92 protein-coding genes, 2 pseudogenes and 1 other annotated feature are annotated in these 92,509 nt (G+C 51.8%); of the genes and pseudogenes, 47 read left to right on the forward strand and 47 right to left on the reverse strand.

Annotated features, from left to right (window positions below; all coding sequences use genetic code 11):
• The 4 genes from ydiB to FHD02_RS17960 form a co-directional block, all read left to right on the forward strand.
• The coding region (gene ydiB / locus FHD02_RS17945) for a quinate/shikimate dehydrogenase (protein WP_255597362.1) at nucleotides 1-706 on the forward strand (706 nt) is incomplete at its 5' end.
• Between the two features lie 36 nt (nucleotides 707-742).
• Complete coding sequence (aroD, locus tag FHD02_RS17950) at nucleotides 743-1,501, forward strand: type I 3-dehydroquinate dehydratase (protein WP_137365581.1); 759 nt, start codon at nucleotides 743-745, stop codon at nucleotides 1,499-1,501.
• Nucleotides 1,502-1,658: 157 nt separating this feature from the next.
• Complete coding sequence (locus FHD02_RS17955; RefSeq protein WP_137360043.1) at nucleotides 1,659-3,254, forward strand: acyl CoA:acetate/3-ketoacid CoA transferase; 1,596 nt, start codon at nucleotides 1,659-1,661, stop codon at nucleotides 3,252-3,254.
• A gap of 13 nt (nucleotides 3,255-3,267) precedes the next feature.
• Complete coding sequence (locus tag FHD02_RS17960) at nucleotides 3,268-4,419, forward strand: acyl-CoA dehydrogenase (protein ID WP_038640230.1); 1,152 nt, start codon at nucleotides 3,268-3,270, stop codon at nucleotides 4,417-4,419.
• 54 nt (nucleotides 4,420-4,473) lie between these two features.
• Here FHD02_RS17960 and FHD02_RS17965 read toward each other — a convergent pair whose 3' ends face one another.
• Nucleotides 4,474-5,364 (reverse strand): AraC family transcriptional regulator, encoded by an 891-nt coding sequence (locus tag FHD02_RS17965; RefSeq protein ID WP_061381443.1) that lies wholly within the window; start codon nucleotides 5,362-5,364, stop codon nucleotides 4,474-4,476.
• A gap of 474 nt (nucleotides 5,365-5,838) precedes the next feature.
• Between FHD02_RS17965 and FHD02_RS17970 the strand changes: the two genes are divergently transcribed.
• The 5 genes from FHD02_RS17970 to fadK all read left to right on the forward strand — a co-directional run bounded on the left by FHD02_RS17970 (nucleotide 5,839) and on the right by fadK (nucleotide 10,914).
• Entirely contained in the window at nucleotides 5,839-6,603 is a 765-nt protein-coding gene (locus tag FHD02_RS17970; RefSeq protein ID WP_137360041.1) for an electron transfer flavoprotein, read from the forward strand.
• Nucleotides 6,604-6,624: 21 nt separating this feature from the next.
• Nucleotides 6,625-7,560: an electron transfer flavoprotein subunit alpha gene (locus FHD02_RS17975; protein ID WP_137360040.1), complete on the forward strand. Its 936-nt coding sequence runs from the start codon at nucleotides 6,625-6,627 to the stop codon at nucleotides 7,558-7,560.
• A gap of 55 nt (nucleotides 7,561-7,615) precedes the next feature.
• Nucleotides 7,616-8,905: an FAD-dependent oxidoreductase gene (locus tag FHD02_RS17980; RefSeq protein ID WP_137360039.1), complete on the forward strand. Its 1,290-nt coding sequence runs from the start codon at nucleotides 7,616-7,618 to the stop codon at nucleotides 8,903-8,905.
• On the forward strand, nucleotides 8,902-9,195 hold the full coding sequence (locus FHD02_RS17985) for a ferredoxin family protein (RefSeq protein ID WP_137360038.1): 294 nt from the start codon (nucleotides 8,902-8,904) through the stop codon (nucleotides 9,193-9,195). The genes FHD02_RS17980 and FHD02_RS17985 overlap by 4 nt, the downstream gene beginning before the upstream one ends.
• An 81-nt stretch (nucleotides 9,196-9,276) precedes the next feature.
• A complete protein-coding gene (gene fadK / locus FHD02_RS17990) occupies nucleotides 9,277-10,914 on the forward strand; it encodes a medium-chain fatty-acid--CoA ligase (protein ID WP_220394149.1) in 1,638 nt (545 codons plus the stop codon).
• A 67-nt stretch (nucleotides 10,915-10,981) separates the two neighbouring features.
• Here the strand turns inward: fadK and ppsA are convergent, their stop codons facing one another.
• Nucleotides 10,982-13,360: a phosphoenolpyruvate synthase gene (ppsA, locus tag FHD02_RS17995; protein ID WP_042308787.1), complete on the reverse strand. Its 2,379-nt coding sequence runs from the start codon at nucleotides 13,358-13,360 to the stop codon at nucleotides 10,982-10,984.
• A gap of 328 nt (nucleotides 13,361-13,688) precedes the next feature.
• Here ppsA and ppsR point away from each other — a divergent pair, with 328 nt between their 5' ends.
• The 8 genes from ppsR to FHD02_RS18035 all read left to right on the forward strand — a co-directional run bounded on the left by ppsR (nucleotide 13,689) and on the right by FHD02_RS18035 (nucleotide 21,774).
• Complete coding sequence (ppsR, locus tag FHD02_RS18000) at nucleotides 13,689-14,522, forward strand: posphoenolpyruvate synthetase regulatory kinase/phosphorylase PpsR (protein ID WP_038640212.1); 834 nt, start codon at nucleotides 13,689-13,691, stop codon at nucleotides 14,520-14,522.
• A gap of 126 nt (nucleotides 14,523-14,648) precedes the next feature.
• A complete protein-coding gene (aroH, locus tag FHD02_RS18005; protein WP_038640209.1) occupies nucleotides 14,649-15,695 on the forward strand; it encodes a 3-deoxy-7-phosphoheptulonate synthase AroH in 1,047 nt (348 codons plus the stop codon).
• A 130-nt stretch (nucleotides 15,696-15,825) separates the two neighbouring features.
• On the forward strand, nucleotides 15,826-16,053 hold the full coding sequence (gene hemP, locus FHD02_RS18010; protein ID WP_220394150.1) for a hemin uptake protein HemP: 228 nt from the start codon (nucleotides 15,826-15,828) through the stop codon (nucleotides 16,051-16,053).
• 74 nt (nucleotides 16,054-16,127) lie between these two features.
• The gene (locus tag FHD02_RS18015; protein ID WP_220394151.1) at nucleotides 16,128-18,113 is read left to right on the forward strand and encodes a TonB-dependent hemoglobin/transferrin/lactoferrin family receptor; all 1,986 of its coding nucleotides are present in this window, start codon (nucleotides 16,128-16,130) and stop codon (nucleotides 18,111-18,113) included.
• A gap of 47 nt (nucleotides 18,114-18,160) precedes the next feature.
• Entirely contained in the window at nucleotides 18,161-19,192 is a 1,032-nt protein-coding gene (locus FHD02_RS18020) for a hemin-degrading factor (protein ID WP_220394152.1), read from the forward strand.
• Nucleotides 19,189-20,010, forward strand: coding sequence for a hemin ABC transporter substrate-binding protein (locus FHD02_RS18025; protein ID WP_220394153.1), 822 nt, complete (start codon nucleotides 19,189-19,191; stop codon nucleotides 20,008-20,010). Before FHD02_RS18020 ends, FHD02_RS18025 begins: the two co-directional genes overlap by 4 nt.
• Entirely contained in the window at nucleotides 20,010-21,002 is a 993-nt protein-coding gene (locus FHD02_RS18030; RefSeq protein ID WP_220394154.1) for an iron ABC transporter permease, read from the forward strand. The genes FHD02_RS18025 and FHD02_RS18030 overlap by 1 nt, the downstream gene beginning before the upstream one ends.
• The gene (locus tag FHD02_RS18035) at nucleotides 20,995-21,774 is read left to right on the forward strand and encodes a heme ABC transporter ATP-binding protein (RefSeq protein ID WP_137360032.1); all 780 of its coding nucleotides are present in this window, start codon (nucleotides 20,995-20,997) and stop codon (nucleotides 21,772-21,774) included. Before FHD02_RS18030 ends, FHD02_RS18035 begins: the two co-directional genes overlap by 8 nt.
• Here FHD02_RS18035 and selO read toward each other — a convergent pair.
• The 14 genes and pseudogenes from selO to thrS form a co-directional block, all read right to left on the reverse strand.
• Nucleotides 21,771-23,213, reverse strand: a complete 1,443-nt coding sequence (gene selO, locus FHD02_RS18040; protein ID WP_042308802.1) for a protein adenylyltransferase SelO — start codon at nucleotides 23,211-23,213, stop codon at nucleotides 21,771-21,773. The genes FHD02_RS18035 and selO overlap by 4 nt on opposite strands.
• Nucleotides 23,214-23,274: 61 nt before the next feature.
• Nucleotides 23,275-23,988, reverse strand: a pseudogene (locus FHD02_RS18045) (EAL domain-containing protein).
• 318 nt (nucleotides 23,989-24,306) lie between these two features.
• On the reverse strand, nucleotides 24,307-24,771 hold the full coding sequence (locus FHD02_RS18050; RefSeq protein ID WP_137360029.1) for an NlpC/P60 family protein: 465 nt from the start codon (nucleotides 24,769-24,771) through the stop codon (nucleotides 24,307-24,309).
• Nucleotides 24,772-24,848: 77 nt separating this feature from the next.
• Nucleotides 24,849-25,598, reverse strand: coding sequence for a vitamin B12 ABC transporter ATP-binding protein BtuD (btuD, locus tag FHD02_RS18055; RefSeq protein WP_061381453.1), 750 nt, complete (start codon nucleotides 25,596-25,598; stop codon nucleotides 24,849-24,851).
• Entirely contained in the window at nucleotides 25,598-26,149 is a 552-nt protein-coding gene (locus tag FHD02_RS18060) for a glutathione peroxidase (RefSeq protein ID WP_042308809.1), read from the reverse strand. The genes btuD and FHD02_RS18060 overlap by 1 nt, the downstream gene beginning before the upstream one ends.
• A gap of 60 nt (nucleotides 26,150-26,209) precedes the next feature.
• The gene (btuC, locus tag FHD02_RS18065) at nucleotides 26,210-27,190 is read right to left on the reverse strand and encodes a vitamin B12 ABC transporter permease BtuC (protein ID WP_042308812.1); all 981 of its coding nucleotides are present in this window, start codon (nucleotides 27,188-27,190) and stop codon (nucleotides 26,210-26,212) included.
• Nucleotides 27,191-27,335: 145 nt separating this feature from the next.
• On the reverse strand, nucleotides 27,336-27,635 hold the full coding sequence (gene ihfA / locus FHD02_RS18070) for an integration host factor subunit alpha (RefSeq protein ID WP_003030571.1): 300 nt from the start codon (nucleotides 27,633-27,635) through the stop codon (nucleotides 27,336-27,338).
• Between the two features lie 4 nt (nucleotides 27,636-27,639).
• Nucleotides 27,640-30,027: a phenylalanine--tRNA ligase subunit beta gene (pheT, locus tag FHD02_RS18075; protein WP_079224474.1), complete on the reverse strand. Its 2,388-nt coding sequence runs from the start codon at nucleotides 30,025-30,027 to the stop codon at nucleotides 27,640-27,642.
• 15 nt (nucleotides 30,028-30,042) lie between these two features.
• Nucleotides 30,043-31,026 (reverse strand): phenylalanine--tRNA ligase subunit alpha, encoded by a 984-nt coding sequence (gene pheS / locus FHD02_RS18080; RefSeq protein WP_003832580.1) that lies wholly within the window; start codon nucleotides 31,024-31,026, stop codon nucleotides 30,043-30,045.
• A gap of 165 nt (nucleotides 31,027-31,191) precedes the next feature.
• Nucleotides 31,192-31,316 (reverse strand) — a sequence feature (Phe leader region).
• On the reverse strand, nucleotides 31,267-31,311 hold the full coding sequence (gene pheM, locus FHD02_RS18085) for a pheST operon leader peptide PheM (protein WP_001386830.1): 45 nt from the start codon (nucleotides 31,309-31,311) through the stop codon (nucleotides 31,267-31,269). It overlaps the preceding feature by 45 nt.
• Before the next feature lie 119 nt (nucleotides 31,317-31,435).
• Nucleotides 31,436-31,792 (reverse strand): 50S ribosomal protein L20, encoded by a 357-nt coding sequence (rplT, locus tag FHD02_RS18090; protein WP_003030578.1) that lies wholly within the window; start codon nucleotides 31,790-31,792, stop codon nucleotides 31,436-31,438.
• A 54-nt stretch (nucleotides 31,793-31,846) separates the two neighbouring features.
• Nucleotides 31,847-32,044 carry a 50S ribosomal protein L35 gene (rpmI, locus tag FHD02_RS18095; protein WP_003030583.1) on the reverse strand — a complete coding sequence of 66 codons (198 nt, stop codon included), beginning with the start codon at nucleotides 32,042-32,044 and terminating at the stop codon, nucleotides 31,847-31,849.
• 96 nt (nucleotides 32,045-32,140) lie between these two features.
• Nucleotides 32,141-32,683 (reverse strand): translation initiation factor IF-3, encoded by a 543-nt coding sequence (infC, locus tag FHD02_RS18100; RefSeq protein ID WP_048997935.1) that lies wholly within the window; start codon nucleotides 32,681-32,683, stop codon nucleotides 32,141-32,143.
• Between the two features lie 3 nt (nucleotides 32,684-32,686).
• The gene (gene thrS, locus FHD02_RS18105; RefSeq protein WP_032939806.1) at nucleotides 32,687-34,615 is read right to left on the reverse strand and encodes a threonine--tRNA ligase; all 1,929 of its coding nucleotides are present in this window, start codon (nucleotides 34,613-34,615) and stop codon (nucleotides 32,687-32,689) included.
• A 302-nt stretch (nucleotides 34,616-34,917) separates the two neighbouring features.
• Between thrS and yniD the strand changes: the two genes are divergently transcribed.
• The gene (gene yniD, locus FHD02_RS18110; protein ID WP_137360010.1) at nucleotides 34,918-35,025 is read left to right on the forward strand and encodes a small membrane protein YniD; all 108 of its coding nucleotides are present in this window, start codon (nucleotides 34,918-34,920) and stop codon (nucleotides 35,023-35,025) included.
• A 165-nt stretch (nucleotides 35,026-35,190) separates the two neighbouring features.
• Here yniD and FHD02_RS18115 read toward each other — a convergent pair whose 3' ends face one another.
• Nucleotides 35,191-35,949 (reverse strand): YdiY family protein, encoded by a 759-nt coding sequence (locus FHD02_RS18115; protein ID WP_042308816.1) that lies wholly within the window; start codon nucleotides 35,947-35,949, stop codon nucleotides 35,191-35,193.
• A gap of 287 nt (nucleotides 35,950-36,236) precedes the next feature.
• Here FHD02_RS18115 and pfkB point away from each other — a divergent pair, with 287 nt between their 5' ends.
• Entirely contained in the window at nucleotides 36,237-37,166 is a 930-nt protein-coding gene (gene pfkB / locus FHD02_RS18120; protein ID WP_042308819.1) for a 6-phosphofructokinase II, read from the forward strand.
• A gap of 268 nt (nucleotides 37,167-37,434) precedes the next feature.
• Complete coding sequence (locus tag FHD02_RS18125) at nucleotides 37,435-38,295, forward strand: fructosamine kinase family protein (protein WP_042308821.1); 861 nt, start codon at nucleotides 37,435-37,437, stop codon at nucleotides 38,293-38,295.
• A 56-nt stretch (nucleotides 38,296-38,351) separates the two neighbouring features.
• On the opposite strand, the gene FHD02_RS18130 is transcribed toward FHD02_RS18125, so the two are convergent.
• Nucleotides 38,352-38,888, reverse strand: a complete 537-nt coding sequence (locus FHD02_RS18130; protein WP_042308823.1) for a YniB family protein — start codon at nucleotides 38,886-38,888, stop codon at nucleotides 38,352-38,354.
• Nucleotides 38,889-39,055: 167 nt separating this feature from the next.
• On the opposite strand from FHD02_RS18130, the gene hxpB reads away from it, so the two are divergent.
• From hxpB to tcyP, 4 genes are all read left to right on the forward strand, one after another.
• Nucleotides 39,056-39,724 carry a hexitol phosphatase HxpB gene (gene hxpB, locus FHD02_RS18135; protein WP_220394155.1) on the forward strand — a complete coding sequence of 223 codons (669 nt, stop codon included), beginning with the start codon at nucleotides 39,056-39,058 and terminating at the stop codon, nucleotides 39,722-39,724.
• 139 nt (nucleotides 39,725-39,863) lie between these two features.
• Nucleotides 39,864-40,625 carry a 2-dehydro-3-deoxy-D-gluconate 5-dehydrogenase KduD gene (kduD, locus tag FHD02_RS18140; protein ID WP_220394156.1) on the forward strand — a complete coding sequence of 254 codons (762 nt, stop codon included), beginning with the start codon at nucleotides 39,864-39,866 and terminating at the stop codon, nucleotides 40,623-40,625.
• Nucleotides 40,626-40,708: 83 nt separating this feature from the next.
• A complete protein-coding gene (locus FHD02_RS18145) occupies nucleotides 40,709-41,308 on the forward strand; it encodes a metal-dependent hydrolase (RefSeq protein ID WP_087050648.1) in 600 nt (199 codons plus the stop codon).
• A gap of 135 nt (nucleotides 41,309-41,443) precedes the next feature.
• Nucleotides 41,444-42,835 carry a cystine/sulfocysteine:cation symporter gene (tcyP, locus tag FHD02_RS18150; protein WP_006684833.1) on the forward strand — a complete coding sequence of 464 codons (1,392 nt, stop codon included), beginning with the start codon at nucleotides 41,444-41,446 and terminating at the stop codon, nucleotides 42,833-42,835.
• A gap of 63 nt (nucleotides 42,836-42,898) precedes the next feature.
• On the opposite strand, the gene cedA is transcribed toward tcyP, so the two are convergent.
• Complete coding sequence (gene cedA / locus FHD02_RS18155; RefSeq protein WP_071600734.1) at nucleotides 42,899-43,162, reverse strand: cell division activator CedA; 264 nt, start codon at nucleotides 43,160-43,162, stop codon at nucleotides 42,899-42,901.
• 191 nt (nucleotides 43,163-43,353) lie between these two features.
• Between cedA and katE the strand changes: the two genes are divergently transcribed.
• Complete coding sequence (katE, locus tag FHD02_RS18160; protein WP_220394157.1) at nucleotides 43,354-45,612, forward strand: catalase HPII; 2,259 nt, start codon at nucleotides 43,354-43,356, stop codon at nucleotides 45,610-45,612.
• A 37-nt stretch (nucleotides 45,613-45,649) separates the two neighbouring features.
• Here the strand turns inward: katE and chbG are convergent, their stop codons facing one another.
• The 7 genes from chbG to osmE form a co-directional block, all read right to left on the reverse strand.
• On the reverse strand, nucleotides 45,650-46,408 hold the full coding sequence (chbG, locus tag FHD02_RS18165; protein WP_042308835.1) for a chitin disaccharide deacetylase: 759 nt from the start codon (nucleotides 46,406-46,408) through the stop codon (nucleotides 45,650-45,652).
• Between the two features lie 12 nt (nucleotides 46,409-46,420).
• A complete protein-coding gene (locus FHD02_RS18170; RefSeq protein WP_038640160.1) occupies nucleotides 46,421-47,776 on the reverse strand; it encodes a 6-phospho-beta-glucosidase in 1,356 nt (451 codons plus the stop codon).
• A gap of 124 nt (nucleotides 47,777-47,900) precedes the next feature.
• Nucleotides 47,901-48,740 carry a transcriptional regulator ChbR gene (gene chbR / locus FHD02_RS18175; RefSeq protein ID WP_003030617.1) on the reverse strand — a complete coding sequence of 280 codons (840 nt, stop codon included), beginning with the start codon at nucleotides 48,738-48,740 and terminating at the stop codon, nucleotides 47,901-47,903.
• A 13-nt stretch (nucleotides 48,741-48,753) separates the two neighbouring features.
• The gene (gene chbA, locus FHD02_RS18180) at nucleotides 48,754-49,101 is read right to left on the reverse strand and encodes a PTS N,N'-diacetylchitobiose transporter subunit IIA (protein WP_038640158.1); all 348 of its coding nucleotides are present in this window, start codon (nucleotides 49,099-49,101) and stop codon (nucleotides 48,754-48,756) included.
• A 54-nt stretch (nucleotides 49,102-49,155) separates the two neighbouring features.
• Nucleotides 49,156-50,514, reverse strand: coding sequence for a PTS N,N'-diacetylchitobiose transporter subunit IIC (gene chbC, locus FHD02_RS18185; RefSeq protein WP_006684840.1), 1,359 nt, complete (start codon nucleotides 50,512-50,514; stop codon nucleotides 49,156-49,158).
• 87 nt (nucleotides 50,515-50,601) lie between these two features.
• Nucleotides 50,602-50,922: a PTS N,N'-diacetylchitobiose transporter subunit IIB gene (chbB, locus tag FHD02_RS18190; protein ID WP_003030620.1), complete on the reverse strand. Its 321-nt coding sequence runs from the start codon at nucleotides 50,920-50,922 to the stop codon at nucleotides 50,602-50,604.
• Nucleotides 50,923-51,223: 301 nt separating this feature from the next.
• On the reverse strand, nucleotides 51,224-51,562 hold the full coding sequence (osmE, locus tag FHD02_RS18195; RefSeq protein WP_006684842.1) for an osmotically-inducible lipoprotein OsmE: 339 nt from the start codon (nucleotides 51,560-51,562) through the stop codon (nucleotides 51,224-51,226).
• A 209-nt stretch (nucleotides 51,563-51,771) separates the two neighbouring features.
• Here osmE and nadE point away from each other — a divergent pair, with 209 nt between their 5' ends.
• On the forward strand, nucleotides 51,772-52,602 hold the full coding sequence (gene nadE, locus FHD02_RS18200; protein ID WP_042308840.1) for an ammonia-dependent NAD(+) synthetase: 831 nt from the start codon (nucleotides 51,772-51,774) through the stop codon (nucleotides 52,600-52,602).
• A gap of 126 nt (nucleotides 52,603-52,728) precedes the next feature.
• On the forward strand, nucleotides 52,729-53,616 hold the full coding sequence (cho, locus tag FHD02_RS18205; RefSeq protein WP_220394158.1) for an excinuclease Cho: 888 nt from the start codon (nucleotides 52,729-52,731) through the stop codon (nucleotides 53,614-53,616).
• Here the strand turns inward: cho and ves are convergent.
• From ves to FHD02_RS18240, 7 genes are all read right to left on the reverse strand, one after another.
• Nucleotides 53,576-54,151 (reverse strand): environmental stress-induced protein Ves, encoded by a 576-nt coding sequence (gene ves / locus FHD02_RS18210; protein ID WP_220394166.1) that lies wholly within the window; start codon nucleotides 54,149-54,151, stop codon nucleotides 53,576-53,578. The genes cho and ves overlap by 41 nt on opposite strands.
• Nucleotides 54,152-54,449: 298 nt before the next feature.
• Nucleotides 54,450-54,935: an ATP-independent periplasmic protein-refolding chaperone Spy gene (spy, locus tag FHD02_RS18215; protein ID WP_003832537.1), complete on the reverse strand. Its 486-nt coding sequence runs from the start codon at nucleotides 54,933-54,935 to the stop codon at nucleotides 54,450-54,452.
• 348 nt (nucleotides 54,936-55,283) lie between these two features.
• Entirely contained in the window at nucleotides 55,284-56,249 is a 966-nt protein-coding gene (astE, locus tag FHD02_RS18220) for a succinylglutamate desuccinylase (RefSeq protein WP_137360001.1), read from the reverse strand.
• Nucleotides 56,242-57,585 (reverse strand): N-succinylarginine dihydrolase, encoded by a 1,344-nt coding sequence (gene astB, locus FHD02_RS18225; protein ID WP_137360000.1) that lies wholly within the window; start codon nucleotides 57,583-57,585, stop codon nucleotides 56,242-56,244. Before astB ends, astE begins: the two co-directional genes overlap by 8 nt.
• Complete coding sequence (gene astD, locus FHD02_RS18230; protein WP_220394159.1) at nucleotides 57,582-59,060, reverse strand: succinylglutamate-semialdehyde dehydrogenase; 1,479 nt, start codon at nucleotides 59,058-59,060, stop codon at nucleotides 57,582-57,584. Before astD ends, astB begins: the two co-directional genes overlap by 4 nt.
• Nucleotides 59,057-60,091 carry an arginine N-succinyltransferase gene (astA, locus tag FHD02_RS18235; protein WP_079224490.1) on the reverse strand — a complete coding sequence of 345 codons (1,035 nt, stop codon included), beginning with the start codon at nucleotides 60,089-60,091 and terminating at the stop codon, nucleotides 59,057-59,059. The genes astD and astA overlap by 4 nt, the downstream gene beginning before the upstream one ends.
• Entirely contained in the window at nucleotides 60,088-61,308 is a 1,221-nt protein-coding gene (locus FHD02_RS18240) for an aspartate aminotransferase family protein (protein WP_079224492.1), read from the reverse strand. The genes astA and FHD02_RS18240 overlap by 4 nt, the downstream gene beginning before the upstream one ends.
• A 444-nt stretch (nucleotides 61,309-61,752) precedes the next feature.
• Here FHD02_RS18240 and xthA point away from each other — a divergent pair, with 444 nt between their 5' ends.
• The 7 genes from xthA to FHD02_RS18275 all read left to right on the forward strand — a co-directional run bounded on the left by xthA (nucleotide 61,753) and on the right by FHD02_RS18275 (nucleotide 68,882).
• On the forward strand, nucleotides 61,753-62,559 hold the full coding sequence (xthA, locus tag FHD02_RS18245) for an exodeoxyribonuclease III (protein ID WP_038640136.1): 807 nt from the start codon (nucleotides 61,753-61,755) through the stop codon (nucleotides 62,557-62,559).
• Nucleotides 62,560-62,782: 223 nt separating this feature from the next.
• A complete protein-coding gene (locus FHD02_RS18250) occupies nucleotides 62,783-63,439 on the forward strand; it encodes a TVP38/TMEM64 family protein (protein ID WP_170975153.1) in 657 nt (218 codons plus the stop codon).
• Nucleotides 63,436-64,146, forward strand: coding sequence for a TVP38/TMEM64 family protein (locus tag FHD02_RS18255; RefSeq protein WP_137370817.1), 711 nt, complete (start codon nucleotides 63,436-63,438; stop codon nucleotides 64,144-64,146). Before FHD02_RS18250 ends, FHD02_RS18255 begins: the two co-directional genes overlap by 4 nt.
• Nucleotides 64,147-64,177: 31 nt before the next feature.
• On the forward strand, nucleotides 64,178-65,347 hold the full coding sequence (locus FHD02_RS18260) for an ABC transporter substrate-binding protein (protein WP_137370816.1): 1,170 nt from the start codon (nucleotides 64,178-64,180) through the stop codon (nucleotides 65,345-65,347).
• Nucleotides 65,320-66,855 carry a thiamine ABC transporter permease gene (locus FHD02_RS18265; protein WP_137359993.1) on the forward strand — a complete coding sequence of 512 codons (1,536 nt, stop codon included), beginning with the start codon at nucleotides 65,320-65,322 and terminating at the stop codon, nucleotides 66,853-66,855. Before FHD02_RS18260 ends, FHD02_RS18265 begins: the two co-directional genes overlap by 28 nt.
• Nucleotides 66,855-67,487, forward strand: a complete 633-nt coding sequence (locus tag FHD02_RS18270) for an ATP-binding cassette domain-containing protein (protein ID WP_137359992.1) — start codon at nucleotides 66,855-66,857, stop codon at nucleotides 67,485-67,487. Before FHD02_RS18265 ends, FHD02_RS18270 begins: the two co-directional genes overlap by 1 nt.
• 87 nt (nucleotides 67,488-67,574) lie before the next feature.
• A complete protein-coding gene (locus FHD02_RS18275) occupies nucleotides 67,575-68,882 on the forward strand; it encodes a sulfurtransferase (RefSeq protein WP_137359991.1) in 1,308 nt (435 codons plus the stop codon).
• A 44-nt stretch (nucleotides 68,883-68,926) separates the two neighbouring features.
• Here FHD02_RS18275 and FHD02_RS18280 read toward each other — a convergent pair whose 3' ends face one another.
• Together FHD02_RS18280 and FHD02_RS18285 are read right to left on the reverse strand one after the other, a co-directional pair.
• Nucleotides 68,927-69,550, reverse strand: a complete 624-nt coding sequence (locus FHD02_RS18280; RefSeq protein WP_137350549.1) for a CDP-alcohol phosphatidyltransferase family protein — start codon at nucleotides 69,548-69,550, stop codon at nucleotides 68,927-68,929.
• Nucleotides 69,543-70,112 (reverse strand): carboxymuconolactone decarboxylase family protein, encoded by a 570-nt coding sequence (locus tag FHD02_RS18285; RefSeq protein WP_220394160.1) that lies wholly within the window; start codon nucleotides 70,110-70,112, stop codon nucleotides 69,543-69,545. The genes FHD02_RS18280 and FHD02_RS18285 overlap by 8 nt, the downstream gene beginning before the upstream one ends.
• A gap of 79 nt (nucleotides 70,113-70,191) precedes the next feature.
• Between FHD02_RS18285 and FHD02_RS18290 the strand changes: the two genes are divergently transcribed.
• Entirely contained in the window at nucleotides 70,192-70,605 is a 414-nt protein-coding gene (locus tag FHD02_RS18290) for a pyrimidine (deoxy)nucleoside triphosphate diphosphatase (protein ID WP_174331227.1), read from the forward strand.
• On the opposite strand, the gene FHD02_RS18295 is transcribed toward FHD02_RS18290, so the two are convergent.
• Nucleotides 70,565-70,840 (reverse strand): YnjH family protein, encoded by a 276-nt coding sequence (locus FHD02_RS18295; protein ID WP_042308875.1) that lies wholly within the window; start codon nucleotides 70,838-70,840, stop codon nucleotides 70,565-70,567. The two genes, FHD02_RS18290 and FHD02_RS18295, sit on opposite strands and share 41 nt — an antisense overlap.
• A gap of 237 nt (nucleotides 70,841-71,077) precedes the next feature.
• On the opposite strand from FHD02_RS18295, the gene gdhA reads away from it, so the two are divergent.
• On the forward strand, nucleotides 71,078-72,421 hold the full coding sequence (gdhA, locus tag FHD02_RS18300) for an NADP-specific glutamate dehydrogenase (protein WP_137359988.1): 1,344 nt from the start codon (nucleotides 71,078-71,080) through the stop codon (nucleotides 72,419-72,421).
• Nucleotides 72,422-72,510: 89 nt separating this feature from the next.
• Here gdhA and topB read toward each other — a convergent pair whose 3' ends face one another.
• The 3 genes from topB to FHD02_RS18315 all read right to left on the reverse strand — a co-directional run bounded on the left by topB (nucleotide 72,511) and on the right by FHD02_RS18315 (nucleotide 76,173).
• A complete protein-coding gene (topB, locus tag FHD02_RS18305) occupies nucleotides 72,511-74,457 on the reverse strand; it encodes a DNA topoisomerase III (RefSeq protein ID WP_137360101.1) in 1,947 nt (648 codons plus the stop codon).
• Between the two features lie 4 nt (nucleotides 74,458-74,461).
• Entirely contained in the window at nucleotides 74,462-75,505 is a 1,044-nt protein-coding gene (gene selD / locus FHD02_RS18310; RefSeq protein WP_061381471.1) for a selenide, water dikinase SelD, read from the reverse strand.
• Nucleotides 75,506-75,621: 116 nt separating this feature from the next.
• A complete protein-coding gene (locus FHD02_RS18315) occupies nucleotides 75,622-76,173 on the reverse strand; it encodes an NAD(P)H nitroreductase (RefSeq protein ID WP_042308883.1) in 552 nt (183 codons plus the stop codon).
• A 174-nt stretch (nucleotides 76,174-76,347) separates the two neighbouring features.
• Here FHD02_RS18315 and sppA point away from each other — a divergent pair, with 174 nt between their 5' ends.
• Nucleotides 76,348-78,204, forward strand: coding sequence for a signal peptide peptidase SppA (sppA, locus tag FHD02_RS18320; RefSeq protein ID WP_042308885.1), 1,857 nt, complete (start codon nucleotides 76,348-76,350; stop codon nucleotides 78,202-78,204).
• On the opposite strand, the gene FHD02_RS18325 is transcribed toward sppA, so the two are convergent.
• The 3 genes from FHD02_RS18325 to FHD02_RS24450 are packed head-to-tail and all read right to left on the reverse strand — an operon-like array spanning nucleotide 78,201 to nucleotide 80,238.
• Nucleotides 78,201-79,292, reverse strand: a complete 1,092-nt coding sequence (locus FHD02_RS18325; RefSeq protein WP_042308886.1) for a GlxA family transcriptional regulator — start codon at nucleotides 79,290-79,292, stop codon at nucleotides 78,201-78,203. The genes sppA and FHD02_RS18325 overlap by 4 nt on opposite strands.
• Nucleotides 79,289-79,579 (reverse strand): EamA family transporter, encoded by a 291-nt coding sequence (locus FHD02_RS24445; RefSeq protein WP_255597368.1) that lies wholly within the window; start codon nucleotides 79,577-79,579, stop codon nucleotides 79,289-79,291. The genes FHD02_RS18325 and FHD02_RS24445 overlap by 4 nt, the downstream gene beginning before the upstream one ends.
• Before the next feature lie 23 nt (nucleotides 79,580-79,602).
• Nucleotides 79,603-80,238 (reverse strand): DMT family transporter, encoded by a 636-nt coding sequence (locus FHD02_RS24450; protein WP_255597369.1) that lies wholly within the window; start codon nucleotides 80,236-80,238, stop codon nucleotides 79,603-79,605.
• 200 nt (nucleotides 80,239-80,438) lie between these two features.
• Here FHD02_RS24450 and ansA point away from each other — a divergent pair, with 200 nt between their 5' ends.
• The 6 genes from ansA to FHD02_RS18360 all read left to right on the forward strand — a co-directional run bounded on the left by ansA (nucleotide 80,439) and on the right by FHD02_RS18360 (nucleotide 85,747).
• Nucleotides 80,439-81,455 (forward strand): asparaginase, encoded by a 1,017-nt coding sequence (gene ansA, locus FHD02_RS18335; protein ID WP_220394161.1) that lies wholly within the window; start codon nucleotides 80,439-80,441, stop codon nucleotides 81,453-81,455.
• Between the two features lie 13 nt (nucleotides 81,456-81,468).
• Nucleotides 81,469-82,107 (forward strand): bifunctional nicotinamidase/pyrazinamidase, encoded by a 639-nt coding sequence (gene pncA, locus FHD02_RS18340; protein WP_137359986.1) that lies wholly within the window; start codon nucleotides 81,469-81,471, stop codon nucleotides 82,105-82,107.
• A gap of 266 nt (nucleotides 82,108-82,373) precedes the next feature.
• On the forward strand, nucleotides 82,374-82,709 hold the full coding sequence (locus tag FHD02_RS18345) for an Arm DNA-binding domain-containing protein (protein ID WP_170972895.1): 336 nt from the start codon (nucleotides 82,374-82,376) through the stop codon (nucleotides 82,707-82,709).
• Nucleotides 82,710-82,885: 176 nt separating this feature from the next.
• Nucleotides 82,886-83,332 carry a hypothetical protein gene (locus FHD02_RS18350; RefSeq protein ID WP_137370813.1) on the forward strand — a complete coding sequence of 149 codons (447 nt, stop codon included), beginning with the start codon at nucleotides 82,886-82,888 and terminating at the stop codon, nucleotides 83,330-83,332.
• Between the two features lie 155 nt (nucleotides 83,333-83,487).
• On the forward strand, nucleotides 83,488-85,359 hold the full coding sequence (locus tag FHD02_RS18355) for a hypothetical protein (RefSeq protein WP_220394162.1): 1,872 nt from the start codon (nucleotides 83,488-83,490) through the stop codon (nucleotides 85,357-85,359).
• Complete coding sequence (locus FHD02_RS18360; RefSeq protein WP_220394163.1) at nucleotides 85,331-85,747, forward strand: hypothetical protein; 417 nt, start codon at nucleotides 85,331-85,333, stop codon at nucleotides 85,745-85,747. Before FHD02_RS18355 ends, FHD02_RS18360 begins: the two co-directional genes overlap by 29 nt.
• A 39-nt stretch (nucleotides 85,748-85,786) precedes the next feature.
• Here FHD02_RS18360 and FHD02_RS18365 read toward each other — a convergent pair.
• Nucleotides 85,787-86,364, reverse strand: a pseudogene (locus FHD02_RS18365) (serine hydrolase); the annotation flags it as partial.
• A 141-nt stretch (nucleotides 86,365-86,505) separates the two neighbouring features.
• Between FHD02_RS18365 and FHD02_RS18370 the strand changes: the two are divergent.
• A complete protein-coding gene (locus FHD02_RS18370; RefSeq protein ID WP_042308894.1) occupies nucleotides 86,506-87,759 on the forward strand; it encodes a glycoside hydrolase family 18 protein in 1,254 nt (417 codons plus the stop codon).
• Nucleotides 87,760-87,853: 94 nt separating this feature from the next.
• Nucleotides 87,854-88,198 (forward strand): HNH nuclease YajD, encoded by a 345-nt coding sequence (gene yajD, locus FHD02_RS18375; protein WP_003832478.1) that lies wholly within the window; start codon nucleotides 87,854-87,856, stop codon nucleotides 88,196-88,198.
• Between the two features lie 43 nt (nucleotides 88,199-88,241).
• Here the strand turns inward: yajD and FHD02_RS18380 are convergent, their stop codons facing one another.
• The gene (locus FHD02_RS18380) at nucleotides 88,242-88,517 is read right to left on the reverse strand and encodes a YeaC family protein (protein ID WP_079224512.1); all 276 of its coding nucleotides are present in this window, start codon (nucleotides 88,515-88,517) and stop codon (nucleotides 88,242-88,244) included.
• Nucleotides 88,518-88,559: 42 nt separating this feature from the next.
• Entirely contained in the window at nucleotides 88,560-88,973 is a 414-nt protein-coding gene (msrB, locus tag FHD02_RS18385; protein WP_006684886.1) for a peptide-methionine (R)-S-oxide reductase MsrB, read from the reverse strand.
• Nucleotides 88,974-89,314: 341 nt separating this feature from the next.
• Between msrB and gapA the strand changes: the two genes are divergently transcribed.
• A complete protein-coding gene (gene gapA, locus FHD02_RS18390; RefSeq protein ID WP_003030697.1) occupies nucleotides 89,315-90,310 on the forward strand; it encodes a glyceraldehyde-3-phosphate dehydrogenase in 996 nt (331 codons plus the stop codon).
• A 268-nt stretch (nucleotides 90,311-90,578) separates the two neighbouring features.
• A complete protein-coding gene (locus tag FHD02_RS18395; protein ID WP_220394164.1) occupies nucleotides 90,579-91,463 on the forward strand; it encodes a D-hexose-6-phosphate mutarotase in 885 nt (294 codons plus the stop codon).
• A 62-nt stretch (nucleotides 91,464-91,525) separates the two neighbouring features.
• Here FHD02_RS18395 and FHD02_RS18400 read toward each other — a convergent pair whose 3' ends face one another.
• Together FHD02_RS18400 and FHD02_RS24455 are read right to left on the reverse strand one after the other, a co-directional pair.
• The gene (locus FHD02_RS18400) at nucleotides 91,526-92,380 is read right to left on the reverse strand and encodes an aldo/keto reductase (protein WP_220394165.1); all 855 of its coding nucleotides are present in this window, start codon (nucleotides 92,378-92,380) and stop codon (nucleotides 91,526-91,528) included.
• A 37-nt stretch (nucleotides 92,381-92,417) separates the two neighbouring features.
• Nucleotides 92,418-92,509, reverse strand: a 92-nt coding sequence (locus FHD02_RS24455; protein WP_039391442.1) for a hypothetical protein, incomplete at its 5' end; no start/stop codon positions are given.

The following is a 92,509-nucleotide window of genomic DNA, read 5'->3' on the forward strand; positions in this document are numbered from 1 at the left end:
TGATCGGCATCGCTCAGTCCGGTTGGTGATTTTGGTTGGTTTGGCGATTGATCAGATCGCACAATCCGGGCTGAGTTCCCTTTCAGTGATCTACTATTCCGCGCAGCTATTTAATACCATCGTTAATGATGATGGTTACCTGCGCGGTTACAATACTGATGGTACCGGTCATATTCGCGCCATTAAAGAAAGCGGCTTCGATATTAAAGGTAAAACCATGGTACTGTTGGGCGCAGGTGGCGCGTCTACGGCTATTGGCGCGCAGGCGGCGATTGAAGGCATCAAAGAAATTAAGCTGTTTAACCGTAAAGATGAGTTCTTTGCTAAAGCGCAGGCGTTCGCCAAACGCGTTAATGAAAACACCGATTGCGTTGTGACCGTTATCGATCTCGCCGATCAACAGGCTTTTGCTGACGCGTTGGCCAGCGCGGATATTTTGACCAACGGCACAAAAGTCGGCATGAAACCGCTGGAAAACGAATCTCTCGTGACCGACGTTTCCCTGCTGCGCCCGGACCTGCTGGTAACCGAATGCGTTTATAACCCGCATATGACCAAATTATTGCAACAGGCGCAACTTGCGGGTTGCAAAACAATTGATGGTTACGGCATGTTGTTATGGCAAGGGGCTGAACAATTCAAACTCTGGACCGGGAAAGATTTCCCACTGGAGTATGTGAAACAGGTTATGGGTTTTGCAGCCTGACGGGCACGCATTTGTAATATATTTAAAGGGTAATCAATGAAAACCGTAACCGTAAGAAACCTCGTCATTGGCGAGGGTGCACCGAAGATCATTGTCTCGCTGATGGGTAAAGACATCCCCACGGTAAAAAGCGAAGCGCTGGCCTATCGCGAAGCAGATTTCGACATTCTGGAATGGCGCGTTGACCATTTCAGCGATGTCTCCTCCACAGATGCCGTGCTGGAAGCGGCTCGCACCATCCGCGATGTGATAGCGGACAAACCGCTACTTTTCACTTTCCGCAGCGCCAAAGAAGGCGGTGAACAGGCACTGTCTGTCGAAAACTATATTGCACTTAACCGTGCAGCAGTAGACAGTGGTCTGGTGGATATGATCGACCTGGAACTTTTCACCGGTGATGAGCAGGTTAGAGCGACCGTCGAACATGCCCACGCGAAAAATGTCAGCGTGATTATGTCGAATCATGATTTCCATAAGACGCCAGCCGCAGAGGAGATCATCCAGCGTCTGCGTAAAATGCAGGAACTTGGCGCGGATATTCCTAAAATCGCCCTGATGCCGCAAAACAAAACGGATGTGCTGACATTGTTGGGCGCTACGCTGGAAATGCACGAGCGCTATGCGGACCGGCCGATAATTACCATGTCGATGGCTAAAACTGGGGTGATTTCACGTCTCTCCGGCGAGGTTTTCGGTTCAGCAGCCACCTTTGGAGCAGTGAAAAAAGCGTCTGCCCCGGGACAAATTTCGGTCGCCGATCTACGTACTGTATTAACGATATTGCATCAGGCTTAATAACAGAATATATCCACATTACGATTAGCAATGCCCTGCCCCAGATATTCGCGTAACCACGAATATCTGGCTGGCAGCTAAGTCTGATTAAATTAACTCACAATATTATTGTCGGCAATAACGACAGGTAGTCGCACGCATATAATCTGGAGTTTATATGAAATTTCCGAGACCAAACCGTATCGATGGTCGGGTACCCGTATTATCCGCAGCAGAAGCCATTAATTATATTCCTGATGAAGCAACACTTTGTGTATTAGGCGCAGGTGGCGGTATTCTTGAAGCAACTACATTAATTAATGCATTGGCAGAAAAATACAAAAACACGCAATCACCACGTAATTTATCATTAATTAGCCCAACGGGATTGGGTGACCGTGCCGACCGCGGAATCAGCCCGCTGGCGCAGGAAGGTTTAGTCAAATGGGCGCTCTGCGGCCACTGGGGGCAATCGCCACGAATCTCCGACCTGGCGGAGCAGAATAAAATCGCTGCCTATAACTATCCTCAGGGCGTATTGACCCAAGCTCTACGAGCATCAGCAGCCCACCAGCCAGGCATTCTGAGTGATATCGGCATCGGTACGTTTGTCGATCCTCGCCAACAGGGCGGCAAACTGAATGAGGTGACCACCGAAGATCTGATCAAAGTGGTGGAAATCGATAACAAAGAGTACCTCTATTACAAAGCCATTGCGCCAAACATCGCGTTTATTCGCGCGACGACCTGCGATAGCGAAGGCTACGCCACCTTTGAAGATGAAGTGATGTATCTCGATGCGCTGGTGATTGCTCAGGCCGTACACAACAACGGCGGGATCGTCATGATGCAGGTGCAAAAAATGGTGAAGAAAGCCACTTTGCATCCGAAAGCGGTGCGTATTCCGGGCTATCTGGTCGATATTGTGGTCATCGACCCCGACCAAACGCAACTGTACGGTGGCGCGCCGGTTAACCGTTTTATTTCCGGCGATTTTGTCCTTGATGACAGCCAGCAAATTGCCCTGCCGCTTAACCAGCGTAAACTGGTGGCCAGACGCGCGCTGTTCGAAATGCGTAAAGGCGCAGTCGGCAACGTTGGCGTGGGCATCGCCGACGGGATTGGCCTTGTCGCACGCGAAGAAGGTTGTGCCGACGATTTTATTCTGACGGTCGAAACCGGCCCGATTGGCGGCATTACGTCTCAGGGCATCGCGTTTGGCGCCAACGTTAACACCCGCGCCATTCTGGATATGACCTCCCAGTTTGACTTCTACCACGGCGGCGGCCTGGATGTGTGTTATTTAAGTTTTGCTGAAGTGGATCGGCACGGCAACGTCGGTGTACATAAATTCAATGGCAAAATTATGGGCACCGGCGGTTTTATCGATATTAGCGCCACCTCCAAGAAAATTATTTTCTGCGGCACGTTAACTGCCGGAAGTTTGAAAACGGAAGTTGCCGATGGCAAGTTAAATATCGTGCAGGAAGGTCGGGTGAAAAAATTCGTTAACGAATTACCTGAAGTGACGTTCAGCGGGAAAATTGCCCTTGAGCGTGGTCTCGATGTGCGCTACATCACCGAACGCGCTGTATTTACGCTAAAAGAAGATGGTCTCCATTTAGTTGAAATTGCGCCAGGGGTCTCTTTGCAGGAAGACATTCTCGACAAAATGGACTTCACGCCGATTATTTCCCCAGACCTGAAATTGATGGACGAAAGATTATTTATCGATGCCTCGATGGGCTTTGTATTACCCGACGCAGCCAATTAAAAGGAGTACCCTGATGGACTTTTCATTAACTGAAGAACAAGAACTGTTGCTTGCCAGCATTCGCGAGCTGATTACCAGCAATTTCCCGGAGGAGTATTTCCGCACCTGCGATCAGACGGCGACTTATCCGAAGGAATTTATGCGAGCCCTTGCGGACAACGGTATTTCGATGCTGGGCGTTCCGGAAGAGTTTGGCGGCATCCCGGCTGATTACGTCACCCAGATGCTGGCGCTGATGGAAGTGTCAAAATGCGGCGCGCCCGCATTTTTGATCACCAACGGTCAGTGCATCCACAGTATGCGACGTTTTGGCTCCGCCGAGCAGCTGCGTAAAACAGCAGAAAGCACCATGGAAACGGGCGATCCGGCGTATGCGCTGGCATTAACCGAGCCGGGAGCAGGCTCCGATAATAATAGTGCCACCACCAGCTACACCCGCAAAAATGGCAAGGTGTATCTCAACGGGCAAAAAACATTTATCACCGGCGCTAAAGAGTATCCGTACATGCTGGTGCTGGCTCGCGACCCGGAGCCGAAAGATCCGAAGAAAGCCTTTACGCTGTGGTGGGTGGATTCTAAGAAACCGGGCATTAAGGTTAACCCGCTGCATAAAATCGGCTGGCACATGTTAAGCACCTGCGAAGTCTATCTTGATAACGTTGAAGTGGACGAAAGCGATATGGTCGGCGAAGAAGGCATGGGCTTCCTCAACGTAATGTACAACTTTGAAATGGAACGCCTGATCAACGCCGCGCGCAGCACGGGGTTTGCCGAATGCGCCTTCGAAGATGCCGCTCGTTACGCTAACCAGCGCATCGCATTTGGTAAGCCGATTGGTCATAACCAAATGATCCAGGAAAAACTGGCGCTGATGGCAATAAAAATCGAAAACATGCGCAATATGGTGCTGAAGGTCGCCTGGCAGGCCGATCAGGAACAGTCGCTGCGAACCAGTGCGGCACTGGCAAAACTGTATTGCGCCCGTACGGCAATGGAAGTGATTGACGACGCGATTCAGATCATGGGCGGACTGGGTTACACCGATGAAGCACGCGTATCCCGATTCTGGCGCGATGTCCGCTGTGAGCGGATTGGCGGTGGTACCGATGAAATCATGATTTACGTCGCGGGTCGCCAAATCCTGAAAGATTATCAAAATAAGTAAGCGGTATAACTGCCCGGATAGCGCAGATGCGCTATCCGGGACCGTGCGGGGGAATCAGACTTCAGGCATCAGGCATTCTTGCTCAGCAAGGTTATTTTTAAACTGCTTACGATAATCGCTGGGAGTACATCCCACATGCCGCTGAAAAAGTTTGGCAAAATGATCGACGTTTTCATACCCTACCCGCCACGAAATTTCCGCCAACGAGGCCTCGGTATTGGTCAGGGAAAATTTCGCTTCTGTCATTCGTCGCTGAATAACATAATTGATGGGTGAAATACGATACTCCCGGGTAAATTCATGACAGATATAGCTCACGCTGGCGCGGAATTTTTTAGATAACTGTTCGAGAGTGATCTTTTCGCGGAAATTGTTATTCAAATAGACTAATACATCTTTAATTAAGACATCTTTTTTAATATATCCCTGTTCAGAGCGGTAAGCATTTTTAAAGTTTTCGTAATATAAAACGGTTAATGCATACGCGAATGCGTCATAAGCAGAAGATGTCAGGTTGTTCTTACTCTGCGGGAGCATCACCCCCAGTTCATTAAAAATACTCTTAATAACCTCTTTACCCTGACTGACGCTAATGACCGGACACGAGTGCGTCTGCAATAGCTGATTATCCTGCCAGCCGTTAAACCGAAAACCATAGAGCGCACAGGTGTAAGTGGTAGCCGGTGCGCTGCTATCAGATGCAACCGCATGCAATCGCCCTTGCTCAATCACCACAATGTCCCCGGCATGCGCGACATATAGCGAAGAGTCGATGATTAATCTTGCAACACCCTTTTTGACATAGATAAGCTCCGTTTCATTATCATGAACATGATGGCCGGACTCCCAGTTAGGATCATCGCTAATGACGAATCGGGAAAGTCTCGGCGTTTTCCCCTGCTCAAAAAGGGTCTCCATGGCATTATCAAAGCAGCGTTGATACATGACAACCTCCACCTAAAGGCAGTAATTTTGCGAATAATTAATATCGGAAAGCGAAAACGATAATGATGTTATACAACGTTATTCCTTGCTGGCGAAACAAAATTATTTGCGTCGACTGCAAGATGATACCTCCTGCCCCGTCGCGCTGTTCTCCACGATTATTACCGTTTTATAAAAAACGAAAAGAATAAATGTTATTAATTCAACATTAACAATTTACATATCAGAAACAAATTAAGCGTATAAACGCTAAAAAACAGGATGCATTTCGCAATTATCCTTCCCTGGTTTGTGTGTTCTTTTTTTTCTTCAGTACACACTCCCGAGTTCCCGTTTATAAAATAAGCATTCCCGCCTCACTTTTTTTTGCAAGATTGTTGGGAATGAAAACAGATTGCTCCGTCGAAAACAGTCCCCTCTCTGCCGCACACTATTTTCAGTTAATTTTCCCAACTGTGGATGACTGGAGATGCCATGAAAATAATAACCTGCTTTAAGTTGGTGCCTGAAGAACAGGACATTGTTGTTACCCCACAGCGTTCGCTTAACTTTGACCGGGCCGACGCCAAAATCAGCCAGTTTGATCTGAATGCGATTGAGGCCGCGGTGCAACTGAGTACGGAGGGTGATGAAATCGTCGCTTTAACCGTGGGCGGCTCGCTACTGCAAAATTCCAAAGTGCGTAAAGACGTGCTGTCACGTGGACCGGACAGTTTGTTCATGGTGCAGGATCCACAGCTGGAGCATTCATTGCCCCGCGACACCGCTCAGGCGCTGGCCTGCGCGGCCAAAAATATGAATTTCGACCTGATGCTGTTCGGCGAAGGATCGGGGGATATCTACGCCCAACAGGTTGGCTTACTGGTTGGCGAACTGTTGCAACTCCCGGTGATTAACGCCGTCAGCAACATCCAACGTAACGGCGACCGCATTGTGGTTGAGCGCACGCTGGAAGATGAGGTCGAAGTGATTGACCTGCCGCTCCCCGCTGTACTCTGCGTAACTTCGGATATCAACACGCCGCGTATTCCCTCAATGAAAGCCATTCTCGGCGCGGGTAAAAAGCCCGTCACGCCGTGGCAAGCCAGCGATATTGGCTGGACGCCTGCGTCACCGTTAGCGGAACTGGTAAGCCTCACCGTACCGCCACAAACAGAACGTAAGCACATCATTCTGGAAAATGACTCAGCTGAAGCCATAGCCGAACTGGCGGAACACCTGAAAAAAGCCCTGAACTAAGCTCAACGGAGAGAAATTATCATGAGTAAATTAGCTAACGTATGGGTGTTCAGCGATAACGTAGAACGCTACGCAGAATTAATGACCGGCGCGCGACAGTGGGGTGAACACGTCCATCTTATTGTCCAGGGCAGCGAACAGGCTAATCAGGTCAAACCCCTGGGCGCCGATGAGATAATCGTGCTCGAAGCTCCCTCCGGTTTACAGCGTGTAGAAAATTACGCCGAAACCATCACAACGCTGATACAAGAACACGCCGGAATGCTGTTGATGCCCGCCACAAAACGCGCGAAATCACTTGGGGCACGGTTAAGCATCCAACTCAATGCCGCGATGGTGAACGACGCAATATCGGTGACGCTTGAGGATGACACCGTGTTCGCAGAGCACCGCATGTATGGTGGCCTGGCATTCGGCAAAGAAAAAATCAAAAGCGCGCTGGCAATTATCACGCTAGCCCCAGGCCTGCTTGAACCCGTAGCGGAAAACGCATCGCACAATTGCCCTGTTGTCTCGGCAGCTTACATCGCACCGCTTCATGAAATTATGTGTCAGGAACGTCGCGCCAAATCTGTGAGCAGCGTGGACCTCAGTAAAGCAAAACGTGTGGTTGGCGTGGGGCGCGGCCTGGTTGCGCAACACGATCTGGAGATGGTGCACCAGCTGGCATCCGTACTGGGGGCAGAAGTGGGCTGTTCACGCCCGATTGCCGAAGGCGAAAACTGGATGGAGCGCGAACGCTACATTGGCGTTTCTGGTGTGTTACTGAAGTCAGATCTTTACCTCACGTTGGGCATCTCAGGACAAATTCAACACATGGTCGGCGGTAACGGCGCGAAAGTCATTGTCGCTATCAACAAAGACAAGAAAGCCCCTATTTTCAATTACGCCGATTACGGCCTGGTAGGCGACATCTACAAAGTTGTTCCGGCCCTTATCGAACATCTCAGCCACTAATCCCCCATTTAACGCACATCTCCCGCTGCCTTGCGGCGGGAAAGGAGCATAAAGCATGTCAGATGAAAAATTTGATGCCATTGTGGTCGGTGCTGGCGTGGCGGGTACAGTTGCAGGCTACGTTATGGCGAAGGCCGGGCTGGACGTGCTGGTCATCGAACGCGGAAACAGTGCGGGCAGTAAAAATATGACCGGTGGGCGACTCTATGCGCATACTCTGGAACGCATCATGCCGGGATTCGCGCAAGAAGCGCCACTCGAACGTAAAGTGACCCGCGAAAAAATATCCTTCCTGACCGAAGAGAGCGCCGTAACGCTCGACTTTCATCGGGAAAAAGACAACGCGCCAGCACAGGATTCTTACACCGTGTTGCGCAACCGGCTTGATCCCTGGCTGATGGAAAAAGCAGAACAGGCAGGCGCGCAGTTCATCCCCGGCGTCCGCGTTGATGCGCTGATCCGCGAAGGTACCAGAGTCACCGGTGTGCAAGCCGGTGACGATATTCTCGAAGCCAATATTGTCATCCTGGCCGATGGCGTCAACTCAATATTAGGACGGTCGCTGGGGATGGTACCGCCCTCTTCCGCTCACCACTATGCCGTTGGCGTAAAGGAGTTGATCGGCTTACCGCCGGCTGTAATTGCGGACCGATTCAACCTCTCAGGCGATGAAGGCGCAGCCTGGCTGTTTGCCGGTTCACCGTCCGATGGACTGATGGGGGGAGGCTTTCTGTATACCAACCAGGACTCGGTCTCTCTGGGGCTGGTATGCGGGCTGGGGGATATTGCTCACGCGACGAAAAGTATTCCACAAATGCTGGAAGACTTTAAGCAACACCCGACTATTCGTCCGCTGATTGCGGGAGGAGAACTGCTGGAGTATTCCGCACATATGGTGCCGGAAGGCGGGCTGGCAATGGTACCCAAACTGGTTGATGACGGCGTAATGATCGTCGGCGATGCCGCGGGTTTCTGTCTGAATCTGGGTTACACGGTGCGTGGTATGGATTTAGCAATAGCCTCCGCAGAAGCCGCCGCCCAAACCGCCATTGCAGCCAAAGAACGCAAGGACTTCTCCGCCAGCAGCCTGATGGACTACAAACGCGCCCTTGAACAGGGCTGTGTGATGCGTGATTTACAGCATTTTCGCAAGATCCCGGCGCTGATGGAAAACCCGCGCTTGTTCACCCAATACCCTCGCATGGTCGCGGATATCATGAACGATATGTTCACCGTTGATGGGCGTCCGAACCAGCCGATTCGTAAGATGATGATGTCCCATGCGAAGCAAATTGGGTTGATGAACTTACTGAAAGACGGCATCAAGGGGGCAACTGCGCTATGAGTCAGGACAATACCGTTAACGTCGACGTCAAGCTGGGCGTCAATAAATTCAATGTCGATGAAGGTCACCCGCACATTATTCTGGGCGAACATCCCGACCTTAACGAATTTCGCAAACTGCTGAAGGCCTGTCCCGCCGGACTGTATAAGCAGGACGAGAGTGGAAATATTCATTTTGATTCTGCTGGCTGCCTGGAATGTGGCACCTGTCGAGTGCTGTGCGGCGATACTATCCTCGAACAATGGGAGTATCCGGCAGGAACATTTGGCATTGATTTCCGCTACGGCTAACGGATTGAGCCGTTGCACCCCGGATCGGCCTCCACGGCCAATCCGGTCAGACGTATGCCGATATTATCCTGGGAATAACGAATGAGTATCACACTAACGTTTAACGCCGAACGTCGCGAAGCCTGGCGACAACAAGGTTTATGGGGAGATGCTTCGCTTGGCGATTACTGGAACCAAACAGCCAGAGCCATGCCGGATAAAATCGCCGTGGTTGATAATCATGGCGCTTCATATACCTATGCCGCACTCGACGGTGCCGCCAGCAGTCTGGCGAGCTGGTTTTTAGCCTGCGGTATTCAACCCGGCGATCGCGTCGCTTTCCAGTTGCCGGGCTGGTGCGAATTTACCATTATTTATCTGGCCTGCCTGAAAACCGGAGCCGTTTCCGTCCCGTTACTACCCGCCTGGCGCGAAGCGGAGTTGGTATGGGTATTGAATAAATGCAAAGCGAAGATTTTTTTCGCACCTACCCTGTTTAAACAAAGCCGACCGGTCGATTTGATCCTCCCCTTACAAAACCAGTTACCGCATCTGCAACAGATTGTCGCCGTGGATAAACTGGCCCCGGCAACCACCGCGCAGGCGCTCAGCCAACTGCTTTTAGCACCGCCGTTAAGCCAAACGATTAACGTCCACGCTGATGAACTGGCAGCGGTACTGTTTACCTCCGGAACCGAGGGGATGCCGAAAGGCGTAATGTTAACTCACAATAACATTCTTGCCAGCGAACGCGCCTACTGCGCCCGTCTCAATCTCACCTGGCAAGATGTGTTTTTAATGCCCGCGCCGCTTGGCCACGCTACCGGTTTTCTGCATGGCGTTACCGCACCGTTTTTAATCGGCGCACGCAGCGTGTTGTTGGATATTTTTACTCCAGACGCCTGTCTCGATCTGCTGGAGCAACAGCACGGCACCTGCGTACTCGGCGCAACGCCATTTGTCTATGACATGTTGTGTCGCATGGAAAAACGATCCTGTGATCTCTCATCGCTGCGCTTTTTTCTATGCGGAGGTACCACCATTCCGCAAAAGATTGCCCGTGACTGCCAACGGCTCGGCATTAAATTGTTAAGCATATATGGCTCAACGGAGAGCTCGCCGCATGCGCTGGTCAATCTCGATGATTCACCTTCCCGCATGATGACCACCGACGGCTATGCTGCCGCAGGGGTCGAAATAAAAGTCGTCGATGAAGCGCGCAATACCCTGCCCGCAGGAGTAGAAGGTGAAGAAGCCTCGCGTGGTCCCAATGTTTTTATGGGCTACCTCGATGAACCCGAACTGACCGCCCGTGCGCTGGATAAAGAAGGTTGGTATTACAGTGGCGACTTGTGCCGGATGGACGACGCGGGATACATCAAAATCACCGGGCGTAAAAAAGATATTATTGTGCGCGGTGGGGAAAATATCAGCAGCCGCGAGGTGGAGGATATTTTATTGCAGCATCCACGCATTCATGATGCCTGCGTTGTCGCGATGCCGGACGAACGGTTAGGTGAAAGGTCGTGCGCTTATGTGGTACTAAAAGCCCCACATCATTCGCTGTCGCTGGAATCTGTCGTCGCCTTTTTTAGCCGCAAACGGGTGGCAAAGTATAAATACCCGGAGCATATCGTGGTTGTCGAGAAGTTACCGCGCACAGCGTCCGGTAAGGTACAAAAATACCAGTTGCGTCAGGATATTATTAAACGTTTGAGCATGGAGAGTGTTGCAGGATAGAGCGCCGGATGGCGATGCTAACGCATCTTATCCGGCCTACGTTGAATAGGCCGGATAAGGCATGATATTACTTGTTCAGTTCAGCCAGGCTCAGCCAGGTCTGTACGACTGTGTCCGGGTTCAGCGACAGACTGTCGATCCCCTCTTCCATCAGCCAGGCCGCGAAGTCTTCGTGGTCAGAAGGTCCCTGACCGCAAATACCCACGTATTTGCCCTGTTTCTTAGCAGCGCGAATCGCCATCGACAGCAGCGCTTTCACCGCGTCGTTACGCTCATCAAACAGTTCAGAAACCACACCCGAGTCACGGTCCAGGCCCAGCGCCAGCTGCGTCATGTCGTTTGAGCCGATGGAGAAGCCATCGAAGTACTCAAGGAACTGTTCTGCCAACAGGGCGTTAGACGGGATCTCGCACATCATGATGATCTTCAGGCCATTCTCGCCGCGTTTCAGCCCCTGACGCGCCAGCTCTTCAACCACCGCTTTCGCCTGGGCAACGGTACGTACAAACGGTACCATCACTTCAACGTTAGTCAGACCCATGTCGTTACGGACACGTTTCACCGCGTCACATTCCAGTGCGAAACAGTCGCGGAAGCTGTCTGAAACGTAACGGCCCGCCCCGCGGAAGCCCAGCATTGGGTTCTCTTCGTGCGGTTCATAACGCTCACCGCCAACCAGGTTAGCATATTCGTTGGACTTAAAGTCCGACATACGCACGATGACGCGTTTCGGATAAAACGCCGCGCCCAGCGTCGCGATCCCTTCCGTCAGACGACCAACGTAGAATTCACGCGGAGAGTCGAAACCTTTCATCATGCCGCGGATTTCATTTTGCAGCTCAGGCGTCTGGTCATCAAACTCCAACAGCGCACGAGGGTGCACGCCGATCATGCGGTTAATGATAAATTCCAGGCGCGCCAGACCAACGCCTTCGTTCGGCAGGCAGGCAAAGTCGAAAGCCCGGTCCGGGTTGCCGACGTTCATCATCACCTTCAATGGCAGATCCGGCATAGTCTCCACGCTGGAGCTCTTCACGCTGAAATCAAGCATCTCAGCGTAAACATAACCGGTGTCGCCTTCGGCGCAGGAGACAGTGACCTTCTCACCATCCTTCATGCGCTCGGTGGCATCGCCACAGCCAACCACGGCAGGGATCCCCAGTTCACGGGCAATGATCGCCGCGTGACAGGTACGGCCACCACGGTTGGTCACAATCGCCGCCGCTTTCTTCATGATCGGTTCCCAGTCCGGGTCGGTCATATCAGTCACCAGTACGTCGCCGGGCTCAATACGGTTCATTTCGCTGATGTCGTGAATAACTTTGACCGGGCCGGCGCCAATGCGGTGACCGATGGCGCGACCTTCCGCAATAATTTTACCCTGGGCGTGCAGCGTATACCGCTCCATCACCTGCCCGCGAGAACGCACGGTTTCCGGACGAGCCTGAACAATGAACAGCTTGCCTGTATGACCGTCTTTCGCCCATTCGATGTCCATCGGACGACCGTAATGCTTCTCGATCTGTACCGCCTGCTTCGCCAGTTCCTGCACTTCGTCATTGGTCAGAGAGAAAATATCGCGCTGTTCCTGCGGCACATCCTCAATGGTCACCTGCTTACCGTGTTCCTGGGTTGGCGCGTAGACCATACGGATTTTTTTCGATCCCATGGTGCGACGAACGATAGCCGGACGGTTAGCCGCCAGCGTCGGTTTGTGGACGTAGAACTCATCCGGGTTAACGGCCCCCTGCACCACCATCTCGCCCAGGCCCCATGCGGAAGTGATAAACACCACCTGGTCGAAACCGGATTCGGTATCGATGGAGAACATAACGCCTGAGGACGCAAGGTCGGAGCGCACCATCCGCTGGACGCCAGCAGAAAGCGCCACGCCACGGTGATCATAGCCCTGGTGAACACGATAAGAGATCGCGCGGTCGTTAAACAGCGAAGCAAATACGTGTTTGATAGCGACCAGGACAGCATCGAAGCCCTGGACGTTGAGGAAGGTTTCCTGCTGACCTGCAAATGACGCATCTGGCATATCTTCTGCGGTGGCGGAAGAACGCACGGCAAAAGAGGCATGGGCATCGTCTGCTGACAGCTGCGCGTAGGCATCGCGGACGGCATTTTCCAGCTCCGGCTGGAAAGGAGTGTCGATAATCCACTGGCGGATCTGTGCCCCGGCTTTCGCAAGCTCGGTAACATCATCAATATCCGTTTTATCCAGCAGCTCATAAATGCGCTGGTTTACACCGCTTTGGTCCAGAAACTGGTTAAACGCATCGGCGGTTGTTGCAAAACCATTCGGTACGGAAACACCCATACCGGAAAGGTTAGTAATCATTTCACCCAGGGAGGCATTTTTGCCCCCAACTCTGTCTACATCATTCATGCCGAGTTGGTTATACCAAAGCACCAGCGGTGACGAGCCATTGTTGGACATCGAACAATCCTTATATATGAACGAGGTTAGGAAACTCAATTTTGCGTATTTATCTTTGCATATTTACCGCGGCGAAAAAAACGGTGAATCGTTCAAGCAACTTTATTTTTTATTTTTTAAGATTGTTTCCGCATTTGCGCAAACCCGCGAGCGACAGGGGATCACCACAAAAACTATCGGTATAAACATTTGTTCCGAAAAATGAAATGTACTTTTCATTAAATATAAAAATAGCGTTTCAGTTTATAAAAGTGATAGCGCAATATTCGCTTCTGGCGAATTTTAATTTATGCTTTCAGAGAATTATGTCTGCCCCAGGATGCACAAAATGGATAATGCTGTTGATCGTCACGTTTTTTATATTTCTGATGGTACGGCCATCACCGCCGAGGTATTGGGCCACGCGGTAATGTCGCAATTTCCGGTCACTATCAACAGCATTACGCTGCCGTTTGTTGAAAACGAGAGCCGCGCGCGCGCGGTTAAAGACCAGATTGACGCCATTTACCAACAAACCGGCGTGCGTCCTCTGGTGTTTTACTCCATCGTCTTGCCGGAAATCCGCTCAATCATTCTGCAAAGCGAGGGGTTTTGTCAGGATATCGTACAGGCGCTGGTCGCTCCATTGCAGCAAGAGATGAAGCTCGACCCAACGCCGATTGCCCATCGTACCCACGGCCTGAATCCCGGCAACCTCAACAAGTACGATGCGCGTATTGCCGCTATTGATTACACCCTTGCCCATGACGATGGTATTTCGTTGCGCAACCTCGATCAGGCGCAGGTGATCCTGCTCGGTGTTTCCCGTTGCGGCAAAACCCCGACCAGTTTGTATCTGGCCATGCAGTTTGGTATCCGCGCGGCCAACTACCCCTTTATTGCCGATGATATGGATAATCTGGTGCTGCCCACATCCCTGAAGCCGCTGCAGCATAAACTGTTCGGCCTGACCATCGACCCCGAACGCCTGGCGGCGATCCGCGAAGAGCGACGAGAGAACAGCCGTTACGCCTCGCTACGCCAGTGTCGGATGGAAGTTGCCGAAGTGGAAGCGCTGTACCGGAAAAATCAGATCCCATGGTTAAACAGTACCAATTATTCGGTAGAAGAGATTGCTACCAAGATCCTCGACATTATGGGGCTGAATCGCCGCATGTACTAGAATGCTAGTGCATTGGTTCGATTTTTTGTTATTATGCTCGCCACCAGGCCGGATGAGTGTGATATTGTGATGCACATCACTTCCCGGTAGTCCTGCCGTTGAAGCAACAAATTTCTGAGACAAGTAATGAACAGAACCGATGAACTCCGTACTGCGCGTATTGACAACCTGGTCACTCCAGCAGAGCTTGCGCAGCGGCATCCTGTTTCGTCCGCCGTCGCCCGTCATGTTACGGACTCCCGACGCCGGATAGAAAAAATATTGAATGGCGAAGATCCCCGTTTGCTGGTGATCGTAGGCCCTTGCTCAATTCACGATCTCGATGCCGCCGTGGAATACGCGACGCGCCTGCAGGCCCTGCGCGAAAAGCACCAGACGCGTCTGGAAATCGTGATGCGTACCTATTTTGAAAAGCCACGCACCGTCGTGGGCTGGAAAGGCTTAATTTCCGACCCGGACCTGAACGGCAGCTACCGTGTGAACCACGGCATTGAGCTGGCGCGTAAACTGCTGCTGCAGGTCAACGAACTGGGCGTCCCCACGGCCACTGAATTTCTCGATATGGTGACCGGCCAGTTTATTGCTGATTTAATCAGTTGGGGCGCCATTGGCGCGCGCACCACCGAAAGCCAGATCCACCGCGAAATGGCGTCTGCTCTTTCCTGCCCGGTTGGGTTTAAGAACGGGACGGATGGTAATACCCGTATCGCCGTCGATGCGATTCGCGCCTCCCGCGCCAGCCATATGTTCCTCTCCCCGGATAAAACCGGCCAGATGACCATTTATCAGACCAGCGGTAATCCATACGGGCATATCATTATGCGCGGCGGTAAAAAGCCGAATTATTTTGCTGAAGATATTGCCGCCGCCTGCGATACCTTGCACGAATTTTCCCTGCCTGAGCATCTGGTCGTCGATTTCAGCCATGGTAATTGCCAGAAGCAGCATCGCCGTCAGTTGGAAGTGTGTGATGACGTATGCCAGCAAATTCGCAACGGTTCGACGGCGATTGCCGGGATCATGGCGGAAAGTTTTCTGCGTGAAGGCACGCAAAAAATCGTCAGCGGTCAGCCGCTGGTTTACGGTCAGTCGATTACCGACCCGTGCCTGAACTGGGAAGATACTGAACTACTGGTGGACAAACTCGCCTCGGCGGTTGATAGCCGTTTTTAACGCTGTACACCGGGTAACACCACGTTGCCCGGTGGTAATTCTTTGTTTTTCCCTTCATTGTTGTGCAAAAACCGTTCCCGTCACAATTATTTCACAAAAACGCTTGCCGCAAATTTGCAGTTTGATGATAATGATTATCATTGTTACATTGATTGCTATTTTAAACTCTATGTCACGTATGGATAACACAACAGCAACGCCTGCAAAAGAAAAAACACCGCCTGTCGTCGCAGCAACCGAGCGTCGCATTGACAGTAAAAGTCTGCTGGGTAAAGAGGGACGCGTGATTATAGAGCACGATGGTCAGCACTACCTGCTGCGCCAGACCCATGCTGGAAAACTCATTCTGACTAAATAAACAACACTTTTCGCCAGCCACCCAGGTGATACCCAGGCAGCCAGCGCTTTTCGATTTTCTAATGGAGAGTTGCTATGCCACACCTGCACACCGCATCCTTGCGCCCATCGCTCCTGGCGTTGGCGATTGTCAGTAATCTTCCCGTCGTTGCCTGGGCGGCGGTAGAGGATATGACCGTCACCGCCACCGGCAACGCCCGTAGCGCCTTTGAAGCGCCGATGATGGTCAGCGTTATCGACGCTACTGCACCTGAAAACCAGACTGCCAGCTCGGCAGCCGACCTGTTACGGAAGGTTCCGGGCCTGTCCCTGGACGGTACGGGCCGGACAAATGGTCAGGACGTCAATCTGCGCGGCTATGACCGTCGCGGCGTTCTGGTACTGGTAGATGGCGTTCGCCAGGGAACCGATACCGGGCACCTGAACAGTACCTTCCTCGATCCGGCGCTAATCAAGCGGATTGAAGTGGTACGCGGCCCTTCCGCACTGCTGTATGGCAGCGGCGCGCTGGGTGGCGTAATCGCCTATGACACTGCGGATGCTAAAGATCTGCTGGCAGCCGGACAAAACAGCGGTTATCGCGTGTTCGGTACCGCAGCTACCGGCGATCATAGCCTCGGTATGGGCGCCAGCACATTTGGCCGCACCGATACCCTCGATGGGCTGCTGGCCTGGTCCAGCCGCGATCGCGGTAATTTGCGCCAGAGCGACGGTACTACCGCTCCGAACGACGAAGCGATTAACAATATGCTGGCGAAAGGCAGCTGGAAAATTGACAGCGCCCAGACGCTGGCCGGCTCGCTGCGTTATTACAACAATGATGCCCGGGAACCTAAAAACCCACAAACCAGCGCGGCGGATGCCACCAGCAATCCAATGACCGAACGCTCAACCATCCAACGCGATGCGCAACTGACTTACTCCCTCTCCCCGGCGGATAATGACTGGCTGAACGCGGATGCGCGCATCTACTGGTCCGAAGCGCGTATTAATGCACAAAACACGGATAGCACCGGCGAATTTCGCAAGCAGACCACCAAAGGCGGGAAAATCGACAACCGTAGCCGCCTGTTTACCGACTCATTTGCTTCTCACCTGATGACCTACGGTGGCGAATACTATCGTCAGGAACAGCAACCGGGTGGCGCAACCACCGGTTTCCCGGAGGCAAAAATCGATTTCAGCTCCGGCTGGCTACAGGATGAAATTACCCTGCGCGACCTGCCGGTTACGCTGTTGGGTGGTACCCGGTACGACTCTTATCGCGGTAGCAGCGACGGCTATGAAGACGTCGATGCCGACAAATGGTCGTCCCGCGCTGGACTCACCGTTGCGCCTGCCGACTGGCTGATGCTTTTCGGTTCATACGCTCAGGCCTTCCGTGCCCCAACCATGGGCGAGATGTATAACGATGCGAAGCACTTCTCGATTGGCCGTTTTTACACCAACTACTGGGTGCCAAACCCGAACCTGCGTCCGGAAACCAACGAAACACAGGAATACGGATTGGGCCTGCGCTTTGACGATCTGTTGATGGCAAGCGATGCGCTCGAATTTAAAGCCAGCTATTTCGACACCAAAGCTAAAGATTACATCTCCACCAGCGTCGATTTTGCCGCCGCGACAACGACATCCTATAACGTACCCAACGCCAAAATCTGGGGCTGGGACGTAATGACGAAATACACCGCCGACCTGTTCAGTCTCGATATGGCCTATAACCGCACGCGGGGTAAAGATACTGACACAGGTGAGTACATTTCCAGCATTAACCCGGACACCGTCACCAGCAAACTGAACGTGCCGGTTGCGCACAGCGGTTTCTCCGTTGGCTGGATAGGTACATTTGCTGACCGCTCGACGCATATCAGCAGCAGCTACACCAAACAACCCGGCTATGCGGTAAACGACTTCTACGTGAGCTATCAGGGGCAACAGGCGCTAAAAGGCATGACCACCACACTGGTACTGGGCAACGCCTTCGACAAAGAGTACTGGTCGCCGCAGGGCATTCCGCAGGATGGTCGCAATGGCAAAATTTTCGTGAGTTATCAGTGGTAATCACTTTTCCCCGGTTCGCCGGGGCAGCAATCTGGAAGGAAGAGACAATGAATCACCACACACGCTGGCTGGAACTGAAAAAAGAAAATCCTGGCAAATATGCACGTGACATCGCGGCTATGATGCACATAAGCGAGGCAGAACTGACCTTCGCGCGCGTCGGTCATGACGCCTGGCGCTTACGTGGCGAAGTCCGCGAAATCCTCGGCGCGCTGGAAGCCGTAGGCGAAACAAAATGTATTTGCCGCAACGAATATGCGGTGCATGAGCAGGTCGGCACCTTTACCAACCAGCACCTGGGTGGGTATGCCGGGCTGGTACTCAATCCACGCGCCCTCGATCTGCGTCTGTTCCTGAATCAGTGGGCAAGCGCCTTTCATATCAGAGAAACAACCGCTCACGGCGAGCGTCAGAGCATTCAGTTTTTCGACTATCAGGGTGATGCATTGCTGAAGGTCTGTGCCACACAAAATACCCTCGTTGAGGAATGGGCTGCGTTACTGACCCGTTTCATCTTTGCAGAAAACCCGCCACTGGTGCTGCAACCTGTCAACAATTCTGCGCCTGCCGCCGTCACCGTTGATGCACAGACCGTGGATCAAGAGTGGCGAGCCATGACTGATGTCCACCAGTTTTTCGGTCTGCTGAAACGCCACGATCTCACTCGCCAACAGGCATTTAATCTGGTGGGCGACGATCTGGCCTGCAAAGTTCCTAATAGCGCACTGGCGCAGTTACTCGATACCGCGCGTCAGGATGGCAATGAAATTATGGTTTTTGTGGGTAATCGCGGCTGCGTACAAATTTTTACCGGCGTGATAGAAAAACTGGTGCCGATGAAAGACTGGCTGAATATATTCAACCCCGCATTTACATTACATCTGCTGGAAGAAAGCGTGGCTGAAACGTGGGTAACACGCAAACCAACCGCCGATGGACACGTCACCAGTCTGGAACTGTTTGCGGCCGATGGCACACAGATTGCCCAACTGTACGGTCAACGTACGGAAGGTGAACCGGAGCAAACGCAATGGCGCGCACAAATTGACGCACTGACGCCGAAAGGGCTGGCCGCATGAACAAACTCCTGCTCCTGATTGCGTTGCTACCCGTTACTGCGCTGGGGGCCCCCGAGGAAAGAGTCGTCACTCTGGGTGGCGACGTCACCGAAATTGTGTACGCGCTGGGGGCGCAGTCAACGCTGGTGGCGCGAGACAGCACCAGCCAGTGGCCTGAAGCCGCAAACGCCCTGGCTGACGTTGGCTATTTACGCCAGCTTAACGCCGAAGGGATCCTTGCCACCCGCCCTTCGCTGGTCCTTGCCAGCGCGCAGGCGCAGCCTTCTCTGACGCTAAAACAGGTCGAGCAGAGCAACGTCAGGGTTGTTACGATCCCGGCAAACAACGACCTTAACGCGATTGATGAAAAAATTCGCGTCATTGCCGAGGCGACTCACCGGGAGGCAGAGGGCGAAACGTTGCGTGCAACCTTACGTCAGGAGTTGGCGGCGCTCCCGTCATCTGAACTTAACAAACGCGTCCTGTTTATTCTTAATCATGGAGGGATGACCGCCATGGCCGCAGGCCAGCAAACCGGAGCCGATGCGGCTATTCGTGCCGCCGGTTTGCGCAACGCGATGCAAGGGGTTAACCGTTATCAGCCTCTTTCACAAGAAGGTGTGATTGCCAGCCAGCCGGACCTGGTGGTGATTTCACAGGAAGGTGTTAAGGCAATGGGTGGCGAGGCGAACCTGTGGGCGCTGCCGGGGCTGGCGCAAACACCTGCGGGACGGAATAAACAGGTATTACAGGTTGATGATATGGCACTGCTTGGCTTCAGTATCCGTACGCCGCACGCCATACTGCAGCTACGCGCGAAAGCAGAGCAATTACCCTGATGTCCCGACGAATCACCTGTTCTTTGTGGGCCATGGCGCTAATGCTTGTCGGAATGACAATTTTGGCTACCGGTTTTGGCGCGTTGCGCCTGCCGGTAAGTCTGCTCTGGCGTGATGACAATGAAACGCTGCGTCAAATCTGGCTCACTATTCGTCTCCCCCGAGTCCTGCTGGCCCTGGTAATCGGCGGCTCTCTGGCACTTTCCGGTTGTGTGATGCAGGGACTGTTTCGCAATCCGCTTGCCGACCCGGGATTACTCGGAATTAGTAGCGGTGCAGCCTGCGCCGTCGCCCTGTGGGTGGTACTGCCTGTCTCTTTGCCCGCGTTACTGATGCTGTATGCGCCAATGTTGGCTGCATTTGTCGGCGCGCTGGCGGCTACCGTGGTGATTTTTATCCTCAGCCAACAGCGCGACGGCTCACTCTCGCGGCTGCTGCTGGTCGGTATAGCGATCAACGCGCTCTGCGGGGCGGCTGTTGGCGTTCTGTCGTGGGTCAGTAATGATGCGCAACTGCGCCAGCTGTCGCTGTGGGGGATGGGAAGTCTGGGCGCTGCGCAATGGTCCACGCTGCTGGCGGTTACCTCGCTGGCTATCCCGACGGTGCTGATCATCTGGCATCTGGCTCCGGCCCTGAACCTGCTGCAACTGGGTGAGGAAGAGGCACATTATCTTGGCGTGAATGTGCGTACAATCCAGCGTATTTTGCTGCTTTGCAGCGCCTTGCTGGTAGCCGCAGCGGTAGCAGTAAGCGGCGTAATTGGCTTCATCGGGCTGGTTATCCCGCATTTAATGCGGATGTGGCTCGGCGCAGACCATCGGGCCGTTATCCCCGGTTCCGTGCTGGCGGGCGCGTTTTTATTACTGATTGCCGACACGCTGGCCCGCACTTCAGTTGCGCCGGCGGAAATGCCGGTCGGTCTGTTAACCAGTCTGCTCGGCGCCCCGTGGTTTTTATGGCTTATTTTTCGTCAGCGAGGATCGCATGGCTGAATATTTCGTTGCTGAAGGGCTTCACTATCGCGTGGCGGGCAAGTCGGTGATTGCTGATGTATCGCTTGCCCTCGCAAAAGGTGAACTGGTGGCTCTCATCGGCCCAAACGGTGCGGGGAAATCTACCCTGCTGCGCCTGTTGACCGGTTTCCTCAAACCTATTGCCGGGCGCTGCGTGCTGGCGGGCAAAGCGCTGAATGAGTGGCATACGCAGACCCTGTCGCGCCATCGGGCGGTGATGCGTCAGCAAACGCAACTGGGATTTGACTGGCCGGTAGAGGCCGTTATCGCGATGGGACGCGCGCCCTGGACCCAGCGTTCGGAATCTCGCCTTATCGCGCAGGTGATGGACATGACCGGATGCACACCATTGGCAGGTCGGCAATACGCCGCGCTTTCCGGCGGCGAGCAACAGCGCGTGCAGTTAGCCCGAGCCCTGGCGCAACTCTGGTGCGACGGAGCGCCTCGCGGCTGGTTATTTCTTGATGAACCCACCTCTGCTCTGGATCTTTACCACCAGCAGCATCTGCTGCGGTTACTGAAAACGCTTGTCGCTTCAGGAGAGCTGCATGTGTGTATTGTGCTTCACGATTTGAATCTCGCCGCCTTGTGGGCTGACAGAATAGTGTTATTGCATAATGGCAGGCTGGCGTCGCAAGGGACGCCGGAGACCGTGTTACGGGCCGATGATCTGATGCGCTGGTACGGTGCTCAGGTTCACGTTGGCCATCATCCGGCCAACGCGTCCCCACAGGTATTTCTGGCACCTTAGCTTGAACAGCTCACTTCCAGCCGTTTGCCCCAGTCAGGCGGCCGACTGACATAGTCATCATCGCGATCCACAAACGGGGTACGCAACGCCTGGTGCAGCCGATGTAGCTCGGCGTAATCACCCTGCTCCGCCTGACTAATCGCCCGTTGCGCCAGCCAGTTGCGTAAAACCATCGCCGGGTTTGCCGCCTTCATCTGTGTTTGTCTGACATCGTCAGCAACGCTGTCCTGTTCCAGACGCGAGCGATACCGCGTGAACCAGCCGTCAAAAGCCGCACGGTCCACAAACTCATCGCGTAGCGGAGATAGCGCACTGTGTTGTTCCGTCAGACTGAGCATGCGAAACGTTCGCGTATAGTCGCTTCTTTCTCGCGCCATCAGGCTAAACAGTTCACTCAGCAGCTCGTTATCGTTTTTCTGCTCGCTAAAGAAGCCGAGCTTTTGCCGCATCCGTTGACCGTAACGCGTTAACAGCGCCAGTTGGTAATTGTCCAGCGCATCATTGAGCGCCTCGACAGGGATAAATGGCGACAGGGTTTGCGCCAGACGTTGCAGGTTCCACAACGCGGCGGCGGGTTGATTATCGAAACTGTATCGTCCCTGATGATCGGAGTGGTTACAGATAAAATCTGGCACGTAGTCATCAAGAAAACCATACGGACCGTAATCCATCGTCAGCCCCAGAATCGACATGTTGTCCGTATTCATAACGCCATGCGCAAACCCTACCGCCTGCCAGTCGGCGATTAAGCTTGCGGTACGCGTGACAATATCGCTAAACCACAGCTGATATTTATCGGCTTCTTCCTGCCAATGCGGCCAGTAATGACGAATCGCGAAGTCTGCCAGTTGACGGACTTTTTCCGGCTCGCGACGATAGTAAAAGTGTTCAAAATGGCCAAAGCGCATATGGCTTTGCGCCACGCGGATGAGCATCGCCCCATGCTCTACCGTTTCGCGATATACCGGCGTGTCGCTGGTGACAATCGACAATGCCCGCGTGGTGGGTATTCCCAGATAGTGCATCGCCTCGCTGGCCAGACTTTCGCGAATGGTTGAACGCAGCACGGCGCGCCCATCGCCCATGCGGGAATAAGGCGTGAGTCCGGCGCCTTTCAGGTGCCAGTCAAGCGTCGAGCCATCAGCAAGCTGTTGTTCGCCCAGCAGGATCCCGCGTCCGTCGCCAAGCTGCCCGGCCCAGACGCCGAACTGATGTCCACTATAAACTTGCGCTAAAGGCGACATCCCGGGAAGCAAGGATTCGCCTCCCCAAACGCCTGAACCATCTGGAAGAGTAAACAGCGCCGCAGGAATAGCCAATTGCTCAGCCAGAGCATCGTTATGCCAGATAAGATGCGCGTTTTTCAGGGGCGTGGGCGAGAGTGCTGTATAGGTTGCTGGTAATTCATCACGCCAGCGGGTGGTAAAAGACAGGGTCATAAGGCCTCCTGTCTCTAGTGTAGACTGTTAATAGCCTGTTAAACACCAGCAAATAAAAGGGTTATATCCTGGACAATGAAATTATCTGCGCGGGCGGCACCGCAGGCCACAGTCCTCCCTGCATCGCGCTGAAACCGAGAGGAAGCACTCGCGCCAGCATCTCTTGCGTGTCAATACCGCTAATGATGATTGACTCACAGCAGGGTGAGATTTGCGCCTGGATAGCGCGCATAAATGGTTCAAATGAAATATGTGCAATCCTTTGTTGAACAAAGTTTTTATCCAACACCACACGTTTGAACAGGCCATCAAAAACTGCCCGCGTTGATATGCCGCCGGCGCCATAGTTTTGTAAAACTAATGGAAATCTTGCCGCAAGCGCAGCCAGCGTTGGATTGTCTTTACCTTTGTTTAACTCTGGATAGCTTTCATTAATAGTCAGTTCCAGAAATGAAAATCGTTAAATTTGTGAAGCATATTTAGCGTCTGATAATAAAGTATTAGCAATTGCCGGAGTTAAATTAATCCAGGCTGAGACTCTGCGCTGAATAAAAAAATGTTGGCACGTTTCGATTAATTCTAGTTTTTCTGCAAATAAACGGTATTGCTCATCGTCCGACATCCGGGGTAAGACCAGCTCGGTTGGTATACGCACATCCCCATGCAGGCTGGCAAAACTGGTGACGATATCTACGAACTCAAGATCGCCTTTTTCACTTCTCGCCGGAAGAAAAGAGAATTCCGATTGATAAAGATTATCCAGTGAAACAATCATCGTACCAGCCCCTCTGCATAGGTGTTATCCGGCATCCTGTAGCAAAGGATGGAGAAATACGTTACTGCTGATGCAAGTAGAGGCTCTTTCATTTTTCCCTTTATAGCCAGTAAATCGAATCCTTTTTTTTAGCTTATCCTGATTATAAGCGAATATCCAGCTTTGCACTTTTTAATATCTCGGTATAAATCATATTTTTAGTAAGATACTCTCTTAACGCGCAGGGTTATTGTTCTGCTTAAGACAGATATAAAAGTTAAGGTGAAAACGCTGAGGGCGAGGCTGCGCAGTCGTTGGCAGCCTCGTCAGTTGTGAGGATTAAATACGTCGAGCCTGCCAAAAGTTTTTACGCCAGTAGACATTATCCAGTGACGAGCGCATCACTCCGCGGCTGGTTGAGGCATGAATAAATTGATTATTGGTGTCGTAAATGCCGACATGCAGACCACTTTCTCCGGATCCGGTTTTAAAGAAAACCAGATCGCCAGGCAGCAAATCATCTTTATCGATTTCGGTACCAATCTTTGATTGCGTGCGCGTGTCGCGCGGGAGCTGTAGATCGAATTGATCCCGCATTGTCATCAAAACAAACCCTGAGCAATCCACTCCGCTACGGCTCATACCACCATAACGATAAGGTGTACCATGCCAGGTTTGTAGCTGGTCATTAAGACCGGCGATCACGGCGATAGAATCCGACAAGTGGGCATTTGGCGCAGGAGCACGATGGCTGCTGCAGCCCGCCAAAAACAATGCTGTGATGAAAAGGAGCCAAAAACGCATTCAGGACGAATCCTCTGGATTTAATTTTTATGCCAATTTAGCGTGGAAATTATATGATTTTCAAGAACCCATTTAACTTAAGTGGTTGATATGAGCATTCTGTGGCCTTCGATATCCAAACGACGGAAGTTCACGCCGTAAGCCGCAGACAGATTAGCTGGCGTCAGGACCGTATCACGTGAGCCACTTGCAACCAGCTTCCCACGTTTGAGCAACCAGGCCTTATGCGCATGCCGCAAGGTATGATTGAGGTCATGGCTGCTCATTACAATCGCTATTCCCTGCAAACAAAGCTGCCCCAATAACTTGTCCAGGGCGTTTTGTTGCGCGACGTCCAGGCTGTTCATCGGCTCATCCAACAGTAAAAGCTGACCGAATGGATTTGCTTGCGGGCAAATTTGCAAAATAACGGCAGCGAGGCGTACACGCTGCCATTCACCGCCGGAGAGTTGATTCACGCCACGCCCCAGCTTATCCCCCAAACCCAGCGCATCGGCGACCTCCTGTAACAGATCGACTCGCGCTTTGTCGGGTTGATGCAGCGTCAGAAAATGCCAGACTGGCATGGCAAAAGGCGGGTTTTGCTGTTGCGCAAGATAAGCACGATATTGCGCCAGCTTTGCTGCCGGCCATTCTTCAAGCGCCATGTCGCCAAAGGTGATGCTGCCCTCCCCGGTCGTCAAACCCGCCATACGCGCCAACAGCGTACTTTTCCCCGCACCATTAGGTCCCACCAAATGCAGGATTTCCCCTGCTTTTATTTCACCAGAAAGCGGGCCGAGCCGGGTCGATTCCGCTACATCCTGTAGCTGCATCAATCGAGACATTAGTTTGCCAGCGCCTTCTTGATGCTTTGCACCAGCATAGGATCCTCAGGCGTCATATCCGGAGAGAATCGTTGCAGTACTTGCCCATCCCGCCCCACTAAAAACTTCTCAAAGTTCCACAGGATATCGTCCGGGTAGAGCGGCGCCCGGCCTTTACTGACCATACGTTCATAGAATCCACTGTCTGCTGGCGCAACAGCCGTTGGCGCGGCATCAATCAGCTTCTGATAGAGCGGATGACGCCCCTCGCCGTTGACGTCAATCTTGCTGAACATCGGGAAAGTAACGCCCCAGGTCATACTGCAATACGTTTTTATTTCGTCTTCGCTGCCCGGTTCCTGGCCCAGAAACTGATTGCAGGGAAAACCAAGCACATTGAAGCCCTGCTGATGCCAGGCTTTCTGCAGGTTCTCCAGTTGTTCGTATTGCGGCGTCAGTCCACATTTTGAAGCAACGTTGACGATTAACAGTACATTGCCGGAATACGGTTGCAGCGTAGTCGCCTCGCCGTCAATGGTCGTCACTTCTGTATTGAGGATAGTGTCTTGCATAGCATCTCCAGAACAACAGGTTGATTTTCAGTTTTTAATCATAGACCGAACCAACGCTTTCTAGCGCGCGGCTTTCAACAATAGCCAGATAAATACCGGGGCTCCCATGGTAGCCGTCACCACGCCGATGGGCAGTTCAGCCGAAGCCAGCACCAAACGCGCGACAACATCGGCAAACAATAACGCGATTGCGCCAGCCAACGCGCAGCCAGGCAGGAGAACACGGTGATCGGTTAAACCACACAACCGCAAAATATGTGGGATAACCAATCCAATGAAACCAATCGCTCCCGCCAGCGCCACGCTTACGCCGACCATCCATCCCGTGGCGACCACCAGCAGATTGCGCCAGAACCATAATGGTAACCCCAGTTGGCGCGCAGAAGTTTCCCCCAGCGCCAGCATATTCATCGGCTGAGACTGACAGCAGATCCATATCAGTACGGGGATCAACGCCACCATCAGCCAGGCCTGATGCCAGTCTACGCCGCCAAAGCCACCCATCATCCAGTACATCAGTTGTCGTAAGTCAAAAGAGGTGGAAAAGTAGATGGCCCACGTCATCAGCGCGCTACAGATAATGCCCAGCGCCACTCCCGCCAGCAGCAAGCGACTGGTAGACAAATGCCGACGGGCAAAGCGTAACAGAATGAGAGTAATAATCAGCGCCCCGGCGATGGCGCATAAACCCAACGCCCAGCCGGGAAGCTGTCCCTGGCCGAGCAGCACCGCAGCGATGAGCCCAACTCCTGCGCCGTTAGACACGCCCAGTAGACCCGGTTCCGCGAGGGGATTTTCAAAGAGGGCCTGCATTACCGCACCGGATAAGGCCAACGCAGCGCCTACCAGCAAAACGGCGAGGGTACGAGGAAAGCGGATTTGCCAGACGAACAGATCGCCGCGGGCGCTGAACCAGTCGCCGGGAGCGATCCATTGTTCTCCTGCGCACAAGCTTAAAATCGTTGCCAGTAACATCAGCACTGACAGAGACAGTATCCAGCGCACGTTTCGTCGCTGCTGTTGATGGGCGAAAGTCAGCATGTTTTCCATTCTGCTGAAAAGAGATGGGGGTGATTCTACGGTGCTGTTTCGGTAGTGAAAAGGAAAAAGGCCGCAGAGCGGCCTTTTTAGTTATATACGTCATGCTTTGCGCTTGGCAGCGCAAGTAACTTAACGAATCGTTAAATCACTCTTCTTTGGGCGTTGCGTTTTCAACCCGGCTTTTTAACTTCTGTCCGGGTCTGAAGGTCACCACGCGCCGTGCTGTAATGGGAATATCTTCGCCCGTTTTCGGGTTACGGCCCGGACGTTGATTCTTATCACGCAGATCGAAGTTACCAAAACCAGAGAGTTTTACCTGCTCACCATTTTCCAGAGCACGACGGATCTCTTCGAAAAACAGCTCGACCAGTTCTTTGGCATCCCGCTTGCTAAGCCCAAGCTTATCAAACAGATATTCTGACATTTCAGCTTTTGTAAGCGCCATAGGTTCAATCCCTCAATGATGCCTGGAATCGCTCTTTTAATGCCTCTACACATTTGGCGACGGTAGCGGCAATCTCCTCTTCTTCAAGTGTACGGCTGGTATCCTGAAGGATCAGGCTGATAGCGAGGCTCTTATAACCCTCCGCAACACCCTTACCGCGGTACACGTCAAATAAGTTTACGCCAACTACCTGATTTACGCCAACTTTCTTACACTCGGATAAAATATCCGCAGCGGGAACGTTTTCTGCCACAACGACTGCGATGTCGCGACGGTTCGCTGGGAAGCGAGAAACTTCACGCGCCTGAGGCACCACGCGGTCTGCGAGCTTGTTCCACTCAAGTTCAAATACCAGAGTGCGACCGTTCAGATCCAGTTTACGTTCCAGTTCAGGATGAACAACCCCAATGAAACCAATACGTTCACCTTTCAGATAAATCGCCGCAGACTGACCCGGATGCAGTGCTGGATTCGCTTCAGCTTTGAACTGAATGTCCGCCAGTTTGCCGGTCAGGTCGAGAACCGCTTCCAGATCGCCTTTCAAATCATAGAAATCAACGGTCTCTTTTGCCAGATTCCAGTGTTCATCATGACGGTTACCGCAGATCACGCCTGCCAGCATCAGATCCTGACGGATCCCAAGGTTGGCCTGCGTATCCGGTACGAAACGTAAACCCGTTTCAAAAATACGCACACGGTTCTGCTGACGATTCTGGTTATACACCACCGTTGACAGCAAACCGGTCCACAGTGACAAGCGCATTGCTGACATATCAATAGAAATTGGGCTTGGCAGCAGCAGCGATTCTTCACCCGGATGCAGCAACGCCTGAATTTTCGGGTCGACAAAGCTGTAGGTAATAACTTCCTGGTAGCCTTTGTCATTCAGCATGGTTTTTACACGTTTCAGCGATAAATCCGCTTCACGATGCGTACCCATGATCAGACCAGCCTGAATTGGCGTATTCGGGATATTGTCATACCCGTATACACGGGCAACTTCTTCGACCAGATCTTCTTCGATTTCCATATCGAAACGCCAGCTCGGCGCTACCGCTTTCCACTCATCCTGACCTTCCGTGACGTCACAACCCAGACGACGCAGAATATCGCTCACCTGGTCATCAGCAATATGGTGTCCGATCAGACGATCCAGTTTGCTGCGGCGAAGCGTAATAGTCGCGCGTTTTGGCAGCGTCGCTTCGTTGGTCACATCAATAATAGGACCGGCTTCACCGCCGCAGATATCAATCAGCAAACGGGTAGCGCGCTCCATCGCTTTATACTGCAGCGCCGGATCGACACCACGCTCATAGCGGTGAGAGGCATCGGTGTGCAGGCCATGACGACGTGCGCGACCGGTAATAGACAGCGGGCTGAAGAATGCGCATTCCAGCAGGACGTTTTGCGTTTCATCATTCACGCCGGAATGTTCGCCACCAAAGATGCCGCCCATGGCCAGCGCTTTGTTATGGTCCGCAATCACCAGCGTATCCGCATTCAGTTTCGCTTCGCTGCCGTCCAGCAGAACCAGGGTTTCCCCCTCTTTTGCCATACGAACAACAATCCCACCGTCGATGCGATCTTTGTCGAACGCATGCATTGGCTGACCCAGTTCGAGCAGCACATAGTTGGTGACGTCAACGACTGCATCAATGGAGCGGATGCCGCAGCGACGCAGTTTTTCTTTCATCCACAACGGAGTTGGCGCTTTAACGTTGATGCCTTTCACAACGCGGCCCAGATAGCGCGGGCAAGCTTCCACTGCTTCGACCTGAATCGGCAGGACGTCGCTAATGGTTGCGGCTACAGGCGCGATTTGCGGCTCAACCAATGGAGCCTGGTTCAGTACAGCCACATCACGTGCCACACCGATGATACCCAGGCAGTCGGCGCGGTTCGGCGTAACGCTGATTTCGATGGTGTTATCGTCAAGCTTCAGGTATTCGCGGATATCGGTGCCAATTGGCGCATCGGCGGGCAGTTCGATAATGCCGCTATGATCGTCGGAAATGCCCAGCTCGGAGAACGAGCACAGCATGCCTTCAGACGGTTCACCACGCAGTTTCGCCGCTTTAATTTTAAAGTCGCCCGGCAGTACGGCGCCCACGGTTGCCACAGCCACTTTCAGGCCCTGACGGCAGTTCGGCGCGCCACAGACGATATCCAACAGGCGGTCGCCGCCTACATTCACTTTGGTGACGCGCAGTTTGTCAGCGTTCGGGTGCTGAGCGCACTCAACCACTTCACCCACCACCACGCCGTTGAACGCGCCCGAAACAGGTTCCACACCGTCAACTTCCAGACCCGCCATCGTGATTTGGTTTGACAGCGCATCGCTATCAATCGCCGGGTTTACCCATTCGCGTAACCACAGTTCACTGAATTTCATTGTTTTATCCTGCCTTTATTTAAACTGTTTGAGGAAACGCAGATCGTTTTCGAAGAAAGAACGCAGATCGGTTACGCCATAACGCAACATGGTCAGACGCTCCATACCCATACCGAATGCAAAGCCAGAGTAGATCTCCGGATCGATACCCACGTTGCGCAGCACGTTCGGGTGAACCATCCCGCAGCCCAGCACTTCCAGCCATTTGCCGTTTTTGCCCATCACATCAACTTCCGCAGAAGGTTCGGTGAACGGGAAGTAAGAAGGACGGAAGCGAACCTGCAGGTCTTCTTCAAAGAAGTTGCGCAGGAAATCGTGCAGCGTACCTTTCAGGTTGGTGAAGTTGATGTTGGTATCAACAATCAGCCCTTCCATCTGATGGAACATTGGAGTGTGCGTCTGATCGTAGTCGTTACGATATACGCGCCCAGGGGCGATGATACGGATCGGCGGCTGTTTTTCTTTCATGGTGCGGATCTGCACACCGGAAGTCTGCGTACGCAGCAGACGGGTCGCGTCAAACCAGAAGGTGTCGTGGTCAGCACGTGCCGGATGATGGCCAGGAATATTCAGTGCGTCGAAGTTATGATAGTCATCTTCGATTTCCGGACCGGTCGCCACGGTAAAGCCCAACTCACCAAAGAAGCTTTCAATACGGTCGATAGTACGTGTTACCGGATGCAGACCGCCGTTTTCGATACGACGTCCCGGCAGTGAGATATCGATCGTTTCTTCAGCCAGACGGGCATTCAGCGCAGCACTTTCTAATTCGGCTTTACGTGCATTCAGCGCTTGCTGTACCTGTTCTTTGGCTTCGTTTATCACCGCACCTGCTGCCGGACGCTCTTCTGGCGGCAGCTCGCGCAGGGTTGTCATCTGAAGGGTCAAGTGCCCTTTCTTGCCCAAATATTCGACGCGGACATTGTCTAACGCGGCAACATCTGAAGCCTGGTTAATGGCGGCCGTTGCACTGGCAACCAGCTCTGCGAGATGTGACATGGTTTTCCTCGTTATGTGGCGATATTCACTAGTCGCTCGTATATACGCAAAATCATTCAAGTTGTATCAAGGCGGCAAAAGAGCAAATCCTCAGGAGCGTACATCAGTACGTGACTGGGGTGAGCGAATGCAGCCAACACAGAGACAACTTGAAGGATGACGCGTATAAAAAAAGCCTCCACCAGGGAGGCTTTTAGGCGCTGTTTTCCGTTTCTTCTTTCACGCGCAAGCCTCCTGAGTTCAGGTGCTAAAGTAAAAGAAGAAGCGGAAAATAGCAGCATTCATGCTTGCGTTACCTTGTGTGGTAAAAACCGGACAACCTTTATTGAAAAGGCTTACGGGTAAATTGTCAACCAATTGATTGCCCTACAATAAAAGAGAGGGAGCCAGGCTCCCTCTTTTCACCGGCTTATGCCAGAGCTGCTTTCGCTTTTTCAACCAGAGCGGTGAACGCTACTTTGTCGAATACTGCGATGTCAGCCAGGATCTTACGGTCGATTTCAACAGAGGCTTTTTTCAGGCCGTTGATGAATTTGCTGTAAGAAATACCGTTCTGACGTGCTGCTGCGTTGATACGCGCAATCCACAGTTGACGGAACTGACGCTTTTTCTGACGACGGTCACGATAAGCGTACTGACCAGCTTTGATAACAGCCTGGAAGGCAACGCGGTATACGCGAGAACGCGCACCGTAGTAGCCTTTAGCTTGTTTCAAAATTTTCTTGTGACGTGCACGGGCAACTACACCACGTTTTACGCGAGCCATATGTGCTCTCCTGTATCTATATTCTTAGTAAAAAATTAATTAAACGTTAACGGCTTATGCGTACGGCAGGCACGCGATAACCAGACCCAGATCGCCTTTAGAAACCAGGCCTTTTGGACGCAGGTGACGTTTACGCTTAGTAGATTTTTTGGTCAGAATATGACGCAGGTTTGCGTGCTTACGCTTAAATCCACCACCACCGGTTTTTTTGAAGCGCTTAGCAGCACCGCGTACGGTCTTAATTTTTGGCATTTTAATAACTTCCACTTCGCATTGTTAATAAACGAAACGTAGGCGAACAACGGCTGTGGAACCCGCAGGCTCCACAGACATTGCTACTTGAAGGCCTTACTGTTTCTTCTTAGGAGCGAGCACCATGATCATCTGACGGCCTTCGATCTTCGTAGGGAAGGATTCGACTACTGCCAGTTCACTCAGATCGTCACGGACGCGGTTGAGCACTTCCATACCGATCTGTTGGTGGGCCATCTCACGGCCGCGAAAACGCAGCGTGATCTTAGCCTTATCGCCATCTTCCAGAAAGCGTACCAGGCTGCGGAGTTTTACCTGGTAATCGCCATCGTCGGTGCCAGGACGGAATTTAATTTCCTTAACCTGGATAACTTTTTGCTTTTTCTTCTGTTCCTTAGAAGACTTACTCTTTTCATAAAGGAACTTGCCGTAGTCCATAATACGACAAACTGGCGGTTCGGCGTTAGGGCTGATTTCAACTAAATCTACTCCAGCTTCTTCAGCTTTTTCGATTGCTTCTCTCAGACTCACAATACCCAAAGCTTCGCCTTCCAGACCTGTTAAGCGAACTTCCAGGGCGCGAATCTCGCCATTGATACGATTCGGACGTGCCGTTTGAACTCGTTTTCCGCCTTTAATACCTTATTCCTCCAGTTGTTGAAGACTGCGGCTGCGAATCTCTTGTTGCAGCTTCTCAATCACTTCATTTACGTCCAGGCTGCCCAAGTCTTTGCCACGACGGGTGCGCACGGCAACTTTGCCTGCTTCAACCTCTTTGTCGCCACAGACCAACATGTAAGGGACACGACGTAAAGTGTGCTCGCGGATTTTAAAGCCTATCTTCTCATTTCTCAAGTCTGCTTTTACACGAATGCCCGCATTTTGTAGTTTCTGCGTTAATTCGTTAACGTATTCAGACTGAGAATCAGTAATGTTCATGACCACAACCTGAACCGGCGCAAGCCAGGTCGGGAAGAAGCCAGCGAACTCTTCGGTCAGGATACCGATGAAACGTTCCATCGACCCAAGAATTGCACGGTGAATCATAACCGGCACCTGACGCTCGTTGTTCTCGCCAACATAAGAGGCGCTTAAACGGGACGGCAGAGAGAAGTCCAGCTGTACAGTACCGCACTGCCATGCACGATCGAGGCAGTCATACAGGGTAAATTCAATTTTCGGACCGTAGAACGCGCCCTCACCCAGTTGGAACTCAAACGGGATGTTGTTTTCTTCCAACGCAACGGCCAGGTCAGCTTCAGCACGGTCCCACATTTCATCGCTACCGATACGTTTTTCGGGGCGAGTGGACAGTTTGACAACGATCTTCTCGAAGCCAAAGGTGCTGTACATATCGTAGACCATACGAATACAAGCGTTAACTTCATCACGGATCTGTTCTTCAGTACAGAAGATATGCGCATCATCCTGAGTGAAGCCACGAACACGCATCAGACCGTGCAGCGCGCCTGACGGCTCGTTACGGTGGCAGCTACCAAACTCAGCCATACGCAGCGGCAGATCGCGATAAGATTTCAGACCCTGATTAAAGATCTGTACGTGACCCGGGCAGTTCATCGGCTTAATGCAGTATTCACGGTTCTCTGAAGACGTCGTGAACATCGCATCTTTGTAGTTATCCCAGTGACCTGTTTTTTCCCACAGCACGCGGTCCATCATGAACGGACCTTTAACTTCCTGATACTGGTATTCTTTCAGTTTCGAACGAACAAAGACTTCCAGTTCACGGAAGATAGTCCAGCCATCATTGTGCCAGAACACCATACCCGGCGCTTCTTCCTGCATATGATACAGGTCAAGCTGTTTACCGATTTTACGGTGATCGCGTTTGGCGGCTTCTTCCAGACGTTGCAGGTAGGCGTTGAGGGCTTTTTTATCTGCCCATGCAGTACCATAAATACGCTGCAGCATCTTATTATTGCTGTCGCCACGCCAGTATGCCCCAGCGGTCTTCATCAGTTTGAAGTGATGGCAGAAACGCATGTTCGGCACGTGCGGGCCACGGCACATATCGACATATTCTTCATGATGGTACAAGCCAGGCTTGTCATCATGGGCAATGTTTTCATCAAGAATAGAGACTTTATAGGTCTCACCACGCTTCACGAAGGTTTCACGCGCTTCGTACCAGCTGACTTTCTTCTTAATGACATCGTAGTTTTTCTCAGCGAGCTCGTGCATCCGCTTCTCGAGCGCGTCGACGTCTTCCTGGGTTAACGTACGGTCAAGATCGATATCGTAGTAAAAACCGTTGTCAACAACCGGTCCGATCGCCATTTTGGTGTGCGGCCAGAGTTGTTTGATCGCGTGCCCTAACAGGTGCGCACAGGAGTGACGAATGATCTCCAGACCTTCTTCATCCTTCGCGGTGATGATGGAGAGCTTCGCATCATGTTCAATCAGATCGGAAGCATCTACCAGCTCACCGTTAACACGGCCAGCAATAGTGGCTTTCGCCAGACCTGGACCGATGTCCAGCGCAACATCCATGGGGCTTACAGCGTGGTCGTAATGGCGTTGGCTGCCATCAGGAAGAGTAATAACAGGCATGTTATATCCTTATTTGCAGTGGTGACCCACACGTAAGATCACATACAAAGATTCAATATTTAAAATTATCAAAAAGGTGTGGGCTGATTCCCGCTTCACTCTGCGAAATATGTCACTGGTTGCCTTGGTAGCTACGCTGGACCTACACCCGCTTTTTGATAACACCGTTGACAGTGTACACGGTGTTACGAGCCGATCAAAGCAGCAATCAACGCGCACTGTATGATGTAAATCAATTCACTGACACCCTGACGTCTTTGTTACACTTGCCGAAAGTCATCGAATATGAGCAGGAAAGAACTATGCCAACAAATCGCTTTGCGAAGAAACACTGGAAGATGGTGGTGATTCTGCTTGTTATTTGTGCGGCAATACTGCTCCTACGCTGGGCCGCCATGATCTGGGGTTAAATTATTGGCAACTGCCGTGCGGTTCCGCTTATTTATCTATTAAATCGAATTCATCTGATAAATAGTGCGTTATTGATATGTGTTAAAAATAAAGCGTAGATTAAATATTAAATAAACTTATCTTTAATTGGGAAAACCGGGTCAATTATTTGACCCGGCTTGTCATTACATACGATAACCGAGCGAAACGGTCGTTCGACGATCGGTATGCTCCGGCGCAGTTGCCGGCGGCTCAGAGTTCCAGGTCACGTTGTAAGCCACCTTTAACCCGAAGTGTTCGTTGATGGCAACGTTCAAAGCCGTTTCAGAATTGAGTGTCGTATCGTCAGCACCGAATACCGATACACCCTGAGTAAACTTGGTGTTGTCCGTCATCTGCCACGCATAGGCCCCGGACGCATAGCCCAACGGCTGCGTTTCGGTGGTGCCATCAGTGTGCTCGTCATAACGAACACCAGGACCGAATTCAAAACGGAAGCTGTGCACCGGTCCATTGAGGAACTGACGACCGTAACCTGCGGTCAGTACGTCACGCTCGCGATAACCGTTGTAACGGTCGGTCAACCAGCTTGCCTGCCCAAAGAGATAGTCATAGTCGGTCATGTTGTAACGACTACGGCCCCCTACGGCATACTTCTCTGATGAACGCTCATCATTTGAGGAGGTATTGCTGGCATTTCCCCACAGAGACCACGCCGTGGTTTGACCATACCAGGTCATGTTGGTGTCTGCAGTTAAAGAAGAACTTTTTGTGTTGCCTGACTGGGCGAGATATCCCGCGTTCAGGTTACCTTCAAAGGGTTTTTTCGCGCTGGAAGGGTCATCCATGACAGTAAAAACGGAATCATCGGCGGCAGCATGCATTGACGCAAGCAGGCCTCCCATCAGCATGAATGCTGCGGGCACTGTCTTCAAAAGCTTCATTTATTAAGAGTCCGTACAACAAAAAAAGAGACCATAACGGTCTCGGAAACTTTCATATGGATCAATGACAAAAGACCCTTGAAAGGTAACAAATTATAAAAAGACTCGAATAACATAGCAATAAATTCTTATTTCATTTTTTGAATAAGAGCGTTCTTAAATCGATATTTTATTTATATAACTTTGACCCGATAATTTTAAATAAAGATATGAAAAATCATGTTGTTAATTACTTCACTTTCGGGATGTTAAGTGCCAAACTGAAGGCAGCCTAACAGGAGGTAAAGATGGTACGTATCTATACGTTAACACTTGCGCCCTCTCTCGATAGCGCAACAATTACTCCGCAAATCTACCCAGAAGGTAAACTTCGCTGTACTTCGCCGGTTTTTGAACCCGGTGGCGGCGGCATCAACGTCGCTCGTGCAATAGCGCATCTTGGCGGTACTGCGACGGCTATCTTCCCCGCGGGCGGGGCCACGGGAGAGCATCTTGTTGCATTGCTCGCCGACGAAAATGTTCCCGTCTCTACGGTCGAAGCCAAAGACTGGACCCGCCAAAATCTGCACGTCCACGTTGAGTCCAGCGGGGAGCAGTATCGCTTCGTTATGCCCGGGGCTGCGCTGACCGATGATGAGTTCTATCAACTTCAGGATCAGGTGCTGGAAATTGAGTCCGGCGCGCTGCTGGTGATTAGCGGCAGTTTGCCGCCTGGGGTACAGCTTGAGAAGCTGACCCAACTCGTTACCTCAGCACAAAAACAGGGTATTCGCTGCATCGTCGATAGCTCAGGCGAGGCGCTAACGGCGGCGTTAGCCATCGGCAATATCGAACTGGTCAAACCCAACCTCAAAGAACTGAGCGCGCTGGTGAACCGCGAACTCACCCAGCCCGATGACGTGCGTAAAGCCGCACAGGAGATTGTGCAATCGGGTAAAGCACACCGCGTCGTGGTGTCTCTTGGGCCACAAGGGGCGCTGGGCGTTGATCGCGACACCTGCGTCCAGGTGGTTCCCCCCCCGGTGAAGAGTCAAAGCACCGTAGGCGCGGGCGACAGCATGGTCGGCGCTATGACGCTTAAACTGGCTGAAAACGCACCTTTTGACGATATTGTTCGTTTCGGTGTCGCCGCCGGTAGCGCAGCAACCCTGAATCAAGGTACGCGTCTGTGCGCTTTGGACGATACGCAAAAAATATATGCATACCTTGCTCAGTAATGGCACCGTCCCCCTTTTAACAGAAGGGGGATGTTCCGGTAAAACTGTCGGCATGGGTGTTATACGTCTATGCTAAAAAATCACGTGATTACAAAGAAGTGAATCATGTACAACCGGACGTCTCCATAACGGTGCGAGATGAAGAAGAACGACAAACATTAAGTGCCTTTCGAGCGATGACGCGTCCGTGGTGTGCGTCAGTTCGTGTTTTTTAACCGCATTCTTGCGCTAACCTTATGATCTGGCAGACAACATGGGGAGAGACATCATGTGGCAGGCTATCAGTCGTCTTTTAAGCGAGCAATTAGGTGAAGGCGAAATCGAACTGCGTAATGAACTGCCCGGCGGAGAGATCCACGCCGCATGGCATTTACGCTATGCGGGGCGCGATTTTTTCGTCAAATGCGATGAAAGAGAGTTGTTAACCGGCTTTACGGCGGAAGCCGATCAGCTGGAGCTACTTTCCCGCAGCCAAACCGTATCAGTACCGAAAGTTTGGGCGGTAGGCGCAGACAGAGATTACAGTTTCCTGGTGATGGACTTCCTCCCTCCCCGTCCGCTTGACGCGCACAACGCGTTTATCCTCGGCCAACAACTTGCGCATTTGCATGAATGGAGCGATCAGCCGCAGTTCGGACTCGACTTCGACAATGCGCTCTCAACCACGCCGCAACCCAATACCTGGCAACGTCGCTGGTCAACTTTTTTTGCCGAGCAGCGTATTGGCTGGCAACTGGAACTCGCCGCTGAGAAAGGTATTGCGTTTGGCAATATTGACGCCATTGTCGAGCATGTTCAGCAACGCCTCGCTTCCCATCAGCCGCAGCCGTCGCTCCTGCATGGGGATTTGTGGTCGGGGAACTGCGCGCTCGGCCCGAACGGTCCCTACATCTTCGACCCTGCCTGCTACTGGGGAGACAGGGAGTGCGATCTGGCAATGCTGCCGTTACATACCGAACAGCCGCCACAAATTTATGACGGTTATCAGTCCGTCTCGCCGCTCCCCCTGGATTTTCTCGACAGACAGCCTGTCTACCAGCTCTATACGCTGCTGAACCGGGCTATTCTGTTCGGAGGGCAGCATCTGGTTGTGGCGCAGAAAGCAATGGATAGGTTACTGGCGGCTTAGCAACGCGCTTATCAGGCCTGGCGTTACACAATGAGTCAGGCCTGATATGTCAACGCTTACAAAAAGCCCAGCAATGAGAAGAAAAAGTAGCCGATGACGATAACAATCACCGGCAATATATACAGCGGGAAAATTTGTAAAAAGATCGTATGGTGCGGCACCACGATACGTGACTCGATTTGTCCACGTGATAACCCTTCACTGCCTTTTGCCTGTTCCAGAATCAGCTGGTCCTCAACGCCTTCGCGTAAAAAGCGCGCCTGACGGCTCATTCTTGCACCTGAATCCTGCAACGCTAAGCCGATAAAAATCAAGATGAAAATCAGCCAAAAAACGAGATTGAGTCCACTTTGAAAATCGGGAGTCGGCGAGTTATACCAAAATACGTTAAGAAATGGGGTGTTCACCCGCATCATGTCGATCATTACGTGGGCAAAATCGAGCATTACCGCATTAATCCCCTCCTGCTTTTCGCTGTGCGCATACATAAACTTCAGTACAGAAACCAGTGTTGAAATCAGCGCGGGAATGAAAATCACCCATCCCACCAGCCTTTTCAAGACGGCAATGCGTCCAGCTTGTTGATACGTCATGAGTTCCCCTTGATAAAGACGTGTCATTTTGGCCTAAGTTTACCCGTTGATAACCGTTTTCGCCTGATCTTTAAAGGCGGTATAATAGAGAATTAGCCATAATGAACGCTCAGAGCCTGTTATGACTGGCTCGAAATCCCTTTTATCACCCTAAAGGAGAGGTTGTGATGTCAACCCCGCGTCAAATTCTTGCTACAATTTTCGATATGGATGGATTACTGGTCGATTCAGAACCGCTCTGGGATCAGGCCGAACTGGATGTGATGGCAAGTTTAGGCGCTGATATCACTCGCCGCCATGAACTTCCCGATACCCTTGGCTTACGCATCGACATGGTGGTTGATTTGTGGTTTGCGCAGCAACCGTGGAATGGTCCCACACGTCAGGAAGTGACTGCACGTATCATCACGCGGGCAATTGCGTTAGTTGAAGAGACAAGACCGCTGTTGCCTGGCGTACGTGAAGCCGTGGCGTTGTGCAAATCGCAGGGAATTCTGGTCGGGCTGGCATCCGCATCACCGTTGCATATGCTGGAAAAAGTGCTGACCATGTTTGATCTGCGCGACAGCTTCGATGCGCTGGCCTCCGCGGAGAAACTGCCCTACAGTAAACCGCACCCACAGGTGTATCTTGATTGCGCAGCGAAACTGGGCATTGATCCTTTGAGTTGCGTTGCCCTGGAAGATTCAGTCAACGGCATGATCGCCTCGAAAGCGGCTCGCATGCGCTCTATCGTGGTGCCTGCACATGAAAATCAGGACGATCCTCGCTTTGTACTGGCCGACGTAAAACTGTCCTCGCTCACCGAACTTACAGCCGTTCATCTGCGCGGCTAATCCTCTCACGGGCAATGCGAATCATTGCCCGTGAGATTGTTTTTTTAAAACAGCGTTTCATTTTTATTGTATTTCTGCTCAGCCTCTCCTATTCTTTCCGCATGGTGAAGTGTGAATGGAATGAATAATTGAGGTGAATATGATTCAGGATGCTTTTCGTCTCGCAGGTAAAGTTGCCATCGTCACCGGATGTGATACCGGCCTTGGACAAGGTATGGCACTGGCGATGGCTGAAGCTGGCTGTGATGTGGTCGGCGTGAATCGTAAAACTCCGCATGAAACCGCAGAGAAAATTAACGCGCTTGGTCGACGTTTTATGGCGATTCAGGCCGATCTCAGCCAACAGGACGTACTCTCCGGCATCGTGACACAAACGGTGGCGGCATTTGGTCGGATCGATATTCTGGTCAATAATGCGGGCACCATACGTCGCCAGGATGCGCTGGACTTCAGCGAAAAAGACTGGGATGACGTAATGAACCTGAATCTCAAATCCGTGTTCTTTCTGTCGCAGACCGTGGCGCGACAGTTTGTGGCGCAGGGTAACGGTGGGAAAATAATTAATATTGCCTCAATGCTCTCATTTCAGGGCGGGATCCGCGTTCCTTCCTATACCGCATCTAAAAGCGGTGTACTGGGTATCACCCGCCTGCTGGCCAATGAATGGGCTGCGCAAGGTATTAATGTCAACGCTATTGCGCCCGGCTATATGGCGACCAATAACACGCAGCAACTACGTGAAGACAGCGAGCGCAACCAGGAGATTATCGATCGTATTCCAGCCGGACGCTGGGGAAAGCCAGACGATCTGAAAGGCCCGGTCGTTTTCCTCGCCAGTCCTGCCTCTGACTATATACATGGCTATACGCTGGCCGTGGATGGCGGTTGGCTGGCGCGGTAAAGGCGCACTTGTGACAAAGGGTTACAACGTCACCTCTTCCGCCTACTGTATAAAACCCCTATACTGTATGAATCGACAGTTTATTGGGTTTTATCATGACGGCGGAAGGCCACCTTCTTTTTTCTATTGCCTGTGCGGTATTTGCCAAGAATGCCGAGCTAACGCCCGTTCTTGCGCAGGGTGACTGGTGGCATATTGTCCCTTCAGCCATTTTGACATGTCTGCTACCGGATATCGATCATCCAAAATCTCTGCTCGGACAGCGTCTGAAGTGGATATCGAAACCCATTGCCCGCGCATTTGGCCATCGCGGGTTTACGCATAGCCTGCTGGCAGTCTTTGCCCTGCTGGCCACGTTTTACCTGAAAGTCCCTGATACCTGGATAATTCCGGCCGATGCCTTACAAGGCATGGTTCTCGGTTATCTCAGCCACATTCTGGCCGACATGCTGACCCCGGCAGGCGTGCCCCTGCTTTGGCCCTGCCGCTGGCGTTTTCGCCTGCCGATCCTTGTGCCGCAAAAAGGGAATCAACTGGAGCGATTCCTGTGTATGGCGCTGTTTGCCTGGGCCATCTGGATGCCGCAGACCGTACAAGAAAACAGTGCAGTACGCTGGTCATCGCAAATGATAAATACGCTACAAATGCAGTTTAATCGTTTCATAACGCACCAGGTTGACTAATAAATCAGCCGAAATGTCATTTTTGGCATAAACAATTCCATTTGAATATAAGAGGCATGTCACAGTTCTGCTAATCTTGCGCCAACAGAATCACCATCGTACGGTGATCCGCATAATAAGATCAGGAGAACGGGGATGAACTTTCCATTAATCGCGAACATTATCGTGTTCGTAGTGCTGCTGTTCGTGCTGGCGCAAGCCCGTCACAAACAGTGGAGTCTGGCAAAAAAAGTACTGGTCGGTCTGGTCATGGGTGTGGTGTTCGGCCTCGCGCTGCACACCATTTATGGCTCCGACAGCCAGGTTCTTAAAGATTCCGTACAGTGGTTCAACATTGTCGGCAACGGTTATGTCCAGTTGCTGCAAATGATTGTTATGCCGCTGGTCTTTGCCTCTATACTCAGTGCCGTTGCGCGTCTGCACAACGCCTCTCAGTTAGGTAAAATTAGCTTCCTGACGATCGGCACGCTGCTGTTTACCACGCTGATTGCCGCACTGGTAGGTGTTCTGGTGACCAACCTGTTCGGCCTGACCGCCGAAGGTCTGGTACAAGGTGGGGCTGAAACCGCTCGCCTGAACGCCATCGAAACCAATTATGTTGGTAAAGTTGCCGACCTCAGCGTTCCGCAACTGGTGCTGTCGTTCATCCCGAAAAACCCGTTTGCCGATCTGACCGGAGCGAACCCGACGTCGATTATCAGCGTAGTTATCTTCGCAGCATTCCTCGGTGTAGCCGCACTGAAACTGCTGAAAGATGACGCACCAAAAGGCGAGCGCGTTCTGGTCGCTATCGATACCCTGCAAAGCTGGGTGATGAAGTTGGTTCGTCTGGTCATGCAATTAACGCCGTACGGTGTTCTGGCGCTGATGACTAAAGTGGTTGCAGGCTCCAACCTGCAGGACATCATCAAGCTGGGTAGCTTCGTCGTCGCTTCGTATCTCGGTCTGGGTATTATGTTTGTGGTACACGGGATCCTGCTGGGTGTGAACGGCGTTAGCCCGCTGAAATACTTCCGTAAAGTCTGGCCGGTGCTGACTTTCGCCTTCACCAGCCGTTCCAGCGCCGCGTCTATCCCGCTGAACGTGGAAGCACAAACCCGTCGTCTGGGCGTACCTGAATCCATTGCCAGTTTTGCCGCCTCATTTGGCGCCACGATTGGTCAGAACGGTTGTGCTGGCCTGTACCCGGCCATGCTGGCGGTGATGGTCGCCCCGACCGTCGGTATTAACCCGCTGGATCCAATGTGGATTGCCACGCTGGTAGGTATCGTGACAGTGAGTTCCGCAGGCGTTGCGGGTGTGGGTGGCGGCGCGACCTTTGCTGCGCTGATCGTTCTGCCTGCCATGGGTCTGCCGGTGACGCTGGTTGCTCTGCTGATCTCCGTTGAACCACTGATTGATATGGGTCGTACTGCGCTGAACGTCAGCGGCTCCATGACTGCCGGTACGCTGACCAGCCAATGGCTGAAGCAGACCGATAAAACGATTCTGGACAGTGACGATAACGCGGAACTGGCGCATCGCTAAGCCTGTTTGCTGAAAAACAAAAAACCGCCGGCGTGTAATGCCCCGGCGGTTTTTTATATCCAGTCAATCGCTCAGTTCATTTTCCTGACGAATCTGATTAGCCCAGCGTTGCGCTGATTCCGGAACAGTAAATGCAGGCGAACGCTGAAACGACTCCCCCATTAAGACAAAAGCGACATATTTCCCGCGCAGTATCCATACGTCACGAAACGCATCCATTTTAACCGCATGCTCTGGCGGAGCAGGCTCCACGCGTGGCACGTAGCTAATAACCGGACGATTTTGCTGGCGAAGAGGTTTCATAATCAGTTGTTTCACTAAAGACAAATTCTAAAAATCAGAAAACTGCTATCTTAGCCGATTTTCCCCTCCTGCGTCCTGCCTTGCGTGCGCGGTTTGTCTGCCTCATCGCGCTTTACCTCCTCGTATATTCCTGCAGGGCTGAATGAGTGGTCTATAGTTAAAGCTTTTGACAGCAACAACGACCCTTTCAGCGATGAATACAGGAGACGAGTTTAATGTCACAGAAAGATAAGCATCCGCTCCATCACACTGCGCCGGTTCATGACGCCAGCGAGTCCAAACCTGGTCTTGATTCTCTGGCGCCAGCAGACGGTTCACATCGTCCAACGCCTGAACCGACGCCTCCGGGCATGCAACCTACAACGTCCGGCAGCTTAAAAGCACCTGACATCAGAAGTGACAAACTCAACGCGCTGGACAGTTTTCGCAAAGGAAGCGAAGATTTTGCCCTGACCACCAATCAGGGCGTACGCATTGCGGACGATCAAAACTCGCTGCGCGCCGGAAATCGCGGGCCAACATTACTGGAAGATTTTATCCTGCGAGAAAAAATCACCCATTTCGATCACGAACGTATACCAGAACGTATCGTTCACGCCCGAGGGTCAGCCGCGCACGGTTACTTTCAGTCTTATACCGATTTAAGCGCAACGACAAAAGCCGATTTCTTATCCGAAGAAAACAAGATAACACCCGTTTTTGTCCGTTTCTCAACTGTCCAGGGCGGCGCGGGCTCAGCAGATACGGTCAGAGATATTCGGGGATTTGCGACAAAATTTTATACCGAAGAGGGCATCTTTGATCTGGTAGGAAATAACACGCCGATCTTTTTTATTCAGGATGCACATAAATTCCCGGATTTCGTCCATGCCGTAAAACCGGAGCCACATTGGGCTATCCCGCAGGGCCAAAGCGCACATGATACCTTCTGGGATTATGTCTCGTTGCAACCTGAAACCCTGCACAACGTGATGTGGGCGATGTCTGACCGGGGGATCCCACGCAGTTATCGCACGATGGAAGGTTTCGGTATCCATACTTTTCGGCTGATTAATGCGCAGGGGAAAGCCACTTTCGTCCGCTTCCACTGGAAACCGCTGGCTGGCAAAGCTTCTCTGGTATGGGATGAAGCACAGAAACTGACGGGACGCGATCCTGATTTCCATCGCCGCGATCTGTGGGAGGCAATTGAAGCTGGTGATTACCCGGAATACGAACTTGGCCTGCAGTTAATCCCGGAGGAAGATGAGTTTAAATTCGATTTTGACCTGCTCGATCCGACCAAACTCATCCCGGAAGAGCTGGTTCCGGTTCAGCGCGTCGGTAAAATGGTACTAAACCGCAACCCGGACAATTTCTTCGCGGAAAACGAACAGGCGGCATTTCATCCCGGTCACATCGTTCCGGGCATCGATTTTACCAATGATCCTCTGTTACAGGGCAGACTGTTCTCGTATACGGACACACAGATCAGTCGCCTGGGTGGGCCCAACTTCCATGAAATCCCGATCAATCGTCCTACCTGCCCTTATCATAACTTCCAGCGCGACGGTATGCATCGCATGGATATTGATACCAATCCCGCCAACTATGAACCTAACTCCATCAATGACAACTGGCCACGAGAAACGCCGCCGGGGCCAAAACGTGGTGGATTTGAGTCGTATCAGGAGCGCATTGACGGGAATAAAATTCGTGAGCGTAGCCCCTCTTTCGGCGAATACTATGCCCACCCTCGCCTGTTCTGGTTAAGCCAGACGCCAATAGAGCAACAGCATATTATTGGCGGATTCAGTTTCGAACTCAGTAAGGTGACCCGGCCTTATATTCGCGAAAGAGTGGTCGATCATCTGGCGCATATTGATACTACGCTGGCGCAGTCCGTGGCCAGCAACCTCGGTTTTGAGCTGACCGAAGAGCAAACCCAGATCTCCCCTCCGCCGGATGTCAACGGATTAGCCAATGCGCCTTCGCTTAGTCTATATGCGGGTTCAAAAGGTGATATCAAAGGCCGCGTGGTCGCCATTCTGCTCAATGATCAGATAAAGGCGGACGATCTGCTCACCATTATGCAGGCGCTGCAGGCGAAAGGCGTCCATGCCAGGCTGCTCTATTCCAGAATGGGCAACGTGGTTGCCGACGATGGCTCCGTCCTGACGATCGCAGGCACCTTTGCCGGCTCGCCGTCGCTGACGGTTGATGCGGTTATCGTTCCGGGTGGGAATATCGCGGATATCGCCATGAATGGAGATGCTAAATATTACTTACTCGAAGCGTATAAACACCTGAAACCTATCGCCCTGGCTGGAGATGCTCGCCAGCTTAAAGCTGCATTGAATATCACACATCAGAGTGAGGAAGGCGTGGTAGAAGCGGACAGTGCAGACGCACAGTTTATGGATACCCTGCTGACACTGATGACTGCGCATCGTGTCTGGTCGCGAGCCGGAAAAATCGACGCGATCCCTGCCTAAAAAAATGCGGCGCATAATTGCGCCGCAAACTCAGGAATTACACGTTCAGAAAACTGCCAAGACGATAACCGCGCTCCGCAATAGCATATTTCAGTGACGAAGACGTCAGTACGTCAAGCTCAGTTAAGCGGGGGTAACAGTAGGCACTTTGACGAATAGTGTCATCAATAAAGGCTGGATGACACATGACTTCCAATGAGGACTCTCCCCGGTCTGCTGAGGCGTCCAGCGTTTGTAAAAACAGCGCCTCAGAAATCGCTTCGCCATAAAACTCGCTGCTGAATCCCTGGGAAGTACGCAACCGGTCGGGTAAATCAGACGCCTGGAACACCGCCTGACGATCGATACGCAACGCAATCCCTCGTTCGGCTGCAAAGCTTGCGACAATGGGGAAAATCTGCGGGAACATATGCACATGGTGATGACTATCCAGATGCGTCGGTTCCCGCCCAAACAGGTCTATAAAACGCTGATACTGTGCGGCCAGCTCTTGCGAAATTTCATCCAGCGGCAAAGCATCTTCCTCTGCCATCTGCCAGATCCATTTCCCCAGCAATCCGTCACGTGTAAGGCCCGGCATAGGCGTCAACGGTCTGCCCAGCGTCAGAACAAAGTGCATCCCGACGGCAAGTGCAGGTATGTCACGACTCAGCTGTACCGCATGGTCAATCGCCGCGCCATTCACCAACGCCGTCGTCGAGGTGACCACGCCATTGCGGCAGGCTTCAACAATGCCGTAGTTTTGTCCTTTACTCAGGCCAAAATCATCCGCATTTACAATCAGTACGCGTTCCATAGCCGACCTCAGTTAGTGTTGTTCGCTTTTCAGTTTCTCAATGCACCCGGCGAAATTTGGCAGCCATTGTTCATGCGCCAGAATCAATTCACGCGCGAGGACTTCAGCATCGCGGTCAGAATGCACCAGCGGGCTCAGGTTCAGTGCCAGCAGCACGTCATTTAGCTCGCCGCTCAGTGCCGCGTTGCTCGCTGCCACTTCAAAACCTTTAATGGTATAGATAAGACCAAGGACTTTCTCATCAAAATGAGTAATACGTGGGTGTGGCGTGGCGCCGTTGCGTCCCAACGTGCAGGTCATTTCTACCGCCCAGTCCGCAGGAATGTTATCGACATGCCCATGGTGTGGAATGTTGACATAGTGTTCGGTCTGCTTGTCGTTGTAGATAGCGTTGATCACTTCACAGGCTGCGTCAGAGTAATAAGCGCCACCGCGCTGCTCCAGCTCCTTCGGCTTAACGTTCAGCTCAGGATTTTTATAGAGATCAAAGAGTTGTTTCTCAACTTTCTGTACCACCTGAGCGCGTGCCCCGCCTTTATAGTATTCACCCATTTCAATCGCCAGCATCTCTTTTGGCTTGAAGTAGTAGAGCAAATAAGAGCACGGCAGCAGCTTCAGCGAACGAATCAGTCCTTCACTAAACGGCAGGTCAAAGATGTTCTTCACGGTAGACGCTTTCAATTCGCCCGATGCGACGCCATCCAGCAGCTCATCAAAACGTGACACGCCGTTAACCAGTACGTCTTTGATAAAGACCATATGGTTCAGACCGAACAGATCGATAGATAAATCATCGCTCTCTTTGAGCGCCAGCACATCGCTAATGAACATTTTCATGCCGACGGGAATATTACACACGCCGATGAATTTCTTGAAATTCGTATGACGATAGACCGCTTCAGTCACCATCCCGGCCGGGTTAGTAAAGTTAATCACCCACGCATTAGGGCACAGTTCTTCCACATCTTTCACAATGTCAAAAATAACCGGAATGGTACGCAAACCTTTGAACAGACCGCCCGCACCGTTCGTTTCCTGTCCCAGATAACCGTGGCTCAGCGGGATACGCTCATCCTTCTCACGGGCTTTAAGTTGCCCTACTCGCAGCTGAGTGGTAACGAAATCCGCATCTTTCAGCGCTTCGCGGCGATCCAGCGTTTTATACAACTTCATCGGGACGCCCGCTTTGTCGATCATCCGCTGGCAAAGGTCAAAAATAATATCCAGCTTCTCTTTACCACCCTCTACATCAACCAGCCACAATTCAGAAACCGGTAATTCGTGATAGCGCTTAATAAAGCCTTCAAGTAATTCAGGGGTGTAGCTGCTCCCGCCACCGATAGTGACGACTTTTAATTTCTGGCTCATACGTTCTCCCTTCAGTGTCAAAACACTGACATGTATTATGCTCAACCCGTTTGTCAGGTATAGCGTGACTGTCCCGACGCTATTTAGGGCAAGCTATAAAAAATGAGTTTTTGGAAAATAATATCTACTGATTAAATTCAGTTAATTTCTTACGATAGCTATTTGGCGTAAACGACGTCAGTTTTTTAAACGTTTTAATAAACAAACTTGGACTACTGTAACCAGACTCATAAGCAATATCCGTTACAGAATAGTTAGTCATTTCCAGCTGTTTTTTAGCAAAATTAATGCGAATTTCATTAATGATCTGCATCGGCGTTTTACTGTAATAACGCTGGGTTGCGCGGGTCAGATACTCCTGGGATTTCGCGGACAGGTGTACCATATTTTCCAGCGCATTCTCGCTAAACTGCCGTTTGTCGTGCATGGTCTCGACGGTGGTTTTAAGCCACTGAGGAATATCATCCAGCACCTGCTCTTCGCGATGATGGCGCAGTCGATTAATAATATAGAAGGTGACCACTTCTACAAATTCATCGAGTCCGCTCTCACGAAAGTTCAGTGATGCAATAACCGTTTCAATGTAGGTAAGAAACGAGTTATTCGCCCGATAGACCTGCGATGCAACGAAACAAAATGGCAGCAGCGGGTGGTAGTGCTGTTCAAAAAAACGTTTACTGATACCGACGTTGAGGATCCTTGTCGCACCGAAATCATAGAAACTCTGGTGATGCGATCCCAACGGGATAAAAACAAAATCCCCGCGCTCAAGCAATACGCGTTTACCGTTGATTTCCTGATAATAGCGTCCGGTTAAAACCAGCGTAAATTCATAGTAGTCATGCTGATGCAGCCCACTGATGCTCTCAGTTTTGTTATAGATGAACACATGGAAATTTTTGCCATTAAACAGTTGCTGTTCATAGACGGTTTTGATTTCCGGTGCGTTAATCTGTAGCTGCATTGTGCACTCCTCGCTATTTCAGCTTCTCGTGAAGTTCAATCAGTTCAGTGACCAGCTCGCGCGCCAGCATCGACGTCATCAGGTGATCCTGTGCGTGGACCAGCACCAGGCTGACTTTCATTTTACCTTCGCCCTGATCGCCTTCAATCAATTTCGTTTGCACAAGGTGAGCTTCGTTCAACGCCAGGCGAGACTGATCCATCATGGTCTTCGCTGCTTCAAAATCACCCTGCTTGGCCATTTTGAGCGCGCCGTATGCCAGGCTACGCGCCTGACCCGAATTGATGATGAGCCCCATCACCACTTCTTCAAGTTCTTCTGCTTCTGACTGCGTGTCGACGATATTCTCGATATCCAACATACTTTTTTCCTCTGGTTCAGTCCGGCATGACGGTGAAGCCATGCCGGATTAAATTTAGAATTTCAATGCGTTAGCGATATCTTCTTCGCTTTCTTCTTGATCAATAACGTTCTGAGCTTTGTTGGCTACCACCACGAACGGCAGGTAAACCAGCGTTGCGATACCGAGGTTGAACAGCGCGACCAGCAGAGCGGCGACGCTACCGTTGGTGTTAAAGAACGCGCCCAAACCGGTTGGCATAGTCCACGGTGCGATGTTGGTAATCGGTGGAATAATGCCTGAGTAGTAAGCTGCCAGCGTAATCGCCGCCAGAATCGGCTGCACCAGAATGAACGGAATAAACATAACCGGGTTCATGATGATCGGCAGACCGAACAGGATAGGTTCGTTAATCTGGAAGAGACCTGACGGCAGTGCCAGCTTAGCAACCTGACGATAGTCTGGACGACGCGATGCCAGGAAGATAGCGATAATCAGACCCAACGTTGCCCCGCTACCCCCAAGGAAAATATAGGAGTCGAGCATCGGTTTCGCCCAGACGTGGAACGTCTTACCGGCTTCCAGCGCGGCGTCTACGGAACCAAACTGTTGGTAGATAGAGATGTTTTCCAGCGCCCATGGCGTCATGATTCCGCTGTCCAACGCAGTCAGCGCCAAAGAACCGTGAATACCAAAGAACCACAGCAGCGGAACAAAAATCACATAGGCCCAACCCACTACGCTACCCAGCGATGCCAGCGGCGTTGAAATGGAATCCATAATGATCTGATGGAAGTTGGTACCCCAGGTGTTCAACGCCCAGGCGATGATCCCCATAATCGAGAGAATAAGGAAGCCAGGAATCAGCGCAGAGAAGGAACGCGATACGGACGTTGGTACGCTATCAGGTAATTTAATCACCCAATTACGATGGACCACAAAAGTGAACATTTCCGCGACCACCAGGCCGATAATAATACCGGAAATAATATTGGCACCACCCAACCAGTTAGCACCAACAGCATAGGCTTCACCCACGCTATATGGCGTTACGGTCATAAACGCGGCGACAGATAACAACCCGGCAGCCAGTGAGTCGACCTTGCGTTCTTCCGCCAGCGCCATACCGATAAAGAACGGCGCCATCAAGGACATGATACCCAACGTACCGTTATAGACGTTTCCACCGATGCCCTTCAAACTATTCAGCGTTTCAATAGTTGAAGCATCAAGTCGAATGCCCATCGAATAAAAAAACGACCCCTCCCCAAAGCTCAGGAAAACGTTATTAATTAATACAAACATTGCCCCTGCGAGGGTTAACGGCATCAAACGAATAAAACCGTTTTTGATTGCATTAACGTGTGGCTGCTTTCCAATTTTTACAGCAAAAGGAAGGAGTACCTTTTCAAGTGAAGCAATAGCGTTACTCATAGAAAAATACCCTTAAATACCGCAATTAGTAATTGCGGTGAATGTTAATGAAATAACTCTTTGACGGGAAAAATTAAAATAAAATAATTAATTTGCTGCGGCTTTTTTAATTGCTGCAACAGCAGCCTTAAGCACGCCTAAACCATCGACTTTGCCATACAGCAGCGAGTCAATCACTTCCACAGGCTTGTTGGGTAACAAACGCTGAATTTCGGGCAACATATAAGCAATTTGTGGACCTAATAACACAACATCGGCCGCAGGGCCTTTTTCTCCAGCCAGCGTTTCAGGAAACGCTTCAATAATAACCGGCACTTCGTATTTTTCGGCCTGAGCACGCATCTTCGAAACCAACAATGAAGTCGACATGCCCGCAGAACAAAACAGATAAATGTGTTTCTTTTCCATTAAAACGATCCTCATGTGCGATTATCTGTCAACCAGACACTCCGCAAGCCATAACCTGCATCCATGCTCTGGGTAACTTGCGTCAGCTAAATTACTTTTTTAGGTGGCTGAAACGAGTATACGGGATTGTACCGGTGGATGGTATTTCCTTGACCAACTAAATTGTCTCTCCTTGACCTGTCGTTATGACCCCCCTCACATTTCGGGCAAATAATTCGCGGCAATAAATAAGATCGTGCGGCACAAAAAAACCGGCGCGATGGCCGGTTGTTCAGAGTGTTCAGGCAATAAACAGTTGTTACTACTTCGCTGCCTGTGGGTCGGTGTCGTACTCTGCGCAGGTCTGGTAGCCAGAGTTAATCACATGGCCGGTATCGTCTAAAGCAACAAAATAGGTTTCAGCTTTACCATCTCGTTGACCCAGGATGTAGGTCTGACAGGTCCCGCGCGCATGGATCATGCTTACTTCTGAAGAAGGCTTACCGGCAATCTGCGCGACTTGCGCCCGACTCATCCCTTTCTTCACATCCTTCACTACGGGCTGAACAAATTGGTCTTTGGTACGATCATAGGCCGTACACCCCGCCAGCATAGTCAAAACAGCCGCTGCACCCAGAATTCCTGTTAGATTCTTGTTCATTTTTTCGTCCTCTTGTTTTTCAGCGTGTTATGTAAGCCTGGAGCACAACAACACATTTTTCAAGCAATCAGATGATACTTAGGCCGTTTCGGAAAATTCTATTAAAACAAAATGATGTTATATCAGGCTTGCATCCCTTGTCGTTTGGGCCTCAACGCGTTAGCTTTAACATATCATTTTTTATCATTTTATTTTTCACAGGGGGTTGCATGACTCTGCAGCAAGAGATAATCAAAGCGCTTGGCGCAAAACCGCACATTAATGCAGAAGAGGAAATTCGTCGCAGCGTAGATTTCCTCAAATCATACCTGCAAACTTACCCCTTTCTGAAATCACTGGTGTTAGGAATTAGCGGCGGACAAGACTCAACACTCGCCGGGAAGCTCTGCCAAATGGCCATTTCCGAGCTCCGCCAGGAAACAGGGAATGACGCGCTACAGTTTATTGCGGTGCGTTTACCATATGGCGTTCAGGCTGACGAACAGGATTGCCAGGACGCCATTGCCTTTATACAACCGGACCGCGTACTCACCGTCAATATTAAAGGTGCGGTGCTGGCCAGTGAGCAGGCGCTGCGCGAGGCGGGTATTGAGCTGAGTGATTTTGTGCGTGGCAATGAAAAAGCCCGTGAACGTATGAAGGCGCAATACAGCATCGCCGGTATGACCAGCGGCGTTGTCGTGGGTACCGATCATGCAGCAGAAGCCATCACCGGATTCTTCACCAAATATGGCGATGGCGGTACTGACATCAACCCAATATTCCGCCTGAACAAGCGCCAGGGTAAACAACTGCTTGCCGCGCTGGGTTGCCCGGAACATTTATATAAGAAAGCACCAACCGCCGATCTTGAAGACGATCGCCCTTCTCTGCCGGATGAAGCCGCATTGGGCGTGAGCTATGACAACATCGACGATTATCTGGAAGGAAAAACCCTGGCTGCCGACGTCGCGAAAATAATTGAAGGTTGGTACGTGAAGACTGAGCACAAACGTCGCCCACCCATCACGGTGTTTGATGATTTCTGGAAAAAAGCGTAATTTTTTCTGCCTCAGGCCGGATAGCGCCCTTCTTGCTGCTCTCCGGCCTAAGGGGCATGGCCATGCCGCTTTTTTAATCGCCCCTCAGCTGTTATACTGGATGGATAACCAGCAGCGGAGTGAAAAGTGGTACGCCGTCAATCAGCCCCTCGCCTGACATTAGAGGCAGCAGCAATTTATGAATATCCTGAGCACCTGCGCCCATTTTTGAGTGCGCTTCCCGCGGTGCCCGGCGTCTATCTGTTTCATAGCGAAAGCGACACCATCCCGCTTTATATAGGCAAAAGTGTTAATATTCGCAGCCGCGTGTTGTCGCACCTGCGTACCACGGACGAAGCGGCAATGCTGCGCCAGTCCAAACGCATTAGCTGGATTTGTACGGCTGGAGAAATTGGCGCCCTACTGTTAGAGGCGCGGCTGATCAAAGAACAACAGCCTCTGTTTAACAAACGTCTGCGGCGCAATCGTCAGCTTTGCGCCCTGCAGCTCACCGACCAGACTGTGCAGGTTGTTTACGCACGAGATATTGATTTCTCCCATGCCCCCAATCTGTTTGGTTTGTTTGCCAATCGTCGTGCCGCGCTACAAACATTGCAAAGCATCGCCGATGAACAGCAACTGTGCTACGGCCTGTTGGGGCTGGAGCCCCTGAGTCGAGGGCGCGCCTGCTTTCGCTCAGCGCTAAAGCGCTGCGCCGGAGCGTGCTGTGGGAAAGAGAGCCCGCAGGCGCATCATTCGCGCCTGCTGGAAGCGCTGGAAAGAGTGCGCGTCATCTGCTGGCCGTGGAGCAATGCCATTGCGCTGCAAGAAACCCGCGCTGAAATGACTCAGTACCATATCATCAATAACTGGTTTTGGCTGGGCGCCGTTTCAACGCTGGATGAGGCGACAACCCTGGCGAGAATGCCGGCTGGCTTTGACCATGATGGCTACAAAATTCTCTGTCGGCCTGTTTTGTCTGGTAAATACGACATTATTGAACTGAATCCGGAGAGTGTCCCGGCATCCAGTTAATCTCGCTGAACAGCAGCTTTCCCTCGCGCTCCAACAGGCGCAGGGTGTGTTTACCGTCGTGCCAGCTCGCGCCCTGATCGGCCGTCAGCAGCTTCTCACCCAATTGCCAGGCGCCACTGATAACAAACACGACGCCGCCACGAGAACCAAAGGTCGTAAAAGTGCGATCGGCAACTCTGACTTTCGCCTGGCAAACATCTCGTCGGGTCATGATATTAAAATCCATCGACATCCGTCCTTCCGTCAGCTTTGCTTTTACTACCTTGTCACCAGCAAAAGTAAAAGGTTGATGCTGCTTCAGGGTGTGAGTGAAGATGTTCGCCTCTTCCAGGGTCACTTCACCTCCTTCCAGCAAGGTAATAACGCGTTCTACGCCCGGGAAAAGAGAAAACTCTCCGTTCGCTGCAAGGGAGGCGATACTCGCCCGCCAGTGAAAATCGCGTGTTGCTGGCGGAAAACAGCAAATCTCACGCGTTTCTCCCGCCCCATTGCGCCACAGACTGACCGGCATTTTGCGGATATCAAAATATTCCATCATCCCTCCAGAAAGGCGTAGCACGGCGACCTGCCGTAAACAACCAGCCATAAATCATCATTGTGATATTCACCCTGCAGAGTATCGTTATCGGCAACAGGGTTGGTTAGCCTTAGCGCTGAATACGGTATTTTGCAAAAAAGATTAACGCATCATCCTGGAGAGAAAGAAAAAACCGCCGATCCTGCCCACATCGTTAAACGTGTTGTGGACAAGAGCGGCGGTCTTGAGTTTGTTACACACTGTGCGGCACTGAACGCCGACACAGCATGACTAATTTAGTGTAGACGCCTGGCGTTTACTCAGCAGCTTCCGGCATTTTACCTTTCTGCGCTGCGCGTTCTGTCAGACGCTTCTCAAAATTGGCATTAAACTGCTTTTTCTGTTCCGGCGTCAGAATGTTGTAAATTTTGTTCTGGGTTTCCATATGCGCCAGCATGTTGGCTTTGCGCTGCTCTTCCATCTTCGCAATCTGCGCTTCGGCTTTCGCTTTATCGAAGCTATCGCTGGCGATGATGTCGTGCATTGCGCGGCGTTCTTCCAGCGGCGGACGTTTCATCTGATCGCGCTGACCTTTCATAATTTCGCGAATCTGCTGTTTCTGCGCGTCGGTCAGGTTCAGGTCTTTGAACATCATGTCGTGATGCGGGGCGAACTTCCCGTTGTGATGCATCATTGGTTTGGCATCCGCTGGCGCAGCTGTTGTGGTGTCAGCAGCATGGGCCAGGTTTGCAGCGCCCAGCGCCAGGGTAGAGGCAACAAACAGAGCAGTCAGTTTACGCATAATTTCTATCCTTTCTTTCAGTTATTTTTACGACATTCATGCGATTCTTATGCAATGTGATGTCGTGTTGACGAGATTAACTTTACCGGCTTAAGCGTCAATTAATCAGAGCAACGGTAAAACAATGAAAGTGTAAAAAACAAACTTTCATCAATTATGGAGAAAAAAAGAATAAATTGCGCAGAGTTGAAATGAAAAATTACAACCAGATGATTTTGAAAGGATTATGAAGAACTATACCTGAACTATGATTATTAAGAAAGCAACTTACCAGGAATAATCCGTAATAAAGCTAAAGCGCACGTAAAAATAAGCCCTCAGAAATAAACCTGAGGGCGGTTATATTTATCAAAACCTTTCGAGCATCAATCCGGCACGTAAACCACAGGCCACGTTTGGGTTCGGAAAAAGAACGTATTCAACGTCATGGGTGACGATAAAACGTTCATCTCCGTCCTGCGCCAGTAACGTTCCCTCGGTAAAGGGGGTAAAGTTGAGCGTCTGGTTATCCATGTGGAGAATAAAATCATCGCTCCGCCGCGTAATCTGAGAGACCACGCGGTAGCGCAGCGGGGATGTTTCTCCGGTAGACACTCGCTCGCCCCGTAGCAGCTTCGCCATCGCATCTGCCGTGCACGCAAACTGGGCCAGATCGTTTTGCCCGAACGGCAGCGCTTTACCCAGCTCCAGCGTACAGGCCAGCGCGCCAAAATGTTCAACGCTAAAATGGGTGAACGTGCCGCCTGGGGACTGATGGAAAACCAACGCCTCCAGCCCCGCATCCCCCAGCCAGCCCAGAAAATTTTCGTCCCAGGCAACGTTGCGTTGTGGCAACACGCCAAAGCGCAGATGCTGAGAGCCGCGAATCGCGGTGTGGAGATCCAGATGCCAGCGCACAGGCTCTTTCGCGCGCGAGTAAAAATCTTCCAGACACAGCTCAAGCTCATGAGCTCTATGCGTTTCTTCACTCTCGGCAAAACTCTGCCACCGGCCACCAAACATACGGTTCAGGTCGCTATGACAATAACGTTTCCCCGCAGCCAGCGCCTGCGGATTACCGAGAATCACCAGCAGGCGCCATGTTAGCGCCAGCTCACCGTTAAACAGTCTGGTCAGCAATGAATCAAGTATTTCTACCGGCGCGGTTTCATTGCCGTGAATCCCCGCAGAAAGCACCAGCGACTGTTCAACCGACGCAGTTGGTGTCAGTTCCAGCACCCCGCGACCAAGCCATTGCCAGACAAAACCGTGAATTGTGCCCTGCGTTTTCTCCGGTATGCTACCCGCGAGCGTCAGGGCCAGAAAATTATCCATGGCTCGTTCTCTCCTGCTGGAAGGGATAAACAGAGCCGAGATTGAGCAATTGCGTCAGTGAATCCAACGCTTCACGCCCTTCGCGCAACAGCTGCGGATCCGCGAGGTCCGTTGCGATAAGACGATCGCGATAGTAGCGGTCGACCCAGTTATTCAGCGTATTGAACAGCGTGTCGTTCATGATAACCGCCGGATTCACGGCCTGCAGCTCCTGTGGGGTAAGCACCACTCGCAGGCGTAAACAAGCCGGGCCGCCGCCGTTGGACATGCTTTCGCGCAAATCAAAGACCCGCAGGTCATCGATCGGATTGTCATCTGCAAGCAAGCGGCTCAGATATCGCCACACGCCAGCATGCTCCCGACATTCCTGCGGTAAAACCAGCATCATCGAACCGTCGTCACGACTCAGTAATTGGCTGTTAAACAGATAGGTCGTTACCGCATCCTGCACCGACACCTCCGCGGTCGGAACTTCCAGCGCAGTAAAACCAGCCACCTGACGGCGTAGTTGCTCTAACAACGCTTGCTGTCTGACAAACGCCTGCTGATGACAAAACAGCACCTGACGATTCGACACCGCAATCACATCGTTATGAAACACGCCAAGATCGATGACGTCCGGGTTTTGCTGAGCAAAAACAAGCTGATGTGGATTGACCTGATTGAGTCGGGCTACGGCTTCACTGGCTTCACGGGATTGCCTCGCCGGGTAGCGCCTCGGCTGTGACGCGTTCCCCTCTTCACGACCGTAAATAAACAGTTGTACGCCAGGATCGCCATAGTCCCCGCCGAGTCGGTTATGGTTTGCCGCCCCTTCATCACCGAACAAAGCAACCTGAGGCAACGCGCCGTGAATCGCAAAGGTACTTTCATCGCGGAAAATCGAGCGTAACAACGCTTCGGTCGTCGGTGCTTCCAGCGAACGGTGGAACTTATTATTCAGGTTCGCCACCGTCAGATGCACTTTTCCGTCCAGTGAATCTGCCGAAGGACAGACCGTTGCCGCATTCGCCACCCACATAGGTGATGCGGAGCTGGCGCTGGAGAGCCAGTGCGGCGCCTGACGCGCCACTTTGTCCAGAATCTGCTCATCACTGCCACAAAAGCCCAGCTGACGCAGCGCCGGGATATAGGGACGTTCATGAGGCGGGATCACCGCCTGAGGGAATCCCGCATCCGCCAGCGCTTTCATTTTTAACAAACCCTGCTTCGCCGCCAGACGAGGGTTCGACACCTGAAAACGGTGGCTGGTCGAAGCCTCATTACCAAATGACAGTCCCGCATAGTGATGGGTCAGCCCCACCAGACCATCGAAATTTACCTCACGCGCTTTCATCGTTTATCCTCGCGAGAGAAATCCAGACCGGGGCTGAGCGCCGACGGCAGAGTTAAGGCCGGCGATTCCAGGCTCGCCATCGGCCAGGCGCAATAATCGGCGGCATACCACGCGCTGGCGCGATGGTTGCCGGAAGCGCCCACGCCACCAAACGGCGCGGTGCTTGCCGCGCCGGTTAACGGTTTATTCCAGTTAACAATCCCGGCCCGCGCCTCCAGCAGGAGCTGATCAAACTGGCTGCGATCGGGTGAAACCAGCCCGCAAGACAACCCAAAGCGGGTGTTGTTCGCCATACGAATCGCGTCATCAAAGCTGTCGTAGCGCCAGACGCCGAGCAGAGGACCAAAAACCTCTTCATCGGGTACGTTTGCCACGTCGGTCAGTTCAATAATACCAGGGGTCAGCAGCGACGTTCCGGCTTTCACCATGCGTGGCACCAGCATCGTGCGCCCCCCAAACGACACCAGACGCTGCCAGGCATCGCAAACCTGCTGCGCGGCCTGTTCAGAAATCAGCCCACCTAAAAACGGCTGCGGTTCTGCATCCCAGTTACCCGGCATTAAACGTTGGCTGACTTCCACCAGACGCGCGAGGAACGCATCACCCTGCGCACCTTTTTTAACCAACAGGCGACGGGCGCAGGTACAACGCTGCCCGGCGGTAACAAATGCGGATTGAATGGTCAGGTGCACTGCCGCATCAATATCTTCCGGGTTCTCAATGATCAGCGGGTTGTTGCCGCCCATCTCCAGCGCAAGGATTTTTTCCGGCTGGCCGGATAACTGTCGATGCAGCTGATAACCGGTATTGGCACTGCCGGTAAACAGCAGACCATCCAGATCATCCAACGCGCTCAGCGCCTGCCCCGTTTCGCGTCCGCCCTGCACCAGATTCAGCACGCCCGGCGGCAAGCCCGCCTGCTGCCACAGTTTTGCCACGGCTTCACCGGTCCACGGCGTCAGCTCGCTGGGCTTGAAAATCAACGTGTTGCCAGCCAGCAGAGCCGGAACAATATGGCCATTGGGCAAATGGCCCGGGAAGTTATACGGGCCAAATACCGCCAGCACGCCGTGCGGTCGATGGCGCAACGTCGCCGCGCCATCCGGTAGTTCACTGTGCTGCTCCCCGGTACGCGCATGGTAAGCTTGCACGGAGATAGCAATTTTATTGATCATCGCCGTCAGTTCCGTGGCAGCTTCCCAGCGCGGTTTGCCGGTTTCCCGGGCGATAATCTGCGTTAACTCGGCTTTATTGCTTTCCAGCAATGAGGCAAATTTTTCAACAATAGCCTGACGCGCGCTAAAGGGGTGTTTAGTCCAACCGGCAAAGGCTGCGCGCGCAGCCCGGCACGCCTGCGCCACCTGGGTTGCATCGGCGTCATTGCCCTGCCACAGCACATCACCGCTTACCGGATTCGTTTTCACCCGACGCTCGCCAAACCCCGTCACCCAGTCGCCGTTTATCCATAATGTCATGCTGTTTTCTCCTCTGCACAAAGACGCACAAAACGTACATGGTCGCCCGCGTGACATTTCAGGGCGTCCAGTTGCGCCGCCGTCAGTACCAGACGTTGGGTATCCGGGTCAGCGCGAACCAACATGACGCGGAAGTTTTGATAGTTTTCATTGGCGACCAGACAGGCCGGGTAATCGCCGGTTGCTGGCTGACCTTCCGCCACCTCCACCAGTCTGCTTTTACGAATCGCCCGTACCCGGTCGATATCACATTCCAGCGTCGGCCCGCCGTCGAAAATGTCGACATAATTGCGGTAGCGAAATCCTTCTTTCTCCAGCACCGCTCGCGCTGGTGCGGTTTGCGGATGTACCTGACCAATTACGCTTTGCGCTTCATCAGACAAGAAATGGGTATAAATAGGATGCTTGGGCATCAGTTCAGCAATAAAGGCTTTTTGTCCGGTGCCGCAGAGAAAATCCGCCCGGCTGAATTCCATGGAGAAAAAGCGTTTGCCGAGGCTTTCCCAGAAGGGGGAGTAACCGTGCTCATCGATTACGCCGCGCATCTCGGCCACGACCTTTTCATTAAACCGGTCACGAAATGCCGCCATAAACATAAAGCGCGACTTAGACAACAAATAGCCGTTGCCCTCTTTACGCCAGTCGGGATCAAGAAACAGAGAGCAAAGCTCGCTGCTACCCGTGTGATCGTTACTCAGAAACAGCGTCGGCAGCGCGTTATATACGTTCAGTTCTTTCGAGGCGTGCACCAGCGTGCCAACCCGGTAGTTGTACCAGGGATCGTTAAGCCCTACCGCCACCTCGATGGCGCAAATCCCTGCCACGGTTCCGCTGGCGCTGTCTTCAAGGACAAAAACATAGCCTTGCTCACTTTTCGGCAACTCACCGCGCCAGGTTTGTAGCGAGCGCTCGATACGCGCCATCAGCGTGGCTTCATTGGCCGGTAACGAGGTCAGCCCACCGCCGGTCTTACCGGCCAGTTGCATCAGCGCGGTGATATCAGCGCGTTCAATAGGACGAATCACCATCATGATGAACCTCCTGCTTTAATGCGTTCGCAGGCCAGCGCAAAGCGATCCAGTCCGCTAGCAACCTCTTCTTCGCTGACGTTTAACGCTGGCGCAAAGCGCACCACGTTAGCGCCAGCGATCAGCACCATCACTCCGGCATTGGCCGCCTCTTGCGAGATGAGTTTCGCTTTTCCGGCAAATTCCGCGTTCAGTACGCAGCCGATCAGCAGGCCGAGCCCACGAATTTCACTAAACAGTCCAAAACGTTCGTTAATGGCGTTAATACGCTCCACAAACCAGTCGTGGCGCTGCTTAACACCGTTGAGCATATCCGGGGTGTTAACAATCTCCAGCAGTTTGCCCGCCACCGCCGTGGCCAGCGGGTTTCCGCCGTATGTTGTACCGTGCGTACCAACCGTCATCACGCTGGCACAGTCTGCCGTCGCCAATAACGCGCCGATGGGGAAACCGCCGCCCAATGCTTTGGCTGTCGTCAGCAGATCTGGCGTAACGCCATAGTGCATATAGGCATACAGTTCGCCGGTACGGCCTACTCCGGTCTGGACTTCGTCAAAAATCAGCAGCGCATTGTGGCGATCGCATAATTCACGCAGCCCCTGTAAGAATTCATTTGTTGCCGGTACTACGCCACCTTCACCCTGCACCGGTTCAACGATGACCGCACAGGTGGTGTCATCAATCAGTTGGCGGGCTGAGTCGAGATCGTTGTAGACGGCATGGCGGATATCCGGCGGCAGCGGCGCGAAATCTTGTGAATAAGCAGGCTGTCCTCCGGCGCTGACGGTGAACAGCGTGCGGCCATGGAAAGCATTTTTAAACGCCACGATGCCGCTCTTCTGGCTGCCAAAACGATCGTGAGCAAATTTACGCGCCAGCTTTAATGCCGCTTCGTTTGCCTCCGCGCCGGAGTTACAGAAGAAAACACGCTCGGCGAAGGTGGCGTCAATCAGCTTTTTCGCCAGACGCAGCACCGGCTCGTTGGTGTAGCCATTTCCTGTGTGCCAGAATTTGCTCGCCTGGTCGTTTAATGCCTCGCGCAAAGCCGGATGGGCGTGCCCCAGCGCGTTAACCGCAATGCCTCCCGCGAAATCGATATACTCTTTACCCTGCTGATCCCACAGACGTGAACCTTCACCACGCACCGGAATAAAAGGAGCCGGAGCATATACGGGCATCATCCATTCATCAAAATTTTCACGCGTAATTGACAGAGACATAGCGACCTCAACGGTAAATAAAAAGTTATTTATATGTTAATAAATATAGTGTTTGCGGTGTAAATGTAGATTGCAGGGTTCGTGCCAGCCAGCAAAAAAAGTGCATAAACAAAGGTCGGTGACGGAATATCAACAGGTTACAACGTGGCGATATTCACTTTATGCGCATAAAAAGTGAATATGTTCGCGCATCAGGCGACTAAATAGAGGAAAAACCGCAGTTTTATTCAGTTGCCAAATATAATTCTGGAATTGTGATCGTATACGAAATTTATCGGAAATTATTGCTCTGTTCTGACGCGCTTCGCGCCAAAACGGTGCAGTTTTTGCTCCATCGTTAACACCATTGGCAATCATTGTTGGAATCAGGTGACAAGAAGCAGTCAGCCAGCGGAAATTCTGCTACCATCCTTGCACTATTCATCTTGCAAAACGGCAGCGACTATGAAATTTGTCTCTTTTAATATCAACGGCCTGCGTGCCCGTCCTCATCAACTGGCAGCCATTGTCGAAAAACACCAACCGGATGTGATTGGCTTACAGGAGACAAAAGTCCACGACGACATGTTCCCTCTCGAAGAGGTAGCAAAGCTGGGTTACAACGTCTTTTATCATGGTCAGAAAGGTCATTACGGCGTGGCGCTGCTAACGAAAGAAACGCCAATCGCAGTGCGTCGTGGCTTCCCGGACGATGGCGAAGAAGCGCAGCGTCGTATCATCATGGCGGAAATCCCATCCCCTCTGGGCAGCATTACCGTGATCAACGGCTATTTCCCGCAGGGCGAAAGCCGTGACCACGAAACCAAATTTCCGGCCAAGGCCGCGTTTTACCAGAATCTACAAAACTATCTGGAGACTGAACTGAAACGCGACAATCCGGTATTGATCATGGGCGATATGAACATCAGCCCAACCGATCTCGATATCGGCATTGGCGAGGAAAACCGTAAACGCTGGCTGCGTACCGGTAAATGTTCCTTCCTGCCGGAAGAGCGTGAGTGGATGGAGCGTCTGCTGGGCTGGGGCCTGGTGGACACCTATCGTCATGCTTATCCTGAAAAAAATGACCAGTTCTCGTGGTTTGATTACCGCTCAAAAGGCTTTGATGATAACCGTGGCCTGCGTATCGATCTGCTGTTAGCGAGCAACCCACTGGCGGAGCGCTGCGAAGAAACCGGCATCGACTATGAGATCCGCAGCATGGAAAAACCGTCCGATCATGCGCCGGTATGGGCTAAATTCCGCGTCTGACCTCCTGCGATTTTTCACTCTCCGGGCCTCGCCTGGAGAGTCTGTTTATTCTGTGTAAAATCAATAAATCGACGGTAATACATTGTTGTGTCCGGGAATTTATTATATCTTCGCGCGCACTTTTCGCTGACGAAAACGCTGCGTTACACTCGGTTTTACAGGAGAACCCCCATGAAAAAGAAGTTCGCATAACGCAGAATACCGGCTGCTGATCGTCGCGGTCCTGTTCTGCATTCTGGCGGGAGTTTTCCATTATTTCGGCCTGACCGACCTGATAACCAATTTCCAGCATTTACAAGACGTCATCCGCCAAAGCGGTATGTTCGGCTATACGCTTTACATCTTGCTGTTTATCATCGCGGCGCTGTGTCTGATCCCCGGCAGTATTCTGGTGATCGTCGGCGGTGTGCTGTTTGGCCCTGTCACAGGGACGCTTGTCTCGTTAGTGGCGGCAACCGTCGCCTCGGCGCTGTCGTTTTTGCTGGCTCGCTGGCTTGGTCGGGAACTACTGCTGAAATACGTTGGGCACACGGCGACTTTTCAGGCAATCGAGAAAGGCATTGCCCATAGCGGATTGGACTTTCTGATCCTGACCCGACTCGTCCCACTGTTCCCCTATAATATTCAAAATTACGCCTATGGACTGACGGCTATTCCGTTCTGGTCATTTACTGTGATATCCGCGGTAACCACCTTGCCCGGCATCTTTATCTATACGCTGATGTCGCACGAACTGGCCAGCGAAGGCATGACTCTGGCATTTGTCGGCAAACTCAGCGTTGCGGGCCTGGCGTTATTCATTCTTATTCAGGCGGCAAAAGCCTGGGCCAGATATAAACATATCGATCCGTCGTCCAGCCACGAGTGCGCAGGTAAATGACAAAGCTGAACAAAGCGCGATTAACCCGCTATTACCGGACAGGATTAATAGTTGTGCTGCTGCTCGCGCTGATGGCATGGATGTGGATACCTGGCGTCAGTGATTTTCTCCGGGGCAGCCTGGCGGCGTTTACTACGCTGGATCAACGCGCTCTTGAGAACTTCATTCGTTCGTATGGGACCCAGGCGGCGGTTGTATCGTTCTTCCTGATGATCTTACAGGCCATCGTCGCGCCGCTTCCCGCCTTTGTGATTACGTTTGCCAATGCCTCGCTGTTTGGCGCGTTTTGGGGCGGCGTACTGTCCTGGAGCAGCGCGATGGTCGGCGCAGCGCTGTGCTTTTTTATTGCCCGCGTTTTGGGTCGCAGTGCGGTGGAAAAGCTGACCGGGAAAACAGTGCTGAACAACATGGACACTTTTTTCGAACGTTATGGCAAGCACACTATTCTCATCTGTCGCCTGTTGCCTTTTGTGCCCTTCGACCCGGTAAGCTATGCCGCAGGCCTGACCTCGATTCGTTTTCGCCACTTTCTCTTCGCCACCGGCTTCGGTCAGTTACCCGCCACGATTGTCTATTCGTGGGCCGGTAGCCTGTTAACCGGCGGTACATTTTGGTTTGTTACCGGCCTGTTCATCCTGTTTGCCCTGAGCGTGGTGATTGCAGGAGCAAGAAGCCTTTACCTTGAGCGTCAACGGAAGAAAACCTGAGACATACGCCATTTTTAGCAATGGAGATATTATGCGTTACTGCTTATTGTGCCTGAGTTTGCTGCTCTGCCCGCTGGCGGCTTTTTCCCAGGACGCCAGCTGGCAGCAAATCAAAAATGACGCCCGCGGTCAGACGGTATGGTTCAACGCCTGGGGTGGCGATAACGCCGTTAATCAGTATCTCGACTGGGTTAGCGGCGAGATAAAAACGCACTATGCCATTAACCTGAAAATTGTGCGGCTGGCGGATGCCGCCGACGCCGTTAAACGCATCCAGACCGAGGCGGCATCCGGGCGAACAACCGGCGGTTCTGTCGACTTATTGTGGGTAAACGGTGAAAACTTCCGCACTTTAAAAGGCGCTGGCCTGCTGCAAACCCAGTGGGCGCAGGCATTGCCTAACTGGCGCTATGTTGATACCCGGAAACCAGTCAGTGAAGACTTTGCCATCCCCACGGAAGGGGCAGAATCGCCATGGGGCGGCGCACAGCTAACCTTCATTGCCAGACGCGATCTCACTGCCCAGCCGCCGCAATCCCCGCAGGCATTGCTTGAATTTGCGCAGGCGCACCCTGGCACAGTAACTTACCCGCGCCCGCCAGACTTTACCGGCACGGCTTTTCTCGAGCAGTTGCTGATTATGCTTACCACGGAACCGCAAGCATTGAAAGTTGCGCCCGATGCCGCCACATTCGCCAACGTTACCGCTCCGTTATGGCATTATCTTGACGCTCTACACCCTGTACTATGGCGTGAAGGCAAAGATTTTCCGCCCACGCCTGCGCGGATGGATGCGTTGCTGAATACCGGTACGCTGCGTTTATCATTGACCTTTAACCCAGCCCACGCGCAGCAAAAAGTGGCCAGCGGCGAATTGCCCAAAACCAGCTATAGTTTTGGTTTCTCACAGGGCATGATCGGCAACGTGCATTTTGTCACTATTCCGGCGAATGCCCGCGCCAGCGCCGGAGCCAAAGTCGTGGCAAACTTCCTGCTGTCTCCCGAAGCGCAACTGCGTAAAGCTGACCCTGCTATCTGGGGAGATCCTTCGGTGCTTGATCCGCAAAAACTGCCAGACGAACAGCGTGACGCCCTGCTGGCGTATATCCCGCTAGGACTCCCTGCCGTACTGCCAGAACCACATGCAGCCTGGGTAAACGCTCTGGAACAAGAATGGCTACGCCGCTACGGTACGCATTAATTCTGTTGCTGTGGGGCATCATGACGGCAGTTTATCTGCCGCTGGTGCCTGCAACGTTCTCTCTGCTAGCCCCAGCGCTTAGCACCACGCACTGGCTGGCGCTGTTTGACGATCCTCAACTCCCGCAGGCGTTGCTGGCAACGCTGGTTTCCGTAAGTCTGGCGGCGTTCGGCGCACTGTCCATTGCGCTGTTGGCGATCCTCTTTTTGTGGCCCGGCGCTGGCTGGGCGCGACTGTGCTCACGCCTGCCGTTGCTGCTGGCGATCCCGCACGTCGCATTCGCGACCAGCATGCTGTTGATTTTTGCCGAAGGCGGCATGCTCTGGCAGTGGCTGCCTTTTCTCAACTCGCAACCGGACCGCTATGGGATTGGACTTGGCATCACGCTGGCGGTGAAAGAGAGCGCCTTTTTGTTGTGGATCCTCTCAGCCCTGCTGAGTGAGAAACAACTTTCACAACAGGTTATCGTCCTGGATTCGCTGGGTTACAGCCGTTTGCAATGCCTGAACTGGCTGGTTCTGCCCTCCATCGCCCCTGCTTTAGGCAAAGCCATGCTGGCAGTCGTGGCCTGGTCACTCTCCGTTGTGGATGTGGCCATCGTCCTTGGCCCCGGAAATCCGCCCACGCTTGCCGTGCTGAGCTGGCAATGGCTCAGCCAGGGTGATGCCGAACAGCAGGCCAAAGGTGCACTCTCCAGCCTGCTGCTGGTGTTGTTGCTATTTATCTTCGCGCTGGTGGGCTATCTGTTCTGGCGTGGCTGGCGGAGCATGATTCCGGCAGTAAACGGAATACGCCTGCGTTTTTCGTCCGCTACAATCGCACGCCCGCTGGTACAACTTTTGCCCATCAGCGGAGTGGTATGCTCCCTGGTACTGGCGCTTTCCGCCAACTCTTCATCGCTCAACAGCGAGGCGCTCAGCAATAGTCTGCAACTGGGACTCATCTCCAGCGTGCTGGGATTACTGATACTCTTTGCGTGGCTGGAATGGGGACCGCAAACCGGACACCGTTGGGTCTGGCTGCCCATTATCCTGCCCGCGCTGCCGCTGGTCACCGGACAGTATCTGGTGGCGTTATATACCGGACAAGATGGGCTGATGACGACCATCATCTGGGGCCACCTGCTGTGGGTGATGCCATGGATGCTGTTTGTACTCAAACCGGCGTGGCAACGTATTGATCCACGATTGATTCTGATTGCACAAACGCTGGGCTGGGCGCGAGGCCGCATATTTTGGCGGGTAAAATGCCCGCTGCTGTTACGCCCGGCACTGATCGCCTTCGCGGTTGGCTTCTCGGTCAGTATTGCCCAATATATGCCAACCCTGTGGTTAGGAGCCGGACGCTATCCCACCCTGACCACCGAGGCGGTGGCATTAAGCAGCGGCGGCAGCACGGCTATTTTAGCGACACAGGCGCTATGGCAGCTTCTGTTACCGCTATCCGTTTTCGTACTGACGGCGTTTTTCGCCGCGTGGCTCGGCCGCTTTCGACAAGGACTCCGTTAATGCTCATCGTTCAAAGCCTTTCAGTGTACCAGGGCACGACAACGCTACTGAAAGACGTGAATTTCCAGGTTAATAAAAGTGACATTGTCACTATCATGGGACCTTCCGGTAGCGGTAAGTCTTCGCTGTTTTCGTGGATGGTCGGCGCATTGTCACCTCAGTTTCAGGCTTCAGGCGAACTGTGGCTCAACGAACGGCGCATAGACACGCTGCCCACCGCGCAGCGCCAGATTGGCATCCTGTTCCAGGATGCGTTGCTATTTGACCATTTCAGCGTTGGACAGAATTTACTGCTGGCCTTACCCGCCAGTTTGCAAGGTTCCGCCAGACGCCATACTGTTGAAAACGCCCTTACGCGCGCGGATCTGGCAGGATTTTATCATCGCGACCCGGCCTCACTCTCCGGCGGCCAACGATCGCGTGTCGCCCTGCTGCGCGCCCTGCTGGCTCAGCCTCAGGCGCTGTTGCTCGATGAACCCTTTAGCAGACTGGATGCGTCGCTACGCGATACCTTCCGCCAGTGGGTCTTTACCGAGGTGCGCAAGTTGAATATTCCGGTGGTACAAGTTACGCATGATGCGCAGGATGTCCCGCCAGCAGGCCGTGTATTACAGATGGAAAACTGGGCGTGAATGTGGCGATATGCTGCGTTAACGCAAGGTTTTAACTTAGCCGGCGGCACAGAATGTCGTCTTCTTTTTTCAACGTCGGGCTATTCGATGAAACGTGTTTCTCAAATGACCGCGCTGGCACTGGCTTTAGGGCTCGCTTGCGCTCCTTCCTGGGCTGCTGAAACAGCACAGACCCTCACCCTCAACCAGTTACAGCAAAAGCAAGGCGCGGCGATCGATACCCGTCAGAGCGCTTTTTACAACGGCTGGCCACAATCGCTCAATGGTCCTTCCGGACACGAACCCTCCGCACTGAATCTGTCTGCCGCCTGGCTCGACAAAATGAATGATGAACAACTCAATGCCTGGGTAAAGGCGCATCAGCTAAAAACCGATGCGCTGGTGGCGTTGTATGGTAGCGATAGCGAGATGCAGGCTGTTAAATCCCGCCTGCAGAAAGTCGGTTTTAGCCATATTTCAACCCTCAGCGACGCCCTTGCGGATCCTGCCCGCCTGCAACGTCTGCCGCACTTCGAACAACTGGTTTACCCGCAGTGGCTGCACGACCTGCAGCAGGGAAAAGAAGTGACCGCCAAACCGTCGGGTAACTGGAAAGTGATTGAAGCCGCCTGGGGCGCGCCGAAGCTGTATCTGCTCAGCCATATCCCTGGTGCGGGCTACATTGATACCAACGAAGTCGAAAGCGAACCGCTATGGAATAAAGTTTCCGACGCGCAACTCAAAGCCATGCTGGCAAAACATGGTATTCGCCACGACACCACGGTGATTTTATACGGTCGTGATGTCTATGCCGCCGCGCGCGTGGCGCAAATCATGTTGTATGCAGGCGTGAAAGATGTGCGTCTGCTCGACGGCGGGTGGCAAACCTGGTCAGATTCAGGTTTACCGGTGGAACGCGGAACGCCGCCGACGGTGAAAGCGGCTCCTGATTTTGGCGTTGCTATCCCTGCCCAACCACAACTGATGCTGAATACGGAACAGGCTCGCGGCCTGCTGCATCGCCAGGATGCGTCGCTGGTCAGCATCCGCTCGTGGCCTGAGTTTATTGGTACCACCAGCGGCTATAGCTACATCAAGCCAAAAGGTGAGATCGCAGGCGCACGCTGGGGCCACGCGGGGAGTGATTCCACGCATATGGAAGATTTCCATAACCCGGACGGCACCATGCGCAGCGCGGATGATATCGCCGCCATGTGGAAACAGTGGAATATCACGCCAGACCAGCAGGTTTCTTTCTACTGCGGCACCGGCTGGCGTGCTTCAGAAACGTTTATGTATGCCCGCGCGATGGGCTGGAAAAACGTCTCTGTTTACGACGGTGGCTGGTATGAGTGGAGCAGCAATCCGAAAAACCCGGTCGCCAGCGGTGAACGGGGTCCGGACAGCAGCAAGTAAAATGGTCACCATTGCCGGATAAGCGCATCCGGCAACACAAGACATTACGCCTGACGCTGAACCGCTTTCAGCGTCACATATCCGCTCCAGATCCGAGTGAACGTCGTCATCCAGCACAGCGCGCCAAAGACCCACGCCAGCACGGCAAAAGATTCCGGGAACAAACAGCCCAAAACAAACAGCAAAATAGTCTCAGTGCCTTCGGTTAGCCCCCCCAGATAATAAAACGATTTATGCGCGTAGCCTGGGTTATCAATATCGTGTTTCGCTGCCAGGGCCGCGAAAGCGAGGAAGCTGCTGCCAGTGCCAATAAACGCAAACAACAGCCAGCCCCCAGCCAGTGCATTCTGCGCAGGTGCGGCAAGAATAAAACCAAACGGTACCAGGGCGTAAAACAGAAAATCGAGTGAGATATCGAGAAATCCTCCCGCGTCGGTTAGCCCTCTGCGCCGCGCCAGCGCCCCGTCCAGCCCGTCAAACAAGCGATTAAGCACAATGACCACCAGCGCCGCCAGATACCAGCCTAACGCCAGAAATGGCAGGGCCAATACGCCAATAGCAAAACCGACCAGCGTCAGGCCATCCGGGGTAATCGCAGGTTTATCAATAATGCCCACACAGCGATGCAACAGCGGTTTTAACCGTGGATGAAGATGACGGTCAAGCATGCGGGCGTCCTTTAAAACTGTCGCACAATCCTTGCGCAGGAATATCGAGGGCGGCATTAAAACGCGCCGAGAGATTTTGAAACGCAATCAGCGCGGTCATTTCAGTAATGACGTCATCGGTAAAATGCTGCTTCATTTGTGTTTTCAGCGCATCGTCAACCTGCGGTGGCGTGGCGGTCATCGCATCCGCATAGGCCAGCGCTATGCGCTCTTCTGCGTTAAACAGCGCTGATTCTTGCCAGTTGGCAACCTGCAAGACTTTATCCAGCGCGCCACAGCGTTCCGCCAGCCGTAAGCTGTTGGCATCAACACAGAAGGCGCAATGACATACCTGAGAAACGCGGGTCATTAACAATGCGCGCATCACCGGCGTTAAGCGCGCCTTTTTACGCTCCAGAAACCCGACAAACAGCGCCACCAGCCAGAACAGAAACGGCATCCGCCCCCACCAGCGCGTGGGATGCAGCACATCGCCATAATGTTTTTTCTGCGTCGCGACGAGCGGTTGCAAACTGGAGGGAATACGCGTTAACGGACTTACCCACGAGTGAGGATCGTTCAACGATGACTCCTGAATACTTTAGATAACTCAAAGATAAATATAGTATGTCATTTTCTGCTGTTAGATCTTGATGAATATGATGAAAACCCTCGACGTGGTCGCCGCTATCATTGAACGTGATGGCAAAATTTTACTGGCTCAGCGTTCGCCGGATGCGGATCAGCCAGGCATGTGGGAATTTGCTGGCGGTAAAGTTGAGTCGGGCGAAAGTCAGCCTCAGGCTCTGGTGCGTGAACTGCGTGAAGAATTAGGCATTGACGCAGTCGTTGGGCGCTATATCGCCAGCCATCAACGTGAGGTTTCGGACCGGCTGATTCATTTACATGCCTGGCATGTACCGTCTTTTCAGGGAGAACTGAATGCGTATGAACACCAGGATATGGTCTGGTGTTCACCCGAAGAGGCGCGGCGTTATCCGCTGGCGCCTGCCGATATCCCGCTGTTAGAAGCCTTTATTCTTTTACGCGCCGCCAGACCAGCGGATTCGTGCTGATCGTTTTATCATCGCGTTGGCACTGAAGCAGCACACCATCCGCTTTGATCACCGCCCCTTCGGAATAGTTTTGATCCTGATAAATACAGCACTGACTACAAGGCTGCGCTCGCTGCCCGCTGGAACTGAACACTTCCGGCGGCACATTCACCTGCACATCCGGGCGATAAAGCTGATTTGCCAGCGTCGCGCTGGACACCAATACCAACGCTACTGCCATGATTAAACGGCGCATATTCTTTCCTTTGTGACTGACAGTTATGCTCAGTATAACGGTATAAATCGGCAGAAACTTTAGTCCCTCCCGTCATCGTTTTTGGTTATGACCCACGCCACGATATTAATTTACTTAGCGGGGTTAATTTTTTCTTGCGTCCCGTCACGCTGCTGGTGGTATAGTCAAAAACTGCAAAACACTTAACACAAATATCAAAAATATAACCATATCAATACATAAGAGGTTTTTATATCTATGGATCAGACATGTTCTCTGGAGTCGTTTCTTAACCATGTACAAAAGCGCGACCCAAACCAAACCGAGTTCGCGCAAGCCGTTCGTGAGGTAATGACGACACTGTGGCCCTTCCTTGAGCAAAACCCACGTTATCGCCAAATGTCGCTGCTGGAGCGTCTGGTTGAGCCGGAGCGCGTGATCCAGTTCCGCGTAGTCTGGCTCGACGATCGTAATCAGGTACAGGTTAACCGTGCGTGGCGCGTGCAGTTTAGCTCCGCCATTGGCCCATACAAAGGCGGTATGCGTTTCCACCCTTCCGTAAACCTGTCGATCCTGAAATTCCTCGGCTTCGAGCAGACCTTTAAAAATGCCCTCACCACGCTGCCGATGGGCGGTGGTAAAGGCGGGAGTGACTTCGACCCGAAAGGTAAAAGCGAAGGTGAAGTGATGCGTTTCTGCCAGGCACTGATGACCGAACTGTTCCGCCATTTAGGTCCTGATACCGACGTCCCGGCGGGCGATATCGGCGTGGGTGGTCGTGAAGTCGGCTTTATGGCCGGGATGATGAAAAAACTGTCCAACAACAGCGCCTGCGTCTTTACCGGTAAAGGTCTCTCTTTCGGCGGCAGCCTGATTCGCCCGGAAGCAACCGGCTATGGTCTGGTGTACTTCACCGAAGCGATGCTTAAACGTCATGGCCTCAGCTTTGAAGGCATGCGCGTGGCGGTCTCTGGCTCCGGCAACGTTGCACAATTCGCCATTGAAAAAGCCATGGAATTTGGCGCCCGGGTGGTGACCGCCTCCGACTCCAGCGGTACCGTGGTCGACGAAAGTGGATTTACCAAAGAAAAACTGGCGCGTCTGTGCGCGATCAAAGACAGCCGTGACGGTCGCGTGGCGGATTACGCCCGTGAGTTTGGTCTGACCTATCTGGATGGCAAACAGCCGTGGTCGGTTCCGGTCGATATCGCCCTGCCGTGCGCCACCCAGAACGAACTTGATGTCGACGCGGCACGCGTACTGATCGCCAACGGCGTGAAAGCGGTCGCCGAAGGGGCAAACATGCCGACCACCATCGAAGCCACCGACCTGTTCCTCGAAGCGGGCGTACTGTTCGCGCCGGGTAAAGCCGCCAACGCCGGTGGCGTAGCGACCTCCGGGCTGGAAATGGCGCAAAACGCCGCACGTCTGGGCTGGAAAGCGGAGAAAGTGGACGCGCGTCTGCACCACATCATGCTGGATATTCACCATGCCTGCGTTGAATACGGCGGCGAAAGCAAACAAACCAACTATGTACGTGGCGCCAACATCGCGGGCTTCGTGAAGGTTGCCGACGCGATGCTGGGCCAGGGTGTGATTTAATATTGTCTCTGTAGAACCGTAGGCCGGATAAGGCACGGGGGCTGCATCCGGCAAAGCCTGATGGTGCTACGCTTATCAGGCCTACAGACTTACACGCCTGCCTCTTCGGATGGCGGGCTTTTTTTCGCCGGGCGTTTACGCGGCGCGCTCTTTTTCTTATCGCCACCACTGCCACCCGGCGCGACAATTCCCCGGAAGCGCCGTACCGGCGTACTGCGCGCCTGATCGATGAGCTGATACAGCGTTCCCACCAGCGGCTGCATGAAATCCTGATAACGACACTGTTTTTCGCTGATTTGGGTCAGAATAGATTCCCAGTGCGCGGTCATATCCGGACGCGTCGCCATTTCCGGCAGCGAGTGAAACAGCGCTTTTCCGGCATCGGTGGAATGGATATAGCGCCCTTTTTTCACCAGGAATCCGCGCTTGAACAGCAGCTCGATAATCCCGGCGCGCGTCGCTTCCGTACCTAATCCATCCGTGGCGCGTAGGATCTTTTTCAGATCTTTATCCTGCACAAAGCGCGCAATCCCGGTCATCGCTGACAGCAGCGTCGCGTCGGTAAAATGGCGTGGCGGCTGAGTCTGACGTTCAACCACTTCGCCTTTTTCGCACAGCAATTCATCATCTTTAGCCACCACCGGCAACGGCGTTCCGTCGTTATCTTCATCGCGCTCTTTGTTGCCAAGCAGCGTGCGCCATCCAGCCTCCGCCAGAAAACGCGCTTTGGCGACAAACTTGCCTTTGGCAATATCCAGCTCAATAACGCACTTACGGAAGACCGCATCCGCACAAAACTGCATCAGATACTGACGGGCAATCAGGTTGTAAATTTTCGCTTCGTTGTCATTCAGGTTGATGGACGAACTGCGTGCGGTAGGAATGATGGCATGGTGGGCATCCACTTTTTTATCATCCCAACAGCGGTTTCGCATATCGGGATTTACCGCCGGTTGCGGGAGCAGATCCGGCGCATGAACGCTAATCGCGTTCATTACCGCATGACGTCCGGCAAAATGTTCTTCCGGCAGATAACGGCTATCCGAACGTGGATAGGTGATCAGTTTATGGGTTTCATACAGCTTCTGGCAGATATCCAGAACGTTCTGCGCACTCAAGCCAAAGCGTTTCGCCGCTTCAATCTGCAACGCCGACAGCGAAAACGGCAGCGGCGCGGATTCTGATTCCCGTTTATCGTTATAGCTGGTGACGAGCGCCGGCTGGCCGTTAATACGTTTCACCACGTGTTCGGCCAGCGTACGATTCAGCAAGCGCCCCTCTTCGTCCTGATACGGCTCACATGCTTCGCTGGGCTGCCAGATAGCGGTAAACCGCTCGTCGGCGGGCGTCACGATATGCGCTTTCACTTCAAAGAAATCTTTGGCGACGAAGTTTTCAATCTCTTCATCGCGACGCACAACCAGGCCGAGCACCGGCGTCTGTACGCGCCCGACCGAGAGCACACCCTGATAGCCTGCGTTTCGCCCAAGAATGGTGTAAGCACGGGTCATATTGATGCCGTACAGCCAGTCTGCCCGCGCCCGCGCCAGGGCCGACACGCACAGCGGGATGAACTCACTGTTGGCCCGCAGTCGCTCAATAGCCCGTTCAACGGCCTGCGGGTTGAGGTCGTTAATCAGACAACGTTGCACCTGCTGGCGCTTTTCGGGAGCCAGTTGCAGGTAATCCAGCACTTCATCCACCAGCAGTTGTCCTTCACGATCGGGGTCTCCTGCGTGAATAACCTCGCTGGCTTCATGTAAAAAGCGCTTGATAACATTGAGCTGTTTGGTCACCGAAGGACGTGGCTGCAGTTGCCACTTTTCCGGGACAATCGGCAGATCGACCAGACTCCAGCGCGCATAACGGCTGTCGTAGGCGTCTGGCTGCGCCTGTTCAAGCAGGTGACCAATACACCAGGTCACCACTTGTCCGTTTCCGCATTCAATAAAGCCGTCACCTTTGCGATGCGGCTTTGGCAGCACATCGGCGATAGCGCGCGCCAGACTCGGTTTTTCGGCAATAAACAACCGCATCGAGTTAACGGATCTCAACCATGGCGCGACCGCCACGAGCTTCCACTAACTCACCAATCGCAGTGAGATCGATACCAAACTGCGCCGCTGCCGCTTTCACTTCGGCTTCCGCTTCCGGCGTTACCGCCAGCAGCAAACCGCCGGAAGTTTGCGGATCGCAGAGCAGGTCGCGAACCGGCTGCGGCATTTCACCCATCAGGTGTCCGTAGCTGGCAAAGTTACGCTGGGTACCGCCCGGCACCGCGCCCTGCGCGATGTACTCTTCAACGCCAGGAAGCTTAGGAATATCCTGGTAGACAATCTGCGCCTGAACGCCTGCGCCCTGACACATCTCGCTCAGATGTCCCAGCAGACCAAAACCGGTAACGTCGGTCATGGCTTTCACGCCCTCGATATCGGCAAATGCCGCACCGGCAATGTTCATCCGACACATCACTTCCGTCGCCAGCCCAATATGTTCGTCCTTCAGCAGCGATTTTTTCTCTGCGGTAGTCAGGACGCCAATGCCCAAAGGTTTGGTCAGGAACAGCTTGCATCCCGCCTCGGCAGTACTGTTTTTCTTCACGCGTTCAGTCGGTACAACGCCGGTAACCGCAAGACCGAAGATAGGCTCCGGGGCATCGATAGAGTGACCGCCCGCCAGCGCGATACCCGCCTGACGGCAGGCAAAGCGTCCGCCTTCGGTCACTTCGCGGGCGATTTCCGGCGCCAGCTTATCAAGCGGCCAGCCCAGAATAGCAATTGCCATAATCGGTTTGCCGCCCATAGCAAAAATATCGCTGATGGCGTTGGTGGCGGCAATACGGCCAAAATCAAACGGATTATCGACAATCGGCATAAAGAAATCGGTAGTGCTGATAACGCTGGTGCCATTACCCAAATCGTAGACAGCTGCGTCATCGCGGGTTTCATTACCCACGAGTAAGTTTGGATCAACGAACTTCGCCTGCTCGCTGTGCAGGATGGTTTCCAGCACTTTAGGGGAAATTTTACAACCGCAACCGGCTCCGTGGCTGTATTGCGTTAAACGAATAGCTTGCTCGCTCATGGACATCTCCTGTCATTGCAATTCGGATATGGTAGCGCTCATTCCATGATGTGGTAAGAGTGACTGTCTGAATTCAGGTGTCTTTGCTCATAATCCAGACAGTTTTGCCGTTGATATCAGAAATAACGAACAAAAGCGCTCGGATCGGCCAGGTTAATGGTCGTGGACGCTTTTAGCTGCGGCGTACCCAAATAGAGAAAACCGACGATCTTATCCTGCGGGCGGCAGTCAAACGCTTCGCGCACTTCCGCGCTTTCCGTTAATGCGCCGCTACGCCATATGCCGCCAAAGCCCTGGGCAACAGCGGCCATCTGCATGGCCATTACCGCGCAACCGGCAGACATTTCCTGTTCCCACAGCGGAACCTTGTCGTTTTCTTCACATTTCGCGACGACGGTAATGATCAGCGGGGCGCGAAACGGCGCCGTCCGCGCTTTTTCCTGAGCTTTCTCGTCGCTGCCTGCGGCAATAGCGCCTTTTTCAAGCACGGCGCTAAAGCGTTCGCGCCCTTCACCCTCAATGACAAAGAATTGCCACGGTTGCAGCGTTTTGTGGTCTGGCGCGCGCATTCCCGCCCGCAGAATGTTTTGCAGTTGCTCTCCCGCCGGTGCCGGTTCGACAAGACGAGAAGCGCTACGACGGGTGATGAGTAATTCGAGTGCATCCATTTGTTTAACTCCAACAATGAGATTTATTCACAAAATTAACACGTGAGCGGATTTTGTTACAGCACAGGCGGTGATTCCTGCTGACAAGTGCCCGTCGGGTCATTACGATAGCCACATCTTAACGCCTTTTTCGGGATAACCGGGTGGCGTGTTGTTAATCGGTAGGGAGAATACATGCGAACCCTGTGGCGATTTATTGCCGGATTTTTTAAATGGACATGGCGATTACTCAATTTCGTCCGTGAATTAGTGCTTAACCTGTTCTTTATCTTTTTGGTGCTGGTTGGCGTGGGGATCTGGATGCAGGTCAGTAGCAGCAACACCAGTGAACATGCTGAACGTGGCGCACTGCTGCTGGATATCTCGGGCGTGATTGTCGACAAACCTTCGAGCACCAGCCGCTTGAGCGTCATTGGCCGTCAACTGTTTGGCGCCAGTTCTGACCGACTGCAGGAAAACTCCCTGTTTGATATCGTGAATACCATTCGCCAGGCGAAAGATGACCGCAACATCACCGGCATCGTGATGGATTTGAAAAACTTTGCCGGGGCCGACCAGCCTTCAATGCAGTACATCGGTAAAGCGCTGCGGGAATTCCGCGACAGCGGCAAACCGGTCTTTGCCGTGGGCGATAACTTCAGCCAGGGGCAATATTACCTCGCCAGTTTTGCCAACAAAATTTACCTTTCCCCACAGGGGTCCGTTGATCTGCATGGTTTTGCCACTAACGGTCTGTACTACAAGTCCCTGCTGGATAAACTGAAAGTCTCAACGCACGTGTTCCGCGTCGGTACCTATAAGTCTGCGGTAGAACCCTTCATCCGCGATGATATGTCCCCTGCCGCGCGCGAGGCCGATAGCCGCTGGATCGGCGAGCTGTGGCAGAACTATCTCGATACAGTAGCCGCAAACCGTCAGATCCCAGCCCAGCAGGTGTTCCCCGGCGCGCAGGCGATGTTGGACGGTTTGACAAAAGTCGAGGGTGATACCGCAAAATACGCGCTCGACAACAAACTGGTGGATGCTCTTGCCTCCAGTGCCGAAGTCGAAAAAATACTGACCAAACAGTTCGGCTGGAGCAAAGCGGATAAAAACTTCCGCGCCGTCAGCTACTACGATTACTCACTGAAAACCCCGGCGGATACCGGTGAGAGCATTGGCGTCATCTTCGCGAATGGCGCGATTATGGACGGTGAAGAAACCCCAGGGAATGTGGGCGGCGACACCACTGCCGCACAGATCCGCGAAGCGCGTCTTGATCCGAAGGTAAAAGCCATTGTTTTGCGAGTGAACAGTCCTGGCGGCAGTGTCAGCGCCTCTGAAGTGATCCGCGCTGAACTGGCTGCGGCTAAAGCGGCGGGCAAACCGGTCGTCGTGTCGATGGGCGGCATGGCGGCATCAGGCGGGTACTGGATCTCCACGCCAGCCAGTTACATTGTGGCTAACCCCAGCACGCTGACCGGTTCAATCGGGATCTTTGGTGTGATTAACACCGTGGAGAACAGTCTGGATTCCATTGGCGTACATACCGACGGCGTAGCCACTTCCCCGCTGGCGGACATTTCCATCACCAAAGCGTTACCGCCTGAAGTGCAGCAAATGATGCAGCTGAGCATCGAGAACGGCTATAAGCGCTTTATCACACTGGTCGCGGATGCACGTAAGACAACGCCAGAGCAGATTGACAAAATCGCTCAAGGCCACGTCTGGACCGGCCAGGATGCGAAAGCCAACGGTCTGGTCGACAGTCTGGGTGATTTTGACGACGCCGTCGCGAAAGCGGCTGAACTGGCCAAACTGAAACAATGGCACATTGAGTATTACCAGGACGAACCCACATTCGTGGATATGGTCATGGACAGTATGTCAGGTTCGGTTCGCGCCATGCTGCCCGCCGCCATTCAGGCAATGCTTCCGGCTCCGCTGGCTTCTGCGGCAAGTACGGTAAAAGCTGAAACCGATAAGCTGGCCGCGTTTAACGATCCGCAAAACCGCTATGCGTTTTGCCTGACCTGCGCCAACGTTCGTTAACTGTCAAATGCTGCCCCGGATGGGGCAGCATTGATTCGGGTATTCCGACAGTCCCCAGGCGTACAGCCAAATTCCCGACTAAACATGCGAATAAAGTGCGCGCAGTCGCTAAACCCCAGACGCAGCGCAATCTCCGTTACGCTCTCTCCAGAATTTATCAACAGCCAATGGGCATAGCGCAATCGGGCGCTACGGATAAACTCCCCCGGTGACTGAGAGAACTCAGCATTAAACAACCGGGTCAACTGCCGTGGACTCAGATTGACTTCTGAGGCAAGCCATTGGGTTGAGATAGGTTTAACCAACCCTTTCTCAATCAAAAATACGGCCTTACGTAAGCGGCTATCGCTCACATGCGTAAAGCCTATCGCTCTGGAAACCGCCACGGAAGTGCCGTCTATTCGGTTAGGCACTGACATCTGGAAAATGGCTTTTGTGGCTCTATCGGGGCCACAGTGCCGACGAATAAGCTCCGTCGCCAGCCCGATCGTTGAGATACCGCCCGGGCAAGTCAGTATCCCCTTTTCTTCATGGAAATCGACGCCGGTTCGGGCGGTCAACAGAGGAAATTGCGCCTTAAAATCGTTCAGATGCCAGGGATGGACCGCCGCAGTTAATCCCTGTAGAAAACCCTCCTGCGCCAGAACAAAGCTGCCCGTACAAACACCGACCAGCGGGATATTCCGCTGACGGGCAAGATGCAGGTAACGCCGCGCGGCAGGGTCCGCTTTTGCCATACTGCGCAATAGCCCACCGATCACCACGATATAATCGAACTGCTCCGGGGCAACAAATGCGCTATCCGGCATCATCGCCATGCCCGAACTGCTTAAAACAGGCTGTTCTGGCGTAGCGCTCATCAGACGCCAGGAACAGCGGATCTTCTGGCTGTCATCCCCCATATCCGCCGCGTGACGCAGCGCATCCGTCAACCCCGCCAGTGCCAGTAAAGGAAATTCAGGCCACAGTACAATCCCGACATTTAATTGCGGCCTGAGGGGCATCGCTGTCTGGTTCGCATCAATGGCGGTGATAATATCGCGATCTGCTTTTCCACCTGGGGGCAACGTAATGTTGTATTTCTTCACTTCAGGCTCCGGTTTAAACCCGGGCGATGGCGCAAAATTGCCCGGGACGGTAATGAAACACAAAGCAATCCTGTCAGTATCAACAGCGCCCCTACGATAAACGCAGGCTGTAGAGATTCTCCCAGAAACATCACGCCGGCGATAATCCCCATCGCAGGCGTCATCAGAACCAGCGTTCCCAGCGAAGCAACATGATAATTACGCAGCAGAGTAAACCAGATTAGATAGCTTGAAAATGCGACGACCAGCGTCTGGAAAGTCAGACTAGCAATCAATGTCGAGGTCATAAGTATCGTCGTTTCACCCAGCATCAAACCAATAAGCAATAAGCAATAAGCAATAACACAATACCGGTGATAGCGAGTTGATAAAACAACGTACACGATGAAGGAATGGTGGCGAGACGACTGCAGCGAATCACGACGCTGGACGTTCCCCAGGCAATGCCCGCAAACAGCCCGCACAAATCGCCTGCCAGACTCCACTGCGTATTCCCGTCATGCGCAACCCACATCACGGCGACGGCAATCCCGAAAAAGGCGATGCCCAGCCCGCACCACTGCAGGCGACTCAGGCGTTCCTCAGGCAAAATAATATGTAACCCGACAGCGGAAAACAACGGCGCGGTGTACAGATAAAGCGCCATATGAGAAGCAGTCGTCAGCGTTATTCCGACAGAAACCAACACGAACTCAAGCGCAAAAAGCAGCCCAACGATAGTACCCATTCTGGCAATACTGCGCTCACGCAGGCGGCCAAATATATTATCCCGGCGGTGAAAAAGCAGTCCAATCAGCAGCGCGGCGATTGCAGAACGAAAGCCCACCTGAAGAAACGGCGACATATCATCAGCCGCAGATTTAATCGCAACCTGTTGACTACCCCAGACACCGCAAATCACCACCATCAGCAAAATAGCGGCATTATCAATTCTCTTTCTGATCATTTCTCGATCCGTAAAAGTACGCGTAAAAGAAGGTCGATACTGTAGGACTGAGGGGGGAGAACCACACTGTATAATCGGGACAACGCACTGAACGTAAATGACATATTGATCAGACAACCGGTATGCGTCATTTGCGCTGTCTTTTTTCAGGAGGGACTTTATACTGCGCCTGTTTATGCACAACTTAATCTGTGACGCCCATGCAAAAGAAATCGATTTACGTTGCCTATACCGGCGGTACCATTGGTATGCAGCGCTCAGAACAGGGTTATATTCCTGTGTCCGGCCATCTCCAGCGTCAGCTGGCACTGATGCCTGAATTCCACCGCCCAGAGATGCCTGACTTTACCATCCACGAATACGTCCCGCTGATGGATTCCTCCGACATGACGCCAGAAGACTGGCAGCATATTGCGGAAGACATTAAAGCGCACTACGACGATTACGATGGTTTTGTCATTCTGCACGGTACAGACACCATGGCGTTTACCGCTTCGGCGCTCTCTTTCATGCTGGAGAATCTCGGTAAACCGGTCATTGTGACAGGGTCACAAATTCCGCTGGCAGAATTACGCTCCGATGGACAAATTAATTTGCTGAATGCGCTCTACGTTGCAGCGAATTATCCGATCAACGAAGTGACCCTGTTCTTCAATAATCGACTGTTTCGCGGCAACCGTACCACCAAAGCGCACGCTGATGGTTTTGACGCCTTTGCCTCACCCAATCTTGCCCCATTACTGGAAGCCGGGATCCATATCCGTCGACTGGGAACACCACCAGCGCCCCACGGTACGGGCGAGTTGATTGTTCACCCTATCACGCCCCAACCGATTGGCGTGGTCACCATTTATCCTGGGATCTCTGCCGATGTGGTACGCAACTTCTTGCGCCAGCCGGTTAAAGCGTTAATTTTGCGCTCTTACGGCGTGGGCAATGCGCCACAAAATAAAGAGTTTCTGCAAGAGCTAGAAGATGCCAGCTCACGCGGCATCGTGGTGGTTAACCTTACGCAGTGTATGTCTGGCAAGGTGAACATGGGCGGTTATGCGACGGGGAACGCGCTGGCGCATGCTGGCGTTATCGGCGGCGCGGATATGACGGTCGAAGCAACCCTCACCAAACTGCACTATTTGCTGAGTCAGGGGCTGGATACGCAGAGCATTCGTCAAGCAATGTCGCAAAATCTGCGTGGCGAGCTCACCCCAGACGAATAAAGGAGTCTATGCCATGGCCCGAGCCTTACTGTTGGTCGATTTACAAAATGACTTTTGTGCTGGCGGCGCCCTCGCCGTCCCGCAAGGTGACAGCACAATCGATATTGCCAACCGCATGATCGACTGGTGTGCATCACGCGGTGACAGCGTCGTCGCCAGTCTGGACTGGCATCCAGCTAATCATGGTAGTTTTGCCAGCCAGCACCAGGTCGCGCCTTACAGTCAGGGGCAACTGGATGGCCTGCCGCAGACGTTCTGGCCCGATCATTGTGTGCAAAACAGCGAAGGGGCTGCCCTGCATCCTCTGCTGAACCAGCGCGCGATAGCGCAAACGTTCACTAAGGGCGAAAACCCGCTGGTCGACAGTTATAGTGCGTTTTTTGATAATGGTCGTCGTCAGGCAACCGCACTGAACGCATGGCTGCTCGAACATCGCGTTGCCGAGCTTGTTATCATGGGTCTGGCTACCGATTATTGCGTCAAATTTACCGTTCTGGATGCGCTCGATCTGGGCTACGCCGTCAGCGTCATCACCGACGGTTGTCGTGGCGTCAATATTCACCCACAGGACAGCGCAAACGCTTTTATGGAAATGTCGGCGGCGGGTGCGACTTTGTATACGCTGGATGACTGGCTGGAAACCCAACGTTAATGTTTTACCTGATGGCGACATAAACTGCATATCATTCCCACTCAAATGGCATAATTACTCAATTTTGTAGGCCGTACAAGGCCTACATCATTCAAAATCATTGACTACAATTTAATCGCAAAATTAATCATAACACCATGATTTTACGATTTATTTAACAGTTGTGAAATCTCAAATACGTGCATACGATTTTACAGTAACAGCACGCACAACATCATCCGATGTTATGCAGACTGTATGCAATCGTTACGCAAAGGAGAAACAACATGTGGTTAAGCGATAGCGTTATAAAAAACCTTAAAGCTACTGACCAATCTTACTACGTTTTTAGAAAAGATGGGACTCGCGGAACAGGGCGTCTCGGGATCAAGTTTTTTCCATCAGGGCGAAAATCTTTTGTCTATCGCTTCCAGTTAGACGGTAAACGTAAATTAATAACATTGGGGGATTGTCCTCATTACACTCTAGATCAGGCTAGCCAGCGCTACGCTGAGTTAGCAGGGATGACGCACAAAGGAAGAACTGAAAATTTCGTTAAGAAAATGAGCTATGGAACATTAAGAGAGATATTTGCGGCTTTTATCGTATACAAAGGAAGATAGGGACAGAGAAGTACTGCTAACGAAGGTATTTGCACATGTGGTCAACAACCTTTTGAACTAGCGCATGCAAAAAAAGCTTATATGACACTGATAATAATAAACTAACCATTTCGAAAGAATTTACTAAATTAAATAGGAATAATGTTGTATACATTTGCGAATCGGCTAAAAAAATATTGGACGGACAAGCGAAGAAATATCCTGATAGTGATTTCTTTTTTCCGAACAAAAATTACGAAAAACAACTAAATGCCTATAATACCAAAATAAAAAAAGATCCGCTTAATCGTGCATTAAAGCCTACAATTGGGTTAAGATCTTCATATTGGTCAGCACCATTGAATAACTTCGCCAAAAAACATTTGGAGTCAATTTTTTCAATGCGTGATATAAGAAGAACTTTTAAAATATTATCAGGAGTGCTTCATTTTACTCAGAATGAGAAAGATATTGTTAATCAGCATGCAAATAAAAGCATAGGCAAGAAACATTATGATAGATACGATTACATTGTTGAAAAACGTGAGACAACAATAAAATGGGAGAAAGCAATGCATATACTGCTAGCAAATGATGGGATTACTGAGATTCAATTGATAATTGAGAAGGAACGAGAGATTTAAATTATTGAGCGAATGAATCGCTTGTGTAATATTCACAACCTGAATCTTCATATTAAAGATTCAGGTTTTTTTTGAAGTTTGAGATTAACATCACAATAAAAGTAATAAAAATAGTCTGATATCAAACTTTGATACTATATGTGAGAGCTTAAATTATGAGCTTTTTTGATAGACGTTCTGAAGGGTTTTTATTATCGCCGGGAGATCAAACGAGTTGTGGTGGATTTATATTAAGGGGTAAGGAGTGCCATACTGTCGAAGGAATGGCAATAGCATATGAAATGGATGAGTATGTATGTGGAGTAAATGGCAGAACATATAAAATAAAAGGTGGCGTACCGAAAGGTTCATGGATTGAAAGAGAGAAGGGTTTATTTCGTCGAACAAGCCTAAGTTCCTGGGATAGTGATATTGATTCGGAGGGTCGAAAAATAGAATCACCATCATCAAGGATAAAGCGACTCAAAGAAGAAACATCTTTGTACAGGCGTCAATCCGATTATCTTCGGGGTTCTGAAAACATAAATGAACGTAGTAGATTTGTCGGAAGCGCGGGGGGAACGATAAACCTGAGAAAAAGAATAATCCTTAAGAATGAAAAAGAAGATATTTTTTCGCATAGAACATCTAATTTCCGATTCCGCACCAGAATAAGTAATGAATTATATAATCATTACTTAAAAATGGGTCGTGATATGTCTCAATACGAGACAGAAATCATATGCCTGCTGGCAGGTTCAGCACACAGCAGAGGTACATGTCCTTGCCAATGTCGATTTATACCCCATTTGAATATTACCTACAGATATGATGATTATATTTTAGCAAGCTATGAAGCAGCAAACAGGCCTCAAAATTCAACACCACCAGTTCGCGCAACAAGACAAATTTCAAAGTCGAGACAATCAGTTGAACCGGGCTTTTGTGTAGTACCAGAATTGACGACACCAAAATCTTATGAATGTGAATTAATGGTTAGTCCACCATCAGGAGTAAAAGAGTTATATCATCAGTTGAATCCAGAAAAAAAGAAAAAGCCCGGTTCAATTTTAGTTGTTGCTGATCCACTATCCCAGTCACCTGAAAAAATTGCGGAAGTACAAACAGCAAGGGACAGAATTGATAAAGCACTTGAACCACTGACTACTGAGGAAGCCAAATTACTGTATGAAAACAGAACCCCAATAGAGATATTTTCATCTAATATATACAGCGATGCTTTAGGACAAAGCGGGGATATTTTTGGTTATATAAAGGATGCTGGCGTAGGTTATTATGAAGAAATAAATAAAATACTAAACGAAATTCAGGATCTTTATAAAAAAACATATAACCAAAATTCTGGTCGCATTTCTGGAGAGGAATTTTTTGGTCAGCGAGAAAGATTATTTAAAAAATTAGATGGTATATTGAATAAATTTTCAAAAGAGCAATTGAATTTAAAACAATACGAACAAATAAAAGACGCATTGGGTTTATCCACCAAATCCATTATGCATAAGTGGGATCAAACAGGTGTGAAAGATATTGAAGGTTATGCAAGCTACATAGAAAAATCTGCCAAACTGATGAAAATAATGAGAACAACAGGCTATGTAGGTATTGGCCTTGACTTTGCCAGCTATACAACAAATGTGTATGACGCATGCGCGAAGGGACGAGAAAGCGAATGTCGAAAAGCCGCAATAACGGAGTATAGTAAATTTGGCGCTAAACAGGTAGTGGGTATTGCTGCGGGAGGTGCCGCTGGACCAGCAGCAAGGGCAATCTGTATGTGGGCATTGGGGCTTGTCACATCAGAAGTAGGTGCGATCGGTGCGGGACTATGCCTGGTAACAGGAATCGGTACGGGAATTGTAGCTGGAAAAGTAGCAGAGAAAGAAGGTGAAGGATGGGGGGAGTTTTGGGGAAAAACTATTAATAATGCGATAGATAATAATCCTGATAAATTAACCCATTCCCCCGACACGTTTAATGAAGAATCAGGGATGCTAATATATGAAAAACTTTTTGATAGAAAACTTTGATAATATAAGATTTTTATTTATTACGGCTATTTTATTTAGTTTTTCTGTATTAGTATTTGTTTCATATATAATTAATAAAGATAGCTATGAAAAAATCGTGAAATTATATGAGGGAAAATTTGACCATTTACCTCTGACTGCGCGTATGGCAAGGGGGGCAAGTTTGATTGGTTCCCCGGCTGCATATTATGCAAAAATTGGTTTTATAATGGGTAGCTTAATATTTCCATATAATCGTGTTACAAATCATGATATGAGCGTGGAAGGATATAGATTTATTCGCAGTCTACCTGGTTATCTGATTACAGGTTTTAGGGTGGAAGCTGCCACTTGGCTCATATTGACTATACTAATATCTGGTTTGATTTTTATTGAAAATATAGTGTGAATTTAAAGAAGGGACTTTATCAGAGTCCCTTCTTTAATTTTATTTCAATGCCCCATAAATTTGATCAACAATCCAGCCATACGTAGCAGCAGGTAATAACCCACTCACAAAAACATTTGGATTCACTTTAGGATCTGCAACTGGCGAATGTGGCCTGTTACCTAAAATCACAATAGCCATATGGTTTACCGGATCGATCGACGTTAACGTTGCGGTCCATCCGGTATAACCATACGTTTCCGAACTGGCTAACACACCAAACGTTGGCGTCATCGATGAGTTGCCGTTTACACGCCCCCCAGACCAAACGTAACGTCTTCTGGCGAACTGTGCGTAAACTCCCTGACGGTTGCCTTATCGAACAATTTAACGTTGCCATAGCCGCCTCCATTCAGCATAACCTGCATCAACACAGCCATATCGCTTGTGTTAGAAAACAATCCAGCGTGGCCTGATACACCGCCCATTGAGTACAAGGCTTTTTCATCATGTACCTGGCCCCATATCGTACTTGTGCGGATGTTAGGAAAACTGATTACTCCATCGCGAGTATTACCATTTAACTCTGTTGCAGCAATTTGCTATTGCGTAAAACCTTCAATAAGTTGATTAAACACATTGGTATACCGCTTCTCCAGCACGCCGTGAACCCCTTCGCATTTTTCCTGTTATTGAACTGTTAATCTGCAAGAGCTGTTTTTTTCGCCACGCCATTTCCGTGGCGTGTTTACTTGTTTAAATGTCAAAGAGGAACACCGATGAAACTATTGCCTTTGTTGGCAGCATTCCCCCTGCTCTGCGCCAGCGTTGTTTCCGCCAATTCACTGATGTCAGTTGGTTACTTTAATGGTGGCGGCGATGTCACTGCCGGTCCTGGTGGCGATATCAATAAACTGGATGTGCGCCAGATAACCCACCTCAACTATTCGTTTGGTCTGATCTACAACAACGAAAAAGACGAAACCAATGCCGCCTTAAAAGACGCCAGCAAGCTGCATCAGATTTGGCTTTCAGAGAAGGTGCAGGCTGATTTGCAGAAAATCCCGGAACTGCGTAAGCAGAACCCGAATCTGAAAGTTCTGCTTTCTGTTGGGGGCTGGGGTGCGCGTGGATTCTCAGGCGCGGCGGCGACGAAAGAAACACGTGCAGTATTCATTCAGTCTGTGCAGGAGATCATTGAGAAATACGGTCTGGATGGCATCGACCTCGACTGGGAATATCCGGTCAATGGCGCCTGGGGACTGGTCGAAAGCCAACCAACCGACCGCGCTAACTTTACCGCGCTGTTAAAAGAGCTTCGGGCAGCATTGGGGCACAAAAAGCTACTGACCATTGCCGTGGGCGCGAATGCGGAAAGTCCGAAAAGTTGGGTGGATGTGAAAGCCATTGCGCCATCACTCGACTATATCAATCTGATGACCTATGACATGGCCTACGGCACTCAATATTTCAACTCAAACCTGTATGATTCGACGAAATGGCCGACGGTCGCCGCCGCTGATAAGTACAGTGCTGACTTTGTGGTTAATAACTATCTCGCCGCCGGGTTAAAGCCGAGCCAGATGAATCTGGGTATTGGTTTTTATGGACGCGTGCCAAAACGCGCTGTTGAACCGGGAATTGACTGGAGCAAACCTGACGCGCAGAAGAATCCTGCCACCCAACCCTATTTCGAAGCAGCACAAATTGCGTTGTTCAAATCACTGGGCGTCGATCTGAGCAAAGATACCTATGTGAAGTACAACGATATCGTGGCAAAGCTGATCAACGATCCGCAGAAGCGCTTTAGCCAGCATTGGGATGATGAGGCGAAAGTACCGTGGCTGTCGGTACAGTCAGCAGACGGGAAAACGCTCTTTGCCCTCTCCTATGAAAACCCGCGCTCGGTGGCGATCAAAGCCGACTACATCAAGAGTAAGGGGCTGGGAGGCGCTATGTTCTGGGAATACGGTGCGGATGACAACAATCAACTGGCTAAGCAGTTGGCTGATTCATTAGGCATCAAACACTGATCCCAACGCCTGACACAATAGGTTATGATTACCGAATTCCGCTGCGCCAGCCTTTGGCGCAGCTCTTCATTTTCTATTGGAGGCATGAGCTTTTATGGCTTTTATCCCTAAAAATTACGCCCGTCTGGAAGTTGGTTACCGGGAAAAAGCGCTTAAGCTCTTCCCCTGGGTCTGCGGACGCTGTTCCCGTGAGTTTGTCTATTCAAATTTGCGCGAGTTGACGGTACACCATATCGATCACGATCACTCCAATAACCCGGAAGATGGTAGCAACTGGGAAATGTTGTGCTTGTATTGCCACGATCACGAACATTCCAAATATACAGAAGCGGATCAGTATGGCTCAACGGTGGTTGCCGGCGAAGATGCGCAGAAGGCTGTCGGCGAAGCTAAATATAATCCATTTGCCGATCTGAAGGCGATGATGAACAAAAAATAACAGCGACAGCGGGCCCGACATCGTGACTGCCGGGCCAGGATTCTCAGGATTTGAACGTTGCTATAGGCTCAGGCGTAATACCAAATTCGACTTTTAGCTGCTGCTTGCTCTTCATCACCATCTCACCGTTGGTATCAATCGTCATATGCTGCGCATCAACGTTGTTGCGCGCCTGCCATAACATCACCAGCTGTAAGCTGTTCTCTTTTTGTTCCGCCGTTAGCGCTACGCCATCCGGCCATTTTCCGAGTTCAACGGCGGTAGATAAGCGCTGATAAACTTCCGGCGTCATGCTGTTGATCATCTCATCAAGATTCATGTTAAATCCACTCTCCGTAGAATAATTTGCTGAATCGTTTCTTCAACCCTTAATTTGCTCACCGTTTTCGCCATCGGTAAAGTTCAAAGAGGCTGAGTTAACGCAGTAGCGCTCACCGGTAGGTTTTGGGCCATCCGGGAAGACGTGTCCCAGGTGCGCATCACAATTCCCACAGCGGATTTCAATGCGCTGCATACCATGCGAGGTATCTTTTATGTAACGGATAGCCTCTTCGCTCACAGGCTCGTAAAAGCTGGGCCAGCCGCAGCCAGAGTCATATTTTGTCTCGGAACGAAATAGCGGTTTATCGCAGATCAAACAGTGGTAGATGCCGTCACGCTTGTTATGCAGCAAACGCCCGGTAAATGGCGGTTCTGTCCCGTGATTTTGCGTCACGTAGAACTGCATTTCTGTTAAATTTTTTTTCAGTTCTTCTGGAGAAGGTTGATTAGCCATTTGCTCACATCTCGCTTTATCTAAACTCACATCACGAGACAGATTCTAACAAAACATTAACACCGGAGTGCGAACTTTTGTTCTAAACTTGATCCTTGCGAAATGGCAGCCTGCAATTCGTGATCATAATCACGTTTTTATCTTGATTGCCCTTTAAAATTCGGGCCGCCGACCCCATGTGGTTTCAAGCCCAAAGGAAGAGTGAGGCGAGTCAGTTGCGCAAAGCTTAGGCAGCAGATTGATTTGTCGCAATGATTGACACGATTCCGCTTGACGCTGCGTAAGGTTTTTGTAATTTTACAGGCAACCTTTTATTCACTAACAAATAGCTGGTGGAATATATGACTATCAAAGTAGGTATCAACGGTTTTGGCCGTATCGGTCGCATTGTTTTCCGTGCTGCTCAAGAACGCTCTGACATCGAGATCGTTGCAATCAACGACCTGTTAGACGCTGACTACATGGCTTACATGCTGAAATATGACTCCACTCACGGCCGTTTCAACGGTACCGTTGAAGTGAAAGACGGTCATCTGATCGTAAACGGTAAAAAAATCCGTGTTACCGCTGAACGTGATCCGGCTAACCTGAAATGGGACGAAGTTGGTGTTGACGTAGTAGCTGAAGCTACTGGCCTGTTCCTGACAGATGAAACCGCTCGTAAGCACATCACTGCTGGCGCGAAAAAAGTGGTTCTGACTGGTCCGTCCAAAGATAACACTCCGATGTTTGTTAAAGGCGCTAACTTTGACAAATACGAAGGTCAGGACATCGTTTCTAACGCTTCCTGCACCACTAACTGCCTGGCTCCGCTGGCTAAAGTTATCAACGACAACTTCGGCATCATCGAAGGTCTGATGACTACTGTTCACGCGACCACCGCTACTCAGAAAACCGTTGATGGCCCGTCTCACAAAGACTGGCGCGGCGGCCGCGGCGCATCCCAGAACATCATCCCGTCCTCTACCGGTGCTGCTAAAGCTGTAGGTAAAGTACTGCCAGAACTGAACGGCAAACTGACTGGTATGGCGTTCCGCGTTCCTACCCCGAACGTATCCGTTGTTGATCTGACCGTTCGTCTGGAAAAAGCTGCTTCTTACGAAGAAATTAAGAAAGCAATCAAAGCTGCTTCCGAAGGCCCGATGAAAGGCGTTCTGGGTTACACCGAAGACGACGTAGTATCTACCGATTTCAACGGTGAAGTTTGCACTTCCGTGTTCGATGCTAAAGCAGGTATCGCACTGAACGACAACTTCGTGAAACTGGTATCCTGGTACGACAACGAAACCGGCTACTCCAACAAAGTTCTGGATCTGATTGCTCACATCTCCAAATAAGTTGAGATGAAACAGTAATCTGTAAGAGCGACTATGGTCGCTCTTTTTTTTGCCTGAAGATACCCGTCATACTTCGAGTTGCAGGTGTGTTGGCTACGCTCTCTCACCCGAATCACTTACTACAGTAAGCTCATCGGGGTGAATCAGGGACATCCATGTCCCTGACCGAAGGCAACCTTTGGTTGTTCAAATTCGTTCCTGACGAATTTGTCGTTCACTTGCCGCCGTCCTGCAACCCGAATTATTTAGGGTTAAAAAGGATTGCGTAATGATTAATAAAATTTTTGCACTTCCGGTAGTCGAACAAATTGCCCCGGTCCTCTCCCGCCGTCAGCTTGATGAGCTTGAGGTCATTGTTGTCGATCACCCGCAGGTTAAAGCCTCTTTTGCGCTGCAGGGCGCACATCTTCTTTCCTGGAAACCAAACGGTGAAGAAGAAGTCCTGTGGTTAAGTAACAATACGCCGTTTAAAACCGGTGTTGCGCTGCGTGGCGGCGTACCGATTTGCTGGCCGTGGTTTGGCCCTGCCGCTCAGCCTGGCCTACCGTCTCATGGTTTTGCCCGTAACCTGCCATGGACGCTGAAAGCGCATAACGAAGACGAGAATGGTGTAGTTCTGACGTTCGAACTGCAAAGTAGCACTGAAACGAGTCAGCTTTGGCCGCACGAGTTCTGTCTGCTGGCCCGGTTCAAAGTGGGCGCCACCTGCGAGATGGAGCTGGAAGCGCACGGTGAGTTTGAAACCACCTCCGCGCTGCATACCTATTTCAATGTGGGTGATATTGCGGCAGTGAAAGTCAGCGGTCTTGGCGATCGTCTGATCGATAAAGTGAATGATGCCAAAGAAGACGTACTGGCTGATGGTATCCAGACCTTCCCGGACCGTACCGATCGTGTCTATCTGAATCCGGAAGCATGCAGCGTCATTCATGATGATGCGCTGAATCGCAATATTGACGTAATCCACCACCACCATCTGAATGTCGTGGGCTGGAACCCAGGCCCGGCGCTGTCTGTCAGCATGGGCGACATGCCGGATGACGGCTACAAAACGTTTGTTTGCGTAGAAACGGCTTACGCCACGGCACCGCAGAAAACCACCGAAGAAAAACCGTCTCGTCTGGCACAAACGATTCGTGTTGCTAAACGCTAAGATCGTGTTAGTTGCCTGATAGTGTTTGCGCCGTCAAGCAACTCAGCACGCCATGCGGCAAATCAGGCCATATCCAGCGCCGTTTTACCTTTTGGCGCCGGATATGCCTTATCTAACTGCTTCAGCTCATCGGCAGAGAGCCTTATCTCCAGTGCCGCGGCGTTCTGTTCGACATGCGCCACGTTTGCGGCTTTTGGAATGGCCATCACCCCCGGAAGACGAATAACCCATGCCAGCAAAATCTGCGCAGCGCTGGCATTGTGGGCGCGCGCAATGCCATTGACCACTGGGTTAGAAAGCAAGTTCCCCCGGAGCCGCCCTGCCTGAGCCAGCGGACTGTAGGCCATAACCGGCATCTGCTGTTGCTGGCACCATGGCAGTAAATCATATTCAATGCCGCGCGATGCTAAATGATAGAGCACCTGATTAGTTGCACACTGCCGTCCACCCGCAACCTGCCATAATGCCTGCATATCATCGTAATCGAGATTAGAGACGCCCCAGCGGCGGATTTTCCCCTGCGCGATGAGTATTTCCATAGCGTCGACGGTGTCAGCAAATGAAAAGTCTCCCGTCCAGTGCAACAAATAGAGGTCCAAATAATCGGTTTTCAGACGACGCAGACTGGCTTCGCAAGCGGCGATCGCTTTCTGACCCGCGGCATTCCATGGGTAAACCTTCGAGACTAAGAAAGCGCTATCACGCCGACCGGCCAGCGCCTCGCCAACAACCTCTTCCGCTGCACCATCTGCGTACATTTCGGCTGTATCAATCAATCTCAGGCCCAGATCCAGCCCAGCTCGTAACGCGGCAACTTCATCCTTGCGTCGACCAGGATCTTCGCCCATATACCATGTCCCCTGCCCAATAGCAGGCAGCGATACCTGCTCCGTAAACATCACCTGTTTCGCTGTCATCGTACCCCCCTGTGTTAAATAGCTGCGCCTAATACCGCTACACTTTTGCCTGGCCATGTTTTCCTCCGGGGAATGGGCTGGCGGTTTCCATAAAATGGCGGACCTTTTTCAGTAACTGCCACATTGAGC

Source organism: Citrobacter sp. EC_71 (assembly GCF_019584005.1).
Lineage (GTDB): Bacteria > Pseudomonadota > Gammaproteobacteria > Enterobacterales > Enterobacteriaceae > Citrobacter > Citrobacter werkmanii.

Coding starts and splice junctions, on each gene's coding strand:
- aroD (WP_137365581.1), top strand. CDS start 743: ATGAAAACCGTAACCGTAAGAAACCTCGTCATTGGCGAGGGTGCACCG.
- FHD02_RS17955 (WP_137360043.1), top strand. CDS start 1,659: ATGAAATTTCCGAGACCAAACCGTATCGATGGTCGGGTACCCGTATTA.
- FHD02_RS17960 (WP_038640230.1), top strand. CDS start 3,268: ATGGACTTTTCATTAACTGAAGAACAAGAACTGTTGCTTGCCAGCATT.
- FHD02_RS17965 (WP_061381443.1), bottom strand. CDS start 5,364: ATGTATCAACGCTGCTTTGATAATGCCATGGAGACCCTTTTTGAGCAG.
- FHD02_RS17970 (WP_137360041.1), top strand. CDS start 5,839: ATGAAAATAATAACCTGCTTTAAGTTGGTGCCTGAAGAACAGGACATT.
- FHD02_RS17975 (WP_137360040.1), top strand. CDS start 6,625: ATGAGTAAATTAGCTAACGTATGGGTGTTCAGCGATAACGTAGAACGC.
- FHD02_RS17980 (WP_137360039.1), top strand. CDS start 7,616: ATGTCAGATGAAAAATTTGATGCCATTGTGGTCGGTGCTGGCGTGGCG.
- FHD02_RS17985 (WP_137360038.1), top strand. CDS start 8,902: ATGAGTCAGGACAATACCGTTAACGTCGACGTCAAGCTGGGCGTCAAT.
- fadK (WP_220394149.1), top strand. CDS start 9,277: ATGAGTATCACACTAACGTTTAACGCCGAACGTCGCGAAGCCTGGCGA.
- ppsA (WP_042308787.1), bottom strand. CDS start 13,360: ATGTCCAACAATGGCTCGTCACCGCTGGTGCTTTGGTATAACCAACTC.
- ppsR (WP_038640212.1), top strand. CDS start 13,689: ATGGATAATGCTGTTGATCGTCACGTTTTTTATATTTCTGATGGTACG.
- aroH (WP_038640209.1), top strand. CDS start 14,649: ATGAACAGAACCGATGAACTCCGTACTGCGCGTATTGACAACCTGGTC.
- hemP (WP_220394150.1), top strand. CDS start 15,826: ATGATTATCATTGTTACATTGATTGCTATTTTAAACTCTATGTCACGT.
- FHD02_RS18015 (WP_220394151.1), top strand. CDS start 16,128: ATGCCACACCTGCACACCGCATCCTTGCGCCCATCGCTCCTGGCGTTG.
- FHD02_RS18020 (WP_220394152.1), top strand. CDS start 18,161: ATGAATCACCACACACGCTGGCTGGAACTGAAAAAAGAAAATCCTGGC.
- FHD02_RS18025 (WP_220394153.1), top strand. CDS start 19,189: ATGAACAAACTCCTGCTCCTGATTGCGTTGCTACCCGTTACTGCGCTG.
- FHD02_RS18030 (WP_220394154.1), top strand. CDS start 20,010: ATGTCCCGACGAATCACCTGTTCTTTGTGGGCCATGGCGCTAATGCTT.
- FHD02_RS18035 (WP_137360032.1), top strand. CDS start 20,995: ATGGCTGAATATTTCGTTGCTGAAGGGCTTCACTATCGCGTGGCGGGC.
- selO (WP_042308802.1), bottom strand. CDS start 23,213: ATGACCCTGTCTTTTACCACCCGCTGGCGTGATGAATTACCAGCAACC.
- FHD02_RS18050 (WP_137360029.1), bottom strand. CDS start 24,771: ATGCGTTTTTGGCTCCTTTTCATCACAGCATTGTTTTTGGCGGGCTGC.
- btuD (WP_061381453.1), bottom strand. CDS start 25,598: ATGTCTCGATTGATGCAGCTACAGGATGTAGCGGAATCGACCCGGCTC.
- FHD02_RS18060 (WP_042308809.1), bottom strand. CDS start 26,149: ATGCAAGACACTATCCTCAATACAGAAGTGACGACCATTGACGGCGAG.
- btuC (WP_042308812.1), bottom strand. CDS start 27,190: ATGCTGACTTTCGCCCATCAACAGCAGCGACGAAACGTGCGCTGGATA.
- ihfA (WP_003030571.1), bottom strand. CDS start 27,635: ATGGCGCTTACAAAAGCTGAAATGTCAGAATATCTGTTTGATAAGCTT.
- pheT (WP_079224474.1), bottom strand. CDS start 30,027: ATGAAATTCAGTGAACTGTGGTTACGCGAATGGGTAAACCCGGCGATT.
- pheS (WP_003832580.1), bottom strand. CDS start 31,026: ATGTCACATCTCGCAGAGCTGGTTGCCAGTGCAACGGCCGCCATTAAC.
- rplT (WP_003030578.1), bottom strand. CDS start 31,792: ATGGCTCGCGTAAAACGTGGTGTAGTTGCCCGTGCACGTCACAAGAAA.
- rpmI (WP_003030583.1), bottom strand. CDS start 32,044: ATGCCAAAAATTAAGACCGTACGCGGTGCTGCTAAGCGCTTCAAAAAA.
- thrS (WP_032939806.1), bottom strand. CDS start 34,615: ATGCCTGTTATTACTCTTCCTGATGGCAGCCAACGCCATTACGACCAC.
- yniD (WP_137360010.1), top strand. CDS start 34,918: ATGCCAACAAATCGCTTTGCGAAGAAACACTGGAAGATGGTGGTGATT.
- FHD02_RS18115 (WP_042308816.1), bottom strand. CDS start 35,949: ATGAAGCTTTTGAAGACAGTGCCCGCAGCATTCATGCTGATGGGAGGC.
- pfkB (WP_042308819.1), top strand. CDS start 36,237: ATGGTACGTATCTATACGTTAACACTTGCGCCCTCTCTCGATAGCGCA.
- FHD02_RS18125 (WP_042308821.1), top strand. CDS start 37,435: ATGTGGCAGGCTATCAGTCGTCTTTTAAGCGAGCAATTAGGTGAAGGC.
- FHD02_RS18130 (WP_042308823.1), bottom strand. CDS start 38,888: ATGACGTATCAACAAGCTGGACGCATTGCCGTCTTGAAAAGGCTGGTG.
- hxpB (WP_220394155.1), top strand. CDS start 39,056: ATGTCAACCCCGCGTCAAATTCTTGCTACAATTTTCGATATGGATGGA.
- kduD (WP_220394156.1), top strand. CDS start 39,864: ATGATTCAGGATGCTTTTCGTCTCGCAGGTAAAGTTGCCATCGTCACC.
- tcyP (WP_006684833.1), top strand. CDS start 41,444: ATGAACTTTCCATTAATCGCGAACATTATCGTGTTCGTAGTGCTGCTG.
- katE (WP_220394157.1), top strand. CDS start 43,354: ATGTCACAGAAAGATAAGCATCCGCTCCATCACACTGCGCCGGTTCAT.
- chbG (WP_042308835.1), bottom strand. CDS start 46,408: ATGGAACGCGTACTGATTGTAAATGCGGATGATTTTGGCCTGAGTAAA.
- FHD02_RS18170 (WP_038640160.1), bottom strand. CDS start 47,776: ATGAGCCAGAAATTAAAAGTCGTCACTATCGGTGGCGGGAGCAGCTAC.
- chbR (WP_003030617.1), bottom strand. CDS start 48,740: ATGCAGCTACAGATTAACGCACCGGAAATCAAAACCGTCTATGAACAG.
- chbA (WP_038640158.1), bottom strand. CDS start 49,101: ATGTTGGATATCGAGAATATCGTCGACACGCAGTCAGAAGCAGAAGAA.
- chbC (WP_006684840.1), bottom strand. CDS start 50,514: ATGAGTAACGCTATTGCTTCACTTGAAAAGGTACTCCTTCCTTTTGCT.
- chbB (WP_003030620.1), bottom strand. CDS start 50,922: ATGGAAAAGAAACACATTTATCTGTTTTGTTCTGCGGGCATGTCGACT.
- osmE (WP_006684842.1), bottom strand. CDS start 51,562: ATGAACAAGAATCTAACAGGAATTCTGGGTGCAGCGGCTGTTTTGACT.
- nadE (WP_042308840.1), top strand. CDS start 51,772: ATGACTCTGCAGCAAGAGATAATCAAAGCGCTTGGCGCAAAACCGCAC.
- ves (WP_220394166.1), bottom strand. CDS start 54,151: ATGGAATATTTTGATATCCGCAAAATGCCGGTCAGTCTGTGGCGCAAT.
- spy (WP_003832537.1), bottom strand. CDS start 54,935: ATGCGTAAACTGACTGCTCTGTTTGTTGCCTCTACCCTGGCGCTGGGC.
- astE (WP_137360001.1), bottom strand. CDS start 56,249: ATGGATAATTTTCTGGCCCTGACGCTCGCGGGTAGCATACCGGAGAAA.
- astB (WP_137360000.1), bottom strand. CDS start 57,585: ATGAAAGCGCGTGAGGTAAATTTCGATGGTCTGGTGGGGCTGACCCAT.
- astD (WP_220394159.1), bottom strand. CDS start 59,060: ATGACATTATGGATAAACGGCGACTGGGTGACGGGGTTTGGCGAGCGT.
- astA (WP_079224490.1), bottom strand. CDS start 60,091: ATGATGGTGATTCGTCCTATTGAACGCGCTGATATCACCGCGCTGATG.
- FHD02_RS18240 (WP_079224492.1), bottom strand. CDS start 61,308: ATGTCTCTGTCAATTACGCGTGAAAATTTTGATGAATGGATGATGCCC.
- xthA (WP_038640136.1), top strand. CDS start 61,753: ATGAAATTTGTCTCTTTTAATATCAACGGCCTGCGTGCCCGTCCTCAT.
- FHD02_RS18255 (WP_137370817.1), top strand. CDS start 63,436: ATGACAAAGCTGAACAAAGCGCGATTAACCCGCTATTACCGGACAGGA.
- FHD02_RS18260 (WP_137370816.1), top strand. CDS start 64,178: ATGCGTTACTGCTTATTGTGCCTGAGTTTGCTGCTCTGCCCGCTGGCG.
- FHD02_RS18265 (WP_137359993.1), top strand. CDS start 65,320: ATGGCTACGCCGCTACGGTACGCATTAATTCTGTTGCTGTGGGGCATC.
- FHD02_RS18270 (WP_137359992.1), top strand. CDS start 66,855: ATGCTCATCGTTCAAAGCCTTTCAGTGTACCAGGGCACGACAACGCTA.
- FHD02_RS18275 (WP_137359991.1), top strand. CDS start 67,575: ATGAAACGTGTTTCTCAAATGACCGCGCTGGCACTGGCTTTAGGGCTC.
- FHD02_RS18280 (WP_137350549.1), bottom strand. CDS start 69,550: ATGCTTGACCGTCATCTTCATCCACGGTTAAAACCGCTGTTGCATCGC.
- FHD02_RS18290 (WP_174331227.1), top strand. CDS start 70,192: ATGAAAACCCTCGACGTGGTCGCCGCTATCATTGAACGTGATGGCAAA.
- FHD02_RS18295 (WP_042308875.1), bottom strand. CDS start 70,840: ATGCGCCGTTTAATCATGGCAGTAGCGTTGGTATTGGTGTCCAGCGCG.
- gdhA (WP_137359988.1), top strand. CDS start 71,078: ATGGATCAGACATGTTCTCTGGAGTCGTTTCTTAACCATGTACAAAAG.
- topB (WP_137360101.1), bottom strand. CDS start 74,457: ATGCGGTTGTTTATTGCCGAAAAACCGAGTCTGGCGCGCGCTATCGCC.
- selD (WP_061381471.1), bottom strand. CDS start 75,505: ATGAGCGAGCAAGCTATTCGTTTAACGCAATACAGCCACGGAGCCGGT.
- FHD02_RS18315 (WP_042308883.1), bottom strand. CDS start 76,173: ATGGATGCACTCGAATTACTCATCACCCGTCGTAGCGCTTCTCGTCTT.
- sppA (WP_042308885.1), top strand. CDS start 76,348: ATGCGAACCCTGTGGCGATTTATTGCCGGATTTTTTAAATGGACATGG.
- FHD02_RS24445 (WP_255597368.1), bottom strand. CDS start 79,579: ATGACCTCGACATTGATTGCTAGTCTGACTTTCCAGACGCTGGTCGTC.
- FHD02_RS24450 (WP_255597369.1), bottom strand. CDS start 80,238: ATGATCAGAAAGAGAATTGATAATGCCGCTATTTTGCTGATGGTGGTG.
- ansA (WP_220394161.1), top strand. CDS start 80,439: ATGCAAAAGAAATCGATTTACGTTGCCTATACCGGCGGTACCATTGGT.
- pncA (WP_137359986.1), top strand. CDS start 81,469: ATGGCCCGAGCCTTACTGTTGGTCGATTTACAAAATGACTTTTGTGCT.
- FHD02_RS18345 (WP_170972895.1), top strand. CDS start 82,374: ATGTGGTTAAGCGATAGCGTTATAAAAAACCTTAAAGCTACTGACCAA.
- FHD02_RS18355 (WP_220394162.1), top strand. CDS start 83,488: ATGAGCTTTTTTGATAGACGTTCTGAAGGGTTTTTATTATCGCCGGGA.
- FHD02_RS18360 (WP_220394163.1), top strand. CDS start 85,331: ATGAAAAACTTTTTGATAGAAAACTTTGATAATATAAGATTTTTATTT.
- FHD02_RS18370 (WP_042308894.1), top strand. CDS start 86,506: ATGAAACTATTGCCTTTGTTGGCAGCATTCCCCCTGCTCTGCGCCAGC.
- yajD (WP_003832478.1), top strand. CDS start 87,854: ATGGCTTTTATCCCTAAAAATTACGCCCGTCTGGAAGTTGGTTACCGG.
- FHD02_RS18380 (WP_079224512.1), bottom strand. CDS start 88,517: ATGAATCTTGATGAGATGATCAACAGCATGACGCCGGAAGTTTATCAG.
- msrB (WP_006684886.1), bottom strand. CDS start 88,973: ATGGCTAATCAACCTTCTCCAGAAGAACTGAAAAAAAATTTAACAGAA.
- gapA (WP_003030697.1), top strand. CDS start 89,315: ATGACTATCAAAGTAGGTATCAACGGTTTTGGCCGTATCGGTCGCATT.
- FHD02_RS18395 (WP_220394164.1), top strand. CDS start 90,579: ATGATTAATAAAATTTTTGCACTTCCGGTAGTCGAACAAATTGCCCCG.
- FHD02_RS18400 (WP_220394165.1), bottom strand. CDS start 92,380: ATGACAGCGAAACAGGTGATGTTTACGGAGCAGGTATCGCTGCCTGCT.